At 69.8% G+C, this 112619-nt stretch carries 108 protein-coding genes and 1 pseudogene (2 of these 109 cut by a window edge); 52 read left to right on the top strand and 57 right to left on the bottom strand.

Annotation, left to right across the window (positions count from 1 at the left end; translation table 11 throughout):
- Positions 1-67, bottom strand: partial view of an N-acetylglucosamine kinase gene (locus tag I8D64_RS09355; protein WP_200502233.1) — the beginning only. Its footprint begins 920 nt before the window's first position; the window shows 67 of its 987 coding nt (coding positions 1-67); it begins with the start codon at positions 65-67; the stop codon falls past the left edge of the window.
- A gap of 147 nt (positions 68-214) precedes the next feature.
- Between I8D64_RS09355 and I8D64_RS09350 the strand changes: the two genes are divergently transcribed.
- Positions 215-835, top strand: a complete 621-nt coding sequence (locus tag I8D64_RS09350; protein WP_200502232.1) for a phosphotransferase — start codon at positions 215-217, stop codon at positions 833-835.
- A gap of 48 nt (positions 836-883) precedes the next feature.
- On the opposite strand, the gene nagZ is transcribed toward I8D64_RS09350, so the two are convergent.
- From nagZ to I8D64_RS09335, 3 genes are read right to left on the bottom strand one after another with little or no spacing between them, the layout of a single operon-like run.
- Positions 884-2377, bottom strand: a complete 1494-nt coding sequence (gene nagZ, locus I8D64_RS09345) for a beta-N-acetylhexosaminidase (protein WP_200502231.1) — start codon at positions 2375-2377, stop codon at positions 884-886.
- The gene (locus tag I8D64_RS09340; RefSeq protein ID WP_200502230.1) at positions 2374-3492 is read right to left on the bottom strand and encodes a mandelate racemase/muconate lactonizing enzyme family protein; all 1119 of its coding nucleotides are present in this window, start codon (positions 3490-3492) and stop codon (positions 2374-2376) included. The genes nagZ and I8D64_RS09340 overlap by 4 nt, the downstream gene beginning before the upstream one ends.
- Positions 3489-4247 (bottom strand): creatininase family protein, encoded by a 759-nt coding sequence (locus I8D64_RS09335; RefSeq protein ID WP_200502229.1) that lies wholly within the window; start codon positions 4245-4247, stop codon positions 3489-3491. Before I8D64_RS09335 ends, I8D64_RS09340 begins: the two co-directional genes overlap by 4 nt.
- 98 nt (positions 4248-4345) lie before the next feature.
- Between I8D64_RS09335 and I8D64_RS09330 the strand changes: the two genes are divergently transcribed.
- On the top strand, positions 4346-5296 hold the full coding sequence (locus tag I8D64_RS09330) for an ROK family protein (protein ID WP_200502228.1): 951 nt from the start codon (positions 4346-4348) through the stop codon (positions 5294-5296).
- 17 nt (positions 5297-5313) lie between these two features.
- Here I8D64_RS09330 and I8D64_RS17340 read toward each other — a convergent pair whose 3' ends face one another.
- From I8D64_RS17340 to I8D64_RS09310, 5 genes are read right to left on the bottom strand one after another with little or no spacing between them, the layout of a single operon-like run.
- On the bottom strand, positions 5314-6171 hold the full coding sequence (locus I8D64_RS17340) for an ABC transporter ATP-binding protein (protein ID WP_246482910.1): 858 nt from the start codon (positions 6169-6171) through the stop codon (positions 5314-5316).
- Positions 6168-6974, bottom strand: coding sequence for an ATP-binding cassette domain-containing protein (locus tag I8D64_RS17335; protein WP_239204309.1), 807 nt, complete (start codon positions 6972-6974; stop codon positions 6168-6170). The genes I8D64_RS17340 and I8D64_RS17335 overlap by 4 nt, the downstream gene beginning before the upstream one ends.
- The gene (locus tag I8D64_RS09320; RefSeq protein WP_200502227.1) at positions 6971-7852 is read right to left on the bottom strand and encodes an ABC transporter permease; all 882 of its coding nucleotides are present in this window, start codon (positions 7850-7852) and stop codon (positions 6971-6973) included. The genes I8D64_RS17335 and I8D64_RS09320 overlap by 4 nt, the downstream gene beginning before the upstream one ends.
- Positions 7849-8790, bottom strand: a complete 942-nt coding sequence (locus tag I8D64_RS09315) for an ABC transporter permease (RefSeq protein ID WP_200502226.1) — start codon at positions 8788-8790, stop codon at positions 7849-7851. Before I8D64_RS09315 ends, I8D64_RS09320 begins: the two co-directional genes overlap by 4 nt.
- On the bottom strand, positions 8787-10328 hold the full coding sequence (locus I8D64_RS09310) for an ABC transporter substrate-binding protein (protein WP_200502225.1): 1542 nt from the start codon (positions 10326-10328) through the stop codon (positions 8787-8789). The genes I8D64_RS09315 and I8D64_RS09310 overlap by 4 nt, the downstream gene beginning before the upstream one ends.
- 88 nt (positions 10329-10416) lie before the next feature.
- Between I8D64_RS09310 and I8D64_RS09305 the strand changes: the two genes are divergently transcribed.
- Genes I8D64_RS09305 through I8D64_RS09295 form a run of 3 tightly spaced genes read left to right on the top strand, consistent with a single transcriptional unit; the run spans position 10417 to position 12719 of the window.
- A complete protein-coding gene (locus tag I8D64_RS09305; protein WP_200502224.1) occupies positions 10417-11064 on the top strand; it encodes a helix-turn-helix domain-containing protein in 648 nt (215 codons plus the stop codon).
- Entirely contained in the window at positions 11054-12067 is a 1014-nt protein-coding gene (locus I8D64_RS09300) for a serine hydrolase domain-containing protein (RefSeq protein WP_200502223.1), read from the top strand. Before I8D64_RS09305 ends, I8D64_RS09300 begins: the two co-directional genes overlap by 11 nt.
- A gap of 55 nt (positions 12068-12122) precedes the next feature.
- On the top strand, positions 12123-12719 hold the full coding sequence (locus tag I8D64_RS09295; protein WP_214651164.1) for a TetR/AcrR family transcriptional regulator: 597 nt from the start codon (positions 12123-12125) through the stop codon (positions 12717-12719).
- A gap of 25 nt (positions 12720-12744) precedes the next feature.
- Here the strand turns inward: I8D64_RS09295 and I8D64_RS09290 are convergent, their stop codons facing one another.
- The 3 genes from I8D64_RS09290 to I8D64_RS09280 all read right to left on the bottom strand — a co-directional run bounded on the left by I8D64_RS09290 (position 12745) and on the right by I8D64_RS09280 (position 15465).
- The gene (locus I8D64_RS09290) at positions 12745-13719 is read right to left on the bottom strand and encodes an alpha/beta hydrolase (RefSeq protein ID WP_200502222.1); all 975 of its coding nucleotides are present in this window, start codon (positions 13717-13719) and stop codon (positions 12745-12747) included.
- Positions 13720-13795: 76 nt separating this feature from the next.
- A complete protein-coding gene (locus tag I8D64_RS09285; RefSeq protein ID WP_200502221.1) occupies positions 13796-14494 on the bottom strand; it encodes a type 1 glutamine amidotransferase domain-containing protein in 699 nt (232 codons plus the stop codon).
- The gene (locus I8D64_RS09280) at positions 14494-15465 is read right to left on the bottom strand and encodes an NAD-dependent epimerase/dehydratase family protein (protein WP_200502220.1); all 972 of its coding nucleotides are present in this window, start codon (positions 15463-15465) and stop codon (positions 14494-14496) included. Before I8D64_RS09280 ends, I8D64_RS09285 begins: the two co-directional genes overlap by 1 nt.
- 301 nt (positions 15466-15766) lie before the next feature.
- Here I8D64_RS09280 and uriH point away from each other — a divergent pair, with 301 nt between their 5' ends.
- The 5 genes from uriH (at position 15767) to I8D64_RS09255 (ending at position 19874) form a co-directional block, all read left to right on the top strand.
- Positions 15767-16723 (top strand): uridine-preferring nucleoside hydrolase UriH, encoded by a 957-nt coding sequence (uriH, locus tag I8D64_RS09275; RefSeq protein WP_200502219.1) that lies wholly within the window; start codon positions 15767-15769, stop codon positions 16721-16723.
- A gap of 137 nt (positions 16724-16860) precedes the next feature.
- Complete coding sequence (locus I8D64_RS09270; protein ID WP_200502218.1) at positions 16861-18540, top strand: CotH kinase family protein; 1680 nt, start codon at positions 16861-16863, stop codon at positions 18538-18540.
- 43 nt (positions 18541-18583) lie between these two features.
- Positions 18584-19018, top strand: coding sequence for an RbsD/FucU family protein (locus I8D64_RS09265; protein ID WP_200502217.1), 435 nt, complete (start codon positions 18584-18586; stop codon positions 19016-19018).
- Between the two features lie 212 nt (positions 19019-19230).
- On the top strand, positions 19231-19494 hold the full coding sequence (locus tag I8D64_RS09260) for a type II toxin-antitoxin system Phd/YefM family antitoxin (protein ID WP_200502216.1): 264 nt from the start codon (positions 19231-19233) through the stop codon (positions 19492-19494).
- A complete protein-coding gene (locus I8D64_RS09255; protein WP_200502215.1) occupies positions 19491-19874 on the top strand; it encodes a PIN domain-containing protein in 384 nt (127 codons plus the stop codon). The genes I8D64_RS09260 and I8D64_RS09255 overlap by 4 nt, the downstream gene beginning before the upstream one ends.
- Before the next feature lie 37 nt (positions 19875-19911).
- Here the strand turns inward: I8D64_RS09255 and I8D64_RS09250 are convergent, their stop codons facing one another.
- The 5 genes from I8D64_RS09250 to I8D64_RS09235 all read right to left on the bottom strand — a co-directional run bounded on the left by I8D64_RS09250 (position 19912) and on the right by I8D64_RS09235 (position 23092).
- Complete coding sequence (locus I8D64_RS09250) at positions 19912-21480, bottom strand: C69 family dipeptidase (protein ID WP_200502214.1); 1569 nt, start codon at positions 21478-21480, stop codon at positions 19912-19914.
- Between the two features lie 267 nt (positions 21481-21747).
- Complete coding sequence (locus tag I8D64_RS09245; RefSeq protein WP_200502213.1) at positions 21748-22062, bottom strand: DMT family transporter; 315 nt, start codon at positions 22060-22062, stop codon at positions 21748-21750.
- Positions 22062-22346 carry a DMT family transporter gene (locus I8D64_RS09240; protein ID WP_425490292.1) on the bottom strand — a complete coding sequence of 95 codons (285 nt, stop codon included), beginning with the start codon at positions 22344-22346 and terminating at the stop codon, positions 22062-22064. The genes I8D64_RS09245 and I8D64_RS09240 overlap by 1 nt, the downstream gene beginning before the upstream one ends.
- A 12-nt stretch (positions 22347-22358) precedes the next feature.
- Positions 22359-22553 (bottom strand): hypothetical protein, encoded by a 195-nt coding sequence (locus tag I8D64_RS17800; RefSeq protein WP_343068517.1) that lies wholly within the window; start codon positions 22551-22553, stop codon positions 22359-22361.
- Entirely contained in the window at positions 22553-23092 is a 540-nt protein-coding gene (locus I8D64_RS09235; RefSeq protein WP_200502212.1) for a TetR/AcrR family transcriptional regulator, read from the bottom strand. The genes I8D64_RS17800 and I8D64_RS09235 overlap by 1 nt, the downstream gene beginning before the upstream one ends.
- 205 nt (positions 23093-23297) lie before the next feature.
- Here I8D64_RS09235 and I8D64_RS09230 point away from each other — a divergent pair, with 205 nt between their 5' ends.
- From I8D64_RS09230 to I8D64_RS17330, 3 genes are all read left to right on the top strand, one after another.
- The gene (locus I8D64_RS09230) at positions 23298-23519 is read left to right on the top strand and encodes a dimerization domain-containing protein (RefSeq protein ID WP_200502211.1); all 222 of its coding nucleotides are present in this window, start codon (positions 23298-23300) and stop codon (positions 23517-23519) included.
- Positions 23516-24325, top strand: coding sequence for a methyltransferase (locus I8D64_RS09225; protein ID WP_200502210.1), 810 nt, complete (start codon positions 23516-23518; stop codon positions 24323-24325). The genes I8D64_RS09230 and I8D64_RS09225 overlap by 4 nt, the downstream gene beginning before the upstream one ends.
- Before the next feature lie 251 nt (positions 24326-24576).
- Positions 24577-25905, top strand: coding sequence for a GmrSD restriction endonuclease domain-containing protein (locus I8D64_RS17330; RefSeq protein ID WP_246482908.1), 1329 nt, complete (start codon positions 24577-24579; stop codon positions 25903-25905).
- A 108-nt stretch (positions 25906-26013) separates the two neighbouring features.
- Here I8D64_RS17330 and I8D64_RS09210 read toward each other — a convergent pair whose 3' ends face one another.
- From I8D64_RS09210 to I8D64_RS09200, 3 genes are all read right to left on the bottom strand, one after another.
- On the bottom strand, positions 26014-26421 hold the full coding sequence (locus I8D64_RS09210; RefSeq protein ID WP_200502209.1) for a hypothetical protein: 408 nt from the start codon (positions 26419-26421) through the stop codon (positions 26014-26016).
- A gap of 170 nt (positions 26422-26591) precedes the next feature.
- Positions 26592-27854: an MFS transporter gene (locus I8D64_RS09205; RefSeq protein ID WP_343068515.1), complete on the bottom strand. Its 1263-nt coding sequence runs from the start codon at positions 27852-27854 to the stop codon at positions 26592-26594.
- Positions 27855-28123: 269 nt separating this feature from the next.
- Entirely contained in the window at positions 28124-28564 is a 441-nt protein-coding gene (locus I8D64_RS09200) for a hypothetical protein (protein ID WP_200502208.1), read from the bottom strand.
- A gap of 303 nt (positions 28565-28867) precedes the next feature.
- Here I8D64_RS09200 and I8D64_RS09195 point away from each other — a divergent pair, with 303 nt between their 5' ends.
- From I8D64_RS09195 to I8D64_RS09185, 3 genes are all read left to right on the top strand, one after another.
- Positions 28868-30436 carry an SPFH domain-containing protein gene (locus tag I8D64_RS09195; protein WP_200502207.1) on the top strand — a complete coding sequence of 523 codons (1569 nt, stop codon included), beginning with the start codon at positions 28868-28870 and terminating at the stop codon, positions 30434-30436.
- 130 nt (positions 30437-30566) lie between these two features.
- Entirely contained in the window at positions 30567-30884 is a 318-nt protein-coding gene (locus I8D64_RS09190) for a hypothetical protein (RefSeq protein WP_200502206.1), read from the top strand.
- Entirely contained in the window at positions 30881-31156 is a 276-nt protein-coding gene (locus I8D64_RS09185; RefSeq protein ID WP_200502205.1) for a hypothetical protein, read from the top strand. The genes I8D64_RS09190 and I8D64_RS09185 overlap by 4 nt, the downstream gene beginning before the upstream one ends.
- Before the next feature lie 37 nt (positions 31157-31193).
- On the opposite strand, the gene I8D64_RS09180 is transcribed toward I8D64_RS09185, so the two are convergent.
- The gene (locus I8D64_RS09180; protein ID WP_200502204.1) at positions 31194-32729 is read right to left on the bottom strand and encodes a sulfatase family protein; all 1536 of its coding nucleotides are present in this window, start codon (positions 32727-32729) and stop codon (positions 31194-31196) included.
- Positions 32730-32740: 11 nt separating this feature from the next.
- A complete protein-coding gene (locus I8D64_RS09175) occupies positions 32741-33967 on the bottom strand; it encodes an ROK family transcriptional regulator (RefSeq protein WP_200502203.1) in 1227 nt (408 codons plus the stop codon).
- 272 nt (positions 33968-34239) lie between these two features.
- Between I8D64_RS09175 and I8D64_RS09170 the strand changes: the two genes are divergently transcribed.
- A complete protein-coding gene (locus I8D64_RS09170) occupies positions 34240-35598 on the top strand; it encodes an MFS transporter (protein WP_200502202.1) in 1359 nt (452 codons plus the stop codon).
- The gene (locus tag I8D64_RS09165) at positions 35598-36920 is read left to right on the top strand and encodes an FAD-binding protein (protein ID WP_200502201.1); all 1323 of its coding nucleotides are present in this window, start codon (positions 35598-35600) and stop codon (positions 36918-36920) included. The genes I8D64_RS09170 and I8D64_RS09165 overlap by 1 nt, the downstream gene beginning before the upstream one ends.
- 22 nt (positions 36921-36942) lie before the next feature.
- Here the strand turns inward: I8D64_RS09165 and I8D64_RS09160 are convergent, their stop codons facing one another.
- Positions 36943-38673: a DEAD/DEAH box helicase gene (locus tag I8D64_RS09160; RefSeq protein ID WP_200502200.1), complete on the bottom strand. Its 1731-nt coding sequence runs from the start codon at positions 38671-38673 to the stop codon at positions 36943-36945.
- 614 nt (positions 38674-39287) lie between these two features.
- Here I8D64_RS09160 and I8D64_RS09155 point away from each other — a divergent pair.
- The 7 genes from I8D64_RS09155 to I8D64_RS09125 are packed head-to-tail and all read left to right on the top strand — an operon-like array spanning position 39288 to position 46943.
- Positions 39288-40817 carry a sodium:solute symporter family protein gene (locus tag I8D64_RS09155; RefSeq protein WP_200502199.1) on the top strand — a complete coding sequence of 510 codons (1530 nt, stop codon included), beginning with the start codon at positions 39288-39290 and terminating at the stop codon, positions 40815-40817.
- A gap of 2 nt (positions 40818-40819) precedes the next feature.
- Positions 40820-42058 carry an AGE family epimerase/isomerase gene (locus I8D64_RS09150; RefSeq protein WP_200502198.1) on the top strand — a complete coding sequence of 413 codons (1239 nt, stop codon included), beginning with the start codon at positions 40820-40822 and terminating at the stop codon, positions 42056-42058.
- The gene (locus tag I8D64_RS09145; protein WP_200502197.1) at positions 42055-42798 is read left to right on the top strand and encodes a 6-phosphogluconolactonase; all 744 of its coding nucleotides are present in this window, start codon (positions 42055-42057) and stop codon (positions 42796-42798) included. The genes I8D64_RS09150 and I8D64_RS09145 overlap by 4 nt, the downstream gene beginning before the upstream one ends.
- On the top strand, positions 42795-43565 hold the full coding sequence (locus I8D64_RS09140) for a sugar isomerase domain-containing protein (protein ID WP_200502196.1): 771 nt from the start codon (positions 42795-42797) through the stop codon (positions 43563-43565). The genes I8D64_RS09145 and I8D64_RS09140 overlap by 4 nt, the downstream gene beginning before the upstream one ends.
- Positions 43562-44692, top strand: coding sequence for an amidohydrolase family protein (locus tag I8D64_RS09135; protein WP_200502195.1), 1131 nt, complete (start codon positions 43562-43564; stop codon positions 44690-44692). Before I8D64_RS09140 ends, I8D64_RS09135 begins: the two co-directional genes overlap by 4 nt.
- Positions 44689-45930, top strand: a complete 1242-nt coding sequence (locus I8D64_RS09130; RefSeq protein WP_200502194.1) for a hypothetical protein — start codon at positions 44689-44691, stop codon at positions 45928-45930. Before I8D64_RS09135 ends, I8D64_RS09130 begins: the two co-directional genes overlap by 4 nt.
- Positions 45912-46943: a LacI family DNA-binding transcriptional regulator gene (locus I8D64_RS09125; protein WP_200502193.1), complete on the top strand. Its 1032-nt coding sequence runs from the start codon at positions 45912-45914 to the stop codon at positions 46941-46943. Before I8D64_RS09130 ends, I8D64_RS09125 begins: the two co-directional genes overlap by 19 nt.
- Positions 46944-46968: 25 nt before the next feature.
- Here the strand turns inward: I8D64_RS09125 and I8D64_RS09120 are convergent, their stop codons facing one another.
- From I8D64_RS09120 to I8D64_RS09085, 8 genes are all read right to left on the bottom strand, one after another.
- Complete coding sequence (locus tag I8D64_RS09120) at positions 46969-48084, bottom strand: M20 family metallopeptidase (RefSeq protein ID WP_246482907.1); 1116 nt, start codon at positions 48082-48084, stop codon at positions 46969-46971.
- Positions 48085-48176: 92 nt separating this feature from the next.
- Positions 48177-48851, bottom strand: coding sequence for a DUF1028 domain-containing protein (locus tag I8D64_RS09115; RefSeq protein ID WP_200502191.1), 675 nt, complete (start codon positions 48849-48851; stop codon positions 48177-48179).
- Entirely contained in the window at positions 48848-49291 is a 444-nt protein-coding gene (locus I8D64_RS09110) for a RidA family protein (protein WP_200502190.1), read from the bottom strand. Before I8D64_RS09110 ends, I8D64_RS09115 begins: the two co-directional genes overlap by 4 nt.
- Positions 49288-50718, bottom strand: coding sequence for a flavin-containing monooxygenase (locus tag I8D64_RS09105; protein ID WP_246482906.1), 1431 nt, complete (start codon positions 50716-50718; stop codon positions 49288-49290). The genes I8D64_RS09110 and I8D64_RS09105 overlap by 4 nt, the downstream gene beginning before the upstream one ends.
- Before the next feature lie 53 nt (positions 50719-50771).
- Positions 50772-52184 carry an MFS transporter gene (locus tag I8D64_RS09100; RefSeq protein WP_200502189.1) on the bottom strand — a complete coding sequence of 471 codons (1413 nt, stop codon included), beginning with the start codon at positions 52182-52184 and terminating at the stop codon, positions 50772-50774.
- Between the two features lie 213 nt (positions 52185-52397).
- Positions 52398-53339 (bottom strand): LysR family transcriptional regulator, encoded by a 942-nt coding sequence (locus I8D64_RS09095; protein ID WP_200502188.1) that lies wholly within the window; start codon positions 53337-53339, stop codon positions 52398-52400.
- 103 nt (positions 53340-53442) lie between these two features.
- Complete coding sequence (gene pepE / locus I8D64_RS09090) at positions 53443-54204, bottom strand: dipeptidase PepE (RefSeq protein WP_214651162.1); 762 nt, start codon at positions 54202-54204, stop codon at positions 53443-53445.
- A 37-nt stretch (positions 54205-54241) separates the two neighbouring features.
- The gene (locus I8D64_RS09085; RefSeq protein ID WP_200502186.1) at positions 54242-55042 is read right to left on the bottom strand and encodes an IclR family transcriptional regulator; all 801 of its coding nucleotides are present in this window, start codon (positions 55040-55042) and stop codon (positions 54242-54244) included.
- Between the two features lie 197 nt (positions 55043-55239).
- Here I8D64_RS09085 and I8D64_RS09080 point away from each other — a divergent pair, with 197 nt between their 5' ends.
- The 4 genes from I8D64_RS09080 to I8D64_RS09065 are packed head-to-tail and all read left to right on the top strand — an operon-like array spanning position 55240 to position 59271.
- On the top strand, positions 55240-56883 hold the full coding sequence (locus tag I8D64_RS09080; protein ID WP_200502185.1) for an OPT/YSL family transporter: 1644 nt from the start codon (positions 55240-55242) through the stop codon (positions 56881-56883).
- A 20-nt stretch (positions 56884-56903) separates the two neighbouring features.
- On the top strand, positions 56904-57641 hold the full coding sequence (locus I8D64_RS09075) for an AroM family protein (protein ID WP_200502184.1): 738 nt from the start codon (positions 56904-56906) through the stop codon (positions 57639-57641).
- On the top strand, positions 57638-58294 hold the full coding sequence (locus I8D64_RS09070) for an aspartate/glutamate racemase family protein (RefSeq protein WP_200502183.1): 657 nt from the start codon (positions 57638-57640) through the stop codon (positions 58292-58294). Before I8D64_RS09075 ends, I8D64_RS09070 begins: the two co-directional genes overlap by 4 nt.
- Before the next feature lie 41 nt (positions 58295-58335).
- Positions 58336-59271, top strand: a complete 936-nt coding sequence (locus I8D64_RS09065; RefSeq protein ID WP_200502182.1) for a DUF1177 domain-containing protein — start codon at positions 58336-58338, stop codon at positions 59269-59271.
- Positions 59272-59297: 26 nt separating this feature from the next.
- Here the strand turns inward: I8D64_RS09065 and I8D64_RS17795 are convergent, their stop codons facing one another.
- Positions 59298-60959 (bottom strand): alpha-L-arabinofuranosidase C-terminal domain-containing protein, encoded by a 1662-nt coding sequence (locus I8D64_RS17795; RefSeq protein ID WP_343068513.1) that lies wholly within the window; start codon positions 60957-60959, stop codon positions 59298-59300.
- 382 nt (positions 60960-61341) lie between these two features.
- On the opposite strand from I8D64_RS17795, the gene I8D64_RS09055 reads away from it, so the two are divergent.
- Complete coding sequence (locus I8D64_RS09055; RefSeq protein ID WP_200502180.1) at positions 61342-62481, top strand: zinc-binding dehydrogenase; 1140 nt, start codon at positions 61342-61344, stop codon at positions 62479-62481.
- A gap of 90 nt (positions 62482-62571) precedes the next feature.
- Here I8D64_RS09055 and I8D64_RS09050 read toward each other — a convergent pair whose 3' ends face one another.
- Entirely contained in the window at positions 62572-62925 is a 354-nt protein-coding gene (locus I8D64_RS09050; RefSeq protein WP_200502179.1) for a hypothetical protein, read from the bottom strand.
- A gap of 354 nt (positions 62926-63279) precedes the next feature.
- Between I8D64_RS09050 and I8D64_RS09045 the strand changes: the two genes are divergently transcribed.
- Positions 63280-64179 (top strand): ROK family protein, encoded by a 900-nt coding sequence (locus I8D64_RS09045; protein ID WP_246482905.1) that lies wholly within the window; start codon positions 63280-63282, stop codon positions 64177-64179.
- 35 nt (positions 64180-64214) lie between these two features.
- On the opposite strand, the gene I8D64_RS09040 is transcribed toward I8D64_RS09045, so the two are convergent.
- Both I8D64_RS09040 and I8D64_RS09035 read right to left on the bottom strand, forming a co-directional pair.
- Entirely contained in the window at positions 64215-65606 is a 1392-nt protein-coding gene (locus tag I8D64_RS09040) for an HNH endonuclease (protein ID WP_200502177.1), read from the bottom strand.
- Complete coding sequence (locus I8D64_RS09035; protein ID WP_200502176.1) at positions 65599-70515, bottom strand: DEAD/DEAH box helicase; 4917 nt, start codon at positions 70513-70515, stop codon at positions 65599-65601. The genes I8D64_RS09040 and I8D64_RS09035 overlap by 8 nt, the downstream gene beginning before the upstream one ends.
- 444 nt (positions 70516-70959) lie before the next feature.
- On the opposite strand from I8D64_RS09035, the gene I8D64_RS09030 reads away from it, so the two are divergent.
- Positions 70960-72111 (top strand): hypothetical protein, encoded by a 1152-nt coding sequence (locus I8D64_RS09030; protein WP_200502175.1) that lies wholly within the window; start codon positions 70960-70962, stop codon positions 72109-72111.
- A gap of 173 nt (positions 72112-72284) precedes the next feature.
- Here I8D64_RS09030 and I8D64_RS09025 read toward each other — a convergent pair whose 3' ends face one another.
- The 7 genes from I8D64_RS09025 to I8D64_RS08995 form a co-directional block, all read right to left on the bottom strand.
- Entirely contained in the window at positions 72285-74381 is a 2097-nt protein-coding gene (locus I8D64_RS09025) for a BglG family transcription antiterminator (protein ID WP_200502174.1), read from the bottom strand.
- Positions 74378-75199, bottom strand: a complete 822-nt coding sequence (locus tag I8D64_RS09020) for an AAA family ATPase (RefSeq protein WP_200502173.1) — start codon at positions 75197-75199, stop codon at positions 74378-74380. Before I8D64_RS09020 ends, I8D64_RS09025 begins: the two co-directional genes overlap by 4 nt.
- Positions 75200-75213: 14 nt before the next feature.
- Positions 75214-76059 carry a ketose-bisphosphate aldolase gene (locus I8D64_RS09015; RefSeq protein WP_200502172.1) on the bottom strand — a complete coding sequence of 282 codons (846 nt, stop codon included), beginning with the start codon at positions 76057-76059 and terminating at the stop codon, positions 75214-75216.
- 16 nt (positions 76060-76075) lie between these two features.
- Positions 76076-76561: a hypothetical protein gene (locus I8D64_RS09010; protein WP_200502171.1), complete on the bottom strand. Its 486-nt coding sequence runs from the start codon at positions 76559-76561 to the stop codon at positions 76076-76078.
- An 83-nt stretch (positions 76562-76644) separates the two neighbouring features.
- Complete coding sequence (locus I8D64_RS09005) at positions 76645-77934, bottom strand: PTS sugar transporter subunit IIC (protein ID WP_200502170.1); 1290 nt, start codon at positions 77932-77934, stop codon at positions 76645-76647.
- Position 77935: 1 nt separating this feature from the next.
- Positions 77936-78238, bottom strand: coding sequence for a PTS sugar transporter subunit IIB (locus I8D64_RS09000; RefSeq protein ID WP_200502169.1), 303 nt, complete (start codon positions 78236-78238; stop codon positions 77936-77938).
- A gap of 62 nt (positions 78239-78300) precedes the next feature.
- The gene (locus I8D64_RS08995) at positions 78301-78762 is read right to left on the bottom strand and encodes a PTS sugar transporter subunit IIA (RefSeq protein WP_200502168.1); all 462 of its coding nucleotides are present in this window, start codon (positions 78760-78762) and stop codon (positions 78301-78303) included.
- 736 nt (positions 78763-79498) lie between these two features.
- Here I8D64_RS08995 and I8D64_RS08990 point away from each other — a divergent pair.
- Both I8D64_RS08990 and I8D64_RS08985 read left to right on the top strand, forming a co-directional pair.
- Positions 79499-80422: a hypothetical protein gene (locus I8D64_RS08990; RefSeq protein ID WP_200502167.1), complete on the top strand. Its 924-nt coding sequence runs from the start codon at positions 79499-79501 to the stop codon at positions 80420-80422.
- Between the two features lie 36 nt (positions 80423-80458).
- Positions 80459-82072 (top strand): FGGY family carbohydrate kinase, encoded by a 1614-nt coding sequence (locus tag I8D64_RS08985; RefSeq protein WP_200502166.1) that lies wholly within the window; start codon positions 80459-80461, stop codon positions 82070-82072.
- A gap of 95 nt (positions 82073-82167) precedes the next feature.
- Here I8D64_RS08985 and I8D64_RS08980 read toward each other — a convergent pair whose 3' ends face one another.
- The 5 genes from I8D64_RS08980 to I8D64_RS08960 form a co-directional block, all read right to left on the bottom strand.
- Positions 82168-83103: a beta-galactosidase trimerization domain-containing protein gene (locus I8D64_RS08980; RefSeq protein ID WP_281392139.1), complete on the bottom strand. Its 936-nt coding sequence runs from the start codon at positions 83101-83103 to the stop codon at positions 82168-82170.
- 126 nt (positions 83104-83229) lie between these two features.
- Positions 83230-84921, bottom strand: coding sequence for an arylsulfatase (locus I8D64_RS08975; RefSeq protein WP_200502165.1), 1692 nt, complete (start codon positions 84919-84921; stop codon positions 83230-83232).
- Entirely contained in the window at positions 84918-86552 is a 1635-nt protein-coding gene (locus I8D64_RS08970) for a type 2 periplasmic-binding domain-containing protein (protein ID WP_200502164.1), read from the bottom strand. The genes I8D64_RS08975 and I8D64_RS08970 overlap by 4 nt, the downstream gene beginning before the upstream one ends.
- Positions 86553-86554: 2 nt before the next feature.
- Positions 86555-87517 carry a carbohydrate ABC transporter permease gene (locus I8D64_RS08965; protein WP_200502163.1) on the bottom strand — a complete coding sequence of 321 codons (963 nt, stop codon included), beginning with the start codon at positions 87515-87517 and terminating at the stop codon, positions 86555-86557.
- The gene (locus tag I8D64_RS08960; RefSeq protein ID WP_200502162.1) at positions 87514-88491 is read right to left on the bottom strand and encodes an ABC transporter permease; all 978 of its coding nucleotides are present in this window, start codon (positions 88489-88491) and stop codon (positions 87514-87516) included. The genes I8D64_RS08965 and I8D64_RS08960 overlap by 4 nt, the downstream gene beginning before the upstream one ends.
- A 541-nt stretch (positions 88492-89032) precedes the next feature.
- Here I8D64_RS08960 and I8D64_RS08955 point away from each other — a divergent pair.
- Positions 89033-89674 carry a DUF1684 domain-containing protein gene (locus I8D64_RS08955; RefSeq protein ID WP_246482902.1) on the top strand — a complete coding sequence of 214 codons (642 nt, stop codon included), beginning with the start codon at positions 89033-89035 and terminating at the stop codon, positions 89672-89674.
- 91 nt (positions 89675-89765) lie between these two features.
- Here I8D64_RS08955 and I8D64_RS08950 read toward each other — a convergent pair whose 3' ends face one another.
- Complete coding sequence (locus tag I8D64_RS08950; RefSeq protein ID WP_200502161.1) at positions 89766-90407, bottom strand: TetR/AcrR family transcriptional regulator; 642 nt, start codon at positions 90405-90407, stop codon at positions 89766-89768.
- Between the two features lie 37 nt (positions 90408-90444).
- Here I8D64_RS08950 and I8D64_RS08945 point away from each other — a divergent pair, with 37 nt between their 5' ends.
- Entirely contained in the window at positions 90445-91251 is an 807-nt protein-coding gene (locus I8D64_RS08945; protein ID WP_200502160.1) for an alpha/beta fold hydrolase, read from the top strand.
- Positions 91252-91320: 69 nt separating this feature from the next.
- On the opposite strand, the gene I8D64_RS08940 is transcribed toward I8D64_RS08945, so the two are convergent.
- The 4 genes from I8D64_RS08940 to I8D64_RS08925 form a co-directional block, all read right to left on the bottom strand.
- Positions 91321-92760: a sulfatase-like hydrolase/transferase gene (locus tag I8D64_RS08940; protein WP_200502159.1), complete on the bottom strand. Its 1440-nt coding sequence runs from the start codon at positions 92758-92760 to the stop codon at positions 91321-91323.
- A 104-nt stretch (positions 92761-92864) separates the two neighbouring features.
- Complete coding sequence (locus tag I8D64_RS08935) at positions 92865-93653, bottom strand: carbohydrate ABC transporter permease (protein ID WP_343068511.1); 789 nt, start codon at positions 93651-93653, stop codon at positions 92865-92867.
- Between the two features lie 140 nt (positions 93654-93793).
- On the bottom strand, positions 93794-94762 hold the full coding sequence (locus I8D64_RS08930; protein ID WP_246482901.1) for a carbohydrate ABC transporter permease: 969 nt from the start codon (positions 94760-94762) through the stop codon (positions 93794-93796).
- On the bottom strand, positions 94737-96191 hold the full coding sequence (locus tag I8D64_RS08925) for an ABC transporter substrate-binding protein (RefSeq protein WP_200502157.1): 1455 nt from the start codon (positions 96189-96191) through the stop codon (positions 94737-94739). Before I8D64_RS08925 ends, I8D64_RS08930 begins: the two co-directional genes overlap by 26 nt.
- A 43-nt stretch (positions 96192-96234) precedes the next feature.
- On the opposite strand from I8D64_RS08925, the pseudogene I8D64_RS17920 reads away from it, so the two are divergent.
- Positions 96235-96756, top strand: a pseudogene (locus tag I8D64_RS17920) (helix-turn-helix domain-containing protein); the annotation flags it as partial.
- A 24-nt stretch (positions 96757-96780) separates the two neighbouring features.
- Entirely contained in the window at positions 96781-98403 is a 1623-nt protein-coding gene (locus I8D64_RS17790; protein ID WP_343068510.1) for a LacI family DNA-binding transcriptional regulator, read from the top strand.
- 79 nt (positions 98404-98482) lie between these two features.
- Here the strand turns inward: I8D64_RS17790 and I8D64_RS08915 are convergent, their stop codons facing one another.
- Positions 98483-98959 carry a hypothetical protein gene (locus tag I8D64_RS08915; protein ID WP_246482900.1) on the bottom strand — a complete coding sequence of 159 codons (477 nt, stop codon included), beginning with the start codon at positions 98957-98959 and terminating at the stop codon, positions 98483-98485.
- Between the two features lies 1 nt (position 98960).
- Here I8D64_RS08915 and I8D64_RS17605 point away from each other — a divergent pair, with 1 nt between their 5' ends.
- Entirely contained in the window at positions 98961-99083 is a 123-nt protein-coding gene (locus I8D64_RS17605) for a hypothetical protein (protein WP_281392111.1), read from the top strand.
- A gap of 12 nt (positions 99084-99095) precedes the next feature.
- Here the strand turns inward: I8D64_RS17605 and I8D64_RS08910 are convergent, their stop codons facing one another.
- Complete coding sequence (locus I8D64_RS08910; RefSeq protein ID WP_200502155.1) at positions 99096-99428, bottom strand: winged helix-turn-helix transcriptional regulator; 333 nt, start codon at positions 99426-99428, stop codon at positions 99096-99098.
- A 102-nt stretch (positions 99429-99530) separates the two neighbouring features.
- Between I8D64_RS08910 and I8D64_RS08905 the strand changes: the two genes are divergently transcribed.
- On the top strand, positions 99531-99740 hold the full coding sequence (locus I8D64_RS08905) for a 2-hydroxymuconate tautomerase (RefSeq protein ID WP_200502154.1): 210 nt from the start codon (positions 99531-99533) through the stop codon (positions 99738-99740).
- A gap of 14 nt (positions 99741-99754) precedes the next feature.
- Here the strand turns inward: I8D64_RS08905 and I8D64_RS08900 are convergent, their stop codons facing one another.
- Complete coding sequence (locus I8D64_RS08900; RefSeq protein WP_200502153.1) at positions 99755-100462, bottom strand: YitT family protein; 708 nt, start codon at positions 100460-100462, stop codon at positions 99755-99757.
- 195 nt (positions 100463-100657) lie between these two features.
- Here I8D64_RS08900 and I8D64_RS08895 point away from each other — a divergent pair, with 195 nt between their 5' ends.
- The 12 genes from I8D64_RS08895 to I8D64_RS08840 all read left to right on the top strand — a co-directional run bounded on the left by I8D64_RS08895 (position 100658) and on the right by I8D64_RS08840 (position 111280).
- On the top strand, positions 100658-102346 hold the full coding sequence (locus I8D64_RS08895; protein WP_200502152.1) for a purine-cytosine permease family protein: 1689 nt from the start codon (positions 100658-100660) through the stop codon (positions 102344-102346).
- Between the two features lie 6 nt (positions 102347-102352).
- The gene (locus I8D64_RS08890; protein ID WP_200502151.1) at positions 102353-102655 is read left to right on the top strand and encodes an urease subunit gamma; all 303 of its coding nucleotides are present in this window, start codon (positions 102353-102355) and stop codon (positions 102653-102655) included.
- Positions 102656-102664: 9 nt separating this feature from the next.
- Entirely contained in the window at positions 102665-103048 is a 384-nt protein-coding gene (locus I8D64_RS08885) for an urease subunit beta (protein WP_200502150.1), read from the top strand.
- On the top strand, positions 103048-104751 hold the full coding sequence (locus I8D64_RS08880) for an urease subunit alpha (protein WP_200502149.1): 1704 nt from the start codon (positions 103048-103050) through the stop codon (positions 104749-104751). The genes I8D64_RS08885 and I8D64_RS08880 overlap by 1 nt, the downstream gene beginning before the upstream one ends.
- A gap of 10 nt (positions 104752-104761) precedes the next feature.
- On the top strand, positions 104762-105415 hold the full coding sequence (locus I8D64_RS08875) for an urease accessory protein UreF (protein WP_200502148.1): 654 nt from the start codon (positions 104762-104764) through the stop codon (positions 105413-105415).
- A 130-nt stretch (positions 105416-105545) separates the two neighbouring features.
- Positions 105546-106256 (top strand): urease accessory protein UreG, encoded by a 711-nt coding sequence (gene ureG / locus I8D64_RS08870; RefSeq protein ID WP_214651168.1) that lies wholly within the window; start codon positions 105546-105548, stop codon positions 106254-106256.
- A 23-nt stretch (positions 106257-106279) separates the two neighbouring features.
- Positions 106280-107026, top strand: coding sequence for an urease accessory protein UreD (locus I8D64_RS08865; RefSeq protein ID WP_200502147.1), 747 nt, complete (start codon positions 106280-106282; stop codon positions 107024-107026).
- Positions 107023-107433: an ArsR/SmtB family transcription factor gene (locus tag I8D64_RS08860; protein ID WP_200502146.1), complete on the top strand. Its 411-nt coding sequence runs from the start codon at positions 107023-107025 to the stop codon at positions 107431-107433. Before I8D64_RS08865 ends, I8D64_RS08860 begins: the two co-directional genes overlap by 4 nt.
- A 115-nt stretch (positions 107434-107548) precedes the next feature.
- Positions 107549-108730 (top strand): FecCD family ABC transporter permease, encoded by a 1182-nt coding sequence (locus I8D64_RS08855; RefSeq protein ID WP_200502145.1) that lies wholly within the window; start codon positions 107549-107551, stop codon positions 108728-108730.
- Entirely contained in the window at positions 108730-109755 is a 1026-nt protein-coding gene (locus I8D64_RS08850) for an ABC transporter substrate-binding protein (RefSeq protein ID WP_200502144.1), read from the top strand. Before I8D64_RS08855 ends, I8D64_RS08850 begins: the two co-directional genes overlap by 1 nt.
- Positions 109752-110543 carry an ABC transporter ATP-binding protein gene (locus tag I8D64_RS08845; RefSeq protein ID WP_200502143.1) on the top strand — a complete coding sequence of 264 codons (792 nt, stop codon included), beginning with the start codon at positions 109752-109754 and terminating at the stop codon, positions 110541-110543. Before I8D64_RS08850 ends, I8D64_RS08845 begins: the two co-directional genes overlap by 4 nt.
- Positions 110540-111280: a class I SAM-dependent methyltransferase gene (locus tag I8D64_RS08840; protein ID WP_214651161.1), complete on the top strand. Its 741-nt coding sequence runs from the start codon at positions 110540-110542 to the stop codon at positions 111278-111280. Before I8D64_RS08845 ends, I8D64_RS08840 begins: the two co-directional genes overlap by 4 nt.
- 50 nt (positions 111281-111330) lie before the next feature.
- On the opposite strand, the gene I8D64_RS08835 is transcribed toward I8D64_RS08840, so the two are convergent.
- Both I8D64_RS08835 and I8D64_RS08830 read right to left on the bottom strand, forming a co-directional pair.
- Complete coding sequence (locus I8D64_RS08835; RefSeq protein WP_200502142.1) at positions 111331-111870, bottom strand: P-loop NTPase family protein; 540 nt, start codon at positions 111868-111870, stop codon at positions 111331-111333.
- Between the two features lie 97 nt (positions 111871-111967).
- A protein-coding gene (locus I8D64_RS08830) for a class I SAM-dependent methyltransferase (protein WP_200502141.1) crosses the window boundary here: on the bottom strand, positions 111968-112619 show its 3' portion. Its footprint extends 122 nt past the window's final position; only the last 652 of its 774 coding nucleotides appear in the window; its start codon lies off the right edge, out of view; the stop codon is at positions 111968-111970.

Below are 112619 nucleotides of genomic sequence, written 5' to 3'. Positions count from 1 at the left end.
GGCCCACCCGTGTGTGGGTTCCGCCGGCGTCGATGCCGATCACGAACGGTGATTCCCCAGGGAGCATTCTCCGGAACGTAGCACGACGCGGTGCGCTGCACGGACAGAACGCGGCGTAGGCGTCGGAGGTGTCAGACCCCGGGCTCTGACCAGGTGACGATGAGGACGGCGGTCGTCGCCGACCTGGGTGGGCGGGGCGGGCACACGCCACCGTATGGTGCCTATCCAGAACGCGGCATTGGGGCGGGCGCTACGTCGATTGTTCGACGTGCCGGTGGGAGCGGCTCTGCGTGCAGGCCTGCCCGGGCGGCGTTGCGGGAGCAGTGAGCTCATCGCACTTCTTCGGCGGCGACTTCGAGACCCCATCGACGTCAGCGAATGCACGGACCCTGAGGTGGTACGGACCGCGCTGCACACTGCCCGCGGTCTCCTCGAGAGGCTTCCGGAAGAGCAGAGCCCTCATCCGACGATCGTCGGGATTGCGGATCTCAACCCCGCCAATGTGCTCTGGGACGGCGACAGATGCAGGCTCGTCGACTTCGAGGACGGAGGGTTGAGCACACCCGCCTGCGATCTGGCCGACCACTTCGAGCACATCGCGGTCAGACCCCGGAACATGTACGACACGCAGCTGCTGGTGCGGTCCGTCGGGCTCACGCCGGACGAGAGGTCTGCCCTCGCCGGGCACCGCGTGCTCTGGGCTGTCTTCTGGCTCCTCGCCCTTCTCCCGGGGAGCAGGGCGCACGCTCGCAACCCCGAGGGAACACTGGAGGGCCAGGCCGAACGGGTGCTCGACCTGATCGAGGCAGGCTGCGACCGGCCGAGTGTCGAGTGAGATCTGGTGCAGACCCCGACTGGGCCCAGAGCGTGGAGGGCCCCGCGTTCACCTCATGAGGTTGCTAGCGGAGGAGTCACAAGCCCTCGCGATCGCTTCGGCTGCTGCGATCAGGTTCGCCGATCCCCGTCCTTGGGTGCACAGATGCGCCCCCGGGTCGGCGAGACCGGTGGACACCGGGATGAGGTCAGGCCGTCGGCGACGGAGCTCGTCGGCGATCCTCTGCTGCCACGGGTTCACGGCGGGATCCTGAAGGGCCAGGACGAGGCTGCGGTCCTCCGCGAGGGCGAGCGCACGTTCGATGTCCAGATCGTCGTTCGTGCTGCTGAGCCCGTCAGCCCCGTCGCATCGCTCGGTCACGAGGGTCGCGAGGCCCCATCCGTCCCATTCGAGGGCGGCCTTGGGGCGCCGGTAGAGGTCGATGACGACCGGCCGCGTGAGAGTCGACAGCACATCGGTCGAGTCGACCGCACGTCGTGCAGCATCCATGCCTGCAGCGCCCCACGAGACGCGTGATGTCGAGGGACGTGCTTCGCTCGCGGTCTCCCGGATGCTGCGCGCTGCACGGTGCATCGCTCGTACGCGTTCTGACGAGGCTTCGAGAGCATCGACATGCAGTTCCCCGCTCCCCACGGCCTCCTCGAGCCGGTCGAGCACCCGGTCGTGCAGAGCTGGGTCGGGCTCGGCGATGCACAGCTGGTCGACGCCCGCGGCGAGAGCCTGTGCCGCCCCCTCGGGCACGCCGACACGGCTCGCGATCGCGGCCATCTCCAGGGCGTCGCTGATGATCACTCCGGTGAAGCCGAGCCCGGTGCGGGCGATGTCTGTGACCAGGCGCCTGCTGAGGGTGGTCGGCTTGTCATCGAGCGAGGGGAACCGGACATGACTGGTCATGATCTGGGCGACGCCTGCATCGATCGCGGCACGGAACGGTGCGAGGTCGATCTTCTCGATCTGCTTCCAGCCCCGCTGATCGACGGCATCGCCGAGGTGGGAGTCGACCGCTGTCGCCCCGTGTCCTGGGAAATGCTTCGCGCAGGCGGCGACGCCGCACTCCTGGGTCCCCTCGATCCAGGCGACGGCGTGACGGGAGACCAGCGCTGGATCCGCCCCGAACGAGCGCGTGCGGATGATGGGGTTCTCCGGGTCGCTCTGGACGTCGACCACCGGCGAGTAGCTGGCGTCGATGCCCAGTCCCGCGAGATGCGCGGCGAGCTCCCGCGCGCAGTCGCGCGTCATCCGCACGTCGTCCACGACTCCGAGCGCAGCCGCCCCCGGTGACTCCGGGCACTCGGCGCGAGTCAGGTGGCTGATGCGCCCTCCCTCCTGGTCCACGCCGACCACGAGATCGCCCTGGTGCTCTCGCATCGTGGCGAGGGTGCGGCGGAGCTGCCCCGCCGAGCGCACGTTGCGGCTGTGGAGGATGACCCCTCCCAGCCCTTGATCGAGCAGACCCTCCATCGCAGGAGTGAGCTCCGGTGCATCCCATCCGACGACGAGCAGCGAGGCCAGGAGCGAGCGCAGGGACGGGTCGCGTGTCATCCCGTGAAGTCCCCCTCGCGCGCGTTGAGGTCCGCGTAGTGCGCGAGCTTGTCCTCGTCCACGACCACTCCGAGGCCGGGACCGTCCGGCACGCGCAGGCATCCGTCCTCGAAGGGCAGCGGGTCGATGATGTCGTCGTCGTGCAGGTAGTACATCGAGTCGATCGCGCCGGAGAGCACGGGAGTGCTCGCGGCGATCGCGAGATGGGCCGCGGTGGCGATGCCCATCTCGCCGCCGCTGTGCAGGTTCATGCCGAGGCCGAAGGCCTCGCAATGGGCGGCGAGGTGCTTGGTGATCGCCATGCCGCCCCACTTGTACACGTCCCCGTGGATCACCTGCACGGCGTCCAGCCGCACGGCCGGGGCGAGGTCCTCCCATCGCACCACGCACATGTTCGTGCACAGGGGGATCCGGACGGCTCGCGCCACCTGGGCCATCTGCTCAAGTCCCTGGCAGGGGTCCTCGAGGTACTCCAGTCCCAGCGGTTCAAGCGCGCGACCTGCCCGGATCGACTCCGGGACGCTCCACGCGGCGTTCGGGTCCACACGCAGCTCGACCTCGGGCAGGCGCTCGCGCAGCGCCTCCATGATCGCCACGTCGGCCCGGGCATCGGTGCTGCCCTTGAGCTTCACCGCCGTGAAGCTGTTCTCCGCGACGATCCGCTCGGTCGCGTCGGCCAGCGAGCCCGGATAGTCGCGGGCATCGCCGTCGGACCGGGTGATCAGGGCCGTGAGCGGCACCTTCTCGCGCACCCGGCCGCCCAGCAGGTCCACCACGCCCATCCCGGCGGCCTTGCCGATGGCGTCCCAGCAGGCGACGTCGACCGCGGCCAGAGCCGCGTAGCCGAGGTATCCGTGGAAGAACGGCAGCATGCGGTGGCGCGCGTGAAAGGCCTCGAGCTCGCGCGGGTCGGTGCCGATCACGTCATCGGCCAGCTGGCGCACGAGGCGCGCCACCGGTGCGCCCCACATGGTCTCTCCCCAGCCGACGACGCCCTCGTCGGTGCGCAGTCGAACGATGGTGCGGGTCTCGCCGCGCTTGGTCTCGAACGAGGAGGTGAATCCCTGCTTCATCGGAAGGTTCACCACGTGGACCTCGAGGTCGACGATCTTCATCGGGCAGCTCCTTCAGGGGTGTCGGGTGTCGGGTCGTCGAAGGGGAGGTCCAGGTCGAGGAGGGCGTCCACGCACTCCCCGAGACGTGCCGCAGCTTCAGCGAGCGCGGCGGCCCCCGCGGCGGCGTCTCCGTCGCCGGGGTCGTCCGTGATGCCTCCCGAGCGCGGCCATTCGCCGTGCCTCTCCACATGGAGTCCGCGGACCAGTCGGCGATCGAACAGTGGCAGCTCCCCGGGCCCCTCCATCGACGGGCGCACGAGCGCTGGATGCGCGGACGCCATGAGGGAGGTCTCGAAGGCGCCCGCGTGTCCCGGAGCTCCGGGGCGGGGCTCGAGCAGCTCCCAGTAGCTGCAGCTGGCCGCGAGGATCGCGTGCTCCAGAGCGGCGAGCTTGACGGCCTGGCTCATCATCTCGATGTTCCCGCCGTGGCCGTTGACCACGAGGACCCGGCGGAACCCGGCGGCGACCAGGGAGTCCAGGAGCGCTGTGAGCACGTCCAGCAGCGTCTTCGGCGGGAGGCTGAGCGCCACCGCGAACTGGTGGTGACCGCTGAATCCGAAGGGGAGTGCGGGGCACACAGCCACGTCCGCGCGATCGTCCAGGGCCCTCTCGACGACCTCCTGGAGGAGGAGCGAGTCGGTGCCCAGCGGGAGGTGGTCCCCGTGCTGCTCGAGGGAACCTATGGGGAGCACGGCCACACCGTGCGCAGCGAGGTCGGCGACCTGCTCCCGTGTCATCTCGGCGAGTCGTGGCATGGGCTCTCCTCCTGCGTCGTGGTGGTCTCTCTCGTGCGGGTCGGCTCCGCCGTCCGTGCGTGTTCCCCTGGTGCGATCGGCCTCGCTACTGTGAAGGGATGACCGCTCGCGTGCTGCCTTTCGAACCCCCTGCTTCTCGCGAGGGTTCGTTCCTGGCTCTCGAGCTGCTGCCCGGACGCGTGCAGGGTGCGCTCATCGACGCGACCGGCAGGTTCCGCACTCGACGGGAACTCGCCTTCGACCCGTCGGCCGGGCGAGAGCAGATCCTCGCGCAGGTGGACCGGGTGGCCCTGGTGCTCGCACGCGGCAGCGTGCTGAGCGGCTGCGTCATCTCGGCCGGCGGCGTCCTGGACACCGTGGGCGGGCGGATGCTCCAGGTCGTGGACATGCCCTCCCTCGAGGGATGCGAGATCGCCTCGCGGCTTCGGGAGCTCATCGGCGCGCAGACCCTGCTCGAGCACCGTGCGCGCCTCCAGGTGCACGGGGACCACTACTTCGGTGCAGGTCAGGGCGAGGAGACCTTCGCCTCCGTCGCCACCGGGTCGACCCTGGGCGTCGGCATCCTCTACCGAGGGACGATCCTCGCGCCCGACGGCGGGCGCAGCGGCGCCCACATGACCGTCGCGCGCGGGCAGTCGACGTGCAGCTGCGGCAAGCGGGGCTGCTGGCGCACCATCGCCACCACGGCCTGGCTCGACGAGCGCGCCGAAGAACTGGGCATTCCCGCGGTGGGCCTGGCGGAGTGGGAACGATACGCGGCGGAGGACCCGCGCGCGGCGGCCGTCGTCGGCGAGTACGCGGAGAACATCGCGGTGGGCCTCGCCAACATCCAGCAGTTGTGCACGCCGGGCCTGTTCGTGCTGCACGGTGAGGCGGCGCAGGCGTCCGACGGGTTCCGCGCGCGCATCCTCGCGACGCTGCGCGACCTCTCGCGCACGGGCGGGGAGACGCAGCCGCGCCTGAGGACGAACCCGATCCCGGAGGACGACGCGACGCTGCTGGGCGGCGTCGCCTACCTGCTGCACCGCGGGATCCTGCCCGCGTCCTGACCTGGGCGGGACGACGATCATGCGCGCCGCCTGCCGGCCCGCTCGGTGAGCCGCGGATTCGCACGGCGCGGATCCGGATGGGCGACCGAGTCCAGGAGCCGTCGCGTGACCTCGGAGGACGGGGAGGTCAGCACCTCACGGCAGGGGCCGACCTCCTGCAGACGGCCATCGGCCATCACCGCGATCCGGTCGGCGATCCCGGAGACCACCGCCAGATCGTGGCTGACGAACAGCAGGGCCACTCCGGTGCGCTCCTGGAGTTCGGCCAGCAGGTCCAGGATCTTCGCCTGCACGGAGACGTCGAGTGCGCTCGTGGGCTCGTCCAGCACCAGCAGCCGCGGCTCGAGGGCGAGTGCTCGGGCGATCGCAATGCGCTGGCGCTGTCCGCCCGAGCACTCGTGCGGATACCGATGCGCGATCGACGGTTCGAGATCGACGCTCTCCAGGAGCTCGTCGACGCGACGCCGGATGCCCGCCGCACCCAGGGCGGTGCGCCGGTGCGTGCGCAGCGGCTCGGCGACCACATCGCGGATGCGCATGCGCGGGTTCATGCTCGCGTAGGGGTCCTGGAAGACCATCTGGACCAGCTGTGCCCGGGCTGCGGCCGCCTGCTTGTCACGACGGTCGAGGTCCTTGCCCAGCGTGAGGATGCGACCCGCGTCCGGATCGGTGAGCCCCACGACGATGCGGGCCAGGGTCGTCTTGCCGGAGCCGGACTCACCGACCAGGGCAAGGGTCTCGCCCGGGAGGATGTCGAGGTCCACGGCATCGAGCACGGTGTTCTGGCGGCGGCGCTGTCGGTACGTCTTGGAGACTCCCCGCAGGGTGACCACAGGGGCCTCGGGGGCGAGGGGCTCGGTGCTCTGCGCGCTCATGCGGGCTGTCCTGTCGTCAGCCGAGGGGTGGCCTCGAGCAGCGTGCGGGTGTAGTCGTCGCGAGGCTGCTCGAAGACCTGCAGCACCTCGCCCTGCTCGACCAGCCGGCCCTCGTGCATCACCGCCACCTGGTCGGCGATGGAGGCGACGACTCCCAGATCGTGCGTGATCAGCAGGATCCCCATGCCCGTCTCCTCCTGGACCGTGCGGAACAGGGCCAGGATCTCGGCCTGGGTGGTCACGTCCAGTGCCGTCGTCGGCTCGTCGGCGATCAGCAGCCGCGGCCGGCTCATCAGCGCCATCGCGAGCATCGCCCGCTGCCGCAGGCCGCCGGAGAGCTGGTGGGGGAACTGCCGGGATCGCAGCTCAGGGTCGGGAACCCGTGCCTGCTCGAGCGCCTCGAGAGCACGCCGTCTGCGATCTGCGCGGGATCCCGTGCGGTGGATCGCCATGACCTCCATGAGCTGGCTGCCGATCGTGCGCATGGGGTTGAGCGTGGTCATCGGGTCCTGGAAGACCATCGAGATGTCGCGCCCCCGCACGGCGCGCAGCTGTCGGGGTGTGAGACGCAGCAGGTCGCGGTCGTCGAGCAGGATGCGGCCGTGAGGGTAGACGGCGGGCGGCTCGGGGTTCAGTCGCAGCACGGACAGTGCGGTGCTGGACTTCCCGGATCCCGATTCGCCGACGAGCGCGAGGGTGCGCCCCTCGTGGACGGTCAGGTCGATGCCCTGCACGGCGGCGACCCGGCCGCGGCGAGAGGCGAAGGAGATGTGGAGGTCCTCGATCGTGAGCAGTGCGTTCATGAGGTGTACGTCCTCGGATCCCACCGGTCGCGCACGGCGTCCCCGGCGACGTTGATGGACAGCACGGTCAGCAGCAGGGCGGAGCCGGGCAGGACGGCGAGCCACCAGGCGGTGCCCATGTAGAGCTGTCCGTCCGAGAGCATCGAGCCCCACGTCGCGATGCTCGAAGGGACACCGAGCCCCAGGAAGCTCAGGGCGGCCTCGGCGAGGATCACCGTCCCCACCTGCAGCGTCAGGATGGTCACCAGGGGACCGGTGACGTTGGGCAGCATGTGGCGCACCATGATCCGGTGCCCCGGCACGCCCATGACCCGTGCGGCCTCGACGAACTCCCGGGTGCGCAGCGAGATCACCTCGGAGCGGAGCACGCGGGCGTAGGAGACCCAGCCGGTGATGCCGAGCACCAGGATCACGTTCCACAGACCCGGGCCCACGAAGCCGATCACTGCGAGAGCGAGCAGCAGGGTGGGAAAGGCCAGCTGGACGTCCGTCAGGCGCATGAGCACGCGATCCGTCCACCCGCCCGTGTATCCGGCGACGATCCCGATCACCGAACCGATCACGCCCGACAGCAGCGCCGCGGTGATCCCGACGAGGACCGAGACGCGGCTGCCCACGACGAGCCGGGCGAGCACGTCCCGTCCCAGCTGGTCCGTGCCCAGCAGGTGGCCCGCTGATCCAGGCGGCGCCAGTCGCTGCAGCAGGTTCTGCTCCTCGGGATCGCCGACCAGCAGCGGCCCGAAGAGGGCGAGCAGGACGACGAGGCCGAGGAACCCGGTGGACAGCACCAGAGTGATGTCCAGGCGGCCGCGTCCCGGGGCGTCGGAGGAGGCGTCCGCGGGCTCTGCGGTGGTCAGGGAGATCTGCGGGGAGCTCATGCGTGACTCCGGACTCGAGGATCGATGATCGCGTAGGACAGGTCGACGAGCAGGTTCACCACGATGAAGGTGACCGCGAACAGCACGACCGTGCCCTGGACAAGGGGGAAGTCGCGGGCGCTGATGGCGTCGATCGTGAGGCGGCCGATGCCGGGCCAGTTGAAGATCTGCTCGGTGAGGATCGCCCCGCCCAGCAGGGAGCCGAGCTCCAGCCCGAGCACGGTGATGACGGGCATGGAGGCGTTGCGCAGCGAATGGCCCATCAGCACCCGGGCCTCGCTCGCGCCTTTGGCGCGCGCCGTGCGCACATGGTCCTGCCCCATCACCTCGATCAGCGAGGACCGCAGGAGCCGGGAGACCACGGCGACCGAGAAGATCGCGAGCGTCGTCGCGGGGAGTATGAGGTGCGCGGGTGTGCCGTAGCCGGCGGCGGGAAGCACCCGCAGCGTGACGCCGAAGAGCAGGACCAGCAGGATCCCCACCCAGAACGCAGGGGTGGACTGTCCGACCAGCACCCCGCTCATGACGACCCTGTCCAGGGCGGTGCCGCGGCGCATGGCGCCGATGCTGCCGGCGAGGAAGGAGACCACGACGGTGATCAGCAGAGCGGTGGCGGCGAGCAGTGCTGTGGCCGGGATCCGCTCGATGATCAACGAGGTCACGGGCTCCTTGTAGACCAGCGAGTCGCCGAGGTCGAGATGGATGAGGCCGCCCAGGAAGTCCAGGTACTGCAGGGGCAGAGGGCGATCGAGTCCGAGTGTCTGCTTCATCTGCGTCACCTGATCGGCGCTCGCATCGTCGGGCAGGAGCAGCGCCACCGGATCACCGGAGGCGCGCGAGAGCACGAACACGACCGTGACGGCGGCCCAGAGCACCAGGAGGGAGGAGAGCAGACGGGTGACGGCGGCGCGCAGCAGCCGGGTCCGGCCGCGGCTCATCGGGCGGTCTCCATCGCGAGCGTGCCGTTCACATTGGGTGTCCACTCGATGCGCTTGTTCGAGGCGAAGTTCTGATCCGCCTGGTACAGGAACAGGAAGGGCGCTTCGTCGTGCAGCCATTCCTGCATGCGGCGGAACGTCTTCAGGCGGGCGTCCGGGTCGATGGTCTGCTCGAGCGCGTCGATCATCTCGTCGGCTTCCGTCGAGCGGATCCTGCTGCGTTTGCGATCCGAGCGGATGTACGACTGCATGGTGGCCTCTCCGTCGAGCGTCCAGCCCGTGCTTCCGGTGAGATACATGGATCCGAGCGAGGAGGGATCGTCCGAGGCGAGCCGTTCGGCGAAGGTGCCGGGCTCGAGGATCTCGAGCTCGAGCGTCACGCCGACGTCCTCGAGCATTCCGGCGAGTGCCTGACTGACGAGCTGGTCCTTGTTCGAGGCGGTGAAGCTCAGTGTGAGGCCGTCGGCATGGCCGGCGTCCGCGAGCAGCCTCCTGGCCTCGCCGGGGTCCCTCTTCGGGGGTTTCACGTCCGGGTCGTAGCCGAACGCCTCCCGCGGCACGATCGTGGCGGCCTCTCGCCCTGAGTCGTTGAGCACCGCGCTGATGAGCAGTGGAACGTCCACGGCGTGGTTCAGGGCGCGTCGAACGCGGGCGTCCTTCAGGATCTCGTGCTCGGTGTCGAGCACGACGAAGTACATGCGGATCCCCGGGTGCGTGGTGAGGGAGACGTCCTTGTAGCCCTCGAGCTGGAGGGCCGCCTCGGGATCGAGGGCGGAGACCAGGTCGACGGCGTCGCTCTGGATGCCCGCGAGCGCGGAGGCCGGGTTGGGCATCGCGGTGAAGTGGAGCTCGTCGAACGCGGGCCTGCCGTTCCAGTGGTCCGCGTAGGCGGCGAGGCGGAGCAGCTGGGCCTTGCGCCAGGAGACGAAGCGGAACGGGCCCGTGCCGATCGGGTGCGCGGCGAATCCCTTCGCGCCCACGTCGGCGAAGTGGTCCGCGGGCAGCATCACGCCCCCGAAGAGCGAGACCTTCTCGGGAATGACGGGGTCCGGCTCGGCCATCACGATGTCGACGGTGTGGTCGTCGATGATCTCGACGTGGTCCACGGAGCGCAGCTCGACGATCGTGGAGCCGGTGTCCGGGTCGATGAGCCGCTCGATCGAGAACTTCACGCTGCGGGCGTCGAAGGGCTCGCCGTTGTGGAAGGTGACGCCCTTGCGGAGGCGGAACCTCCAGTGGTGCTCGTCCGTGGCCTCCCAGTGGGTGGCCAGCCGAGGGACCAGCTCGTTCTTCGTGTCGCGCATGGTGAGCGTGTCGAAGATGTTGATGAGCACGTTCATGCCGTCCAGGCCGCTCTCCAGGTGGGGGTCGAGTCCCGTGGGCTCGCTCGGCTGGGCGATCCGCAGGGCGCCGGTTCCCTCCGAATCCGCTGCGGAGCCGCATCCTGCCGTGAGCCCGACGGCGCCCAGCAGCGAACCGGCCGCACCGAGGCGCAGCGCGGTGCGCCGGGTGGTCTTGGGTGGGGCGGTCATGCTCATGGCTCGCAGATCCTTCCTCGATGAGGAATGCCATTCAACGGTGCGGGTGTTCCACTCAGTGGCACGAATGTCGATTACCATAGTTGTCATGGGTCATGAGGTCAACGAAGCGGCGCGGTCCGTCGCGGACAAGGTGATGGCGCTCCTGCGCGCCGTGGGCGCCGCCGAAGAACCGATGAGTCTCGCTGCGCTGACGGCCGCGAGCGGCACGAGCAAGTCGACGTGCCGACGGCTGCTGCTGGACCTGAGCACCCAGGGATACGTGCGTTCTCCGCGGCGCGGCATGTACGCGGCGGGCCCGCGACTGCAAGGCCTCGCGGCTGCCGTGGTGCGCGGCGACCGGATGGGAGGCGTGATCCGGGAATCGCTCGGCGCTCTCGCCCGCGCCACAGGACACGTCGCGCTGCGCGTCAGCGTCATCGACGAACGGGCCGTGGTCCTGGATCTCGAGAATCCCCAGAACATCCCGCTCGACGTCCATGTGGGCGAGGAGCTCCCTGCACATCGGATCTGGGCCGACGGGGGCGGCGGGCGGCAGCAGGCCGATCCGGTGGACGAGTACCCGTCCCGCTCGCTGTGGATGCTCAGCGCTCCCATCGACGAGCCGGGACAGGAGCGGCTCGCGCTCGTGGGTCTCGCGTTCATGCGTCCTCAGAGCGCGAGCGCCTCCGACCTCCTGGCCGCTCACGCGGGGACGCTGCGGGACCTCGGATCGCGGGCTCGCGATGCCGGCTGACACCGCCGAGGAGCTGATTTCTCTCCTCGACAGCGCTCGCTCCGAGGGGCAGTTCAGCGCCGCCTCCTGGGCCGTCGGCTCGTCGACCGGAACGCTCGGCAGCGGCGTTCTCGGAACGCCGAGCGAGTGCGACGACGACGGGATCGGCCCGCACAGCCTGTTCGACCTCGCGTCGGTGACCAAGCCGATCGTGGGACTCACCCTGCTGCGACTGGTGGACCGCGGTCTCGTCGCCCTGGATACGACCGTGGGCGAGGTGCTCCTGGACTGGTCGGACGGGCCGATGGCGCACGCCGGTCTCCGGTCGCTTCTCACGCATGCTTCAGGAGCACCGGGACCGACCCCTCTGTTCCGCGAGCACGGCGACCGGGAGTCGCTGCTGCACGCCCTCGCGCATCTGGAGTTCACGGCTCCGGGACAGTGGTGCTATTCCTCGATGGGTTTCATCGCCCTGGGACTCGTCGCGGAGCGAGTGGGCGGAACGGGACTGGACGATCTGGTGCATCGCGAGATCACGGGGCCGCTCGGGATGCGTGACACCCGCTACGGCCCGGTGGATCGGGGCGACGCCGTCGCCACCGAAGCCTGCCCATGGCGCGGACGGCTCGTGCGCGGGACGGTGCACGACGAGAACGCAGAGGTGCTGGGCGGCGTCGCCGGCCACGCCGGCCTGTTCGGCACGGCCGAGGACCTGGGGAGGCTCGGCGCGGCCCTGCTGCGGGGGAGTCTGCTCGAGCCCGCGCTGCAGGACGCGATGACCGGGCGGAGGGATGGTCGCCCTCTGGGGTGGTGGCCGCGCGAGCGCTGCAGCTTCCTCGATGGCACGTTCGACGAGAGCGCGTACGGCCACACCGGCTTCACGGGCACCAGCCTGGTGATCGACGCGAGCCGGGACCGCTGGTTCTGTCTGCTGACCAATCGCGTGCACCCGACGCGCGAGCCCCGTGGCTTCGAGCGCGTGCGCGCCGACTTCCACGCGGCGGCCTCGCGCGGTTCATGGTGAGTCGATCGGACGCCCTCTCGGGCTCCCAACGCGCGGCCCTTGGTACCCTCCAGCCGTGAGTGAAGGTTCGGCAGCGCAGCATCAGCCCAGGTACCACCACGGTGATCTGCCGGCCACGCTCGTGCGCACGGCGATCGCGATGCTCGACGCCGACGGCGACACCCACCTCTCGCTGCGCGCCGTCGCCCGCGAGGCGGGAGTCTCGAGCGCCGCCCCGTACCGGCACTTCCCGGATCGGCGAGCGCTGCTCGACGCGGTCTCGGCCGTCGGCTTCGAGGACCTGATGGCGGCGCTGACCGCCGAGCACCCCCGCCCGGAGGACGCCTCGCAGCTGGCCGACGGCGCCGTCGCCTACGTCCGCTTCGCGCTCGGTCGACCGGGTCTCTTCCGCGTCATGTTCCTGGGGGAGGGCGGGCGCACCGAGCCCGCCCGACGTCGGATCACCGAGCAGATCCACGCGCATCTCGACGCGGCCGTGCAGAGGGTCTTCCACGTGGACGACCCGGCCCCGGTGACGACGGGGCTCTGGTCGCTCGTCCACGGCATGGCCTGCCTGTACCTGTACGGCAACCTGATCCCCGCGACGGACGAGGAGATCGCCGAGCGGGTGCGCACGACGGTCGCGGCGACCGTCGGCGTGCGCACCCGCTGATCAGGCGAGCCGGGTCGGCCCGCTCTCAGGACTCCGCGAGCGCGTCGCGCAGGAAGTCGATCGCGAGGCCCCGGGCCACGTTCGCCGCCCTGGTGTCGCGCAGGCTGTCCAGGAGCAGGAAGTCGTGGACCATGCCGGCCACGCGCACCGAGGTGACGTCGACGCCGGCCTCGCGCAGACGGTTCGCGTACTTCTCGCCCTCATCGCGCAGCACGTCGGCCTCATCGGTGATGACGAGCGTGCGGGGCAGGCGGGCGAGGTCCTCACTCGGCGCCTGCAGGGGCGCGGCGAACTTCTCGGCGCGCTGGGCGGGGTCGGTCGTGTACTGGTCCCAGAACCACTGCATGCCCTCGCGGGTGAGGTAGTAGCCCTCGGCGAACTGCAGGTACGAAGGGGTGTCGAAGTCGGCGTCCGTGACCGGGTAGAGCAGGCACTGGGCCCTCAGGTCGATGCCGCCGCGCTCGGCGTTCATCAGCGCGAACACGGTGGACATGCATCCGCCCACGGACTCACCGGTCACGGCGATCCGCGAGGTGTCCATGCCGTGCTCGCCGCCGTGCGCGAGGACCCACTGGCCCACGGCATAGTTCTGCTCGACCTGCGTGGGGTACTTCGCCTCGGGCGCCCGGTCGTAGACGGGGAAGACGCCCACGGCGTTCGCACCCACGACGAGCTCGCGGAACAGGCGGTCGTGGGTGTGCTCGTCGCCGAACACCCAGCCCGCGCCGTGGATGTAGAACAGCACGGGCAGATCGCCCGTGGCCCCGGCGGGGCGGATGATCCGGGTGCGGACCGTGCCCCACTGCCCGGCATCGACCTCGACCCACTCCTCCTCGACGTCGGGCCGCTCGACGCCCTCGCCGCTCTGCAGGTCGGCGAGGATCGCGCGCCCCTGCTCCGGCGGGACCTCGTAGATGCGCGGGTGGGGATCCGTGTCCGCGCTCAGCTGCGCCGCCTCGGGCTCGAGGACGGGAGTGATCGGATCGGGAAGGTTCGACATCGTGTCTCCTCTGTGGTGTGCGTCGTGGATCGTGCGTCGTCGGTCGTCGGTCGTCGGTCGTCGGTCGTCGGTCGGCTCAGCGGCCGAGCATCTCGATGCAGCGCTCGGCCAGGCGCTGCGAGCTCTGCGGGTTCTGGCCGGTCAGCAGGCTGCGGTCCTCCACCACGTGGGGACGAAGGGGCAGCCCCGCCGAGTAATCGGCGCCCTTCTCCTTCAGCCGGGTCTCGAGCCACCAGGTCGCCTTCCAGGCGAAGGGGTTCAGACGCTCCTCCGTGTTCGAGAGGGCAGTGAGGCGACGGCCCGCGAACGGCCACGAGCCGTCCTCGCCCTTCGCGGCGAGCATCGCGGCGGGGGCATGGCAGAGCAGCGCGAGCGGGCGGTTCTGCGCGAGGCGGCGTGTGAGGATCCGGCCGTCGGCCGCGTCGTGCGCGAGGTCCTCCATCGGGCCGTGCCCGCCCGAGTAGAACAGCAGGTCGAAGGCGTCGGGATCGACCTCGTAGAGGTTCGCGGGCGCGTCCAGGACGGGGCGGAGGGTCTCGATCTTCTGCGCGATCCTCTTCATGGTCCACGGCATCCCGCCGGAGATGCCCAGGCTGAGCCGGTCGATCGTCGGAACTCTCGCGTCGGGCGTCGCGACGGTGACGTCGAAGCCCTGTTCCCGGAAGGTCTCGTAGGGGACGGCGAACTCCTCCGCCCACACCCCCGTCGGGTGCTCGGTGCCGTCGCGCAGGGTCCAGTGGTCGGCGCCGGAGAGCACCATGAGAACGGAGGTCATCAGGAAGTCCTCTCGGAGGTCGATGAGCTGGGGCTGGGGGCGGATCTGGTGACATCGGCGAGGATCTGCACGCCCTCGGCGTAGGTGGTGGTGCGGAAGTCGGGGAAGGCGCTGCGGAACGCGTCGGACAGGAAGATGTTGTTCACCGCGTAGCGGGGGAGCAGCTCCCAGATCTCCCGCACGGGCTTCGAGACGAGGCCGGCGAGGCGGAACTGCCAGGCCGGCATCACCGCATGGTCGATGTCGCGGCCCCAGGCCTTCGCGCTGAGGTCCGCGATGAGGGTGCGGTAGGTCAGCGGCGCGGGGTCGACGGGCAGGTGCCAGGTGCGCCCGAAGGCCGAGGGCGTGTTCCCGATCAGGGCCATGCCGCGGCTCGCGTCGGGCGTCCAGATGAGGGTGCGCAGGGTGTCGTCGGTCAGCGGCGCGCGCGGCGTCGTGCCCTTCGCGATCCGGTCGAAGACCAGGGACGTCGTGAAGGACTGGGTCCTGCCGGGGCCGTAGAACTCGGGGGCGCGGCAGATGACGCCCTCGACCCTCTCCTGGTCGATGGCCTCGAGCAGCATGTCGGCGATCCTCGCGCGGACCACCGCCTTGCGGCCGACGGGCCGGAACGGCGTCTCCTCGGTCTGCGGGGTCGAGGTCTTGGGGTACATGTACGTGTTGTCGAAGAAGACGAGCTTCGTGCCGTGGGCGGCGCACGCATCGATGACGTGGCGCATCATCAGCGGCAGCTGCTCCGCCCACACCTTCCCGTCCGGTGGCAGACCGGCCGTGAAATAGGCGATCTCGCTGCCGGCGACGGCGCGGTCGGTCTGCTCGGCGTCCAGAAGATCGGCGGCGAGGGTCGAGTCGGTCTCGTGGAGCGGCTTCGGATGCCTGCTGACCAGGCGCAGGTCCGTCGTGAAGTCGTCGTGGAGCGCGCGGGCGAGCTCCGTGCCGATCTGTCCGCTCGCTCCGAGGATCGTCTGCACCAGGTGGCCCCTTCCGGTCGTGGTCCGGCCTCATAGGCCCGTTCCCCGCGGTGCGCGGGCGCGGCCCGAGGTCGACGGCCCCCAGTGTAAGCAGTGTTGACATTCAGCGTCGAGGGTCGAACGACGATTCGCCGTCGGCCGGCGCCGCCCGAGATCACCCACGGTCATCACCGCCTGAGACCACCTCTGCGTTCGAGAGGCCGGAGAATGGCACGGGCTCTGACGCATCCGGGCGGGCCGACACGATCCGATTCGCCCGGAGCATCGACGACGGGCCATCGACGACGGAGCGGAGCGCACCATGACCGAGCACACCGACCACCCCCGCAGGATCATCCTGGACTGCGACCCCGGGCACGACGACGCCGTCGCGATCATGCTCGCGCTCGGCTCCTCGGCGGTCGAGCTGCTGGGCGTCACCACCGTCGGCGGGAACCAGACGGTCGACAAGATCACGCGCAACGCCCAGAGCGTGCTCGAGGTGTGCCGGCGCCAGGACGTGCCGGTGCACCGGGGGAGCGCTCGGCCTCTGCTGCGCGAGGTCCATGTCGCCGGTGACATCCACGGCGAGAGCGGTCTGGACGGGGTCGAGCTGCCCGCGCCCACGGTGCCCGTCGCCGCGCAGCGCGCCGTCGAGTTCATCGTCGAGACCGTGATGGCGGCCGAGCCCGGGGAGATCACCCTCGTCGGCACCGGACCGCTCACCAATCTCGCGCTCGCCGCTCGGCTCGAGCCCGCGATCGTCGAGCGCGTGCGCGAGGTCGTGATCATGGGCGGCGGGTACCACGAGGGGAACATGACCCCGGTGGCCGAGTTCAACATCTGGGCCGATCCCGAGGCCGCCGCGATCGTCGTCGACGCGGGCTGGGAGCTCACCATGGTCGGCCTCGACCTGACCCACCAGGCCCTCGCCACCGCCGAGGTCGAGCAGGAGATCTCGGCCCTGGGCACGGACCTCGCCGAGTTCTTCCTGGGGCTGATGGGGTTCTTCCGCCGCGCCTACCAGGAGAACCAGGGCTTTGACGACCCGCCTGTGCACGATCCGTGCACGATCGCCTACCTCATCGACCCCGACGTGGTGCGCACGCGCCGCGCGCCGCTGCGCGTCGAGACCCGCGGCGATCTCACCCGTGGCATGACCGTCGCCGACCTGCGGCCCGGGACGGACGCCGAGGACTGCCGCACGCAGATCGCGACCGAGCTCGATGCGCCGGGGTTCTGGCGGCTCGTGGTCGACGCCGTGCGCGTCCTGGGGTGAGCGGGTGAGCGCCCGTCGACCGCCCCTCGGGGCGGGTGATCGCGCGCGGGCGGGTCGCGGGAGACGGACTCGGAGGCACAGGCGATGCACAGCGCGGCCATGCGGGAGGGCTAAGGGGCGTCCGTAGCGTCCTGGGCATGTCTTCACAGCGCACCAGCACCTCGACCACGACCTCCGCCTCGTCCCTCACCGCGTCGCTGGGCTCGCCCACCCGGCGAGGTCTGCTCGCCGCCGGCGGGATCGGCGGCATCGCGCTCCTCGCCGCCGGCTGCAAGGGGTCGTCCTCCTCGTCGGGTGATTCCGCCACGCTCGACGGCGAGACCGTCAGCGGCGTGGTCGACGGCGACTTCTGGGACGAGAAGAGCATCCACACGCTGTCCGTCGTCTTCGACGAGGACGACTACGACGAGATGATCGAGGCCTACGTCTCCAGCCAGGACAAGAACTGGATCGAGGCCGACGTCGAGATCGACGGCAAGGTCTTCAAGAAGGCCGGCATGAAGCTCAAGGGCAACTCCAGCCTGCGCAGCCTCGCCGGCGGGCAGGGCGGAGGGCCCGGCGGGGCCGTCGCGTCCGACGGGGGCGGCGACGCCTCGGCGTCCGACGGCGGCGGGGACGACCCGACCTCCGACACCGACACCTCGGCCGCAGCCTCGGACGGCGGCGGTGCCTCCGATGCGAGCGGGGCCTCCGACGCCGGCGGCGCGGCGGGCGGCGGGTTCCCCGGCGGCGGCAACGACGAGGGCGACGGCTCCATCTCCAAGGACGACCCCACGGGCCTGCCCTGGATGATCCGCCTGGACAAGTACACCGACGGCCAGAGCTACAGCGGCCGCAGCCGCTTCGTGGTGCGTGGGAACAACACGGAGACCTCGATGAACGAGGCGGTCGCGCTCGACGTGCTCGCGCTCGCCGGTGTTCCCGCCGAGAAGTACGCCTACACCAGGTTCAGCGCGAACGGGGCCGATGCGCAGCTGCGCCTGGTGCTCGACGTCCCGGACGACGACCAGTGGAACGACGACGCCTTCGACGGCACCGGCGCGACCCTCAAGGCCGATTCGAACGGCGACTACTCATACCGCGGGGACACGGCCGACGACTACGCCGATGCCTTCGACGCGAAGTTCGTGGCCGACGACCTCGAGGAGGACGACGTCTTCGCGGCTCTCGGCAGTTTCCTGAAGTTCGTCAACGACTCCGAGGACGACGACTTCGCCTCCGGCCTGGACGACAGGTTCGACGTGGACGGCTTCGCGACCTACCTCGCCGTGCAGGAGCTCGTCCAGAACACCGACGACATCGACGGCCCGGGCAACAACTCCTACCTCCACTACGACCCCTCCTCGAAGAAGTGGTCGGTGGTCGCCTGGGACCAGAACCTCTCCTTCGGCGGCATGGGGATGGGCGGCGGGGGCGGCGCTCCCGGCGGCGGCGCGCAGGCGAGTGACGGCGGCGGGAACGATGCGGCGAGCGACAGTGCGGTGAGCGACGGGGGCGGCGACCCCCCGACCGGCGGCCAGATGCCCGGCGGTGGCCAGATGCCCGAGGGTGGCGAGATGCCCGACGGCGGCGGCAAGGGCGGCGGCGGAGGCATGGGCGGGAACACCCTCGCCGAGCGCTTCATGGACGACGACACCTTCTCCGATCTCTACGACTCGACGCTCGCATCGGTGAAGAAGGCCGTCTTTACCTCCGGTGACGCGACCAAGCGGGTGAAGACGCTGTCGGCCCTGCTGAAGAGCGATGCGAGCGACCTGGTCAGCAGCGACGACATCACGTCGGACGCGAAGACGATCACCGACGTGATCGACGGCTGAGGGGCCGCTACGCTCGAGGCTCCACCCACGGAAGGACGCGACGATGCTCACCGGAATCGACCCCCTGCTCAGCGGCGACCTGCTGCGCCTGCTCGACCACATGGGACATGACGACACCCTGCTGGTCGCCGACGCGCACTACCCCTCGTACCGCTCGGGCGCCCCGGTGATCGACCTGCCCGTGACCTCGCCCGAGGCCGTGCGCGCGATCCGCACCGTGCTGCCGCTGGACCTGTACGCGGGACCCTCGGCCACGCTGATGAACCCCGAGCCCGGGACCGGCGAGGAGGTCCAGAAGCAGCTCAAGGAGGCGATCGCCGCCCCCAGCGAGGACCGCTTCGAGTGGATCGACCGCTTCGCGTTCTACGAGCGCGCGGCCTCGATGTTCGCCGTGATCCGCACCGCCGAGGTCCGCAAGTACGGCTGCATCATGATCCGCAAGGGCGTCGTCGGCGACGAGGAGTCGCGCGGGGCGTGAGGGGCGGGAAGCGGTCACGCCGCGGCCCTGTCGGCCACGGATTCCGGGCTTCGATGTCGCTGGGTGAGGTCTCAACGCGTATACGGGCGTGAGACCGCACCCGGCGACATCGGCCGTCGGGCGTTCGGGTGCGCATCGGGGCGCTCGACCGTGGCAGGGCTTGTCCACAGCCAAGCAGTACTAGAACTAGTAGACGCGCGTACCATGCTGGCATGAGCGATGTGACCCGCACCGAACTGAATCAGCAGACCGCCCGGGTGCTCGCACGTGTCCAGGCCGGTGAGTCCGTGACCGTGACGGACCGGGGGCGGCCGATCGCCCACATCACGCCTGCGCCGGCGGACCGCCGCGCACGCCGGATCGCCAGCGGTGCTCTGCGCCCTGCGAAGACTGGTGGGGTGCCGACCATCAGCACCCCGATCACGCAGTGGAGCACGGAGCAGATGGTCGGGGACATGAGGGGCGACCGGTCGTGATCTACCTCGACACATCCGCCGCCTTCACGCTGCTGAGCCGTGAACCAGGAGTCGCGGACGTCGAGCAGCTCTTCGCCTCGGGAGAGCTGCTCGTGGCGTCGCGCCTGCTGGAGCTCGAACTGCATGCGACCGTCGACCGCCGCGGCGGGGCTCACGCGGATGTCGATGCGATCGTCGATCGAGTGGAGATCGACGCCGTCGACGACGAGGTGATGGAGCATGCGCTGTCGCTGCGGTCAGGTCTGCGGGCCATGGATGCTCTGCATCTGTCGACCGCGCTCCTCTACGGGGACCAGCTGGAGGGGTTCGCGACCTTCGATCGCGAGCTGGCCAGCGCCGCGCAGGGATTCGGGCTGGAGATCCTGCCAGCGAGGGCGTGAGTGGTCGCTCCTGGCACCGTCCCGCCCGGCCCCGATCTCACCCGTCCGAGCGTGAGAAGCGGTTCGTCATCAGGTTCGACGCCGTGAACAGTACCGAGCTCAGCAGCTCATCGGTCTCGGTGCGGATCTGCTCGGCGACCGCGGTGTTGGCCTCCGCGAGCAGTGCGGGGATCGAATCCTCCGGGGCGCTCGGCGTGCCCGCGGCGACCTGCTCGTCGGCCGCATGCACGGCAGCGTGGCCGAGCGCGAGGGCCTTCAGCTGGTAGCGCTCGATCGTGGGGATGATCTGCGCGTAGTGGGCGTCCGCCAGAGCGGCGATGAGGCGCGAGGACCAGTAGAAGCTGTCCGTGCTCACCTCGGCAGTGGTCGTGCCGAGGTACGCGGGCGCCTCGTCGACGTTCGTGAACATCGGGATCAGGGTGTTGAACGGGTTCGAGGCGAAGGAGATCCATTGCAGCGCGCGGGACGCCTCGGGCAGGTCGGGACGGATCTGCAGGATCGCGAGCGCGTTGTGCCGGTTGATGCCGATGGGGCGGAAGGCGCGGCGCTCGGCGTCGGTGCCGCGCGGGGAGTAGGGGTCGAAGACGGTGCCCTGGTAGTGGGAGCTGAGCACGTCCTTGACGTCCTCGATCGTCAGCTTCCGCTCGGGCCTGCGGCTCCACGGGAGATCGTCCGAGTCCGGTCGGTGCGGGGCGTCCGGGGCGTCCCAGTCCTCGCTCGTGGGGTTCAGCGTGCGCTGCATGAACCAGGCGCGGGGCGTGTTGTACACGTGGTCGTGCTCGGAGTGCGAGCCGAATGCCTCGCGCGGGTTGAAGGTGCTGCCGGTCGCGTCGGCCCCCGTCGGACCCGTGCCGGAAAAGCCCGCTGAGCCGGAGCGGCGCAGGGTCAGATCCAGATGATGCGTCTCGAGGAAGGCACGCAGGTCCGGGCTCGCGAGATGGTCGCGGCCCGCGCCCTCGGCATCCTCGAGGTCGAAGGAGTCGATGCCCAGCTGATTGGGCATGGTCACGTAGTGGTCCTCGGGCACGCGTCGCGCGATCCAGTGATGGCCGCCCACCGTCTCGAGCCACCAGATGTCCTGGGCGTCGGAGAACGCGATGCCGTTCATCTCGTAGGTGCCGTGCTCGGTGAGCAGGGCGCCCAGGCGCTCGACGCCCTCGCGGGCCGATCGGACGTACGGCAGGACCAGCGTCACGAAGTCCTCCTCGCCGAACCCGCCCGGCTGCTCCGGCCGATGCCCGGGCTCTCCCTCGGCGCCGACGGCGGGGACGAGCTCCACGAGCGGGTCCGCGCCCAGCACCCGGGGGTTGGAGGTGAGGGTCTCGGTCGCGCTCATCGCGACGTTCGCCGCGTTGATCCCCGCGCACCCCCAGATGCCCTCGTCGGGCAGGGCGTTGGGGACGGACGTGTACCGCAGCGGATCGTCGGGCAGGTCGATGGTCCGACGGCCCAGGACGCTCGTGTACGTGCGCGGCTGATCCTCCGGGCGCACCACGACCACACGCTTCGGATCGAACGACCCGTTCGAGGAGTCCTCGGTGCGGGCGACGATGGGCGAGCCCTCGGCGCTGGCCTTCCGGCCGACGAGGAGCGTGGTGCAGGGCATGGGGCCTCCTAGGTGATCGTGCGGCGTGCGACGTGCGAGGTGCGGCGACCGTGCGGAATGGTGGGGCCGCCTCTGCGTTCCACGGTAGTCCGGCCCGACGCCCGGGCGGGTGATCGCGCGGCCCCGTCGGTCACCGACGGGACGTGGGCGGACCTCTCTGCCGTGGGTGGCAGAGGGGTCGCGTATACGCCGGTCGGCGACACGGCACTGCGGCGCCGCCGCACTACGAGCCGCCGCGCTGCGAGCCGCCGCACTGCCGTGCGAGGCCTACGCGGCCCCGGTCTCGATCAGCAGCACCCCGCCGATGATGAGCGCGACGCCCAGCCCCATCAGCCAGGTGAACGGCTCCTTGAAGACGACGCGTCCCAGCAGCGCGGTGAGGGCGACGCCGGCGGCCGCCCAGATGCCGTAGGCGGCGCCGAGCGGGATGCCGTGGGAGAGGGTGAGCGAGAGCAGGGTGAAGGCGGAGACGTAGCCGAGCGCGACGCCCGCGTACCAGGGGCGTCGATCGGCGGCCAGACGCAGTGACATCGTCCCGAAGCCCTCGGAGACGATCGCGCCGACGAGCAGCATCCAGGCCATCAGCGCTCCCCATCCTGCGTGGTCGTGCCGATCGCCCCGTCGAGCTGATCGCCGGGGACAGCGGACTCGGGCCCGACGACGGGCGCGGGAGGCGCCGGCGAGCCCAGCTCCACACACAGCACCCCCGCGATGACCAGGACGATGCCGATGATCATCGGCGCCGTGAGCGGTTCACCGAAGAGGACCAAGGACATGATCGCGGTCAGCGCGACGCCGGACGCTCCCCAGACCCCGTAGGCGACGCCGAGCGGCATGCCCTCGCGCAGCACGAGGGCGAGGGCGATGAACGCCCCCAGTTATCCGACCAGGACGACGGCGTAGAGGGCGGGATGCTCGAGGGCGCCCTTGAGGGACAGCGACGCCGTGACCTCCGTGCCGATCGCGAGGAGCAGGAACATCCAGCCGCGCGAGGTCGCGCCCGAGGTGACGTCCGAGGCCGCATCCGAGGTCGCATCCGAGGTCGCGCCCGAGGTCGCGCTCTCCTCGGCCATCACTCGCGGGCCCCCTCGTCCACGAGCTCCATGGCCAGGGCGAACAGCTCCTCGCGCTCGTCGTCCCGCACCGTGGGGATGTCGAGCGAGGCGTTGAACCAGGCGCCGTCGGCCAGGAGTCGGGCGGCCCGCAGCGCCGCGCGGCTGCGCGGGCTCCCCTCGAGCTCGAAGCCGAACCACGGGTCGAGCCTGCGCGACCACTGCTCGCACAGCATGTCCCGCAGCTGCGCATCGGCGATGAGCGCGAGGTCGCTGTGCGCGAACTCCCCGCGCAGGGCGTGGGACACGTAGGCGCGGAGGCGGTCGGCGGGATCGTCGACGTCGGCGCCCTCCTGCTCCAGGCGCTCCTGGAGGTCCGCCTCCCAGAGATCCACGATGCGATCGACGACGGCGACGAGCAGCTTCTGCTTGGTGCCCACGTGATGGACCACCCCGGGTTTCGTCAGCCCGGTCTCGCGGGCCACGGCGTCGAGGGTGAGCGGCTCGTGCTGGGCGAGCACGGCGATCGCAGCGTCCAGGACCTCGGATCTCGTCGGCATCCGAGCAGACTGCCTACCATCCGTATGGTCGGTCCACGTCGCGGCCCGTCGAACGTCGCCGTGATCCTGGCGACTCCGCCGCCGGAGGGAACGTCTCGCGACCATGGCGGCATCAGGCGGACGCGCAGGAGACAGGCATCGCGCGAGGTCTTGACTCTGTTCCGACCACACGGTCTCGGATGGCGTCACTCGACAAGGAGGACGCATGACTGCCACCGAGACCTACGCCGCCGAGGACCAGCGGGCGATGATGTCGACGATCACCGGGTTCTGGGTCAGCCAGCTCACCGCCACGCTGGCCCATCTGGAGATCGCCGAGCACCTCCACGACGGTCCGAAGACCGCCGCCCGGATCGCCGAGCTCGCGGGGAGCGACCCCGCGCCACCTTCCGGTTGCTCCGCGCCGCCGTGGATCCCGGGCTCGTGAGCCACGATCCCGAGACCGACTGCTTCGCCAGCACCTCGCTGCTGGACCGTCTGCGCGCCTCCGCGCCGGACTCCCTGAGGAACGTCGCGCTGGTCTGGAACGCGCCGCTGCACTGGCAGGCCTGGGGCCGCTTCACCGAGTGCGTGCGCACCGGGGAGAACCAGGTGAGCTCCGCCGTCGGCAGCTCGACCTTCGACTACCTCGCCGAGCATCCCGTGGAGGCGGACCAGTTCAGCCGCGCGATGGCCGAGCTGTCCACGCCGACCATCCGCGAGGCCGTGGTCGCCATCGAGGCGGGGCCGGGGACCACGATCGTCGACGTCGGCGGCGCGACCGGGGCGTTCGTCCTGGGCATGCTGGCCGAGCACCCGGGGACCGACGGCATCGTCCTGGACCTCCCGCACGTGACCGCCGCCGCGGAGCGGGAGATCGCGGCGCGAGGGATGCAGGATCGATGCCGGGCGGTACCCGGCGACTTCTTCGCGGAGATCCCCGAGGGCGATCTGTTCCTGGCCAAGTTCGTCCTCCACGATTGGGACGACGACGCCTGCATCCGCGTCCTCCAGCAGTGCCGCAGGGCCATGAGGCCCGGTGCGCGCGTGGTCGTGGTCGACATGGTCACGGGCACGCCCGACGATCCCGGCACGGCCGCGCTGATGGACCTCAACATGCTGGCGCTCGCGCCGGGCGCGCGCGAGCACGATCTCGCCGACTTCGACCGCTTCTTCGCCGCCGCCGGCCTGTCCCGCACGTCCACGACCGAGCTGTCGCCCCCGTACTGCGTGCTGGAGGCCGAGGCGGTGTGATGGCACCCGCGGGTCGGGCCCCACCCTCATTCGGGGCCTGCCCGGTGCCCTCTTCCGGGGCGCGCTGAGCGCGCGCCGGATCGTGATCCATTCGAGACCGTCCAGGTGACGCACGCACTACCCGCTGAGCAGGAGTCTCGCCGACACTGAGCCTGAGGGGACCACCCCGCATCGACGACGCTGCGGGAGCACCGATGCCGGTGCCGCGGCGACCTCTTCCTCTCCTCGGCTCTTCTCCTCGAAGGACACTGATGGCTCCTCGTCTCGGCGCGCTCACCGACAAGCTCACCGGCAGGAAGAAGGTGGGCGTCATCTCCGCGCTCACCTGCTGCGGCTGCGGCGGTCTCGCATTCCTCCTGCTCATGACGCTCGGCGTCATCGGCGTGTTCGTCGCGCCGACGACGCCCACCCCGAGCGATGACCCCACGGTGGTCGCCCAGTCCGCCGACCGCGACGCCCAGGCATCGCAGGAGCCCGCGCCGTCGGCCTCCGAGCCGGCGACCCCGACCGAGACGCCGAGCGCGAGCGCGACGCCCGATGCGTCGACGGCGGCGAGCACCACGACCACGCCGTCGGCGTCCCCCAGCGCGTCGCCGACCTCCGATGCCTCCACCGCCCTCGGCATGCTCGAGACGCTCGAGGTGAAGGGGCGCGCGCCGAAGACCGGCTACGACCGCGACCTGTTCGGCTGGCGCGAGGACGTCGACCACAACGGCTGCGACACCCGCAACGACGTGCTGCGCCGGGACCTGTCCGACGTGGTCCTCAAGCACGGCACCGACGGCTGCGTCGTGCTCTCCGGGACACTCAGCCCCTCGCCCTACAGCGGCGACGACGTCGCCTTCGACCAGCAGGTCGACAACTCCCTGGACATCGACCACCTGGTCGCGCTGTCCGACGCCTGGCAGACGGGCGCCTCGGGCTGGGACGAGGAGACCCGCCACGCCTTCGCCAACGACCCGCTGAACCTGGTGGCCGTCGAGAGCGGACTGAACAGGAAGAAGGGCGACGGCGACGCCGCGACCTGGCTGCCGCCCCGGAAGGCGTACCGCTGCGAGTACGTCGCCCGCCAGATCGCCGTGAAGGCCGAGTACGACCTGTGGGTCAAGCCCGCCGAGAAGGACGCGATGCGCGCGGTGCTCGAGGGCTGCGAGGACACGCCGGCGTTCGCCGGAGCCGTCGCCACCCCCGACCGGTGGGAGGGTGACAACGTCCGGGAGGCGCCGGCGCCGACGAAGAAGCCCGCGACGTCCTCGAAGAGCTCCGGGTCCTCGTCGAAGGGGTCGTCGTCCTCGAGGAAGTCCTCGTCCTCGACGTCGTCGAAGTCCTCGGCCTCGTCCTCGAAGAAGTCGTCGAAGTCCTCATCGGGCTCCTCGAAGTCGTCGTCCTCCAGATCGTCGGGCTCCGGCTCGTCCTCGGGCTCCAGCTCAACGGGTTCCGGCTCCAGCGGGGGCTCGGGGAGCACGTTTTACAAGAACTGCGACGCGGTGCGGGCCGCGGGCAAGGATCCGATCTATGCGGGCGAGCCCGGTTACTCGCGGAAGCTGGATCGCGACGGCGACGGCGTCGGCTGCGAATGAGGAAGGGCGCGGGACCACTCGGTGGTCCCGCGCCCTCGCCCTGCGGTGCAGGGCCCTGCGCCGGCGGGATCCTGCACGGCAGGATCCCGCGCGACGACGATGTCCGCGTCAGCGCACCTGGTCCACCAGGTGGTCGCCGTGCATGTTCGTCGAGGTCTTCACGCCGATGGTCATCTGCGCGTCGGTCTCGGTGTTCACGTAGGTGACGTAGACGTGGCCCGCGGCGCCCTCGGCATCCAGGCGCTTCCAGTGCTTGGCGGCCGTGGCGTGGTCGACGAGGTCGGCGCGCGCACTGCTGGTGGTGTCGCGCTGCAGGTCGATGTCGTCGCCGACGCCGAACTCCCGGACCGTGCGGTCCGCGTAGTCGACGGGGCTGGTGGTGCTCTGCGAGCTCTGGGTGGTCTCCGAGCCCTGCGCGGAGTCGGCGGTGGTCGGCGCGGCGAGGGCGGCGGGGGCGCTGAGCGCTCCGGCGAGGCCGACGGTGGCGACGATGGCGAGCTTCCGAGTGCGGGTCATACTGGATCAGACCTTCCTTCGAGGTGACGAGATGCCCCGGGGAGGGAAGAGTCCGGATGTCCGACCCCGAGCATCATGCACTGTCGTTGACCCACTCTTTGCTCACATTTGACCCGTTGTCAAACGCCAGGCACGACACGTGGTCGCTCACGCGGGTGCTCACGCGGACGTCAGAGGGCGTCGGCCGCCGTACTCGACGAGCGACGATGCACCCCGTACGAGATCCCCACGATCCCGAGTCCCATCACGGCGAGCAGCATGCCCGTCCACGCGGGCGCGAGCAGGCCCCAGCCGGCGGCGAGCACCGCGGCGCCGAGCGCCGCGCCGAGCGAGTTGCCGATGTTCAGCGCCGAATGGTGCAGGGACGCCGCGAGCGAGGGCGCGTCGGGCGAGGCATCGAGCAGGAACAGCTGCAGGGACGGGCCCATGAGCTGGGACGTCACGGCGATCACGAAGAGCATGATCATGCCGGCGACGGCCCAGTGCGCCACGAGCGCGAACACCGCGAAGCTCGCCGCCATGCCCACGAGGCCCAGGAGGATCGTGCCGTAGATCGAGCGGTCGGTGAGGCGCCCGGCGACGATGTTGCCGACGGTCATGCCGACGCCGAAGACGAACAGCGCCACGGGCACCGCGCGCTCGGGGAGCCCCAGCACGCCGGGCACGATCTCGCCGATGTAGCTGTAGACGGCGAACATGCCGCCGAAGCCGATCGCCCCGATGCCCAGGCCCAGCCACACCTGTGCGCGCTTCAGCGCCCGCAGCTCGCCGAGCATCGAACCCGTGGTGCCCGAACCCTCGGGCTCGGGCACCAGGCGCCAGATCGCGAGGGTGCTCGCGAGCGCCAGGACCACGACGATCCAGTAGGCGGCGCGCCAGCCGATGCTCTGCCCGAGCGCCGTGGAGGCGGGCACGCCGAGCATGGTCGCGATCGTCAGGCCGAGCATGACCTTGGAGACCGAGCGGGCACGTCGGCCGGGAGGGGAGAGACGGGAGGCGACGAGGGCGGCGACGCCGAAGAAGGCGCCGTGGGGGAGTCCGGCCACGAAGCGCGCGATCGCGAGGATCGAGAACGTGGGCGCGATCGCGGAGATCAGGTTGCCTGCGCCGATCAGGGCGATGAGCAGCACGAGCAGCCGGGCGCGCGGCATCCTCGCGGCGGCGATCGTCACCGCGGGTGCTCCGATCACGACGCCCAGGGCGTAGAGGGTGATGAGCATGCCGGCCTGCGGGACGCTCACGTCGACCGAGCGGGCGATCTGCGGCAGCAGGCCCATGGAGGCGAACTCGGTGGTGCCGATCGCGAAGGCGCCGAGGGCCATCGCGAGGATGACCAGGCGCAGGCGCGCGGGCTCGAGCGGGGCGGGTGACAGGGTTTCAGCCGGCGGGTTCTGGGGCGACGGGGTCTGGCTCGACGGGGAGGGCGGGGTCACGGCATCTCCAGCGGAACGGGGCGGATCATCGCTGCCGACGCTGGGAGCGGTGGGGACCGATCGATCGTATAGGCCTGCGGCGCGATCGGTCACGGGGTGCCCGTGCCGGGCGGCGGGATCCGCCACGTCCTCCTCAGGGGCACGGCGAAGGATGAGGACCTCCATGACAGTTAATAACTGTCATGGAGCGTCTATCTCTCAGGACGTGGGGTCGAGGGCGGATGCGGAGCGGGCGAGGCCCGCTGTGCGGAAGAGGTCCGTCGACACGGTCAGCGCCCCGTCTGCCGCACCGCCACATGCACGACGGGCTCGTCCTCCTGCCCGACCACGACGACGAACGCCGCCGACCCCTCGACGCCCTCGGCGATGCGGTCGCCCTTCTTCTGCGTGTCATCCCCCAGGCGCTCGGTCGCCGCAGCCATGTCGTCCTTGAAGGCGCGGGACTCGATGCCGTCGGGGAAGTTGTCCGCCACCCATGCGTCGATCACGTCGGCGGGGCCGGAGAAGGTGACGACCCTGCTCCACGCCTCGTCGCCCTTCAGTGGAGCGTCGGCCACGGAGGCCTCCAGATCCGGGGCGCTGAGGCCCGCAGCGTCGAGCACGGTCTCGGCATCCATCTCGGTCTCCTCGGGGTCGGAGTTCCCGCAGGCGGCCAGCAGCATCGTGCCGACCGCGAGGGGGAGCAGGGGGAGAAGAGCTCGTCGTCTCACGTCACGGACCCTTCCGAGTGCTGGGCGGAGGATGACCCGACCACGTCGTGCTCCCGGGCGAGGCGGCTGCGCATCCGACGCCGAGCTGAACGCGCGGAGCGGTTGGGTGTCCGCTCCCGAGAATCCCGACATCGTCCCCTCGCAGCGCCGCTTCCTGATCTGCCTGTGCCGACGTCAACCTACGGCTCCCGACACCGCCGGTCCATGGGGACTTCTGCCCATCCACAGGTGCTCTCGGCCCCGTCCGTCGGCACGGATCCATGGGATCCTTGCCCCACTGTCCCCTCCCCAGAAGGAACTCCCATGGGAAGCACATTCCTCGGCATCGGGATCGCAGGCTTCATCGCCGTGGTCGTCGTCGCCCTCCTCGTCATCGCGGTGATCGCGTTCTTCCTGGTCCGCGGTTGGATCAAGGTCGCGCGGGCCGACGAGGCGCTGGTCATCTCCGGCAAGAGCCAGAAGAACGAGGACGGCTCCACGTCCGCGACCACCGTGGTCGTCAACGGCAAGGCGATCGTCAACCCGATCACCCAGCGCCACGAGGTCATCTCGCTGCGCCAGCGCCAGGTGAACATGCGCGCGGAGGCGCAGTCCTCGGACAACGTCACCCTCGCCGTCGAGGCCGTGACGCTCGTGAAGATCGGCTCGGACCGCGAGCTGGTGCGCCGGGCGGCCGAGCGCTTCGCCTCCCAGGACGAGGCCATCGAGTCCTTCACCCAGGACCAGCTCGAGGGCGTGCTGCGAGGCGTGATCGCCCAGCAGTCCGTCATCTCGCTCATGCGCGACCGCAAGGTCTTCTCCGAGCAGATTGCCGAGACCGTGATCCCCGAGCTGCGCGAGCAGGGCCTGATCCTCGACTCCTTCCAGATCCGCGGCATCACCGACGGCGTCGGCTATATCCAGTCGCTCGGCGCCCCGGAGATCGAGGACAAGCGCCAGGCGGCCGAGATCAGCCAGACCAACGCCGAGCGCGCGGTCGCCAAGGAGCGCATCCGCAACGAGGAGCAGAACCTCGTCGAGCAGCAGGCGCTGGACACGAACAAGGCGAACGCGCAGGCCGAGGTGGGCCGCGCGCAGGCGCAGGCCGAGCAGGCGCAGGCCCTGGCGGGGGAGAAGTCCCGCCAGGAGGTCCTCCAGCAGCAGGCCGAGAACAAGCAGGCGCAGCTGGACGCCGACGTCAAGCGCGTCGCCGACGCCGAGCTCTACCGCCGGCAGAAGGACGCGGAGGCCGCCGCCTTCGAGCAGCGTCGCCAGGCCGAGGCCCGCGCCGAGGTCGCCGAGGCCGACGCCCGCGCCGTGAAGCTGCGCGCCGAGGCCGACGCGGAGTCCCAGCGACTGGCCGGCGAGGCCCGCGCGGACGCGATGCGCGCCGAGGCCGAGGCGCTGCGCGAGAACCAGGAGGCGCTGCTCGCGCAGCGCGTCGTCGACCAGCTGCCCACCCTCATGGAGACCTTCGCCCGGGGCTACGCGCAGATCGGCGAGATCACCGTGGTCAGCTCCGGCGGCGCCGAGGGCGACGTCGCCGGCAAGCAGTTCTCCGGCGAGTCCGCCGGGGCCCTGCGCGGTGTCTTCGACACCGTCGAGGCGACGCTCGGGCTGAGCATCCCCGACCTCATCCAGGGCCGCGTGGCCGGCGAGGCGCAGGGCCGCGCCCAGGGCGAGGCGATCGGCGAGGCGCTGCGCGGGCAGGGCGCGAGCGGGTCGGGCGGATCGCACCGTGCCGGCGGGGCCGGTGGGGCCGCTGGGAACGGTGGGGCCGCGGGATACGGCGGGAGCAGCGAGTCGCGGCCGACGGGCGACATGGGAGCGCAGACCGTGGACGAGGCTCCGGCCTCGGGGCGCCCGGAGCAGAATGGGGCGGGCACCGACTGATCGGTCCGCCGGGCCCCGCGCTGCTGCGGGCCCGGCGACACCGTCGGTCCATCCGCCACCGCCCGGCGACACCGCCGGGGCAGAAACCGCCGAGGCAGACACCGCCGCCCGAGCCCGAGAGGACGCACCCGTGGAACTCATCTCCGTCGCCGGCCATCCGGAGCCGGTTCCCGCATCGGCCGCCGCCGAGCGGATGCTGCGCGACCGCCTCCAGACGGCCCGCGAGTCCCGCGGGCAGCAGGCGGCCGACGGGCTCGAGGTGCTGGTCGGCGAGAGGATCGGCGTGCTGCTCGGGGGAGGGATGCCCAGCATCGACGTCGCCACCATGCGCGCGATCGTCGACCACGTGGAGCTGCCGTCGGAGGACGAGGACGAGCCCACCGGGATCAAGGGCGCCTTCCAGGGGTTCAAGGACAAGCTCGCGCAGCGGGGCGGGCCCGCGCGATGAGCGGGCTCGGGAACGGGGCGGCGGACGCCTCGGGGAACGGACAGTCCCAGTACGGCTCGCAGCCCACGGCGCCGGACGGTTCGCGGTACGCGCCGGGCGTGCCCGGACCGGAGGACCCGGAGATGCAGGAGCGCGCGCGGCGCGCCTCGAGCACCAGCCCCTACGGCATCTGGGATCTGTTCCTGGTGCCCTGGTCCGCGATCGCCTGGGTGGGCTGCGGGATCTGGTGGCTGGTCAAGCTGCCGTTCCGGGTGCTGAGCATCTTCGACTGAGGTGTTCGAAGGTGCGGTCAACTGACCACGCTGCCGATCACGACCCTGCCGGCTGCGGGGAGTCCGAGCGCCGGGCGTACGTCGAGTCGTCGAGCCCGGACTGGGTCGGGTCGTAATCCACCCCGCCCACCTCGAACATCGTGGTCATCCAGTGGTAGAAGTTGTCGCCGCGTTCCCGGAGCCGCTGGTAGAGGCGAGTGGTGAGTGCCTGACGGACCTCGGCCATCTCCGGATGGTCGTGGATGTTGAGCAGCTCGTCGGGGTCGCACTGCAGGTCGTACAGCTCGTTGACCGACTCCGGGTTGACGATGAGCTTGTAGCGGGTGGTGCGAAGCATGCGCTGGGGGTAGGGGAAGTGATGCCCGTGGAACTCGCAGATGATGTCCTCGTCCCAGTCGGGATGCGCACCGTGCGCGAGCGGGACGAGGCTTCGGGAGTCCATCGCAGGGGAGGGGTCCAGTCCCGCGAGGTCGAGGATCGTCGCCGTGCAGTCCAGCAGGCTGACGAACTCGTCGCGCACCTGGCCCTGCACTCCACCCGGCATCCGCATGATGCCGGCGGTGCGGTAGATGTCCTCGTACATGGCTGGCCCCTTGTCGTGGAGTCGGTGGGCGCCCGTGAACTCACCGTGGTCGCTGGTGAAGAACACCGCGGTGCTGTCGATGAGTCCCAGTCCGCGCATCGCCTCCATGACGCGTCCGATCTCGTGGTCGATCAGGGCGACGTAGCCCCAATACACGGCGACCAACTTGCGTGTGACCTCGAGCGGCATGGTGTCGAAGGCCCAGTGCGCGCTGTAGTTCGCCTGCACGGTCGGCTTGCCCTGGAAGGTCTCGGCGATGGACTTCGGGAGCGTGATCTGCTCGGGGTCGATGAGGTCGAAGTACTCGTCCGGGAGCACGTACGGCAGGTGCGGCCCGAAGAAGTTGAGCTGGAGGAAGAATGGCTTCTCGTCGCGGTGCGCGTCCTCGGCGTACTTCTCCAGCTGCTCGATGGTGCGCGTGGCGAGGTAGTGCTCGAAGGTCGCCTCGAGCGGCTGGTGGAGACGGGCGGCCAGCAGGTTGCCCTCGCCGCCGTTGGGGAGGCTGCCGCGGATGCGGTCGCTGATCTCATAGCCGGGCAGATCGTGCTCGGCGAGGTACGCCCGGTAGTCGGCGGCGTCGACCGGGTTGTGCCAGGCATCGCCGGGCAGATCGGGCCCGTCGAATCCGGCCGCGTGCGAGTCGACGTCCGACCCCGCGTGCCATTTGCCGACGAGACCCGTGTTGTACCCCGCCCGGCGCAGCGCGTCGACGAAGGTGAAACTGCCCGGCGCGAGGTCCTCGAGATAGCCGACGTTCCGCTCGCGATTGGCCAGGACTCGATGCCGGAACGGTGCTTGGCCCGTCAGCAGGCTGACACGGGCCGGAGTGCAGATCGCCGTCGGCGTGTACCACCGGTCGAAGCGGGTGCCGTACGCGGCCAGCGCATCGAGGTTCGGTGAGATGCCGCAGGGGTTCCCGTAGCAGCCCAGGGTGTCGGTCCGGTGCTGATCGGTCATCAGGAACAGGATGTTGCTGCGCGAGGCGCTCATGCGCTGGCCTTTCATGCGTTCATGGGGGTGATGGAGGGGCTGCTGCCGTCGCCGACCGGGTAGCCGGCGAGAAGTGCGGAGCGGTGCACGAGGGAGAGGATCGCCCCCAGCGCTCCGCCGTCGTCCCCGAGGTCCGAGGCCTGCACGCGTGGTTGCGCACCGCCTATCGAACGGACCTCGAAGGCGATCGTGGAGGCGACGCGCTCGACGAAGACGGGTGCGAACCGGGCCAATGGGCCGCCGACGACCACTGCGGTGGGGTTGAGAGCGAGCACGCTCCCGGCGAGGGCGCGCCCGGTCGCGGCGCCCGCCTCGCTCAGCACCGACGCCGCGATCGGTTCATCCCGGTCGACGGCGGCGCTCAGATCGGCCGGGCTCTGCACGGGCAGTCCGAGCTCACGGCAGCTCTGCAGGATGGACGGCAGCGAGGCCACGGTCTCGAGGCAGCCGTGCTTCCCGCACCTGCTGCACGTCCGGCCGCTGTCCGCCACGCCGATGTGCCCGAATTCTCCGGCGAGGCCGCGGCTGCCATGGACCAGCCTTCCGCCCACGACGACACCGCCCCCGATCCCTCCGGCCACCCGCACGTAGATCAGATCCTCGCCCAGCTCGTGTCGGTGATCCGCTTCGGCCAGAGCGGCCAGGCGGGTGTTGGTGTCCATCACCGGAGCCATGCCGAAGCGTTCGATGATCGCGGTCTCCACGATGCGACGAGCCTCGAGGGACTCCGTGTGGGCCAGGGTGCGGTCGTTGCTCCACGCGGGGGAGTAGGGGCCCGGGAGACCGACGCCCACCCCCTGGAGAGCGCTGAACCGGGTGCCGTCCTCCTCGATCTCCCTGAGCACGTCCAGGGCGGTGCGGACGCGCCGGGCCCAGGGCAGATCGGGATCGGCGTCCCTCTTCTCGGAGGCGATGATGCGTCGGGTCGCATCCACGACGGTGACATGGACGGCGTTGTGGGCGAGGTCGATGCCGAGGTGCTGCCCGGACCGCGGGTCCAGAGCCAGGAGCTCGGCCGGGCGCCCTGAGCCGCGTCGACTCTCCGCGTCCGTCGCGACCACCTGGAGGGCTCCGCGACGCACGAGGCCCCCGACGATCTCCGAGAGCGTCGTCCGCGAGAGTCCTGCATACGAGGCGAGCTCGGCGCGGCTCAGCGCCCCGTGGCGCCGGAAGGTCTCGAGGATGCGCTCCTCGTGACTCCAGCGCATCAGGGCGGGACCCGACGCCGGTGTGGACATGCGGTCAGGCTAGGGAGGCGTCAATTTTTCCGTCAAGAATCCGGCAGAAAGATTCTGCGCCGGGCCGGGCCGGGTCCGCCGGGCGGGGGCGGACCGAGCCAGACCGGGTCGGCCGCGCGGGACCGGAGCACGGCCCGATCCGACAGGTCATTCTGTCGCCCCGTTGACGGAAAAAAGTGCCCCTCCTAGCGTCGCTCTGAGCGCATTCGGCGCACAGCCGTCACCATCGCCCCTCCAGCTCCGCTGATGGGCGTCAAGACGAAAGGTTGACGATGACGTCCACCCCTCAGACCCCACCTCCCCATACGCCGGCGACCGCTACCTCCCGCCGCGCCACCTTCGCGGCCTTCATGGGCGCGTTCCTGGAGTGGTACGACTTCTGGATCTACGGCACGGCGGCGAGCCTAGTCCTGCCGCGGGTCTTCTTCCCCGACTCCTCGCCGACGGTGGCACTGCTGGAGTCCTTCGCGACCTTCGCCGTGGCGTTCCTGACCCGTCCCATCGGAGCGATCCTGTTCGGGCACTTCGGAGATCGCATCGGGCGCAAGCCGGTGCTGCTGATCACGGTGTTCCTGATCGGAGGAGGCACCTTCCTGATGGGCCTGCTGCCCTCGCATGCGACTGCCGGGGGCCTCGGCGCGATCCTGCTGATCGCACTCAGGCTCATCCAGGGGGTCGGCATCGGTGGCGAGTACGGCGGGGGTTCGCTGCTCGCCCTCGAGAACGCACCCCAGGGCAAGCGCGGACTCGCAGGCAGCTTCCATCAGCTCGGCACGCCCGCGGCACTTCTCGCCTCCACAGGGATCTTCGCCATCGTCACCCAGCTGCCCGAGGCCGACCTGCTCAGCTGGGGGTGGCGCATCCCGTTCCTCGTCAGCGGGCCGTTCCTGCTGCTCGGGTTCTACATCCGCAAGAACCTGCCCGAGACGGCCGCCTTCGCCGAGGACCGTCAGGAGAGCAAGTCCGCACCCTTCCTCGCCCTGCTCGTCGAGCAGCCGAAGATGGTGCTCATCGGCATCGGCGCGCGCATGGCGGACGCCGTCACGTTCAACATCATCAACGTCTTCGCCGTCTCGTGGGTGACCTCGACACTGGGCATGGACAGCCAGCTCATCCTCACCGGCTTCGTGATCTCCTCCGCCGTGCAACTGGTCGTGCTGCCGGTCGCGGGCCGACTCTCCGACCGCTACGGTCGCCGGCCCGTCTACCTCACCGGGATCGCGATCTGCGCACTGGGCGGCGGCATTCTGTACTTCCCGATCATCTCGCTCGGCAATGCGCTGGCCACATGGGCGATCATCGTGATGGTCCACGCCGTCGGGACCGGCCTGATGTTCAGCATCCAGGGTGCGCTGTTCGCGGAGCTGTTCGGCACGAAGGTGCGCTACACCGGGCTGGGGGTCGTCTACCAGGGATCTGCTCTGATCGGCGGGGGACCGACCCCGTTGATCGCCGTCGCGCTCACGGCCGCCGCAGGGTCGTGGTGGCCCGCAGGTGCGTATCTGGTGCTCGCCTGTCTCATCAGCGCACTGTGCATCTGGTTCGCCGGCGAGACGTACCGCAACGACCTGGCCGACGTCGAGCCTGACGCCGAGGGCACCGACAGGGCGTCCGGGCAGGTGGCGGCGTGATGAGCGCACAGGATCATGCGCGCACGCGGCCAGAGGACATCGCTGCCGGAGAGATCGGGGGGACTTGGTCCCACTGCCACACGTTCGGCGCGCACGAGCTGCTTCTGCCCTCGACGGTCGAACAGCTGCAGGAGGTCGTGGCCGCGAGCCGACAGGTTCGCGCACTCGGCACGCGCCACTCGTTCAACGACGTGGCCGACACCCCAGGCACCCTGGTGAACCTCGGCGGATTCCCCGAGTGCTTCGAGCTCGACGACGAGGGGGGCACCGTCACGGTCTCGGGCGGCAGCACCTACGCGATGGTCGCGCGGAAGCTGAGCAGCACCCGATGGGCCCTGCGGAACATGGGGTCGCTGCCGCATATCTCGGTCGCGGGCGCCGCATCCACGGGGACGCACGGTTCGGGCATCACCCATCCGAATCTCTCGAACGCGGTCCGCGCGATCGAGGTCGTCGAGGCCGACGGCACTCTCCGGCGCTTCACACGGGAGGACCCGCGGTTCCCCGGTCGAGTGCTCTCCCTCGGAGCGCTGGGAGTCGTCACCGCGGTGACGCTGGACCTCGTCCCGGACTTCGAGGTGCGCCAGGACGTCTGGTTCGGCCTGCCGTGGTCGACACTCCTGGAGGACCTCGAGGAGATCACGGCGGCCTCCTACAGCGTCTCCGTCATGCCCGACTGGAGCAGCCGGGACGTGGCGGGGAAGGTCTGGTTCAAGTCCCGGACCGAGGACGGAGGCCCACCGCTGGACCCCGCGGACCACGGTGCCCGATGGGCCGCAGTCGTGGAGGGGAAGGATCCCGAAGGGCAGAACCCGAACCACACCGTGCAGGGCGGAGTGCCGGGCCCCTGGTGGGATCGACTTCCGCACTTCAGACCGGACGCGGAGCCGAGCCGGGGGAACGAGATCCAGACCGAGTACTTCGTCGATCGGGCCCGAGGAGCGGAGGCTCTGGACAGGCTGCGCGCCATCGCCCAGGGGTTCGCCGACCTCGTCCTGGTCTCGGAGCTGCGAACCGTTGCCGCCGATGCGCTGTGGCTGAGCCCCAGCCATGATCGTGACTCCCTCGCCATCCACATGACCTGGAGGAACGACCCTGCGGCAGTTCTGAAGGTTCTTCCGCTGGTGGAAGAGGCATTGGCGCCCTTCGATCCGCGGACGCACTGGGGGAAGTGGTTCACCCTCGACGGGGAGCTCATCCGGTCGCAGTATCCGCGGCTGGATGACTTCCGTTCCCTCGCCGACGGAGCGGACCCGACGGGAAAGTTCCACAACGAGTTCCTCAGGCGCACCCTCGGATTCGGAGGTCCAGCAGTGCTGTGAGTGCAGTGCCCAGAGATGCTGGTCAGTCGTTCTCCGCCACCAGTGATGTCGTCGGCAGCCAGTCGGCCCCGAGCAGCTGGGCGACGTCAGCCAGCTGTTCGGTATCGCCGCCCACGGTGTCCGACGCGGCGGCGATGCGCTCCACCATCACCTTGCTGACCTGCTCCTCCACGGTGTCCTGCGCGTAGGCGATGTGCCACGGGGAGACCTGGTGGTCGCGGTGGGTGCGGCCGGTGACCTGCCGGCCGGCGATGCCGGAGAAGCGGGCCTGGTGGAAGACGCCGACGCGCGGCTCGGTGCTCGCCTGCTGGCCGCCGGGCAGCAGCTCCCCGGCATGCAGGCTGATCGAGGCGACCGAGGTGAACACGCAGACCTTCGCCTCGCCTCGCTGGAACCGCAGACGCTCGGCCTCGACGTCGAAGCGGTCGCGTCCGAAGATCGTCGCGACCTCCAACCCCGCATCCTGCAGACGCTCGGTGATCGGGTCGGCCGCGGTGCCCACGAACTCGACCGAGCACGCCACCTGGCGCTCCGCCTCGACCTGCTGGGCGATCCAGGCGACCGTGGAGTCGACGCGGATCAGTCCTGCCTTCTGGCGGAAGCGCAACAGGGCCGCGCGGCCTTTCGCGGTGTTGCGTCCGCGCCGGGCCAGGTCCATCTCGCGGCAGAACTCGCCCCATTCGGCCTCGTACGCGGAGCGCTCGGCCTGGGTGAGCGCCACCGGCATCCCCGAGATCGGCACAGGTCCCCAGGGCGCGGCGCGGTGCAGCATGGCGCGCGGCTGCGCTTTCTCGAGCCAGGTGCGCACCCGCGCGAGATCCTCGGCCCGGCGTGCAGGGTCCGTCGTCCACGTCGCGCCGTAGCGCCCCCGCTCCAGGGCGATCCCGTGGCGTTCGAGCGCATCGGCGAAGTCAGCGTCGGTCTGCTTGGCCGACGTCCACGCTTTCATCGGCTCGTCGTGCACCTGCGCATAGGCCGGAGCGAGGTAGGGCAGCTCGAGCGGCGTGTGGCCGGGCGTCGCGGTCGTCGCGATGACGAACGGCGCCGCATCGTGCGACTTCGTGTGCCCGGAGATCTTCGCCCAGAACTTCCAGCGCTTGGTGGTGGTGCGGCGCAGGGCGTGCGCCTCGTCGGCGATGATCACGTCCCAGTCGTAGTCGGCGACCTTCTCGAGGCGGTCCCAGGTGATGACGACCCACTCGAGGCCGCTGTCGCCGAGGGCGGTGATGGTGCGGCACCAGTGTCCGATCGTGATCGCCGCCGGACGGTCCGCCACCACGAGCACGCGCTGAGCGTCGCGCAGAGACCCCACCGCACTCGCGCCGAGCACCGCGGAGATCGTCTTGCCGACGCCCGGCTCGTCGGCCAGCAGGAACTGCCGGCCGCCTGCCGCGGCGCGCTCGGCGATCGCGTCGGCCGCTTCGTACTGGTTCTGCCGGGGTTCGAAGTCCTCGGAGGGTTCGGGGATCGGCGCGGGGGAGTCGGGGTTGAGGGTGTTCTCGAGGAATCGGCCCAGGGTGTGCGGGCCGGGTGCGTAGGGCGCGAGGTGCGCAGGGAGGGTGCGGCCGACGTGCAGGTGCATCCGGACTGCGGGATGCCAGGACGCGCCCTCGACCTGGGTGCCGTAGGGGACGTCGAGGACCCAGAGGCGCTCGCCGGGGCCGACGAAGGGGAGCTCGCGCGGGGAGCCGTTCGAGTCACGACGGCGGAAACTCTTGGCACGTCGGGTGCTGGAGCGGCGAGATGCGGGCACTCGGAGAGGGTACCGGTGGGTGCCGACGCGATTGTCCCGAGAATTAGCCCGAGTGCAGAGCGTCCACAGCCGTTCCGCGGTGCCTGCACGGCATGACGAACAGCTGATGAACTGCGTCTCCAGCTCGAGATCGAATCCTTGAGCGCTGGAGGGCTCGGGCTGACTCGCGCCGACTGCCCGCGTGAGGAGGGCAGGCGATGCCCAGGTGTCAGCAGGCCGGTCCAGGCATAGAAGCCGCCCGCACACGCGGGAGGCGTGACCGATCCGTTCGTACCTTTGCAGCCGCCGGTCCCGATTGGCGCTACACCCCCTGGCGCGCTCTGGAGGCGCCCGGTGGCACGTCGGACTGCCGGGTCGTGGCCCGTCGGAGCCCGCGTCCTGGACGGCTCCGCTCGAGGTCATGCGAACAATCCGCAGTTCGCGTGCTTCGACGGGACGTTCGCCCACGCAACGCCGACATGAAGAAGCTCGGACAGACGCTCGATCCGCCGGACAGTGCGTGGTGGCACCCGGATGATCACGAACAGGTCACGGATCCCGGGCGGAACCGGCGTGCACACGTTTGCATGCCACTGTCGCCCGCATCACAGAGAACCAAGAGATGAGGGATCACCATGGCTGTCCTCGACTGGGTCGTCATCGCCGCATATTTCGTGGTGATGGTGCTGATCGGTCTCTACGCGAAAACGAAGATCAGCGACGCTTCCGACTTCTACGTCGCTGGAGGGAAGCTCCCGGCATGGCTGGTGGGCATCTCCCACCACATGTCGGGCTACTCGGCTGCAGTCTTCGTGGGTTACGCGGCGCTCGCCTACACCACCGGCTTCGCGGTCTACGTGTGGTGGGCGCTCAGCATCACCGTGGCATGCAGCATCGGTGCCTGGCTGTTCGCGCCGCGTTGGCCGCGGCTGAGGCAGCAGCTGGGGATCATCTCCCCTCTCGAGTACCTCGCGAAGCGGTTCAACGTCCCCACTGAGCAGTTGCTGGCTTGGTCGGGCGCAGCGTTGAAGGTGTTCGACGTGGCCGCCAAGTGGGTCGCCAGCGCGATCCTGCTGCAGGTCTTCGCGGGACTCCCGATCGCCTGGGGCATCCTCGTGGTCGGCGGGGTCACGATGGTCTACTCGACCATCGGTGGCATCTGGGCGGACGTCCTCACCGATCTCGGGCAATTCCTCATCCAGCTGGTCGCCGCGATCGCCATGATCGCGATCGTCATGGCCAAGCTTGGCGGCTTTTCGTCGCTGTGGACGATGTGGGACCAGCTTCCAAAGGGGCATGCGCTCCCGTTCAACGGGGATCTCACCGTCTGGTTCTTCCTCGCCTACTGCGTCATCTCCACTCTCTCCTACAACGGCGGCACCTGGAACCTCGCCATGCGCATGATCTCCACGGAGAACGGCGCGGCCGCTCGTCGCTCGATGGTCTTCTCCGGCGTTCTCTACCTGATCTGGCCGCTCGTGCTGTTCGTGCCCATGTGGGCTGCCCCCCTCTTCCTGCCGGACCTCGCCGATCCCGAGCAGTCCTACGCCCTGCTCGCCCAGCAGCTGCTGCCTGCCGGAATCATCGGTCTGGTTCTCGCCGGCATGTTCTCCCACACCATGGCGATGACCGCCTCCGACGCGAATGCCATCTCCTCCGTGGTGGTGCGCGACATCATCCCGGCCCTCCGCCGTGACAGGGGATTCCTGCCCGAGCGAAGAGAGCTCTTCATGGCTCGCCTGACCACCTTCCTGTTCATCACGCTCTCGATGGGCATCGCCCTCACGGCGGACAGCTTCGGCGGCGTGCTCGGCCTGCTCATCGCGTGGTTCGGTGCCCTCGTGGGCCCGATCGCCGTGCCGATGCTGCTGGGACTGCTGCCGGCCTTCCGCAGGTCCGGATCCGCCGCGGCGATCACCTCCTGGGCAGTGGGACTGGTCGTCTTCGCGCTGAACAAGTACGTGCTCGCCGGACCGATCGATGCGATGGGCACCGCCTCCGCGCAGGCACTCACCGTCGCCGCGCCTGTGCTCTGCTCGATCGTCGTATTCATCGCATACGGGTTCGTGCGCCCCGCTCACAGTGCCGAGGTCGACGAGCTCGTCGATTCCCTGAGCAGCGACGCGACGGCCGCGTCCACCACGGCAGCCGTGGCCCCGCGATGAGCATGCTCCGCAGTCATCTCGAAAACAACGTCCTGGACTGGTGGGGCAGGAATGGGGCCGACGACGAGCTCGGCGGTGTGCTGACCTGCTTCACCAACCGAGGTGACCTCGTCAATCACGAGAAGTACACCTGGTCGCAAGGACGCTGGGCTTGGACCTGCGCACTCGTGGCCGACGAGATCGACCTCGGCCGAGTCGGTGGTGACAGCTCCCTGTGGCGTGACCGCTGCGCTCGCACCGCGAGCTTTCTCGCCGCGCATGCCTTCCTCCCAGATGGTCGCACCAGCTTCCGTCTCGACGAGTATGGCCGGCACCTCGCTGACGGGAACGGAGAATGCGCCACGAGCGTCTTCGCGGATCTCTTCGCCGTCCTCGGCCTCGCGGGCGCCGCGCGCACGTCGGCCGAGGACCCCGGGCCGTGGATCGACCAGGCGGTACGGACCCTGGAGCAGGCGGCCACCTCGATCCGTCAGCGCACCGCGAAGAGCGCGCCGTACTCGGTCCCCGCCGGGTTCCGGGATCTCGCCGGCCCAATGACGCTCCTCCACGTGGCCGACGAGCTGGACCGGGCGGCGCCGGGCGAGAGCACCCGCCGTATCGTCGAACGCGCACACGATGATCTGCTCGGGGATGGGGACTCCTTCCTCGGGCCAGAACACTGGTGGGAGTTCCAGCCCGATGTGCCCGCCGCCGACGACACGCTCCTGGCACGGCACGTCACGCCCGGGCACCTGCTTGAGCTGCTCTGGATGCTCGTGCACATCGTCGATCGCAGCGACAGGATCACCGTTCCTGACACTCTGCTCACCTCGCTCGCCCTCCGCGCCCTCGAGACCGGTTGGGACAGACAGGAGGGAGGTCTGCTGCGATACGTCGACCGGGGGGAAGGAGGCAGGCCCGTCGGTCGTCTTCTCACGACCAGCTACGAAGCACTCGTGCAGCGCACCTGGGACACCAAGCTCTGGTGGGTCCATGCGGAGGCGACGTACGCGACCGCCCTGCTCGCCCGCCGCACCAAGTCGCCCGAGCTCGCCCGCTGGGCGCGCCGGGTGCGCGAGTACACCTTCGCCACCTTCCCTGACCCCGACGGCCGCGAATGGATCCAGATCAGGACCAGGGACGGACGGCCCCTCGACGACGTCGTGGCGCTACCCGTCAAGGACCCGATGCACATCACGCGCTCACTGCTGCTGCTGAACGCTCTCGAGAACCCCCGGACGACAGAGGAGACCCCGAATTGACGACCCCCGACCACCCGCTCACGGTCCACGCCTACCCGACGCTCGACGAGATGGGCGCGGCGGCGGCACGCGCAGCCGCACCCGTGCTCCGCGAGGCGATCACGAGAAGGGGCAGCGCCCGACTCATGCTGGCCGCCGCGCCGAGCCAGTCCGCGACACTGCGCGCCCTCGCTGCCGATGGCCTCGACTTCTCCGCGATCGACTGCTTCCACATGGACGACTACATCGGTCTCACTCGCGACGCCCCGCAGGGCTTCGGGAACTGGCTCGAGCACGAGCTCTTCCGCCTCGTCACGCCCCGCAGCTTCCATCGCATCGACGTCGCCGCGGACCCGGAGCAGGCAGCCTCCAACTATCGAGAGGCCATGGGCGATGAGCCCTTCGACGTCACGCTGTGCGGTTTGGGAGTCAATGGCCATCTCGCCTTCAACGACCCCCCGGCGGACCTCGAGGATCCGCTGACGGCCCGTGTGGTCGAGCTCGATCAGGTTTCCCGATGGCAGCAAGTCGATGAGGGCCACTTCGCCTCGGTCGACGAGGTGCCGGCGCACGCCATCACCGTCACGATTCCGCGCCTGCTCCACGCCCGTCGTATCGTCGTCTCCGTCCCCACGGCCGTGAAGCGCCAGGCGGTTCACGACGCCGTGCACCAGCCCATCTCCGGGAGCCATCCGGGGACAGCACTGCGCACGCACCCTGACGTCCACCTGTTCGTCGACACCGAGGCGGATCCCCGATGACCGATCAGCCCGCGGCCGCCCTCGCCGGCGCATATCTGGGCGCCGTCACAGATCTGATGACCCGCATCCGCAGCGAGGAGGAGGACGCGGTCACCGCCGCGGCGGGCCTCCTCGCCTCGCACATCGCCCAGGACCGTCTGGTGCACGTCTATGGCCCCGGGGGCCATTCGAATCTCGCCGCGCAGGAGGTGTTCTTCCGTGCGGGCGGGCTCATGCATCTCGCCGCGATCCTCGATGAGGGCACTCTTCTGTCCGGGGGCGCCCTGCGTTCCATGGCGATCGAGCGCAACCCCGGGTACGGCAGGATCGTCATCGATTCGGCCGGCCTCGGGGACGGTGATCTGCTGATCCTCGTCAACGCTTACGGGATCAATGCCGCGCTCATCGACGCCGCGCTCACGGCGTCGGAGCGCGGATGCACCGTCATCGGTGTCTCCAGCCGGCCCCACGCTGATTCGACCGCCCCGGACCATCCCGCTCGACACCCCTCGAAGAAGAACCTGCATGAAGTGGTCGACATGCACATCGACACGAAGGTCCCGGTGGGTGACGCCGTCCTCGAGATCGACGGTGTCGCGGAGCGCACCGGCGCCGTCTCGACCTTCGCGAACGCGTTCACCATGAACTGGCTGATGGCGACCACTGTCGCGCTGCTCGCCGAGCGCGGCATCGATCCGCCTATCTGGCGATCCGGCAACGCCCCGGGAGGCGACGAAGCCAACAACAGGTTCATTGCCGACTTCGCGGGACGGGTGAGGTGGCTGTGACCACTGTGATCCCTGGACTCGACCCCGTGAGAGGGGACGTGCTCGAGCTGCACGTCGATACCATGATCACGCACGTGTCGCGTCGCCCGAGGGAGGCGGGGGAGAGCCTCCCCTTCCTCGCGCCAGGGTTCATCGACCTCCAGGTCAACGGCTTCGCCGGGATCGACGTCAACGGCCCGGACGTCTCGGCGGAGCGAATCGCGGAGATGAGCGTGGCGCTCGCCGGCATAGGTGTCACCACCTGGGTGCCCACGATCGTGACCGCGCCCGAGGAGTCCATCTGCCATGCGCTGAGGTGCATCGCCGAGGCGCGAGCGGCGTCTCCGGTACTCGCCCATGCGATTCCCTTCGCTCACGTCGAGGGGCCATTCCTCTCCGCCGAGGACGGTCCGCGCGGTGTCCACGACCTCGAGCAGATCCGGCCCCTCGATGCCGATGAGGTCACTAGGTGGCAGGCTGCAGGTCCCGTCGGCATTCTCACGGTCTCTCCGCACACCGTCGACGCCCCCGGACAGATCGCCCGGATCGTCTCGGGAGGTGTGCAGGTGGCCATCGGCCATACCCACGCCAGCACTCCGCGAATCACGGCCGCCGTGGATGCCGGGGCTTCGCTCTCCACCCACCTGGGGAACGGAATTTTCCCCCATCTCGCCCGGCACCCGAACCCGATCTGGACTCAGCTCGCCGAGGATCGGCTCACCTGCGGGCTCATCGCTGACGGTCATCACTTGCCCGCCGAGACACTGGAGGTGATGGTGCGTGCCAAGGGGCCTGACCGTGCCTTCCTGGTCTCTGATGCCACGGAGCTCGCAGGCAGGGAGCCGGGGCTCTATCGGACCGCCGTTGGAGGAGAGGTCGAGCTGACCGTCGACGGTCGCCTTTCCTTCGTGGGTACCGAGATGCTGGCGGGGGCCGCGTCCGAGGTCGCCGCTGGGCTGCGATTCGTCCTCCGCTCCACGAGCCTGTCCTTGCCCGATGCGCTCGCTCTCGTCACTACGACTCCGGGCCGCGTCCTGGGTCGGGACACGACATTGCGGGCGGGCGCCGTCGCCGACCTCGTGACCCTCACGGCTGACGGGACCATCCAGCAGGTCTGGCAGCACGGTGTTCCGATCGAGCGCCCATGATCGACGTCGGCGCGGCGGTCCAGCCGCTGGGAATCCCGTCACCGGTGCCGATGTCCGGTTTCGCGGCGCGCGTCGCCCCGAGCGTGGGGGAGCACGATGTGCTGGGCGCCCGTGCCCTCGCCCTCGGCGACGCGGTGATCATCGCCGTCGACGTGTGCGCGCTCGAGGAGAGCACCTGCCGTGCGATCGCCGAAGCCGTCCGTCCCGGGCAGCCGGACCTGGTGGTCGTCACCGCGACGCATACCCATGCCGGTCCGTGCTCGGCCCTGCACCGGCTCACCCCCTGCACCCCGACGATCGAACGCATGATCGTCCGGGCAGCGGCAACGGCTGGTCTGAACGCCCGCGCCGCGCGGCAGCCGTGCATGCTCGCTCTGCACTCGGCGTGGGGCGTGGGCGTCGCGAAGAACCGGCGGCACCCTGGACGGGAGATCGACCCACCTGTCAGGATGCTCCGCTTCAGCGCCGGCGGGAGCGTCGTGGCCGCGCTCGTCACCTACCCCTGCCATCCCGTGGTGCTCGACGGCACCAATCTGCTGCTCTCCTCCGACTACATCAACGCGGTGCGACGCCGCATCGAGCTCGAGCACCCCGAAGCGGTCGCCGTGTTCACCACCGGCTGCGCAGGGGACGTCAACACGGGCCATCGCGCCGAAGCGTCCTACAGCCTCGAGGGAGCGGGCACCCGTACGTTCGCGGAGGCGGAGCGGGTGGGCACGCACATCGCCGAGACCATCCTCGCCACCGCGCCGACCCCCATGGATTCCGACGTGCTCGTGCTCCGTACACGGTCGGTCATGCTGGAGATCGATCGTCCTGGCGACGTGCAGATCGAGGCCGACCTCGCCGCCTGGAGCGTTGAGCGAACCACCGCCGAGCCCGGCCGCGCAGCGCTCCTTGACGTGTGGATTCGTTGGGCCCGCGACCGGCCCGAGGGCACCGTCTGGCAGGGCCGGGTCACTGCGCTCCGACTCGGCGAGCTGACTATCGTGGCTCTGCCGGGCGAGCCCTTCCTCGACGTCGCAGAAGCGATTGAGGAGCAGGTGGAAGGCCCGTGCCTGGTGCTCGGCTACGCCGATGGGTGCCCCGGCTACTTGCCGACGGCTGAGGAGTACCAGCACGGTGGCTACGAGGTCGAGGACGCTCACCGCTATTACGGGATGCCCGGACCGTTCGCCTCGGGATCCGCGGAGAGTCTGGTGTGGGAGGCGGTGGCGGCATGCCGGGCGGCCGTGTGAGGAAGGCCCCAACGATCGTCGAGATCGCTCGTGATCTGGGAGTGTCGTCCTCCACCGTCTCGCGGGCGTTCACTGCCCCGCGCCTGCTGAAACCGGAGACGGTCGAGAGGATCCGCGCCGCAGCCGCGGAGCGTGGCTATATCCCCAACGTCCACGCCCGCGCGCTCAGCACCGGCGTGCCTCGCACGATCGGGCTGATCGTCCCCGACATCGCGAATCCCTTCTTCCCGCCGATGATCCGAGCTGCCCAGCGTGTTGCCGAACAGAGCGGTCATACCGTGCTCATCGCCGATACCGACGGGGACGTGGAGCGCGAAAAGCGCATCATCGAGCGTCTCGCCGCACAGTCCGAGAGCCTGATCATTGCCAGCTCGCGACTGCCTTCCACCGAGCTCGTCGAGCTCACGGACCGGCGTCGAGTCCTCTTCATCAATCGCGACGAGCCGGACACCGCCCGCATCCTGGTAAGCGCGAGGGACGCCCTGTGCCGGGGTGTGGACCGACTGCTTGCGCTGGGGCACCGACGCTTCGCCTACGTTGGCGGTCCCGCGGGGTCCTGGTCCGAAGGTGAGCGCCACGGTGCCGTGGTGGAAGCGCTGCAGGGGACCAGGGCTCTCCTCCGGTCACTGCGGATCCCGAGCGGCACGTACGAGGACACGATGGCGGCAGGTGAACAGATCCTCCTCAGCGGCCCCACGGCCGTCATCGCCTTCGACGACGTCATCGCTCACGGAGTGATCGATCTTTTGCACCGGCGAGGGATCTCCGTTCCGGAGCAGATCAGCGTGGTGGGCTGTGACGACACCCTCGCCCTCACCACCCAGCCTCCGCTCGCGAGCATCGCGCTGAGAGCTGTCGACGCCGCTCGCCTGGCCGTGCAGATTGTCTCCGAAGGGCAGGTCAGCGAGATGCTCGCGCCTCGGCGTATCGCGCTGCAAGGCGAGCTTGTGGAGCGGGCGACGGTGGGCGCCGCCCCGGAGACGCACTGTCCAGGACGGGAAGCCCCGATGTGACTGCCGCTTCCGTAGCCGGCCGATTCTAGGGCGACGACGGGGATCCGGTCCTGCCGCGAGTGGCCGTCTCCACCACGGTCTGCGCGAGGAGCACGGCACCGTCCCGCACGGCCCGGTCGGCCGCGGGCGTAACGGCAGCATCCGCGAACTCGGGCTGATGGTTCACGGCGGGCAGGGAGTCGATGCCGAGGTACGGATGGATCGCCCGCACGTGCTGGGACACGTTGCCCATGTCCGTCGACGCCGTCGCCATGCCGCGCGGCCCGTTCTCCGCGAGATCCATGTCCCGGCCCTGCGCGGCGGCGAGACGAGTGAAGATCTCGGCGAGTTCGAGGTCGTTGCGGAACTCGGCATAGCGGGGGCTGGTCTCCCGCAGCTCCCAGGAGCATCCGGTCGCGAGCGCCCCGGCCTCGAAGCAGCGGCGCACGCGCTCGAAGGCGAGATCCAGCTCCTCGAGCGTGTCCGCGCGCACGTACCAGGATCCGCGGGCGCTCGCCGGGATCGCGTTCGGCGCGGTGCCCGCCTCCTGGACGATGCCGTGGACGCGGAGGGAATCGGGCAGCTGCTGGCGCAGCAGGCCGATGGCCACCTGGGCGATCGTGAACGCATCGGCGGCATTGACCCCGAGGTGAGGGTAGGCGCCCGCGTGCGAGGCCGTCCCCTGATACTCGACGTCGAAATGGGCGACGGCGCGCGGCCGGGCGAGCACGGCATCCGCCGGCCCCGGATGGATCATCAGGGCCGCCTCGAGGCCGTCGAAGCACCCGGCCTCGAGCATCGGGATCTTGCCGCCCCCGCCCTCTTCCGCAGGGGTGCCGATGACCCGGATCCGCAGGTCGAGCTCGTTTGCCACGGACTGCAGGGCGTGGGCGGCGCCGAGCGCGGCGGCGGCGATGATGTTGTGGCCGCAGGCATGGCCGAGCCCCGGCAGGGCGTCGTACTCGGCGACCAGGCCGACGGTCCTCGAGCCGGTGCCGTGCTCGGCGATGAAGGCCGTGGGCAGGCCCCCCGCACCCCGGGTGACCTCGAACCCCCAGGACTCCAGGTGGCCGGTGAGCAGAGTGGCCGAGGCATGCTCCTCCCAGGCGGTCTCCGGGTGGGCATGGAGCGCGTGGCTGATCTCCAGCAGGGACTCGCGCATGCGGTCCACATCCGCCTCGACCGAGCGCAGAAGCGCAGGTGGAGCATCGGGCATAGCTCTGTCGCCCGCTTCCGGAGTGCGCGTCCCCGTCATCACTCGTCTCCCGGGACGCCGTAGGACGGGGCCGCCGTGGGATCGAGGGCGCGCACGCGGTAGTCGGCCTTCTGGGGCATCCACAGGTCGAGCAGCCGGGCGATCTCTCCCAGCGGGTCGTCCGCGTCGTCGACGCGCAGGTCCGTGGTCCGCCAGGGGACGTCCTCGACGACGGCGAGGCCCGCGGAGCGGATCGGGCCTGCCTCGCCTCCGGTGTCCACTGCGGCGCGGAAGGCCGCCAGCAGGCGCTGCTCGAGGTCCGCGCCCGCGCTGGCCTCGAACGCATCGACCATCGCGGGGATCACGGCCTCATCAGCGAGCAGGTTCCCCGCGGCGACGCACTGGTCCCCGATCCGGGCCGCGCGCGTGCCCAGCGCGTTCGGGCCCGAGTGCTCTGCCGTGCGGCCTCCGGCGTCGATGACGGTGAGCTGCCGGTAGTCGGCATGCGGCTCCGTCGCGAGGACGGCGTCGAGGGCGGCGCCTGCGGGAGCGCCCGCCTCGAGCTGGTCGAGGACGGCGGTGCCGAGCGCCGGATTGGTGACGTTCTGGGAGGCCACGGCGCCGATTCCTGAGCGGAGGTGCAGGCAGCGCGAGGCGACGGCGGGGCTCGAGGAGCTCACCACCATGCCCAGGGCACCGGTGCGGGCGTCGCGGGCGACGATCGAGAAGGTCACCGGGCCCCCTCCGCGTGATCGTCGGCCTGGTCGCTGATCACCGCGGTGGCGTCGATCTCCACGAGCCATTCGGGGCGGGCGAGCGCATCGACCACGAGACCAGTGGAGACGGGGTGCACGCCCTTCAGCCAGCGGCCCATCACGCGGTACACGGTCTCTCGGAACCGGATGTCGGTGAGGTACACGGTCACCTTCACGACGTCGGCGAGGCGGCTGCCGGATTCCTTCAGCAGCATGTCGATGTTGGCCATGGCCTTCTCCGCCTGGGCCTCCACGTCGCCGATCCCCACGGACTCGCGGGTATCGAGGTCCTGCCCGATCTGGCCTCGCAGGTAGACGACGCCCCCGGCGACCACGGCCTGGCACAGGTCATTGTCGAGGTTCTGCTCGGGGTAGGTGTCCTTCGTGTTGAAGGGGCGGATGCGCGTGTGCGTGGTCATCGGGTGATCTCCTCCAGGATGTCCTGATCGGGTGCGGTGGGGCTCGATTCGGCCGACGTGCCGGCCGGGGTCGACGGGCGGGAAGCGGCCGACGGAGCAGACCCAGCCGTCGGGGTCGACGCGCCCTGCTCGGCCGGTGCGTACTGCGCGTACCGGCGGCGGGTGGCGATGTGGTCGGCGACGTGCATCGCATCGTGCCAGGTGCCCCAGATGAAGCTGGACCCGCGGCGCGACAGCCACGGCAGCCCCAGGAAGTAGATGCCGGACTCGGTGGAGACGCCGCGCAGATGGGCGGGGCGGCCGGTGGCGTCGAACGCGTCGACGTGGAGCCACGTGAAGTCCTGCGCGTATCCGGTCGCCCAGATGATCGAGGTGATGCCGGCCGCGCGCGGATCGATCGAGCGCACGGGGTCGGTGACGCAGGCGGGGAGGTCCCCCAGCTCGTGGGCCTCGGGCTCCTCGGGGAGGTTGAGCCCGTTCGCCTCGACGTAGGCGTCGGCCTCCTCCAGGAGCTCCAGGAGGTTGGCATCGCCCGCGGTGATGTTGCGACGGAGGTCGTCGGCGAAGCGGATCGTGCCGTCCTGCGAGGCCTCGGTGCGTCCCACCAGGGTGATGCCTGCGGCGGCGAGCTCCCGGAAGTCGACGGTGTGGCCGCCGCGGGCGCCGCTCACCGCGATCGTCACGTGGTCGGAGTCCGGTGCGGTGGCGTCCCACTTGCCCAGCGCGCCGAGCCACCAGACGAAGTCGCGGTCCCGGTAGCTGCGCGGAGGCCTGTCGTGCGGGCCGACGGACAGATGCACCTGGCGGCCGCTCGCGCGGAGCTCCTCGGCGATCTGGGCACCGGAGGACCCGGCGCCCACCACGAGCACGCCGCCCTCGGGGAGCTGATGCGGGTTCCGGTAGGCCGCGGAGTGGATCTGGTGCGGCACCAGGTCCTCGCTGATGATGCGGGGGGCGACGGGGACCTGGAACGGGCCGGTCGCCGCGATCACGCTGCCCGCGACGATCGTGCCCGCGCTGGTCTCGACGAGGAAGCCCGGGGCGCTCTCCCGCCGCGTCACGGCGAGCACTTCGACGCCGGTGCGCACGGGGGCGTCGAAGCTGCGGGCGAACGCCCCGAAGTAGTCGGCCATCTGATCCTTGGTGGCGAACTCGTCCGGGCCGACGCCGGGGATCTCCATGGTGGGGAAGCGGTCGTGCCAGGCGGGCCCGTTGGCGACCAGGGAGTCCCAGCGGCCGTGGCGCCAGCGGTCGGCGACGTCCGCCTTCTCCAGGACGAGGTGGGGGATCCTAAGACGGGTGAGATGGGCGCTTGCCGCGATGCCGGACTGTCCGGCGCCGACGATGACCACCTCGGTGGACTCGGCGGCCTCCATGGACTCGTCGGACGTGGCGGACCCGGTGTCCGGGCCGGAGGGGGTGGGCATGGAGCTGACCTTCCTCGTGGGAGTGCGGTGGGTGCGGGGGCTCGTCGACGGACTCAGACGAGCGGCGCGGCGGGCGGCGGTGAGGGGAGCGTCGCGGGGCCCTGGCCGCCGGCCTGTGCGTCGGCGGGCTCTGTGCGATCGGTGCCCAGGTCCTCGTCCTTCATCAGGTCGATGCCGCGGGACTCGCGGATGGTGGCGACGGTGACGATGCCGACCACGCCGACGGCGGCGAGGAAGAAGCCGGGCATCATCGTGCTGCCGGTGGCATCGATCAGCCAGGTGAGCAGGTACGGGGCGGTGCCGGCGAACAGCGCAGCGGTCAGGGCATAGGCGATCGACAGGCCCGTCTGCCGGGTGCGGGTCGGGAACAGCTCGACGACGGTCACCGCGTGAGTGCCCAGGATGATCGCGAGGATCAGTGCGAGCCCCATGGTGGAGACGAGCGCGGCCCAGGTGGTGCCGACCTGCATCAGGGCGAACAGCGGCACGGACAGGACGGTGAGCGCGATCGCGGCGGTGAAGAGCACCGGGCGTCGGCCCACCCTGTCCGAGGCGGCACCCGCGAGAGGCACCACCACGAGGGCGAGGGCGGAGCCGAGGGTGGACAGCAGCGCGGCGCGGCCGGCGTCGAATCCGAGGTTCACCTCCTGATACGTCAGCAGGTAGACCAGCACCACGTAGAACGTCACGTTCATGAAGATCTCCATGCCGCAGGTCTTCAGGAACTCGCGCCAGTTGGAGCGGAACACCTCCCTCACGGGGGAGGAGGAGACGGTCTCGAGCTCCTGCAGGGCGCGGAACTCGGGAGTGTCCTCGATCCGGCGGCGGATGTAGAACCCGATGAGGCCCAGGGGGACGGTGATGAGGAACGGAATGCGCCAGGCCCAGCCGGTGATCTGCGCGCTGCTGAACACCGTCTCGAGGATCAGCACGCAGAAGGAGGCGAGCAGGAAGCCCAGCAGGCTGCCGAACTCCAGCCAGCTGCAGCCGAACCCGCGGCGCTTCGCGGGGGAGAACTCGCCCAGGAAGGCGGCGGCGCTGCCGAACTCGCCACCGGCGGCGAGGCCCTGGACCACGCGGGTGGCGATCAGCAGGATCGGTGCCAGGATGCCGATGGTCGCGTAGCCCGGGAGGATCCCGAGCACGAGCGTGGACAGGGCCATCGAGAGGATGACGACGGTGAGGGTCGTGGTGCGTCCCAGCCGGTCGCCGAGGCGGCCGAAGATGACCGCCCCGATGGGACGGACCAGGAACGAGATCGCGAAGACCCCGAAGGTGGCGAGCAGCCCGGCGGTGCGGTCGGCCTCGGGGAAGAAGACGGCGGAGATCGTGGTCGCCATGTAGGCGTAGACCGCCCAGTCGAACCAGTGGACGAGCACGCCGATCGATCCGGCGATGGTGCTGGTGCGGATGGAACGGCGGTCGACCTGAACGCTGCGCGGGTCCGGGACGGCGGAGGCGGTCATGGTGATTCCCCTTCCTCGGGGTGATGGGTCCGACCAGAATCGGGGCCGCCGAGGAATCTCGCAAATAGCGGAATGCGGGGAACTTCTTCTGTTCTTCAGATGCCGACGGGAGATCTGCGCCGTGACCGAAGTGTGACTTCTTGTCTCATGAATGGGTGGAGTGCGGAGCGTGCCACCGTCGATGGAGGCAGTGCGAGACCCTGTCCTCGCTGTTCAGAGTCCCGCATCGACCGTAGTCGCGGCGTCCGCCCCGCCGATCACGCCGCGACAGGTGTCCGCGAAAGCGCGCGCCCGACGTGTGGGGAGAGCCCCGTCGTCATTCCATGCGAGCACGATGTCGAGAGGATGCGTCGGCTCGAGGATCGGAATGTGGTAGAGGCTTCCGCCGGCATATGTGGATTCGATCTTGGGCTGCTGATTCAAGAGAGTGAAGCCGTGCCCCATGGCGACCATCGCGCGCACGGCCTCGTAGCTCTCGAAGCGGTAGCGCACCGTCGGCTGGAGCCCGTGATCGGTGAACGTGCGCAGGAAGTAGTCCCGGCTGAGCGGCAGATCCAGCAGCACCAGCGGCTCCTTCGCGAGCTCGGCGAGACTCACCGACTCGCGCTGCGCGAGCGGATGATGCTGGGCGACCGCGGCATAGAGCGGGACCTGCGCCAGACGCTCCAGGCGGAGGGTCGCATCCAGCCCGAGGTCGTACGTCAGCGCGACCTCGATCCGATGGGCGGCGAGGGCGGGCCCCACCTCGTCGGCGGTCAGCTCGGTGACGTCCACGTGCAGCTGCGGTGCCCGCTCTCCCAGATCGCGCACGAGCGTGGGGAGGAAGAACGGGGCGAGAGTGCGGAAGCAGCCCACACCGACCCGCCCCCTCAGCGACTCGGAGTGCACGGAGGCCATGGCGTCGTCGAGCTGCGCGAGGATCTGCCGCGTGCGCTGCAGGAAATCCTCTCCCGCCGCGGTCAGCTGGAGTCCCCGGGCCCGCTGCCGGATCATGAGCTGGACGCCCAGCTGGCTCTCCAGGTGCGTGATCGCCGTGGAGATCGCCGACTGCGCGATGAACAGCTCGTCCGCGGCGGCGGTCATGCTCCCGTGCTCGGCGGCCGCCACGAAGTAGGTCAGCTGGGTGAGGGAGACGTCGCGTCGGCTGCTGGGCATGCGATCTCCTGGCGCGAACGAGGTGATGGCAGCGAATCGCGCATCCGCGTACAGCGTCATTCTGCGCGCTGCCGACGGCTGATCCGCGAAGGCGGGCGGCAGTTCACCGCGATGTGACGCCGCCGGGCCTCACATCGAGCCGCGACCGGCGGGTGAGCAGAGCGGAGATGTCTCCGGAGACCTCGCGCGGGGAGGCTCCGCGCTCGAAGACGACCGCGGGCCCGGGAGCCGCCGCCCCGACGGCCGTTCCGCCGATCGTCGCGCGCTCGTCGTCGACGCGCAGCCAGGTGCCTTCGCGCAGGCCCAGCACCGCGGCATCGTTCTCCTCGAGGAACTCGGCGAGGCGCTGCTCCCGCGTCTCGCCACGGTGGGTGCTGGCGGGGTCGGCGTCGATGAAGTGCGGGTTGAGCTGGAAGGGCACCAGTCCCAGTGCGTCGAACGATGACGGCTGCACGATGGGCATGTCGTTGGTCGTGCGGATCGTGCCGCCGGCGATGTTGGTGCCGGCGCTCGCCCCCATGTAGGGCATGTCCGAGCGGACGCGCTCGCGCAGCGGCTCGAGGAGCGCGAGCCGCTGCAGGGTCGCGAGCAGGCGGAAGGTGTTCCCGCCGCCGACGAAGACGGCCCGGGCACGCTGCACCGCCTCGACCGGATCGGCGGCGGCGTGCAGCCCGGTGACCTCCACGCCATGAGGTGCCAGCGCGTCGATGACACGCTGCGTGTACGCCTCGTGGTCCGCGAGCGCGAAGGGCACGAAGGTCAGCGGGGCCCCGTCGAGGAATTCCAGGACCTGGTCGACGGCGTGGGCGAGATAGCCGGAGTCGTGGTTGGTCGAGTTCGACAGCAGAAGCAGGTGCACGGTCATCTCCTGGAGGGGGCGAGCGGAAGGGTGGATGCGGAGGTCAGGATCGGCTGCGGGCCGCGGCGCCGCGGTTGGCGAGCAGATTGCCGAGACGCTGCGCGGCGTCGAGGAGCAAGGGGACCTGGGCGGTCAGATCGTCGTCGTAGGTGAAGACCTTCGGCTCGATCACCGAGATCGAGCCGACGGGCGTGGTGCCCACGCGCACCGGCGCGGCGACGGCGCGGGTGGTCTGGTCGAACTCGCCTTCCGAGTACGCCCAGCCCTGCCGATACGTTTCGTCGAGCAGCCGGTCCAGCGCGGCGTCGTCGACCTCGGTGAGCTCGGTGTACCGGGCGAAGGGACGCCCGGCGAGCATGTTGCGCCGCACCAGCGGATCGAGGAAGGCGAAGTAGGCCCGGGAGGTCGCGCCCGCGTGGGCAGGGTAGAGGTCGCCGACCAAGGGGTGTGAGCGCACGGGGCCGGAGTCGCCGTCGACCGCTGCCACGCACCGCACGTGATACCCGTCGGGGACGGTGAAGGAGGCGGTGCGTCCGGTCGACTCGGCGAGGCGCGCGAGCACGGTCTCCGCGAGCCGGGCCAGCCCGCCCCCTCGCTCCCAGAGCGCAGCCATGTGCCACATCGCCGGGCCCAGGCTGTAGCGCCGGGAGTACGGATCGGAGATGAGGAAGCCGCGGGCGGCAAGGGCTGCCAGCAGGCGCTGGCTGGTCGAGCGGTTGAACCCGAACTCCTCCGCGAGCTCGAGAACGCCCCAGTCCCGACGGGTCTCGTTGAACGAGAGCAGGATCTGGAGCGCGCGGTCCACGGTCTGCAGCGGGCCGCGTGCATCGGGCGTCTCGTCCATGCTCCGGCGCCTCCCTCGTCTCGGAACTGCGGGTGTGTCGAACCCAGTGTGCACAGCGTCCCCCGTGCGCCCCGCCGTGTCCATATTGCAAACCAGGAACTCAGATAACGGGAATCTGTTGCTCACGGATCGTGCAGCCGCCACGGTGGTGCGATCGCCTCGTGAGGCGGTGATCACAGCCGACTTTGGGAGGCCCCGTGTCCTCATCCCCCGCCGCATCCGTGTCCGAGCGTGCAGCAGCGCAGCACCCGCGGGCCTTCGAGCCCGTCACGGCGCTGATCACTCTCGCGGTCTCCCTCCTGGGAGCCGCGATCGGCATCCACATGATCACGACCCTCGGCGTCTCTCCGAACACGAGCGTGATCGGCGCCGTCATCGCGATGCTCATCGGGAGGGTCGGCTTCGCCGGACTCCACCGGATGCGCGACGTGAACCGGCAGAACCTCGTGCAGTCCTCGATCTCGGGCGCCACGTTCGCCGCAGCGAACTCGCTCCTCACGCCCATCGCGATCCCGTACCTCTTCGGACGCCCGGAGCTCGTGTGGCCCATGCTGCTCGGCGCGAGCCTCGGCCTGGCGATCGACGTGTACGTGCTCTACCGCGCCTACGGCTCCCGATTCTTCCCGGCCTCCGCCGCCTGGCCCCCCGGTGTGGCCGCCGCGGAGACCATCAAAGCCGGTGATCAGGGCGGGAAGCAGGCCGTAGTGCTGATCAGCGGCGGTGTGGTGGGGTTCGTGGCCTCCCTGCTGGGGCTGCCGATGTCCGCCGCCGGCATCGCGATGATCGGCAACATGTGGGCGCTGCTGATGTTCGCGGCAGGGCTGCTGATCGCGCAGTACATCCCGGGCCTGCTCGACGTGGACCTGGCCGCCCTGTACGTCCCGCACGGCGTGATGGTGGGCGCCGGTGTCGTCGCCCTCGTCCAGATCGTCCTCATCATGGCGGGCAAGCAGACTGCACGTCAGGCCGCACGCGCGCGAGAGCTCGAGGAAGCGGCCCAGGAGGATCCGGCGCTCGCGCCCACCGTCACCGATGCGATGCTCCGCAAAGCGCTCACTTCCGGGTTCGGACTCTTCTTCCTCGGTGCCGTGCTGCTCGCCCTGGTGGGTGGGATGTGGACGCAGCTGCCCTGGTGGGGGCTCATCGGCTTCGCCCTGTTCGCCGCCTTCGCCGCGATCGTCCACGAGCTCATCGTCGGCCTCGCCGCGATGCACGCCGGATGGTTCCCCGCTTTCGCCGTCACCCTGATCTTCCTGATCCTGGGACTTCTGCTCCATTTCCCCGCAGTTCCTCTCGCCCTGCTGATCGGGTACTGCGCCTCGACCGGCCCCGCCTTCGCGGACATGGGGTACGACTTCAAGGCCGGATGGATCCTGCGGCGGGATCGTCGTCCCTACACCGCGTTCGAGCTCGAGGGGCGCCGCGAGCAGCTCAAGGCCTCCGTGCTCGGCTTCGTCATGGCGATCGGCCTGGTGGCGCTGGTGTGGCCCAGCCTCTTCGCCGACGGGAACGTGCCCCCGACATCCCAGGTGTACGCCGACACCATCTCGGCTGGCCTGTCCGATCCGTCGGTCCTGGTCAACCTGCTCATCTGGGCGATCCCTGGCGCGATCGTGCAGATCATCGGCGGACCCGGGCGCCAGATGGGCATCCTGCTGGCGACCGGCCTGCTGGTCGCCACCCCGAATGCGGGCTGGCTCGTGCTCATCGCCCTGCTCGCCCGTGTGCTCTGGCAGCGCTGGCGCGGTGCCACAGGAGAGCAGGAGGTCGCTCTGGTGGGGGCGGGCCTCATCGCCGGGGACTCCGTGCACTCCGTCGGCACCATGATCTGGAAGCACTGAGAGCAGGAACAGGGCACCACATGACCAGAACATCCTTCACTCCGTCCGCCGCGAAGCCCGATGTCCGGATCGGCGTCGTCACCATCGGGCAGACGCCCCGCACGGATCTCACGCCCGAGCTCGCGCGGCACCTGCCCGGGGCGGAGATCGTCGAACGCGGAGCCCTCGACGGGCTCTCCGCCGCGCAGATCCACGAGCTGGCCCCACAGGCGGGAGAGCACGTGCTCACCACGCGACTGCGCGACGGCGGATCCGCCGTCATCGGCGAGGGCGCGGTCATGGACAGGCTCCCCGCGGTGATCCGGGAGCTGGAGGCCGACGTCGACGCCGTCCTGCTCGCCTGCACGGGGCCGTTCCCGAACATCGACCATCGACGGCCCCTGTTCGTCCCGGACCGGATCATCGCCCACGCGATCGGCGCGGCGGCGACCGCGGGAGAGCCGGTAGGGATCATCGCGCCGCTTCCGGAGCAGGTCGAGGACACGACCCGCAAGTTCGACGCCGTCCTGCGCGGGAGCTCCGCTGTGCACGTGGCCGCCTGCTCCCCGTACACGGGGACGACGAGCGAGCTGCGGCGGGCAGGCCGCGCGCTCGCCGAGGACGGGGCCCGGCTGCTGGCGATGGACTGCTTCGGGTACACCGCGGACATGCGACGGATCGTGGCCGAGGAGACCGGACTGCCGGTGATCGTCGCCCGTTCCATCGCCGCCCGGCTCGCCGCCGAGGCGCTCGGTCTCGAGGGGACGGCCGTCTCATGAGGCTCGGCATCATCCGCGTGCTCACCACGCAGGACAGCACCCTGCTGAACAGCCACGGCCGCGTCATCGCCGAGGAGTTCGGCGTCGATGCGGTCTCCCGCTGCATCCCCGACCAGCCCCGCGGCGTCCACTCGCCGGCGACCTTCGAGCAGGCGGCTCCGAAGGTCGCCGAGCTCGCCAGCGCCATGTCCGCGCACGACGACGTCGACGCGATCCTGCTCAGCTGCGCTGCGGACCCGGGCCTCGAGTCGGCGCGCGCCGCATCGCGCGTGCCGGTGGTGGGAGCGGGGTCGAGCGCGGCATGCGAGGCGATGGGGCTCGGGGAGCGCGTCGGCGTCCTGGACCTCACGGCGCGCACGCCACTCGCCGTCACCGCGCGGCTCAGGGACCGCCTTCTCACGGCGACCGTCCCCGACGGCGTCACGGAGTCGCGCGACCTCCTCACCGACGTCGGCCGGCGGGCGGCGCGCAGCGGCGCCGCGGACCTGGTCGCGCAGGGTGCGGATGTCGTGCTCCTCGCCTGCACCGGCATGACCACCATCGGCCTGCGTCATCACCTGGAGGGTGACCTCGAGGTCCCGGTGGTCGACGCCGTTCTCGCCGGTGCCCGCGCTGCCATCGCCGCTGCCGCGGAGACGGCATCCACTCCTTGATCCCCACCACCGCGTTCCACCATCGACAGGAGAGTTCCACCATGTCCTTCAGCCACCTGATCGCCGCCTACGATCTGCTCGACGATCCCGCGGTGCGCGGGGAGAGCGTCGCCGCGCACCTGCGAGGCATCTCGCCGCACGCGCAGGTCGAGGTCGAGGCCGTCACGGAGGAGGCGGGGACCACCGACTTCCTGCGCGTCGTGATCCCGGGGACCGAGGGGAAGCGATCCGGCGGATCCGCGCCGACGCTCGGCATCCTGGGCCGGCTCGGCGGCCTCGGGGCGCGTCCCGAGCAGATCGGCTTCGTCAGCGACGGCGATGGCGCGCTCTCCGCGGTGACCATCGCCGCCAAGCTCCTCGCCATGGCGGAGCGCGGGGAGCGCCTGCCCGGCGACGTCATCGTCGCCACCCACATCGACCCGGACGCCCCCACCCAGCCGCACGATCCCGTCCCCTTCATGGGATCCGTCGTCGAGCAGGAGGTCAGCAATACCCATGAGGTGAGCGCCGAGATGGACGCCATCCTCTCGATCGACACGACCAAGGGGAACCGGGTCCTGAACCACAAGGGCATCGCGATCACGCCGACGATCGCCGACGGCTGGATCCTCCGGGTCTCCGAGTCCCTGCTGGACATCGTCAGCCGCACCACCGGCCGCCTGCCCGCCGTCATGCCGATCACGATGCAGGACATCACTCCGTACGGGAACGACGTCTTCCACGTGAACTCGATCGTGCAGCCGTGCACGGCGACGGAAGCGCCGGTGGTGGGCGTCGCGATCGTCACCGAGTCCGCGGTGCCCGGATCCGCCACGGGCGCCACGGACCTGCACGATGTCGATCAGGCGGTGCGCTTCGCCATCGAGACCGCGAAGGACTTCGGTCGCGGGATCGCGGCGTTCCATGCGCCGGAGGAGCTCGAGAGGCTGCAGGCGCTGTACGGCAGCATGAGCGCCCTGCGCACGCAGGGCCGCTGACCTCGGGCGATCTTCGCGCACCCCCCTCACACCTCCCACGCGACCACACTCACCGAGTGCGCCGGCGCCGTGAACCTTCCATCCTTCAGCTCCACCGACCGCTCCCGCAGAGCGACGGTGTCCGGCACCCCGATCGTGTTCACCGCGAACAGGTCCCCGACCCCGTCGCCGAGGCTGTGCACGGTGACGGGGCCCGTCACGAGCTCGCCCTCGACGCTCAGCACCGCCTCGATGTCCTGGTCGGCCGAGCGGTTGATGACCGCGAGATAGCGCCGTGATCCGTCGGCCGACTCCGTCGCGCTGACGTCCAGCAGCGCGACGGGAGTGAGCACCTCAGTGCACTGCGCCTCCCCGCCCCAGCCCTGCTCGTGGCGCACGGGCAGGGTCACGGCAGGGCCGGCCACAGCGGCCCGCAGCGGCTGGGTGCCGAAGTGGTTCAGGTACAGGTCCCACACGTGGAAGGTCGCCGACCTGACCAGGCCGCCCTCGCGCACGGCGAGCAGGGCGTTGGCGTTGACGAGGTTGACGGTGTTCGCCATGGTCACCGGCACGCGGTTGCCGGCGGTGCGGTGGATCGCGTGGAAGACCCCGGCGTAGAACAGTGCGTCGGCGAGCGTCCTGGGGGAGTACCGGTTCACCTTCCAGCCGACGTCGGCCGCGACGCCGGGAGCGTCGGCCGGACCGGAGGTGTCCCGGGGCGCGATGCCGCCGTCGGGCCCGGGCTGCGGCTCGGGCCAGCTGCGCGGCTCGTAGTGGCGCATGTTCCACTCGTCGAAGGCGATCTGCAGGGGGCTGGTGATGCCGTGCCTGTCCGCCGCGGCGGCGACCTTCTGCGAGAAGCCCTGCAGCACCTGCTCCATGTGGATCGCCTGGGCGACGATCGCGTCGAACTCCTCGCGGCTGGGGTCGACGAGGTGGAAGCCGGCGCCGTAGGCGTGCACCGAGAACCAGTCGGTGAGCTCGCCGAGCTCGCGCACCACCACGTCCGTCCAGCGGTCGTCGTCGAGCCCCACGCACACGAAGCGGATCGAGCCGTCCACGGCGCGCATGAAGCGGGCGTGCTCGCGGGCGTCGTGCGCATACTGCTCGGGGCTGCGGTGGCCCATCTGCCAGGGACCATAGACCTCGTTGCCGATGCCCCAGATCGGCACGGGGAGCGGGGACTCGAGGCCGTCGGCCGCCCGTCGGCGGGTCATCGCGGTGTCGCCGGCGTGGTTGCAGTACTCGACCCAGCGGGCGGCGTCCTCGACGCTGCGGCAGCTGTGGGCGAGGTACGGGGTCGCGCCGGTCGCCTCGCACCAGGCGAGGAACTCCGGGGTACCGAACCTGTTGGTCTCCTCCGAGCCCCACGCGAGCTCGAGCCGGCGCGGGCGCTCGTCCCGCGGCCCGGTGCCGTCCTGCCACCAGTAGGCCGACGTGAAGTTCCCGCCCGGCCATCGCACCACCGGCATGCCCAGCTCGCGGCAGGCGTCGATCACGTCCTGCCGGCAACCGTCGAGCGGGCCATCGCTGGTCACCGAGAGCGGCGAGCCCTCGTCGAAGACGCCGCCCTCGATGTTCCCGAAGAAGGCGGACTCGAGGAAGTGGCCGTAGATCTTGGGGTCGAGGGCGGGGGAGTCGGTCGTGGGGGTGAGGGTGATGTGGGCGGTGGGATCGCCAGCGGTGGTGGGGGTGTCGGGGGAATGCACGGGGTCCTCTCCGGTGCGTGGGTGGGTGCGACGTCGCGCGAGCGGACTCCGCGTCGCGCGGTGCCCCGCCGTCGGGGCCCATGGATGGCGGCGTCCCTGCCGTGATCGCCGATGACGCACGTGGCCTGCATGCCGCAGGGAAGGCACGGCTCCATCCTGCCCCAGAGCGCGGCGCCCCGCAGAGGGAATCATGGAGCGGCCGCGGGCTGCGTGGGAGAGTCCCGTCGGCCTGTCGATTCGACCCGCCGATCCGGCCGACGGCAGGAGCGACAGTGCGTCCGAAGCCTGCTCGTGGCACGGCTTTGACCGGCGCGAACCCCACGGACCATCATCGGTGAGGAACCTTCTCAACGCCGAGCAGAGAGACCCCGAGGTGCCCGCTATGCCGCAGCACGTTCCCGCCTTCGTCCTGGAGCCCGCCGAGGGGTCGACCGCCGTCGGGGCCGAGCGTCTCCACGCCGACGAGATCGACGTCGCCGCCCCGCACCCGGGCGAGGTGCTGGTCGACGTCGCCGCCTGCGGCGTCTGCCACACCGACCTGCACGTCATGAAGGACGAGGTCGCCTTCCCCACCCCGGCCGTGCTCGGCCACGAGGTCTCAGGGGTGGTGCGCGAGGTGGGCGAGGGCGTCACCCATGTCGCCCCGGGTGACCGTGTGGCCTGCAGTTTCATCATGCCGTGCGGCACCTGCCGTCACTGCGAGAAGGGACTCGAGGACCTCTGCGAGACCTTCTTCCAGCAGAACCGTCTGGCCGGCCACCTCTTCGACGGCACCACCCGGTACAGCCGCGAGGGTGAGGACGTGGCGATGTACTCCATGGGCGGCCACGCCCGCAGCTGCGTCGTGCCCTGCCGGGCCGTGTTCCCGCTGCCCGACGAGGTGCCCCTGCACGACGCGGCGATCCTGGGCTGCAGCCTGTTCACCGGGTACGGGGCCGTGCGCGGCGTCGCGGACGTGCAGCCCGGGGAGAACGTCGCCGTGGTCGCCACCGGCGGCGTGGGGCTTAGCATCATCCACCTCGCGCGGGCCGCGGGCGCGCAGCGCGTCATCGCCGTCGACATCGACGACGAGAAGCTCGTGCTCGCCGCCGAGCTCGGCGCCACCGACGTCGTCAACTCCGCGACCCAGAATGCGGCCGACGAGGTGCGACGCCTCCTCGGCCACGGAGTCGACGTCGCCTTCGAGGCCCTCGGCTCCGTTCCCACCGTGTCCCTCGCCGTGGACCTGCTGGACGACGGCGGCCGCGCCGTCCTCGCCGGCATCGCCCCGGCCGGCCAGACCCTCGACGTGGAGATCGCCAAGCTCGTGCGGCGCAAGCTCCGCATCCTCGGCTCCTTCGGCGCTCCCGCCTCGACCACGATGCCCGAGGTGATCCGCCTGGCCGCCGAGGGCAGCATCGACCTCGAGCGGCTGATCACGGATCGGTTCACGTTCGAGGAGACCGCGGAGGCGTACCGGAAGCTGAGCGAGCGTGAGATCCGTGGGCGGGGAGTTGTTGTGGTGCGGCCGGACTTGGGGTGACTTCCGCGTCGGGAGATGGATCAGCAGGCGAACTCGCTCTCACTGAGCGCTTTTTTGCCGAATTCTCGGCAGTCGGGAGCCTCACCGCCCTCAGAAACTGTTCGGGACCGAGGTGTGCGCTTCGTCGAGTAGCGGGCGGCGATGGACCGTCACGGACACGAGGGCAAATCGCGGCCCAGCGGGTGCTGGGGTAGCGTCATCCGGTCGTCGCGTCAGGGACGTGCCTCGGAACGCGATCACTTCTGCAGCTGCAGCTGCAGCTCGGCGGCCGGGGAAGACCAGGAGACTGGTTACAAGGAAGTACCCCAGAATGATGAGACCGGCAATGAGGCCAGCGGCGACCCCCAAGCCCGACAGGGAGCTGAGGAACAAGGCGAACATTGCGATGGAAATGCCGATAAGTGAGCCAGCCAGGGCGAGATCTTCGCTCACATAGGTGCTCATCGCGACCTGGTACTCGTTGACTCGAAGGGTGAGGTTGCGTCGACTCTCCTCAGTAGGCTCGACTACGGGAGCTGCGCCGAGAGCCTTCAGTTTCCGGTTGATCGCTCTGATGGGGCGGGATGGTCGCAGCTTGGTCTGCTTCGAAGAGAGCTCGTGGCCCCTTGGTCCGTCCCGGTCAGACTCTCCGACGGTGCAGGCGCGCACACGTGCGGTGTACTTCCTTGGGCGACTACTCATCGACGACCCCCTTCTAGACCTCTGTATGCACAGTAAAGAGTGAGTCCGACACTCGAGACCGCGGTGGCGCACGGGAACAAGGAGCACGCACCGGGGTTGTGGACCTCTTGGAGGCCAATGCCGCTTCGATTCGTTGCTACCAAGCACCGATCGACGCACTGCACGGCAAGGGCCAGGGTCAGGTTGCAGGAGCCTGGATCGCGAGCAGGCGCCGCGCTCCGTGATCGAGCACGTGCTCGTGCGTGCCCGCGATCTGCTGGACGGACTGGGAGCCCTGCCGAGGACGTCGTCGCGGTGTGCGTCGGCCTGCCGAGCCCGGTGGACCAGGCGACGGGGCGGGCGCTGAACCCGGTCGGCATGCACGGCTGGACCGGCGAGGACGTGCGCGCCCAGATCGCTGAGGTGTTCGACGGGCCCGTCCTCGTGGACAACGACGTGAACCTCATGGCCTACGGCGAGCGGACGTTCGTCTACCCGGAGGCGCAGGACCTCATCTTCGTGAAGCTCGCGACCGGCGTGGGTGCGGGCGTCATCGCCGGGGGAGCGCTGCAGCGGGGCGCCCAGGGCTTCGCCGGCGACATCGGGCACGTCCCGCTCCTGAACTCCGACCGACCGTGCCCGTGCGGCAATACCGGCTGCGTCTCGCTCACGGCCTCCGTTCCGGGGCTCGCCGCCTCCCTGCGCGAGGCGGGCCGGGAGCTGGAGACTGACGCCGAGGTGGTTGACCTCGTCGCCCAGGGCGATCCCGAGGCCCAGCGCCTCCTGCGCCAGGCCGGCAGGGACGTGGGCGACGTGATGGTCGCGGCCGTCGGACTCCTGAACCCGTCACGCCTCGTGATCGGCGGGCCGTGGGGACCCGGGTTCGAGGTGCTCATCGCCGGCGTGCGGGAGACCGTGTACGGCCGGGGGTTCGCGCCCGCGACCCGGCAGCTGCGGATCGAGGCGTCGAGGACGCCGGACATGGCCGCGATCCATGGGGCGGCGGCGCTGGCGGTGGAGGCGGCGATCGGAATCTGACGCTGATGGCTGTGACTGCGTTAGCGCCACCCCGGCTACTCCCGTGCGATCGGGTCTCTCCGATTGGTCGGGAGAGGAGCAACGTCGGGACTGTCAGGCTGCCTCGTGAAGACCCCCTTCACAGGGTCCCACACCAGCAGTTCGGCGTCGAAAGCACGATGGTGGTTTGCGCACAGGAGCCGGACATTCTTGACGCTGGCTGCGCCGCCTTCGCGGTCGGGCACGATATGGGCGGTGTCGAGCACCTGGGCCACGTCGAGACCGCAGTAGTGGCAGGCAGGGGGCGCGTAGTGGATGAGCGCCGCTCGGCGCAAGGGTGCTTGATGCCGACGGGTGCGGGTCACGCGCTCGATGTAGCGGCGCTCGAACTCGACATCCTCCACGGTAGTCGAATCGACATGGTCAGTCTCGGACAATGGGCTCTCGGAGGCGAGAACTGCCGCCAGGAAGGGGTTGTGCCAGTCTGATCGACGTCTCCGTGCGCGCTCCAACGCTGTATCGCGGACAGCGCCCAGGGCGTGCTCGTCGTCGAGGAAGTGCAGGAGCTGCTCGAGAGTCGTGCCGTTCACCGATATGTCGCCGTTGTCGGCGTCGTTGATCCATGTGTCATCGGGAATCGTCACGGAGTCTTCGAAGTGGCTCGGGAGTCGTAGGCCCCAACTCTCGATCTCCCCTGATTCTTCATTGACCCAGACGTAGAAGAGTTCAATGTTGGACCCATTCACCGTGGCGAACCGATGGGAACCTGCCGTATTGGCCCATTGGGGCCACGCTGATACCGCCCAGGTGTTGTTCGATGCAAGCTCCGAGGCGTCGAGGTAGGCCCGCAGGAGGGCAAGCGAGGTAGCAGCGCTAGGTGTGCGAAGCGCAGTCTCGTATGCTGCGAGACTCGTCGTCCGCCAGCTCTGGCGAGGGGGACGTGTCCACGTGCGTCCGGAGAAGCCGAGGTCGGCCAGCACTCTGCTCTCCTCTACGACACGCTGATCAGCGTCTTCCCCACGCATTTTGAGCACGCGGTCTACGAGAGCGCTGACATCCTCCGGCGCGCGCCTGCGGTTCTGCGGGGGCCGGGCCATCCCAGCGGCTCTGAGGTCCTCACGAGTCAAGAGTGCACGTTCGCGCTGGCTGAACGCCCGGATCCCATGCAGCAGGATCCAGGTGCGAGAGCGACGCTCGGACAGCTTGTTGGGCTTGAGCCAGAACTCTCGGTCGGTGAACTGATCGTCGTATGGGAGGCCCGTCTGGACCACCTCGCAGCAATGGCTGAGGGCGGCGAGCGATGCTTTGGCCCCCTGGTACATGAAGGCACGATCCCCGACTTGAATATGCGCGTTCGGCGCCTCGCTCCAGTGCACGTCCTCGAGATGCAGGAATGCCTGATCGATGTCGAATGTGGTGGGGTCCGAGGGGATGATCCAGTCAGTCATCTCGCGCCTCCTCGTCATCGGACAGAGACGGAAGTGCGTCTGTGATCTGCACGGTGCGCACGGACACGGTCACGACCTTCTGCAGCAGGTCGAGGATGTACCGAGGGTTGTCGTGCTCGATGCCCCACTGGTTGGGGTCGTTGACGATTCCGGACGCCTTGTCGGTAGTGACCTTGTACTGGCGGATGATCCATTCGATCGCGCTGCGGGATCCCAGCTGGTACCGGTATGCCTCCTCGGGGATGCCCCGCACCGTGATCTGCGGGTTCAGGATCAGAGTGTCGGGGGCGTCGGCAGCCTTCTGTCCGGTGGGGAAGCGCATCTTCTGCACGCGGTAGTACTCCGCCGCCTCCTCAGGGCCGCCGAGCGGCGGCTGCTCGCCGCCGACGACCTCCAGCGGATACAGCTCCGCGTCCTCGTAGTCGGCGTGGAGGTGGAACAGCTCGCGGCCAGCCTGGGTCAACCGATCGAAGGTGGATGCTGGCACGTTCGGGACGCGGGGGAGCATCTGCTTCAGCTCGCCGTCGTAGCGTTCGCGGTATTCGGGGGAGTGGAACAGGCCGTAGAGGAAGAAGAAGACGTCGTCTTTCGTGACCCCGGTGCCGTAGCGCTTCTGCATGAGGCGGCGGAACTCGTCGGTGATGTTGTCGACGCGGCGGTAACCATTGATCACCTCGCCGTCGACGCCCAGTTCGAGCTCGCCTTCGGGAAGTGGCTCCCAAACGAATCTTGAGTAGAAGTTCCCGCCAGATCCGGCTCCGGCGAGGTGAAGGTTCGGGACCATTCGAGTGGCAACTGCCGCGAACGGGACCGACGACCCCGATCCAACTATCCAGAATCCAAAGTTGGCATGCCTCGCCGACGGGAAGCATCGCGCAACGATCGCGGGGCGCTCGATCAGTCCGTCACTCAGGTCAACATGCTGAACGTTGAACGGCCTATACATCCCGTTCGTGACGCGGCTGACGTCGCGAGAGAGTGGCCGGTTGTTGACTAGCCGGGCACGTAGGCCGTGAGACCACTTAATTTGACGCTCGTCGGTTGTGAGTATGCCGGCGGTGTCAGATGGCTTTGGTTTCCGATTCCTTGTGAGTGCGGCATGCGCGACGAACAGTTCTCGCTCCGCTTCATAGTTTTCGATAAATCGCGCGAGATTGTTGTCAAGCGCAGTTCGAGACATGTTGTATACCCATGAATCGCGGGAAGTGGACAATCCGGTGGAAGTGCCTCGGAAGGCGGAGACTGTGACTGGGTTAGGATCTGCCAATGGTGGGTATGAAAGGTAGTTCGTGTCGCGCTGTTTGATCCAGTCGCCGTGCTGGTTCGGGGTGATCTGGCGCCAGGGGACGGTGTCGAGGGTGGCGTCGTCGACGATGGCGAGCTTGTCCTTCGTGGTGAGGTAGTCGCCGATGTCGCGGTAGTGGATGGTCGCGGGTCCCTTGTGGTGCTTCGTGCGGACGAGGAGGAAGACAGCGACGGTGTTGCGGCTGCCGGAGCCGAAGACCTTGCCGCCTTCCCTTCGGCTTGTCTCTCCTGCAGTGCGCTGGTTGCCGCGGAGGTTGAAGACGTAGATGGAGCTGAACTCGTCAGCGAGAGTCTTGCGGACGCCGGCGGTGGAGTTACCTTCGATCCAGCCTCCGTTCGTGACGAAGCCAACGACGCCTTCGTCGCCGATGCGGTCGCTGGCCCAGCGGATTGCGCGTACGTAGGAGTCGTAGAGATTGCGCTTCAGCGTCGCATCGGTGCGCGCGGCGAAGGTGTCCCGTACGCGCGCGTCGAGAGTTGGGTAACTGACGTTGGCGTTGTCGTCGTTGCCAGACGTCTGGCCGACGGAGTAGGGCGGGTTACCCACGATGACGCGGATGTCGAGGGCCTTCTGCGCTTCGGCGCGTGTGTTGTTCGTGGGGAAGACGGTCTCATCGGTGACGTCACCGTCTTCGGTCTGCTGGAAGGTGTCGGTGAGGACGATCCCCTCGAAGGGTTCGTATGCCTCCGCTTCGAGTGCCACACCTTCTGCCTCTGCCTGGAGGTCGTGGAAGGTGGTCTCGATGTTGATCGCGGCGATGTAGTAGGCGAGCAGCAGGATCTCGTTCGCGTGCAGCTCGGAGGCGTACTTCCGCGCCAGATCGGCGGGGGCGATGAGTCCGGACTGGAGCAGGCGCACGATGAACGTGCCTGTCCCGGTGAAGGGGTCGAGGACGTGCACGCCTTCGTCGCTGATCGAGCGGCCGAACTCCTGCTTCAGGACGTCGCCCACGGAGCGGAGGATGAAGTCGACGATCTCGATGGGTGTGTAGACGACGCCCATGGCGTCGGCTGCGCGGGGGAAGGCGTTCTTGAAGAAGCTCTCGTAGAGCTCGGTGATGATCTTCTGCTTGCCCTCGGCGTTGTCGATCCCTGCTGCCCGCAGCCGCACGGAGTCGTAGAACTTCTCCAGGGATTCGGCTTCGGCGTCTACGTGCATCGCGGTGAGGGAGGCGACCATGCGGTCCATGACTTGGGAGACGGGGTTGTGGTCGGTGAAGGCGTAGCCCTCGAAGAGGGCGTCGAAGACGGGCTTGGTGATCATGTGTTGGGCGAGCATCTCGATCGCCCCGTCCCGGGTGATCGACTCGTTCAGGTTCCGTCGCAGCGCGTCGAGGAACACCCCGAACTGCTGGGAAGCCGCGGTGTCAGGATCGTCCACGAGCGCGGTGATGCGGGCGATGTGGGCCTGGGCGATCTGGGCGATGTCCTTGGCCCACTGGTCCCAGTAGGTGCGCGAGCCGACCTTCTTCACCATCCGCGCGTAGATCGCGTTGCGCAGCTCGTCCATCTGCGAAAGCCCCAGCTCCAGCGCACCCTGGGCGCTGCCCGTCGAGGGGGCGTCGGAGCCGGCGTTGTCACCGGTGCCATCGCTCGGGCTGTGTGCGCCGTCGCCGTCGGTCCCGTAGCCGACGCCCATAACGTTGATCTTCTCGTCGCGCTTCGTGTTCAGCTCGACCTTGTTGACCATCGCGTCGAACCGCTCGTCGTGGGCGCGCAGGGCCTGCAGGACGTCCCAAACGACTTGGAAGTTGCGATTGTCGTCCAGGGCCTTCTCCGGCGCCACGCCTGCGGGGACCACCACGGGGAGGATGATGTATCCGTACTTCTTTCCTTTGGCCAGGCGCATCACGCGGCCCACGGACTGCACCACGTCCACGACCGAGCGGCGCGGGTTCAGGAACATCACCGCATCCAGCGAGGGCACGTCCACGCCCTCGGAGAGGCAGCGGGCGTTGGACAGCACGCGGCAGGTGCCTTCCCCGGCGTCGTCCTTCAGCCAGTCCAGCAGCTCGGCGCGCTCCATTGCGTTCATCGTGCCGTCCACGTGGCGCGCCTGGACCGCGAGGAGGTCCTCGGGATCCTCGTCTTCGTGACTGTCGATGTAGGTGGAGACGACGTCGGTGAACTGGTCGGCGATCTGCTTGGAGGACTTGATGTCCTTGGCGAACGCGACCGCACGGCGCATCGGCTGGGGGTCCAGTCCGAAGGCGTGTTCGGCGTCTCCACGCTTGGCCAGACCGTTCCAGCAGCCGATCAGTCGCGTGGCGTCGTCGAGGGTCAGCTCGCCGTTTGTCGCGAAGGCCTCCTGCATCGACTCGTTCACGGCCTCCTGGTTCACCGTGAGGATCAGGACCTTGTAGTCGGTGAGCATTCCCAGGCCCACCGCCTCACCGAAGCCCATGCGGTAGAACTCCGGGCCGAACTTCTCCTCGTCATCCATTGACGCGAGAACGGCCTGCGCGTTTCCGGCCTTGGCCTTCGAGGCGTCGTCGTAGATGCGAGGGGTCGCCGTCATGTACAAGCGCTTAGAGGCCCTGAGGTACTCAGGATCGTGGACCCGCACGAACGCGGACTCCTCCGCGCCCGCGAGCGTGGCACCTGTGGTCCTGTGCGCCTCATCGCAGATCACCAGGTCGAACGGTTCGAGCCCGGCCATCTTCTGCGCCTGCGCAACGACGTCGATCGACTGGTAGGTCGCGAAGACCACCCGCATGCCCTCACCGTTCGTGCGAGCATCCTTCATCCGCTGGGCCAGTCGCTCCGGGTCAGTGGTCGCGGGCAGTGCCAGGTCCACGACCGAGATCTCCGAGGTGTCCTGTGAGGACTTCCGCCCCTGGGAGGCCTTCGCGTCCGAGCACACGGCCATCGACGTGATCCCCAGCTCCGTGTTGTTCGACCACTCGCGCAGGGCCTGGGAAAGGAGCGCGATCGACGGGACAAGGAACAGCACACTGCCTGCCGCGCCCACGTACTCCTCTGCCAAACGCAGCGACGTGAACGTCTTGCCGGTCCCGCACGCCATGATCAGGCGGCCGCGGTCATGCTCCGAGAACCCATCGACGACCTTGTTGATCGCCGTGCGCTGGTACGGACGCAGATCCGACGCACCCGAGAGGGAGAGGACCGTGGGTGTGGCTGGATCGAAGAACGCCCAGTCCACCCGCGAGTCCTCGAAGTCCTCCAATCCCAGGCGCCGCACCGGGATCGCCTGCTCGCGGATCGTCTCCTCCGCGTTCGCGCCCCACTGTGTGGTCGTCGAGACCACCAGACGTTCTGAGAACCCGCCACGGCCCGAGGCCGCCAGGAACTTGTCCAAATCGCCCTTCGAGATCCGATGCGTGGGTGCATAGAACTTGCACTGGATCGCGGTCAGCCCTCCATCGCGCCGCTCCGCCACCAGGTCGATGCCCGTGTCATGGCCCCACTTGCCAGGCCACTGATCCCACATCCACACCGTCGAGAACTGACTCGACCACAACGGGTCCGTCTGCAGGAACGACTTGGTGAACTGCTCGAACCGCGTCCCCTGGTCGGCCGTCGACGTGGCCTCGTTGTACATGCGGTCGAAGAGCTTCATCGCGCTGAGCGTGGGGGAGGACATGGGGTCAGTATCGCGCAGCAGAGGGGAAGGATGGGCCTTTGCGGGCGCCAACCCAGCAACCGGATCTTGCGAGCCGTGCTCGAGAGCGGAGGCGGAGCGAGGCGCAGGCTGAGCAGGTCCGTACCCGTCGGCGGAGCCGCATGTGGCGGTCGGTTGGATCTTGCCGAGCAAGATTCGGGCTGGGCTTGAAGCCGTTCCCGTGACCTGCATGTATCCCCTGGTCAGAGATCCGGTAGTGAGACGAGTTGTGGCCAAGCAGGTGAGAGGAATGGTACGGGACTACAGGTATCCCTCCTCGAGCGCTGGCGCCCTCGATAGCCGGCGTTGGCGAGCATTGAAACTTAACGTCGGGTACGCAAGACGGAGCGACGTCGCATAGGGTGAGACGAGTTGGCGAGATTCGGCGTCGGTCATACTGCAGCGGGTGCCCTCTTGGAGGTAAGCATGGAAAAAACCAAGCAACGGGTGGACGAACTCCCTTCCCGGAGATCGCTCGGGTCATCAGCTGCTCTTATGGGTCTTTCGGTAGTTGTATTCGCCATTGTGTCGCTTATTGCGGCGTCCGGGTATGCGTCAGATCGGCATGAAACTCTCGGGCGCTTCTTGAGGCATGTGGCGGGGCCCCTTGGGGTTCATGTGGCCAACCAGATTGGCTGGGGCTTCGGTGCGGCAATCACGCTACAGTTTGGTGTTCTGATCGCAATTATTGGCGGTCAAATTGCCCTAGGTGGCGGCGAACAGGAGGCGGACAGCAGGACCGCGCTTCTCATGCTTGCGGTTGTGCCGCCTGCGGCACTTACCCCGGCTCTTCTTCTGGTTGTGGTGAGCGCCTTTCATGATGGAAACTCTGTAGCGACATTGTTCGTCGCCGTTCCGGTCTATTTCACGATGATGGCGCTCGGAGCGTTTATTGGCACTTTTGAAGTAGGGACTGACGAGGTTCTCCTAGAGTTTGCCGAACGTAGAGCCCGGCGCGCAAGGTTGGCAGAAGCAATCTTGCGCCGGGTGGACGATCAGTTCTCTCCTCTCGTTGCGGTGCTTATTTTTGTCGCCCTGCAGGTGCTCGTGGTGGTAGCAATGCCGCTGGCCGTGTTGTTGGTGCACGATGTGCACGCGGGTCCAAGTCTGAAGAGTTTGGCCGCGATGACTGGCGCTCAGTTGTTGATCGGGGCCGCTTCGGCTGCGTTATTTATAATGACGAGCTCTGGCATGAAGCCCTTCTTGATGCCGGTCGATTATGTGACCGCAATATTGGGTCTTGCGCTCGCGGCTGCGACGGACTTGTTCGGGGCGGCGATAATGCTTCTCCTGTTCCCTCCCGTAGCGATCGGGTCTGCTGTTGCGCTTGTGTGTAAGTTGGTCTTGGCGGTGATGGTTTATCGCGAGGCGAAATCTGTGCGCAAGAGGGATCCTGGATCCAGGTCTCGAATCAGGTGTGTCCCGATTGTTGCGAGAGCGGGTACGACTGTGTCTCGATTCTTCGCTAAGCGTGAATTGCAGTCAAGCGCACGCCAGGTCGAGCGTCGGCGGCGTGAACTAGAGCGTAAGGCTAAGCGCGCTGAGAGCGGTTCGGCACAAGCGGCCCTGGATGACTGAGTAGACACTGGTTCTCTTTAGAGTTGATCACCCTGATTGCTTCTTGCCTTCAGGGCGCTTCTCGGGAGTATTGCGGTCGCGCTAGGTGATTGGCTTGATTGGGATTGTTGATACTTTAGATGGCCTTAGAGAATTGGTGCGGTAAGATAAAAAATGCTTACTGCGCGGTGCGATCAAATCACCTCCAACAACCCCCGGATGAACTCCTCGTACGTCCCCGCACGCCCAGCCAGCCTCTCCACGTTCTCCCGCTTGGACAGCACCCGGATCAGTGCCTCGAAGAGCTCGCCGAACTCCTCACGGCTGTCCTTGCTGAAGGCCATCATCGCGACGATCGAGACCTCGTCCTCACCCCACACGATGGGCTTCTTTGGCACGTAGACGGCGATCGAGGAGGTGTGGGCGTCGATCACCATCGAGTGAGGGATCGCGACGCCCGTGCCCAGCGACGTCGAGGACATCTCCTCGCGCTCCAGCACGCCTCGGTGGAAGCCAGGCTCGACCATCCCCGCCTCGCCGAGGGCCGCGCACATCTGCGCGATCGTGTCCTCGCGGGTCGTGGCCTCGAGGCCCAGGAACAGCTGCGGTTCGATGAGGTTCACGAGTGAGGCGCCGACGCGGCTGCGCCGCTTCTCCGCCGCGATCTCGAGGACGCTCCGGCGCACCTGCTCGAGGTCCTGCGCTCCTGGCAGGGCGCTCAGGTGCAGCACGGGGGAGGCGAGCTCCCGCTGCAGGCCCTGCAGGGGCACGGTCGAGACGATGAGGTCGGGCGCCGAGGGGCCGGTCGCGATCTCGGCCTCGTCGAAGGCGATGGTCTCGATCTCACCGACCCCGGCGATCGCCGACTGCAGAAGGCTGCGCGCGGAGTCCTGCAGGTCGAGGTACGTCGGCGAGATCATCGCGATCCGCACCAGGCGCTCGCGCGCATAGACGCTCTGGAAGTGTGCGCCGACGTGGAAGGAGATCAGGCCGATCTCGTCGGCCCGGATCTCCACGCCGAGCGCCAGCTCGAGCCGACGTGCGATGAAGATCCCCACCTCGTAGATCAGCGGATGCGTGTCCTTGATCGACTGTCCGCCGGGGATGTGCGCGCTCTGACGCCTACGGGCCCGACGCACCAGGTTCCGGGCGTGGAGGCTGAGGAACGCGATGAAGCGCTCGTTGTCCAGATCGATCAGGTAGTTCTCGCCCACCTGCGCGACGATCCGCCGCACCACGGCCACGAAGTCGACCTCGTCGCCGGCCCCATCAGACCAGCCGGCCGCGTCGGGCCCGTCGGCAGCGTCGGGCGCGCCGACCGCACCGGACCCGCCGGCCCGAACGCCCGAGATCCGCTCGCGCGGGGCGAGGCGCCCGGCGACCACGAGCGAGAGATCCTCCGGGGTCGTGTTCTCATCCAGCAGCCCCACCAGGTAGTCCTCCTCGCCGGCGGGCAGGCGCAGCTCGAAGGTGGTCTCGATGAGTTCGGCGATGCGACGGGCGGCATCGCGGCGCAGGTCATCGCCGGTGCTCGCGGCGTCGGGCGGGTCGAACTGGTGGCCCTGGCGGATGCGCCCCACCATCACGGCGACGTGCGCAAGGATCGCGTGCTGATTGTTCTCGGTCGCGAGCAGCCCCAGGTCGCGGAGGATCCGGGTGAGGCCCTCGCGGAACCCCATGAGCGACGGCTCTGCGGACTCGATCGCGAGCTCGCGCACGGAGACGAACTGGGTGCGCGAGCGGGCCGCGTCGGTCATGATCTGGCGGACCAGGCGCCGCTTTGCGAGCTCGGGTCCGACGATCCGCACGCGCGGGCCGCTGCGCTCCAGGCGCAGATGGTGGATGGCGAGCAGCGCGCGGCCCTTGGTGAGGTCGGCCTCGAGGGTGGAGTCGCTGACGCGGAGGTCTTCGGCGAGCTCGAAGACGTCGGCGCCGTCGTCCGCCGTGACGATCGAGCGCAGCAGCGCGGAGAGCCGCTCGCCGGGGCTCAGCACGCGCCGGCCCGGATCGGGCCGCTCAGTGCCGGCGCCGGCTGAGGCGAGACGGGCGTGGTCCAGGGTGTAGCCGGCGCGGGAGGAGGAGACGACCTCCGTCTCGTGCTCGCCGTTCAACCGGGAGACGTACGTGCGGATGCTGCGGGTGGAGACGCCGAGACGCCGGGACAGGTCCTCGGAGGAGACCGCGCCCGGTCCCGCCTCGACCAGCGCGCCCAGCAGACGCTGGCGCGTGGCCTCCCAGGGCTCGCGACGGGTGGGCGCGGGTGCAGAGTCGACGGTGCGGGACGGGGTCATGGCGTGTGGTCCGTCCTCTCCGACGTGGTGCGGGTCCCGTTCTGCGATGGTGCGTTCTGGCTGTCGGCTCCGTCGGTCGGGCCGGTCGCGTCGGTTGCGGTGGTCGCACCGGTCGCGGGCTCCCCGCCATCCCCGCCGACTCGCCGGACCACTGCACCGATCCGGGCGAGCACGTCGGCGTCGTCGACCTGCGCGAAGTCGGTGGTGTCGATCTCGACGAGGTCGCCGAGCGCGAACTCCCCGTAGCCGCGGTGCAGATAGCGACCCAGGAACACCTCGACGCTGAGCAGCTGCGGAGCCGCACGGCGATCAGCCAGCGTATCGCCGGGCTCGTAGGCATCGACGAGGTGTCCCAGGTGGCGGGTCGGATCCTGGTCGCGGCGGCGCTGGCGCTCGAAGAGCACCTCGAAGTCCGCGACCAGCCGCACCGTCACCGCCCGGTATCCATAGCGCCGGCAGGTCGCGGCGAGCACCTCCTTCTGCTTGTCACTGAAGGGGTACTCGGCGAGCACGCGCACGCCATTCGCCATGGCCGCGTGCACGCGGGCGAAGAACAGCTCGAGCGCGGCGCGATCCAGGTGGCCCTTCGCATCCGCGTCGGCGAAGCCCTCCTGGTCGTACAGCTGCTCCTTGAGATCATCGATCGAGACGCTACGGAACGGCCCCAGGTGCTCCTGCACGAGTTCGGCGATGCGGCTCTTGCCCGTGCCCGGGTAGCCGGCGATCAGCAGCAGGAGGCGATCGTCGGCCGACGAGTCGGCGTCGGCCGAGCCCGCACCGGCGGCACGCGCCCCGTCGGCCGCACCTTCGCCTGCCACCCGACCCGCCCCGCTCACGAGATCCGGGCGGGCAGCAGGCATCCGATCTTGTGACGGACGATGCCGGCGACCGCGTCGTTCGCGGGGACGATGTTGTTGCGCAGGGACGCGTTGACCTCGGTCGCCCCGAAGGTCTCCTTCGCGGCGCGGGTCCAGCCGACGATGAGCTCGGTGCCGATGTTGAACTTGCGCACGCCCGCGCGGCGCAGCGCGTCGTAGTCGGCCTCATCGACCCCGGTCCCGCCGTGCACCACGAGCGGGACGTCGACCGCGGCGTGGATCCGCTCGACGAGCCCCACGTCGATCTGGGTCTTCCCCTTGTACGAGCCGTGGTGGGTGCCGATGGAGACGGCGAGGGCGCCCACACCGGTCGCCTCGTGGAAGGCGCGCGCCTCCTCGGGGGAGGTGAGCGCGCCCTCGGCGACGGAGATGCCGTCCTCGGTGCCGCCGATGGTGCCGATCTCGCCCTCGACGCTGACACCGCGCTCGCGGGCGAACTCGACGACGCGGCGGGTCTTCAGCACGTTCTCCGCGAACGGCAGGGACGAGCCGTCGAACATGACCGAGCTGTACCCGGCGTCGATCGCGTCGCGGATGTCCTCGAGCTTCGTCGAATGGTCCAGGTGAAGCACCACGTCGACCGGCTCGCGCTCGGCCATGCCGCGGCACAGGGCCACCAGGTTCTCCATGCCGATGTAGCGGGCGGTGCCGACGGAGGTCTGGATGATGATCGGGCTACCGGCATCGCGCGCGGCCAGGATCATCGGCGGGATCATCTCGAGGTTGTGGGCGTTGAAGGCGCCGACGGTCGAGCCGATGCGCTCGGCCTCGTTCAGGACTTCGCTGAGGGTGACGTACACGGGTGCTCCCTGGGTCTCAGTAGTTCTCGCGCATGATGCGCTTGGAGGTGGCCAGCAGCGCGTCGATCTTCGACATCCACTGGTTGATCGCGGCGCCGTCGCCTGCCGAGGCGGCCTGCGCGCGGCGCGTGTTGTACAGGTCCATGAGGCGGTTGTACGAGGCGCCGTAGCGGGGCCTGGCCTCGAGCGACGCCTCGAACGAGGCGATCGCGGCGCCCGTGTCCCCGAGGCGCTCGTGCAGGGTGCCGAGCTCCTCGTGAAGGTCGGCCGGGTCCGATGCGGACGGGCTCGACGGGCTCGATGAGGTCGACGGGGCCGGCGCAGAGGCGAGCTCGGCGTCGATCTCGGCGATGCGCGCGGTGGTCTGCTCACGCTCGGCGTCGGTGAGCTCGGATGCGGGGGCGCCGGCATCGTCGGCAGTGGTGCGCGCCGAGCCCCCGTCGGCGGCTTGATCGGTGCTCGAGCCGGGGCGCGTGCCCAGCAGGCGGTCGAAGAATCCCATGGCGTCTCCTGTCTCTCAGAGGGGTGCGGGTGTCGTGCGGTGGATGTGTCGGGTCGCGGGGGTCGAAGGCCCGGACGTCGGCCTCAGAAGGCCTTGATGATCGGGCCGATGACCCAGGCGAACAGCAGGGCGGCGACGATGGTGTCGGCGTCGGTCGCCGAGAGGCTCGGGAAGCCGAGGGTCTGGAACGTGCCCACCAGCAGCGCTGGCAGCAGCGTGATGAAGAATCCGTGCACCAGGCCGCCGATGATCGCGCCGCGACGGCCGCCCACGGCGTTGCCGAAGATGCCCGCGGTGCCGCCCGCGAAGAAGTTCGTGAGCATGCCGGGGACGATCACGGCGAAGCCCGCGAGCGGGAGCACGAACATCGCGATGACGGTGCCGATCGTGGTGGTGAGGAAGCCGATGATCACGGCGTTCGGTGCGTAGGGGAACAGCACCGGCGCGTCGAGCGCCGGCTTCGAGTTCGGCACGAGCTTCATCGAGATGCCGCGGAAGGCGGGGACGATCTCGCCGAGCAGCAGGCGCACGCCGGCCATCAGCACGTACACGCCCACCACGAACTGCATGGCCTGCAGGAACGCGTACACCAGGAAGTTCGTGTCCCCGGCGGCGTCGGCCGAGGCGGCCGGGCCCGCGAACAGCGCCGTGATCAGGAACAGCGGGATCATCACGACCGCGAGGGACATGTAGGTGTCCTGCAGGAACTCGAAGGCCCGGGGGAGCTTGAGGTCCTCCGTGGTCTTCCGGTCGGGCCTGCGATCGCGCACCAGGTAGGCGACGCCCGCCTCGACCATGTAGCCGATGGTGCAGAAGTGCCCGAGGGCGATCGCGTCGTTCCCGGTGACCTTGCGGATGATGGGCTGGGCGATCGCGGGCATCGCCACGCAGAAGATGCCGCCGACCACGCTGCAGGCGATGATCAGCCACACTCCGGAAAGGCCCATGGCCGAGCCGAACACGACGGTCATCGTCGCCATCCACAGCAGCGCCTGACCCGTGAGGAAGATGTACTTCCAGGGCGTGAAGCGGGCGAGCAGCACGTTCACGATGAAGATGCCCAAGAAGGCGATCGCGATCGGCCCGCCCAGCTTGAGGTCGTTCGTTGCGAAGCCGTTGACCGCCTCGATCGACGGGACGATGCCGGTGAGGTTGAATGCCGCCTCGAACTGTGTGCCGAAGTAGGTGAGGGTTGCGACCAGCACCGCGGAGCCGGCCGCGAGGACCATGAAGCCCAGCAGCGTCTTGAAGGTGCCCGAGACGATCGAGCCGACGTCCTTGCGCTGGAGGATCAGGCCGATCATCGCGATCAGGGCGATGACGATCCCGGCCTGCGTGAAGATGTTGGAGATGATCCAGTCGAGGACGCCCATCTCAGGCCTCACGACCCTCGAGCGCGGGGATCAGCTTCTGGGTGATCTCGTCCTTGTCCACGATGTTGTGCAGGTAGACGAGGGTGATCGACGGGTCGATGTCGTACTTCTCGATCTGCGGGCGGAAGCTCTCCGCCGAGACGATCACGTCGGTCTTGATGCCTCCGACCGAGGAGACGGACTCGTGCTCGGTCTTCGCGCGGATCTTGTGCGAGGCCAGGACCTCCTCGGCCTCCATCTGGCAGGCGAGGCTGCTGCCCAGCCCTGCGCCGCAGATGAAATAGATCGTGGGGGTGTTCGCCATGGTGGGTCTGCTCCTTTGCAAGGGCCCGAGGGTCGGGCGGGTTCTGGTGTCGGTGGCGCCGGTCAGTCGACGGGCGCGGGAGTGAGAGCGCCGCGGAAGTCCGCGGGGGAGTGCGCCGCGACGAGCCGGTCGACGGCCGACGGGTCGCGGATGATCTGCACGAAGCCCTTGAGCGCCTCGAGGTGCGAGGTCGCATCGGCCGCGGCCAGGCACAGCACGAGGCGGACGGGGTCGTTCTCCTCGTGGGAGAAGGCGATCCCGCCGGGAACGGTGAGGGCGCTCATCGCCGTGCGGGCGACCGAACCGTCGGGCTGGGCGTGCGCGAGCGCGACGCCCGGGGCCAGGACGATGTACGGGCCGAAGCGGTCGACGACCTCGATCATCCGTTCCACGTACCCCTCGCCGATCGCCCCGGAGGCCAGCAGCGGCGCCGCCGCCTCACGGATCGCGTCCTGCCAGGACGCCGGCGATGCGCCGAGGACCACGTGGTCCTCGGTGATCAGCTGGGGAAGCGATGTCGGCACGATGCGACCTCTCTGTCGGGTGGAACGTCCCGATAAGGATGCGAGGCGCGGGGGAGCGGGGGCCAACAGATGTTCTTCCGCGTGGGGTGGGGGTGGCGGAAGCCCGACGCGGGCGGGGCGCGCACTTACCCACAGCTGCAGACGTCCGTCCGGACCACTATCGGGAGAAGTTCACCAGGGAGGAGACCTACGCTCTCGATCCTCAGCGCGGAGAACGGATACCCGGGCGAAGCGCCGCCACAGGGATCGGGACATCACGCCAGCAGCACGTCTCCCGCCGACGCCAAGTGGGTTTCCGTAGAAAACGGACGGCTTCGCCGTGGCGGTTGACCAGATTGCACGACCCCAGCATGCTGGGGACTGAATCTGCTCAGGCAGGAATCCACACGGCGGATCTCAGCTGGGCCGGCGAGGAAGCTCAGAGCATTGACGACCCAGCGCCCCGTGATCCACCGAGAATATTGCGAGGACCGTCATGAGCCGTGAGCCCTCTCCATCCGTCGCCCCCGATTCGACCGGAGACGGTCCCGACGGCGCTCGCGCTGCCGGTCGCGCGGCGTCACAGGGCACCCGTGGTCACAGGCGGAGGTCCCTGCTGCGCGCGGCCGTGTGGACGGCCCCGGTCAGCGTCGTCGCCCTCTCGTCGCCCGCCCTCGCTCTGTCTCCTGGCGAGCAGCCGGTTGTCTCGGCCCTGGGCTGGTCCAACACTCTCGCCGAGACCCCCTCGGAGTTCCGGATGGACTACTCCGTCGACGTCCCGATCGGCATTCGACCGACGACCACCAGCTGGCGATACCAGCCGAACACGACCGGAAATTCCACCAGATACAGCGCGAGTGCGGCGACAGCGAACATTCGCGCGAACATCGGTGAAGCCTGGGGTGAGATCGCGACCCTTCCCCTGGACTCCTACTCCGAGCGGGTTTTTTGCCATGTACGGGGCGACGCGTACATGCCGTACGGGGCAACGGGCACGCAATACGGGGACTGGGACCTTCAACTGGCGTGGGCCGGTTCTACGGGTTTTTCGACGACATCGCTCTCGGCGCAGTCCATGGATCCGACCCTCGCCGACGGCGACGGCAGACCATTGGGTATCAATGCGTGGGACACGCGCACGGACCCGGCATATGCGTCGACGAACCAACAGAGCGGGTGGGCGAACTTCACGACGACGGGGAGCGTGCTGTACAGCCAATTCGTCGTCGCTGCGGGAACGCGACGATTGGCCACGCTCGGTGGAAATCGCAGTCCGGAGGTGTACTACCAGTTCCGGAACACCGACACCGGCAGCACCTGGACCCATGAAGGCGTCGGAACAGCACCGCAGCTGATATCGGTGGACGGCGGCAACTATGCGACCGGGACCGGCACCACACGCACCATTCCGACCAACGCGACCACGGGGAACAGTCGAGTCGGCCCCCGCTTGAGCACAGCTCTCGGGTTCGGCGTGGACGACCGCTTCACGCTTCCCGACGAAGGGTACTGGCAATTCCTCATCTGGCCTCAGGCCGTGAGCGTCGGACACGAGCTCGAGGTGCCCGACGGCGTCTCCTGGGACCCAGCCGCCGAAGAAGGCCACCAGATCGGATCCGTCTTCTACTTCTCGGAGTCCTCCGGAGCCGTGTTCAATGCGTCCCTGCAGGAGATCGCCTGAGCGGAGGGGTAGACGCGTGCCACCTACCCTGTCCCCATGCCCCCGCTGCTCTGCCTCGACCTCGGCACGTCCTCCGCGAAGGCGGCGCTGATCGACATCGAGGGCAGCCCCCTCGCCACTGCGAACGCGCCGTACCCCGCCACCTCGTTGCCGGACGGCGGGTCAGAGCAGGATCCCGAGCACTGGATCCGCGCCGCCCGCACAGCGATCACCCACGTGCTTCCTCGATCGGCCGACGTCGCGGCGCTCTGCCTCACCGGCCAGATGCAGGACCTCATCCTCGAGAGCTCGACGAGCGGCGATCACGGCGCTGTGCGCCCCGCCATCCTCTACACAGACCTCCGCGCGAGCACCGACGCGCGCGAGATCCGCGAGGGGCTCGCTCGGGCCGGCGAGGACTGGGACGCACTCGCCGGCAACCAGCAGGACGCGAGCAGCTGCGCGGCCATGTTCCGTCGCCTCGCGCGCGTCGAGCCGGAGACCGTCGGCCGAGCCCGCGGCATCACCTTCGGGCCCGCCGGCCACCTCGCGCAGCGCCTCGGCGCAGGCCCCTGGTGCGACCCGACCACCGCCTCGACCACGGGCCTGCTCGATGCCCGCACCCGCGACTGGTCGCCCGCCGTCGCCCGCGCGGCCGGCATCGACCCGGCCCTGCTGCCGCGCCTCGCGCGCGGTGTCGGCGAGGTCGTCGGACGCACGGGCGAGAGCGCTCGAGATCTGTTCGGCCTCTCCGTTGACATTCCGATCGTGCTCGCTCCCGGTGACGCGGGCGCCGCGGCGATCGGCGTCACCGGCACCGCGCCCGGACACGATCACGCCTCGCTGGGCACGAGTGGCTGGATCGCGAGCATCCGTGCCGTGCACGAGGAGTACGCCTCGTCGGCCGACGCCTCCCACCGCCTCGCCCTCGGCGAGCTCGAGCTGCGCATCTCCGCCGTCCTCGCCGCCGGAGCCGCCGCTGCGTGGGCCCGAGACACGTTCCTGCACGGCGCCTCACCCGCCGAGGCCGACGCTCTTCTGGAGCAGAGGGAGCTCGAGCACGGACGCGGTCCGACGGGCCTGCTGGTCCTGCCCTCGCTCGGCGGAGAGCGCTACCCGGTGCGGGACGACGCACTGCGCGGCGCCGTGCTCGGCCTCGACCACATGACTCACCCCGTCGACCTCTACGCCGCGACCCTCGAGGGCGTCGCGTTCGCTCTCTCGCACGCGCTCGAGCCCTCGGAACAAGGCGTCGCCCCAGCCGGGGGTGACGCCGCGAGTTCGTCAGCCGATGCCCTGCTCACCGTGGTCGGCGGAGGAGCGGCTTCCGCACCCTGGCGGCGGATCCTGGCCGACGTCACCGGCCGACCCGTCCACAGCATCGAGCGCGACGGCCGGCGAGCAGATGCCCGGACGCCGGAGACCGCTCAGGTGGACGCGACCCTGCTGGGCGCGTCGATCGCGGGAGCCGAGGCACTCGGGCTCGAGCATCGCATCGCCCCGCTGGCCGAGCGCACGGGAGAGACCACGGCCCCGGATCCGTCGGCCGCCGAGGCCTATGCGCGGCTGCGGCCCGCGCATCGTGCGCTGTACGAGGCGGCGGCGGACATCGAACGTCCGCAGACCGTCGAACCCCCATCGGGGGACCGCTCGCAGGACCGGATCATCTAGACGGGGTGCGATCGGGGGCTCGGGTCGCCACGCACCTGACGCCCATCTGACCATCGTTCGCAGCCCGCAGCCCGCAGCCCGCCTCTGGTCCCCGCTCACCCCGCCTCGACGACCACCCGCACATCCCACGCACCGAGCTCCAGCTCGCTGCCCGCGGCGAGCTCCTCGCCGCTCAGCGCGTCCCGCACGGCCGTCGGCAGACGGAACATGCTCGGCTCCCACGACCAGTTGTGCAGGAAGTGCACGCGCTCGCCGGCGCCGTTGCGCGCGGAGAACACGGTCTGGGACTCGGTCGCCGGACGCCACGCGGCACGGCTCTCGCGGCCTTCGCCGGCCCCACGGCCCTCACCAACCTCGCCATCGCCGACCCTTACGGCCCACTCCATGAGCGCGGCCGCGAGATCCTGATCGGGCACGGTGCCCACATACGTGATCCGCCCGTCCCCGGCCGCGCGCGTGGTCACGGCGGGCCAGCGGCCGAAGTGCGGGTGCACGTACTGGGCGAGCACCTGCGTCGCCTCATCCGTCACCTGCACGCCATCGGCCCAGCGCGTGCCCGAGGCCCCTGCCGTCAGGGAGAACGAGAGGCCGTCGGCCCCCTCTCCCGCCTCGAGCGGGAGCGGTGCGCGCAGGTTCGAGAACTCGTCGTACCAGACGCCCGCGGCCTCGTCGAGCAGGGCCGGCTTGCGCTCGAGGCGCGCCCGGGCCTCCTCATCCTCGTAGCCGGTGCGCACCCCGAGCACGAGGTGTCCGCCGGCCTCCGCGTACTCGCGCAGCCACGCGAGGTCCACATCGGAGGCGATCGTGAACGCTGCGGCCACGAGCACGGGCCGGCGCCGGGCGAACCGCGCCGGGGTCTGCTCGCGCAGCTGCGCGATGTGCACGGCGTTCGCCTGCAGCCCGGCGTCGACCACGCCCCGCGAGAACGCCTCATAGACGGTCTGGAACGAGCGGCGATCCGGGGTGTCGTCGGCGCGCGCGAACGCCGGGTACTCGGAGAGCGACCACTTCGAGGGGGTGTCGAACAGCAGCGCGACGTCGGCGTCCGGCTCGAGCCCGGTGACGCTCGCGCCTGCGTGGCGCAGCTCCTCGCCGAACTGCGCGAGCTCACGGTAGACCCGGCCCCCGTGATGGACAGCGCCTCGACCGGCGACCCCTCAGCCCTGCATCTCCCGCACGGTCCACGCGGACCGCACGTCCTGGATCAGCCCACCGCCGCTTCGCCGGCCACGACCACGGCCGCCCCCTCGCCCACCCTGCTGCTGCTCGAGGATCCCGGACCTGTCGCGCACACCGCATCGCTCCGCCCATCCGCGCCACGCGCTGACCAGCGACTCGACATGCTCCGGGAACTCCGCGGAGAGGTCATGGCGCTCGGTGCGGTCGACGTGGACATCGTACAGCTCCCAGTCGCTGCCGAATGCGCGCACCGCCTTCCATCGGCCGCAGCGGACGGCGGCGTTCCCCTCGTGCTCGAAGAACAGGGGATGGGGTTCCGGCATGCTCTCCTCGCCCCTCCACCCCGCGAGCAGGGACGAACCCTCCAGCGGCGGGCTGTCGGGATGGGAGGTCCGATCCACCGCTCCGATGCCCGCCGCCTCGAGCAGCGTCGGGACGATGTCGGTCAGCTGGGCGGGGGTGCGGTCCCAGCCGGCGGCGACGCCGCCGTGCGGCCATCGGGCGAGCAGCGGCGTGGCGATGCCTCCCTCGTGGACCCAGTGCTTGTACTCGCGGAACGGGGTGTTCGAGACGTTCGCCCACGCGCGCCCGTAGGTCGCGAACGTCGAGGCGGGCCCGGGGACGACGGAGGGATCGTTGCCCTTGCGCACCCTCTCCCCGGCCGCGGTGCGCACGGGCACGTTGTACGGCACGGGGTCCATCTCGTCGGCCCATCCGGGAGGGATCTCCTCGGCGCATCCTCCGTTGTCCGAGAGGAACAGGACGATCGTGTCCTCGGACTGCTGCGTGGCCTCCAGAGCGTCGAGGACCCTGCCGATGGCGGCGTCCATCGCAGTGACCTGTGCGGCGTACACCTCCATCCGTCGCGCCTGCCAGGCGTGGTGGGCGGTCTCCTCCCAGGCGGGGACGTCCTCGTCCCGCTCGGTCAGCTCCGTGGCGGACTCGAGGACGCCGAGCTCGCTCATGCGCTCGAGGCGTCGGGCGCGTGCGACGTCCCAGCCGTCGTCGTACATCTCGCGGTACTCGGCGATCTGCTCCGGACGAGCGTGGAGAGGCCAGTGCGGCGCCGTGAACGCCAGATACAGGAAGAAGGGCCGGGGATCCTGGGCCGCCGCGCGGATCTCGTCATCGGCGCGCTCGCCGAGATGCTCGGTGAGCGAGAACTCCGGGTCGAAGCTATCGATCGGCTCCTCGTCCTCCACCATCGTCACCGGGTCGAAGTAGCTCGTGGCGCCGCCCAGCGGCCCGTGATGCCTCTCGAAACCGCGACGCGTGGGCCATGCGGGGTCCGGCTCCCGCACATTCCCGGCGAGATGCCATTTGCCGATGCAGGACGTCCTGTATCCGGCGTCGCCGAGCATGTCCGCGATGGTCGCGCAGCGCGGGTCCAGGTCTCCCGGATAGCCGGCGGGGAGCGTGCTCCCGGTGAGGATCCCGACCCCGGTCTGATGGGGGTGCAGGCCGGTGAGGAGCGAGGCGCGCGACGGCGAGCACCGCGCGGTGTTGTAGAAGCTGCTCATCCTGGCGCCCTCGGCGCCGAGGCGGTCCAGATGCGGTGTGCTGATCTCTCCGCCGAAGCATCCGATGTCGGAGAACCCCATGTCGTCAGCGAGGATCAGGATGATGTTGGGGCCTCGTGCGGAACCCCCGAGCTGCCTCGTCGCGGTCATGACGACTCCTTGTCCGCCCGCGCCTGTTCGAGCTCGTCACGGATCCGGTTCCCGCCCGCCTTCTTCCATGCGGCCACCCCGTCGTCCCATGCTGACACCGGCTTGCGGCCCTGGAGGATGTCGTTGGTGAGGTCGTCGATGCGTCCCGTGATGCTGCCGCCGATCCGGGTGTCGGCCTCCGAGTAGAGACCCAGGGTGGGATCAGCGAGGCCGTACGCGACGACCATCTTCTGCCCGTCGTACCAGCTCTGCGTGGAGCGCCTCTTGCCCGGGACGTAGACGGGCCAGGGAGCATCCGTGAGGTAGCGGAATCCCAGCGGGGTCTCGCTGACCCCTCGGTTGGTCGCCACAGGGTCCGAACCCTGCAGATCGTAATCCACGCCTTCCACCCCGTACACCCGAAAAAGGTACTCCTCCGTGCCGAAGGGAGCCGCCAGGAAGTTCAGCACCCTGAGCAGGGTCGGGATCCGCTCTCCGGCGTCCTTGCGGATGCTCGAGATGCCGTAGGTGGGATTGCCGAGCCACGCGCAGGCCATCTCGGGGTCGCCGTGGAAGCCCGGCGTGCGCATGGTGTCCATCCTGAAGCTGTCACCGACGGACTGGATCTGTTCGAAGTTCGGCCAGGCGGAGAAGGTGTCCATCATGAAGTAGTTGCGGCCCGCAACGAACCAGTTCTTGCGGTCGGTCGCCTGGGAGGAGAAGGCGTCGGGGCTGACGACGCCTGCCTCGACCATCTTCCGGGTGGCCTCCAACGCCTCCTTCTGCTGCTCGGACTCGAGGCTGCGCGTCAGGTGGCCGCCCTTCTCGGACCAGGTGTTGGGGATCCCGAGCATCTGGCGCACCAGATCGAGAGGAGCGGCCCCCAGGGCCCACACATTGGACCGCGGGGATGTCAGCTCCTTGCACAGCGCGAGGAACTCCTCGAAGGAGTCCGGGTCCTCCGTGATGCCCTTCTCCTCCAGCAGATCGGTCCTCTTGTAGAGGACCGAGGAGCTCATGATCCCCCGAGGGACCGGGACCCCCATGATCTTCCCGTTGAACGCGCTCTGCTCCCACGTGTCCGTCGGGATGTTCGCGAGGAAGGGGTAGTCCTTCACCGCGGACCCCGAGAGGTGGGGCGTGAGATCGGCGGCGGTGGCCTCGAGGAACTTCGGGAGCTCCTGCATCCCGCCCGCGACGACGAACAGCTCGGGGAGGGAATCGCCGGCGACGACGGTGGCGAACTTCTGGTCCCAGTCCGGCGCCGGCACGATGTTCATCTTCAGGTCGGAGCCGAGGCGCTCGTTCAGCGCCTGCCAGAACGCGTTCCGCGAGACGCCGGGAGGGACGGGGGAGTCCGTGCGCACGAGGGAGCTGATGGCATCGCCGTCTCCCGGGGCGCCGGATGTGGCGGCGGTGGGCGACGACGGGTACTCGAAGTACCCATCCATGAGTCCGGTCTTCGGGTCACCGGGCAGGTCCGGCGTGACCCCCTGGTAGGGGATGTGCTCCGGCAGCGTCACAGGGGCGTTGGCGTACTTCACCGGGATGCCGCCCCGGCCCTGGTTGCTGCAGGCGCCGAGCAGTGCGGCGGCGCCCGCACCGCCGGCGGCGAGGAGCGCGCGCCGGGTGGGGACGAGTCGTGAGGTCATGATCAGCCTTTCACCGCGCCCGTCAGGACACCCTTGGAGAAGTGCCGCTGCAGGAACGGGTAGACGATGAGGATCGGCACGATGGAGATGACGAGGATGGCCATCTGGATGGTCTCCTGCGGCGGGGCCGCCTCCACGGCAGTGCCGAGCTCGGAGGTGCCCATCTGCGCGCCGTTGACGACATAGGTGCGCAGCACCATCTGCAGCGGCCACTTCGCGGCGTCGTTGATGTACAGCAGCGCGCTGAAGAACGCGTTCCAGTAGTTCACGCCGTAGAACAGCCCGATCACGGCCAGCGCGGCACGGGAGAGCGGGATGCCGATACGGCGGAAGACCTGCCATTCGCTGGCGCCGTCGACCTTCGCGGCGTCGAGGATCTCGTCGGGCAGGCTGACGAAGAAGCTGCGCACCACGATCACGTTGAACCCGCTGACCGCGGTCGGGATGATCAGTGACCAGTAGGAGTCGATCAGACCGAACTGGCGCACCGCCAGATAGGTCGGGATCAGGCCGGGGGAGAACAGCAGGCTGAACAGCACCAGCAGCAGCATCGGGCGGTTCGCGACGGTGCCACGGCGGGAGAGGGCCCAGGCGAGCATCGCCGTGATCATCAGACTGAGGATCGTGCCGACCGCGGTGATGCCGATCGAGACCAGCAGGGCTCGGGAAACGACTCCGCCGGAGAGGATCGAGCGGTAGGCGGTCAGGTCGACCTCGCGGGGGAACAGCACGAACCCGCCGGAGTTCGTGACCTGATCCGCGGGGGCGATCGAGGTCGCGACGATGCCGATGAACGGGACGATCACCAGTGCACAGGCGATGACCAGGACGATCGTCTTCGTTGTCTTCTCGACGGGCCCGGCGGCATTGAGCTTCGCCCGCCGCCGGTGGGCGTCGGCCGGGGTGGTCCGGGCAGATGCGGACCCGCCCGGGGTGGTCTGGGGGTTCTCGGTCGTGGTGCTCATGCCCTGTAGACCCCTTCCTCGCCCATGGAGTGGGCGATCTTGTTCGCAGTGAGGACGAGGACCAGTCCGATCACGCTCTTGACCAGGCCGACAGCGGCGGCGGTTCCCCATTGGCCGCCGGCGATGCCCTCGTTGAACACATAGGTGTCGAGCACTTCGCTGGCGTCGATCCCGACGGCCTGCTGCTGCAGGATGATCTGCTCGAAACCGACGCTGAGGGAGTTGCCCAGCTGGAGGATGAACAGCAGGATCACGATGGGGCGCAGGCCGGGCAAGGTGACGTTGAGGGTCTGCTGGAAGCGCGAGGCGCCGTCGACGGCGGCCGCCTCGTACAGCGACCTGTCGATCCCTGCCAGCACGGCGATGAACAGGATCGCCGCCCAACCGGTGTCCTTCCAGATGACCTGAGAGGTCAGCAGCACCTTGAACAGGTCGGCGTTGCCGATCACGTCGAAGGTGGGCAGGCCGTTGGAGCGGAGCAGGTTGTTGACCATGCCGGAGCCGCCCAGCATCTGCTGGAACACCGCGACCACGATCACCCAGGACAGGAAGTGCGGCAGGTACAGCACCGACATGACGCCCTGGCGGAGCTTCTCGGACATCAGGCTGTTCACCATCAGCGCCAGCACGATCGGCACCGGGAAGATCATCACCGACTGGATCAGGGTGAGGATCAGCGTGTTGCGCAGCGCGTTGAGGAACGCCGGGTCGCCGGTGACGAGAATGCGGAAGTTGTCCAGTCCGTTCCACAGGCTCTCATCGGTCCCCAAGAAGGGTTGGAAGTCCTGGAAGGCGATGACGTTCCCCAGCAGCGGGAAGTACTGGAAGCCGATCAGGAGGAGCATGCCCGGGAGCGCCAGCAACAGCACGGTGCGGTCACGCAGGATGCGTCGCAGCAACGAGGGCCGTGGACGCCGTGCGAGCGGCGGCGATGCGGCTGTCGAGGGTGACTTCATGTCGGTGACGGCCATCATGGGCGTCCTCCTTCAATGACTTCGTCGTCGGAGTCCCGAACCCCTGCTCCAGTGAGAGGACAGGGCACTTCGCCGTCCGTGGAGGGGACCGCTTCCCATCGCGGTGTGCAGTGCCCGACGCGCCGACCTCCGTCGGATGGGTGGCGCGAATCGGACGATGGGGCAGGGTTGCGCCCGATCGGGCGACTGCCACAATTCCTACGTGGGAATCATGTGGGTGCAGCAGAAGTTGCCGACGGTTGTCGCGTCCGCCGAACGTGACCGCGGGTTCGACACCCTCCAGCCCCGCGGCGCTCTCGACCGGCAGGTGGCGCCCGCGCTCGCCGCCCCTCGGCCCCCTGGTCACGGCGCCGACCTTCGGAAGGGCACCTCGAACCGTCGTCCACCGTCGGTCTGCGATAGGTTCGAGGACCGCAGTGAGCCGGGCAGATTCCCGGACCCACCTCGGGGACCGCTCGAGGACACGCCGACGCGGCGGCGCCCGACGGGCAGGTGTGCCGGCACGCACCCGCGGCGCGGAAACACACGAGGGAGCATCGCGTTGACACCATCACCGGATCACACCGACCTCCACCGGAGCGATCCCGCGGACGTCCTCGCGACGGTCCACTGGCGGCGCACAGTCTTCAACCTCTACCACCGCGTGCGCGAGGCAGCCGACCCCGAGACGGGGCACCGGCTCTGGCGCGCCGAGCGCGACCGTCTGTTCGCGCACCACCCCGCCTCCCCGCTCCTGCCCGGGGCCGCCGCGACCTTCCGCGGGCTCCCCGTCGCCGACTACGACCCCCGCTGGCGATTCCGCGCCCGGATCGAGCCCGCGCCGCCGCAGTCCTTCTCGGTCACCACCGGCACCGATGGCCTGGTGGGCTTCGAGCGCCTCGGGATCGTCCGGCTCGCGGACACGGGCACCCTCGACGTCTGGTCCCACACCGGCTACGGGGGAGGCGTGTTCGTCCCGGTCAAGGACGCCGGTGCCGGCAGCACGACCTACGGCGGCGGCCGCTACCTCATCGACACGATCAAGGGCGCGGACCTCGGCGACGGTGACGACCTCGTGCTCGACCTCAACTTCGCGTTCAACCCGTCGTGCGCGTACGACCCGATGTGGGCCTGCCCGCTGGCACCACCCGGCAACACCCTCGCCGACGTCGTCCCCGTGGGCGAGCTCCACCTCGCGCACTGAGCACGCCTCCGCCTGATGCCGCCGGAGCCGACCCTGCCCGCCCTCAGGGCGGGCAGGGGATCCGAGGCCGCCGGCCGCGTCTGCGAAGCCGTCAGAGGCGTCCTCCATCGTCGCGGTGGGCATCACAGGGCAGGGCGCCGGTGATCAGATCGAGGGCGGCGTCCACGGCGCACAGGAGCTGCTCTCTCGAAGCCCCGAGATCAGCCCTCACGGACAGGCCGTGCCACACCGTCAGCACCAACTCGGAGAGATCCGGCGAACTCGCGGCGTCCGCGGGCGCGAGCTCGTGCCAGGCACCCTCGAGTCTGCGTCGCAGCAGTGCTTCGTCGGTGTTCTGCAGGTCCGCGACGAAGGTGCGCACATCGAGCGTCGGCGAGGCATCGGACATGACGGCGCTCGTGGTCAGGCAGCCGGGCTGTCCGTCTTCGGTGCGCGTGAACTCCCGGGCCGATTCGCGCAGGAGGTGGCTGATGGCACCCTCCGTCGTGGGCTGCCGCAGGGCGCGCGCGTAGATCGCGCTGTAGCGGCGGGCGTAGGTCCGCACGGCCGTGTCGAAGAGGTCCGCCTTGGTGCCGAAGGCCGCGTAGAGGCTCGACCCGGAGATCCCGAGCTCCTGGGCGAGCATCCGCGTCGTGGTGCCCGAGTAGCCGTGCTTCCAGAACAGATGCGCAGCGTGGCGCAGCGCCTCCTCCTGGTCGAACGAGCGGGGACGCCCGGCTGATCGTGGTGTCATGTTGACGATTCTAGAGCGTTCGACCCACAATGGAATTATGGATCAAGTGAACCAGAAATGTGTCCGCTTCGCTGACAGCTGGGTGACGGTGGACGTGTACGGCGAGGACGACGGTTCGGCGCTCGTGCTGATCCCCGGCGTCATGGCCGACTCCGCGGCGTGGGCCGAGGTGGCAAGGGGCCTCCAGGGATGGGAGACCGTCGCCGTCGTCAACCGGCGCGGCCGCGAGCCCTCGGGCCCTCTGACCGGTGACTACGATCTCCGGCGCGAAGTGCAGGACGCGGAGGCCATACTCCGCCGGTTCTGCGACGTGCAGACCCTCTTCGGGTGGAGCTACGGCGGTACCATCGCCCTCCACCTCGCGAACACCGTCCCCGTTCCGCATGTGGTCGCCTACGAACCGATCATGGCGCCCTTCGGTGCTGCGGCGCTGCCGGACCTCCGCAGCGCGCGCAGGGAGGACGACCTCGACCGCACCGTGGACGTGGCGCTCCGCCAGGTGACCGGCATGCCCGACGACGCCGTCGCGGCACTGCGCGCCGACGAGCACGTCTGGAGCGAGCTCAGAGAGGTCAGCGGGTCGCTCTACGCCGAGACTCTCGCGTTGAACGAGGCGGCCGTGCCCGAACGGTTCGCAGAGCGCGCGTCACGCATCGACTTGATCCTCGGCGAGCGCAATCGCGGGAAGCCCCCGTACGGCACGACCTTCGAGGACGTGGCCGCTCGCGTCCCGCGCGGCACGGTGCGAGAGCTCGCAGGGCAGGGGCACCTCGCGCATCTCGAGGCGCCCCGTGCTCTGGCGCGGCTGGTGAGCGAACTGCGCGTGCCCGCCAGCATGAGGTGAAGGTCGGATCACCGGGCGCAGGCTGCCGACGGGACGCTTCGGCCCCGGTCCGTCGTCGGGCCCCGGCCCTCAGAACGGCGCCAGCCTCTCCCGTGACCGGTCCTCGGTCGCCACCAGCACGTCGAGCAGGAACGACTGCATCTCCGCTCGCATCTGGCTCGCCTCGGGCACGTCCCACAGGTTGTGCAGCTCGTCCGGATCCGCGGCCAGGTCGTAGAGCTCCCCGGTGCGTTCCCGGTCGGTCGAGGGACGCCCGTGGTGCACGACGATCTTCCATGTGCCCCGTCGGACCATCGTGGTCTGCACGGGCGGGTCGTAGGCCCAGCAGCCGTCGCGGTACTCCGAGAGCACCCAGTCGCGGTCATCGAACGGGTCGGCGTCGCCCGACCACAGCCCCGCGAGGTCGCGCCCCTGCGCCCGTGGCAGCCCGGTCGATCCCGCGGCCGAGAGCACCGTGCGGGTGAGGTCGATCCACTCCACGAGCTCGTCGGCGACCATGCCTTCGGGGATCTGCCCGGGCCAGCGCATGAGCAGCGGGACCTTCACCGAGCAGTCGAACATCATCGGCCCCTTGAGCAGCATGCGGTGATCGCCGAGCATCTCCCCGTGGTCGCTCGTGAAGATCACCAGGGTGTCCTCCGCGAGCCCCTCGCGCTCGAGGGCGTCGAGGATGCGGCCCACCTCCTCGTCGACGAGGGTGACCATCGCGAAGTACTGGGCCTTGATCTCCTGGAGATCCTCGGGGGAGTAGTCGTCGAACCCGGGCATGTGCCCGGCATAGGACTTCGCGGACTCCTGGGTGAAGATGGGCGGCTTGGTCGCGAGCTCGTCCTCGATCGTGACGGGCGCGGGAAGGGCCGACGCGTCGTAGAGGTCGCGGAAGCGCTGGGGCGCCTCGAACCCGTGGTGGGGGTCGAAGAAGTTGCTGATGAAGCAGAAGGGACGATCCTTCTGCCGCGAGTGGCCGAGGAACTCGATCGTCTCCTCGGCGACCCAGTGCGAGTAGTGCGCCTCCTGAGGCAGGGAGTCGATGGACCTCTCACGCTTCACGACGGCGCTCTCGTGCAGCTCCGGGTGCGTGCGCCGCAGCCAGTGGTGGTACTCGTTGCCGGCCGAGCGCAGGTACGGGTCGTGCGCCCAGCGGAACACGCGCAGCCCGTCGTCCAGGCGCGGCTCGATCCGGCCGTCGAAGGCCGATCCGAGGTGCAGCTTGCCGGCGAGCCCGCAGTCGTAGCCCTCGTCGGCGAGGGTCCTGGTGAACAGCTGCTCGCCGGGGTCCATGTCCACGCCGTTCGCCCACAGCCCGTGGTTGCGCGGATAGCGGCCCGTCATCAGGCTCCCGCGGGAGGGCGCGCAGATCGGCGACTGCGTGTAGCAGTTGCTGAAGCGCGCCCCCTGCGCTGCCAGACGGTCGAGGTGCGGGGTGCGGATGTGCTCGTTGCCCGCGGCACCGAGCGCATCGAAGCGCTGCTGGTCGGTGCACAGGAACAGGATGTTGGGACGGGACATGGTTCCTCCGGGGCTGTCGTTCCGGGCCGCTCCGGACATCGGATCCGGCAGCGGGAGAGGGGAGTGGAGCGCGATCGACTCGCGCGGGAGCGGGGTGATGCGGCTCAGTTCTTCACGGCACCGGCGATCCCTTCGACGAAATAGCGCTGCAGGAGCAGGAACAGCAGCACGATCGGCACGAGGGAGATCGACGCGGCGGCCGCGAGCCCTGCCCAGTCCGTGGAGTTGGTCCCCTGGAAAGCCATCATGCCGACGGCGAGCGTGCGGTTCTGCGGGGTGCTGAAGGTGAACACCAGCGGCAGGAAGAAGTTGTTCCAGCTCGAGAGGAACGTCAGCACCACCACCGTGGCCGTCACCGGTCCCGACAGCGGCAGCATGACCCGGAAGAACACGCGCAGGAAGCCTGCCCCGTCCATCACCGCGGCTTCCTCGAGCTCCTTCGGGACCCGGGAGAAGAAGCCGACGTACAGCAGCACGGCGGCGACGTTCCCGCCTCCCGCGATCGCGAGCACCAGGCCGGTCCGCGTGTTCAGCAGTCCGAGCAGGTCGCTGAGCTCCACGACCGGCACCACGAACAGTCCGGTGGGGATGAACATGGTCGCCACCAGCACTGCGAGGACGACCCTGCGCCCCAGGAACCGGAAGCGTGCGATCACGTAGCCGGCCATCGCGCACCGCACCACGACCAGCACGATGCTGCCGGCCGTGATCAGCACCGTGTTCATCATGTACCCCGAGAAGTTCGCGTCCCGCCATGCGCGCAGGTAGTTCTCCGGATGCCAGGAGTCCGGAAGCAGCCCCAGCCCGCCCGAGAAGATGTCGAGAGAATCCTTGAACGAGGCCGCCAGCACCCAGAGCAGCGGGTAGATCCACAGCAGTCCCAGAGCTCCCACGACGAGCGTCTGCGCCCATCTCCCGATGCGTCGCCGCCCGCGGCCGCGGGCTCTCGGATCCGACACCGGTCGCCTGCGAGTCCGTCCCGGCTCCCGACGGGCATGCAGATCCCGCGAGGGCTCCTGCGCCTGCGTGGTGGTCATCGCTCCTCCTGCCGTCGCCGTGCCAGTCGCATCACGAGCGTGAGCACCACCATCAGCAGCACCGTCAGGACGCCGAAGGCGACCCCGATGGCCGATGCATAGCCCAGATCGGGCCTGGCCGCGCCGAACGCCGTGTCGTAGATGTAAACCTCGGTGGCCAGGGTGGAGAAGAACGGGCCGCCGCCCGTCATCGTGACCACGAGGTCGAAGATCTGCATCGTCTCGATGACGGTGAGGACCACGATGATCACCGCGAAGGGACGCAGCAGCGGCAGGGTCACATGGCGCAGCCGCGCGGCGGGCCCCGCTCCGTCGGTCTCGGCGGCTTCGAGGAGCTCGCGCGGAACCGTCTGCAGGGCGGCGAGCCAATAGATCAGGGTGACGCCCAGCCACTTCCAGACGTGCACGCCCATGACCGCCCACAGCGAGGTCCGCGAACTGCCCAGGAAGTCGACGGGGCCGACGCCGAGGATCGAGAGCGCCTCGTTGATCGGGCCCGCCGACGGGTCCAGTACGAACCCCATGACGAAGCCGACGATCGCCGTGGTCGCGACGACGGGCACGAAGAACGCGGTGCGCAGCAGGCCCGCGAGCGGCAGCCGAGGGTTGTTGAGCACGAGTGCGAGCAGGAGGCCCGCTGTCACCCTCAGGGGCACCGTGACCACGATGATCAGCAGGGTGATCCACAGGGACTTCCAGAACAGCGGATCCGCCAGCAGGCGCCGGTAGTTCTCGAGACCGGTGAAGGAGCGCTCGAGGCCCAGGCCCCGCCACTCGAGCGTCGAATACACCAGGCTCGAGATGCTCGGCCACACCGTGTACATCCCGAACAGCACCACCGTGGGCGCCAGGAACACGTAGATCCAGAGGGAGGGCCGCCGACGCTTCGCGACCGCGACCTCGCCCGCACTGCGGGGAGCCCCTCTCGCGGCCCGCGGCTCAGTAGTCCGTGACATCGAAGTCATCGCCGCTCCTGTACTCCTCGAAGATCCAGTCCTGCACGGAGACGCCCCCGCCGGCGTCGTTCACCACGTCGATCGCCCGGTCTCGCTCCGTCGAGAGGCGATCGTTGAAGCGCGTGAGCTCCTTCCCCAGGTCATCGATGTCCCCGCCCAGGTACCCCTGGATGATGTCGCCGAGGTCGGGTCGGATGTCGTTCATCTCCGCGATCACGGAGCCCACGGCGGGATTCCGCACCACGGGACTGGGCGCCGTGCGCACGTTCTTCTCGAGCAGCCGCACGGCGAGCGAGTACAGAGCGGGGACCTCGGCCCTGTCCAGGGCATGCGGATCCGCCGGCGGCTGATCCATGTTCTCGGCGAGGGCCACGGCGAACTCCGACCGGGTCAGCAGGGAGAACAGCTCCCCGACCTCCTCGCGGCGCTGCGACCTCCCCGCGCACCAGAACTGGCCGTCGGCGGGCGGCCGCGCTGTGAGCCCGCGCCCGTCGGGCGACGGCGGCCCCGACACGCGCACGTCCTCCATGAACTCGCCGAACTGGCCGTTCAGGACGCCCGCGTTCCAGGGGCCGTCGAAGAAGAACGCGGCCTCGCCCGACGCCCACCGCACACGCGCCTCCCGTGCATCCAGAGAGGTGGACGCCGGCAGCATGAAGCCGTCCGTGATCAGGGAATGCAGGAAGGCGAACGCCTCGAGGAACGCCTCGCTCGCGAAGGGGAAGTCCCCGGTCCGTGCGTCGGTGATCCCGTTCCCGCTGGACCCGACCATCGCCAGGCTCTGGCCGGCGGACTGCGCGAGGTCCACCAGATGCTCCTGCATCCGGTCGGAGTGGGCTAGCGGCGCCACCCATGGATGGTCCGTTCCGGAGGCCACGAGGTCCCTGCAGAGGGTCCGGAAGTCGTCCCACGTGCTCGGCAGATTCTCCGCATCGTGGCCGGCCTTCTCCAACAGGCGGGAGTTCGCCCACGTCAGGGTCGAATTCTGGCGGTGGCTGAAGATCGGGACGGTGAAGATCTTCCCGTCGAACGTGTGCACTCCCTCGAACAGCGACCCCTCCAGCCCACGGCGCGCCTCGTCGCTGAGCTCCACGGGAGCGACGGTGCCGCGATCGACCAGGGCCGCAGAGGGTGCCCCGAAGAAATTCGTGAACACGTCGGGGAGCTGGTCGCTGCCTTCGGCCAGCTGCAGCGCCTGCCCCATGCTGTCGGGGTTGTAGACGGTGCGCTCGACCGCGACGCCGACGTTCCCCTCGAACTCGTCGAAGAGCCCGGTCAGCGCGGACTTCAGCGGGTCGAAGTGATCCCACCACTGCAGCGAGCCCGCATCGCCGTGCGCGACGCCGCCGCGGGTCGAGGAGCGTGCGCAGCCGCTCACCGGGAGGGCGGCGCCGGCGGCGAACAGCGCGAGCGCGCCCCGTCGGGGGATCCTCTCCATCGCAGCTCCTCGGGTCGGTACATCGGTGTACTGCGAGGACCGTATGCGCCGGGCACCCGACCGTCAATACGTAAACTGGCGAAGAAGTGCTGGCAGAAGGGCTATGTTTCATGGGTTGCTGCGACAGATGTGTCAGTATTCGTGCGACGATCGTGTCTCGGAACCGGTGACGGAAAGGAGCGTGATGGGACGGGGACCTGCGGCACCGCTCGGCCTGCGGGCGGGCGACGAGGAGGTGCTCTCCGCCGCCGCGCGGAGAGGCGCGCCGGCCGTCGCGCGGCGGGCCGGGATCCTGCTGCTCGCGGCGCGAGGATTCTCGAATACTGAGATCGCGGCGATGGAGTCGACCAGTCGCGGAACGGTCATCCGGTGGAGAGCGAGGTACGTGTCCGAAGGGGTGGACTGCCTCGGAGATCGTCCACGGGGAGGTCGCCCGCCGGCTGCTGACCCGCAGAGCATCATCCTGCGCACGCTGGATCCGCCCCCGCTCGTGCCCGGAGCGAGGAGCTCGAGGTGGAGCACGCGGACGCTCGGGGCAGCGCTGGGCGTCAGCGCCTCGTCGGTCTCGAGGGCCTGGAGCCTCTACGACGTGACACCGGCGCGCGGCGGCGGAGTGCGGCTGTCGAGCCGTCCGGGCCTCACGGTCACCGCCGGAACCATTGTCGGGCTGATCCTCGATCCGCCACGTGCCGTGCTCGCCTTCGCGGCGAGCGACTCGGAGCACGCAGCGCCGCGACCACCCGCCCCTGCGCCCACGCGGTCGACGGCCCTCTCCCGCGCGGTGCGCGAGCACGCGGAACGCCTCGTGGACCCCTCCGGGAGCGCGCCGGTCGCAGGCCGCGAGGGCGAGCGGGCCCAGTCAGCCGATCTCGAGGTGCAGGCCGCCCTGCAGACGTTCGTGCGATCCGGGGCGCACCTCGTCTGCACGGGCATCACGCCGCCGACAGGTGGCGAGGGCGGTGGCGCGATCACCGCGGTCGACACCTTCTCGCAGTGGCTCCGGGTGCTGGACGTGCTCACCCTGATCGCGCATCGATCCCGGTCCGGGGCGGCGCTGGCGCGGGCCGTGAGCGCCGTGCGGGCCGCGGGGCCCAGGGATGGCGCCCTGACCTGGTCGGATCTCGGTGCCGAAGGTGGGGTCGGAGGCGGGGCGGAGCATCGTTCCCCGCGGCGCCCGATCATGAGCGACGTCGCCGCTCGAGCAGGCGTGTCGGTGAAGACCGTCTCCAACGTCCTGACCGGGGCGAAGCATGTCTCCCCCTCGACGAGGGCGCGCGTGGAAGCGGCGGTCGGCGAGCTCGACTACCAGGTGCATCCCGCCGCGCGCCAGCTGCGCACCGGTCGACCTCGCGCGCTCGTCCTGGCGCTCCCCGAGCTCAGGCTCAGCTACTTCGCACAGCTGGCGGAGCAGATCATCGCCGCGGCGGCCGCCCGAGGCCTCGGGATCCTCGTCCAGACCACGGGCGGACGGCGCGAGCGCGAGCTCGAGGCGATCGACATGGCGCGTCGTCAGGCCGACGGACTGATCATCGCGGCGCACGGCCTCCGGGAGGACGACATCCGACGGGCCTCCTCGACCATTCCGTTCGTGCTCCTGGGGGAGGGGGTGCCCCAGCAACGGGTCGCCCAGATCACGATCAGCAACTCGGACGCGGCGAGCACTGCCATGCAGCACCTGCTCCGCACGGGACGACGCCGGGTCGTCCTGCTCGGCCTCGCCCATCGCGCCGTCGCCGAGGCGCGGGTCCGCGGCTGTCGCCGTGCCGCCACCCTGCACGGTGTGCCGATCGACCCGGCGCTGCTCGCACCGGCCCCGCGCTGGGATCGCGAGAGCGGAGAGCGTGCGGTCCACGAGCTCCTCGACCGGGGTGCCTCCTTCGATGCGGTCATCGGGTTCAACGATGAGCTGGCGCTCGGCGCGCAGCGCGCGCTCCTCTCCCGGGGTCGGGAGGTCCCCGGCGAGGTGGCGATCGTGGGCTTCGACAGCTCGGATGACGCGCGCTACAGCACGCCCAGCCTCACCTCGGTCGCCCCGGCGTTCGACACCATCGCTGACGCCGCACTGGAATTGGCGACGGGACGCGGCGGGAGCACTCCGGACAAGCCGGCAGGTGGGCCGGTGGGCGAGCACATCACCGCCCCTCACCGACTCGTCGTGCGTGAGTCGACTGCGGGGATCGTGCTGCGCTCGGACGGCGGCGATCGGCGCTGAATCGGGACCTCCGGGAGCTCTCGCCGACTCCTGACCGCTGTGAGAGATCCGGAGCTGATCACGAACGCATCCCGGGTGATCAGTTCCCCGCCGCGTCCAGAAGCCAGTGGAACCTCAGGCGCAGCGCCCGCTCCGTGCTCGCAGCCGCCGTGGTCAGTCCCAGGGTGATGTTCAGCCACAGCGGGAGGACGACGAGGGGCTCGACGTGCCCGATCCGCTCCGCGATCGGCGGGATGCGCAGCACCGGCACCGCGATCTGCTGCAGCAGCAGGGCGACGCCCACCAGCAGCGCCACGGTCGAGATCGCGCCGACCAGGCGGCTCAGCCCCGGACGTCGTCGCTCGAAGCGGGCGCGACGGCCCTCCGCCGAGCGCGGATCCGGGAAGAGCTGATGCTCGGCGCCGTCGGCCGTGACCAGGTGGCAGCGCTTGAGCCCGAACTGGCTGACCGCGACCTCGATCGCTCCGCCCTCGACCGGGAACACAGCGGGCGCGCTCGCCGAGGAATGCGCGATCCCCGCAGAGGACATCCCGCGCTGCGCGCGCTTCCTCGGCACGGTGCTCGACGGACTCTCCCTGCAGCGTGCGATGCCCGCCGTCGATTCCCTCACGCAGGTCGAGTCCGAGGTGCTCCTCGCGGCCGCCGACGTCGCCCTCGCTCCCGCGCATCGCGGCGCGTGAGGGGCGCCTCGGTCATGTGTCGTGGTGCCCGTGCCCCCACTCGTGGAGCGCCGCGAACACCGAGTCCAGGCTCCGACCGTGCTCAGTGATGCTGTAGGTGACCTGCGGCGGAGTCGTGGGGACGACGTCGCGCGCCACGAGCCCTTCGGCCACGAGGCGCTTGAGCTCCTCGGACAGCACCTTCTGCGAGATCCCGTCGACCCGGCGCTGCAGGTCCGCATAGCGCCACTCGCTCTGCAGCAGCTCGAACAGGATGAGCATCGTCCACTTCCCGCCGATCATGCCGATCGTCGTGCGGACCGTCTGCCCGCAGTAGTCCGCGCCGGGTGCTCCTGAATCGTCCATGTCCTACCTCGAGGTCGGTACCTGAGAACAAAGTGCCGTCTTCCGCGTTCCGCGTTCTCCGCGCAGTCTGGTGCACACAGCACCCGACCGCCAGGAGGCATCATGCCGATCGTCCATCTCGACATCGTCCCCGAGCTCATGTTCGGCGACCGCCAGGAGCAGTACCAGAAGATCGCCGCGGGGATCACCGACACCATCGTCACCAGCACCGGCGCCCCCGCGGAGTCCGTGCACGTGCTGATCCGCGAGGTCTCCGACGCGAAGTACTCCGTGGGCGGCGAGCTCCTGCGGGACAGGATGCAGCACGGCTGATCGCGCCGCCCGCCTCACGCCCGGTACCGCTCCGGGCGGTGGTTCAGCGCGAGCACCACGTTGAGGATCATGCCGCCGACGGCCGAGAGCAGCACCCGTGGCACGTCGAGCACCAGCAGGGACAGCAGGATCACGGTGACGTCCATGGCCATCTGCACGTAGCCGGCGCGCAGCCCCGCGCGCTCCTGCAGGATCAGCGCGAGGATGTTGAAGCCGCCCAGGCTCGCCCCGTGGCGGAAGATGATGAGCAGGCCGACTCCGACCAGCAGGTTCCCGCCGATCACGGCGTACGGCAGCGGCACGTCATGCACGGGCAGGTAGCGCGGGTGGATGAGGCTGAACAGGGAGATCAGGCCCACGCACACGAGCGTCTTGAGCGTGAAAGCCCACCGCTTCTTCCACAGGGCGAGGACGAAGAAGGGCAGGTTCACGAGCAGGAACAGCACGGCGAAGGGCGTGGAGAGCGCGTGCGTCAGCAGCAGCGCGAGCCCCGCCGTGCCGCCGGTGACCGCGCCCGCGCTCTGGAGGAGGTAGAGCCCGAGCGAGGCGAGGAACGTGCCCGTGACGACGCCGAGCACGTCCTCCGTGGGTCGATGGGGGATGACGGCGTCGATCGGCGGCGGGCTCGAGCTCGAGGGGTCCTCCCCGCGAGCACTCTTCGCGCGCGATTCCGCGCCGGTGTGCGCGGCGGTGATCGGTGGAGCGTCGGTGGGGCGGGGCATGAGGTCACCTTAGGCCCTGCTCGCAGCGCGCCTGTGGTCCGGTGTGCAGCGCGGCTGCGTCGTGTTCGTCGGCGCTCAGTTCCTGGGACCGCGGGTCACGAACCGGTAACGACGGTCGCCGCGTGAGGCCCTGCGGGCGTCGGATCCATACGTTCCCGATGTTCCCTGCCCCACAGCTTCCGACCGGGAGACCTCATGAGCCTCGAAGCGCCAGCCCCGCCGCCCGTCGCCCCTCCGACGCCTCCTCGGACCGCACGGAACGCCACCGACGCGAAGGCGGCGACGGCCGAGAGCCTCGAGGACTACACGCTGCGCTTCGCGCCCCGGTCCTATCGACGCTGGAAGCCCGCCGTGGTCGCCACCAGCGCGCTCGGCGGTATCGCCTACCTCGCCGACTTCTCGATCGGCGCGAACATCGGTCTCACCCACGGCACGGTGAACGGCATCATCGGCATCCTCGTCGCCGCGGCCATCATCTTTCTCAGCGGCTTCCCGCTGGCCTACTACGCGGCGCGCTACAACCTGGACCTGGACCTCATCACCCGCGGCAGCGGTTTCGGCTACTACGGCTCGGTGATCACGAACGTCATCTTCGCGTCGTTCACCTTCATCTTCTTCGCCACCGAGGGGTCGATCATGGCCCAGGGCCTGTACCTCGGGCTGGGCATCCCCCGGTGGATGGGTTACCTGATCTCGACGCTCATCATCTTCCCTCTGGTGATCTACGGGATGAAGGGCCTGGCGAAGCTCCAGGTCGCCACCACCCCCGTCTGGCTCGTCCTGATGGTCATCCCGGTCGCCTACCTCGTGATCTCCCACCCGGACTCGGTCGAGACCTTCCTGTCGTGGACGGGAGAGTCGGGCGAGGGCGTCAACTTCGCCTCGGCCATGCTCGCCGCCGGCGTGTGCCTGTCGCTGATCGCGCAGATCGCGGAGCAGATCGACTACCTGCGCTTCATGCCCCCGCGCACACCGGAGAACCGCCGCTCCTGGTGGGCGGCGACCATCCTGGGCGGGCCCGGGTGGGTCCTGTTCGGTGCGACCAAGCAGATCCTCGGCATGTTCCTCGCCGTGTACCTGGTGGCGACCATCCCCGGCGCTCGCGACTTCGCCAACGAGCCCGTCCAGCAGTTCCTCGTCACCTACGAGCAGCTCATGCCGGCCTGGCTCGCGCTGCTGCTCGCGGTGGTCCTGGTGGTGATCTCGCAGATCAAGATCAACGTCACCAACGCCTACTCCGGCTCCCTGGCCTGGACGAACTCCTTCACGCGCCTGACCAAGCGGTACCCGGGCCGTCTGGTCTTCCTCGCCGTGAACCTCGGCATCGCCCTGGTCCTGATGGAGGCGAACATGTTCGACTTCCTCAACGCGATCCTCAGCTTCTACGCGAACGTCGCGATGAGCTGGATCTGCGTGGTCGCCGCGGACATCGTCATCAACAAGCACCTGCTCCGCCTGTCGCCGAAGAAGCCCGAGTTCCGCCGAGGCATGCTCCATGACTGGAATCCCGTGGGGATCGTGTCGCTCCTGCTGGCGGCCGGCATCTCGATCGCGATCTATTTCGGCGCCCTGGGTGACGCCGTGCAGCCGTTCTCGCCGCTGTTCGCCGTGGGCATCGCCGTGATCGCGACGCCGCTCATGGCCATCGTGACCCAGGGCCGCTACTACCTGCGACGCACCGACGACGGCATCGACCTCCCCATGTACGACGAGCACGGGAACCCGTCGGGCGCGACCCTTACCTGCCACGTGACCGGTGTCGACTTCGAGCGTCCCGACATGATCGCCTCGGCCGTCCCGGGGCCCGACGGCGAGACGCAGTACCTCAGCTCCCTCGCGCTCACCACTGACCGCAGCGGCAGGCACGTCCTGCCCCGGGACTGAGGCGCCGTGCGATTCACCCCGGCAGACACCGAGAAACTGCTGCTGGCCACCGCCGGGATGGTCGCGCGCGACCGCCTCGAGCGCGGCGTGCGGCTGAACCATCCCGAGACGATCGCGCTGCTGTCCTGCTGGGTGATCGAGCGGGCGCGAGACGGCGCCGGCGTCGAGGAGCTCATGGTCGCCGGGCGCGAGGTGCTCACCCGCGACCAGGTGATGGACGGCGTCGCCGAGATGGTCTCCGACGTGCAGGTCGAGGCCACGTTCCCCGACGGCCGCAAGCTCGTCACCCTCCACCATCCGATCGCCTGAAGGAGCACGATGGCCCCGCAGCACCCCGGCACCGATCCCGCGCCGGACCGCACGTCCGCGCCCGGTGCGATCCGTGTCCGCCCCGGTCACCGTGACCTCAACGCCCGCTCGGACCCGGCGGACCAGCGTGAGCTGGTCATGGAGAACACCGGCGACAGGCCCGTGCAGATCGGCTCCCACATCCATCTGCCGGATGTGAACGCGGCGCTCGCCTTCGACCGCGAGCACGCCCGCGGGTTCCGACTGGACGTGCCGCCGGGTACGTCCCTGCGTTTCGAGCCCGGGGCGTCCCGACGGGTGGCGATCGTGCGGTTCGGGGGCCTGGGCCGGGTGCCCGGACTGCAGATCCGCCGCGACGGCACGGACGGCGCGCTGCTGCCGGGGGCGCGCTGATGGTCCGGATCGGCGCGGAGCGCTACGCGGCCCTCTACGGCCCCACCACCGGCGACCAGGTGCGCCTGGGCGACACGGACCTGTGGATCGAGATCGAGCAGGACCGCACCTTCGGGGGCGAGGAGGCGGTGTTCGGCGGCGGCAAGTCGATCCGCGAGTCCATGGCGCAGGGCACCGCCACCCGTGCCCAGGGGGCCCTGGACACCGTCATCACCAACGCGATCGTCCTGGACTGGTGGGGCGTGGTCCGGGCCGACGTCGGTCTGCGCGACGGCCGTATCGTCGCTCTCGGCAAGGCCGGCAACCCCGATGTCCAGGACGGCATCCATCCCCGGCTGCAGATCGGTCCCTCCACCGACGTCATCGCGGGGGAGGGGCGGATCCTCACCGCCGGCGCCTTCGACACACACGTCCACCTGCTCTCGCCCTCCCAGATCCACGAGGCGCTCGCCACCGGCATCACCACCGTCGGCGGCGGCGGGACGGGGCCCTCTGAGGGGTCCCGCGCCACCACGGTCGCCCCCGGCGCGTGGCATCTGGGCCGCATGCACCAGGCGCTCGACGCGCTGCCGGTGAACGTCCTGCTGCTGGGAAAGGGCAACACCGTCAGCGACCAGGCGCTCGCCGAGCAGGCGCTCGGCGGCGCCGCGGGCTTCAAGGTCCACGAGGACTGGGGCGCCACACCCGCCGCCATCGACGCCTCCCTGCGCGCCGCCGAGGCCCACGGCCTGCAGGTCGCGCTGCACTCGGACTCGCTCAACGAAGCAGGATTCGTGCAGTCCACCATCGGCGCGATCGGCGGCCGCACCATCCACGCCTTCCACATCGAGGGCGCCGGCGGCGGTCACGCCCCCGACATCCTCGAGATCGCCTCCCTGCCCCACGTGCTCCCGGGATCCACCAACCCCACCCTGCCGCATACCGTGAACACGGTCGCCGAGCACCTCGACATGCTCATGGTGTGCCACCACCTCAAGCCCTCCGTTCCCGAGGACCTGGCCTTCGCCGAATCCCGCATCCGCGCCACCACGATCGCGGCGGAGGACATCCTGCACGACATGGGCGCCCTCTCGATCACGTCCTCCGACGCCCAGGCCATGGGGCGCATCGGCGAGGTGATCACGCGCACCTGGCAGGTCGCGCACGTGATGAAGCAGCGCCGGGGATCGCTCGGCGAGACCCTGCCGGCGGACAACGAGCGCGCCCGCCGCTACGTCGCGAAGTACACGATCAACCCGGCGATCGCGCACGGCGTGCAGGAGCACATCGGGTCCGTGGAGCCGGGCAAGATCGCCGACCTGGTGCTCTGGGACCCGAGGTTCTTCGGGGTGCGTCCGGAGCTCGTGCTCAAGGGCGGCATGATCGCCTGGGCGGCACTCGGTGATCCCAACGCTTCCATCCCCACGCCGCAGCCCGTGCTTCAGCGCCGCGCCTTCGGTGACGCGATCGGGGCGCATTTGTCCGTGTCCTTCGCCGCACCCGCCGCCGTCGAGAGCGGACTGCGCGAGGAGCTGGGGCTGGCGCGCGAACTGCTTCCCGTTGCATCCACGCGGGAGGTGACGAAGGCGGATCTGCGCAACAACACTGCGCTGCCGGCGATCGACGTCCGTGCCGACACCTTCGAGATCAGCATCGACGGCGAGACGGTCCAGCCGCACCCCGCTGAGGAGCTGCCACTGGCGCAGCTCTTCCAGATGTTCTGAGCGCCCGACGATGAACGTGCCGTCCACGACGCTCGCGATGATGCTCGCCGACTCCCGGCTGCCCATCGGCGCGCACGTCTCCTCCAACGCCCTCGAGGCCGCCCTGCTGGGCGGCCTGTCGCCCGGACGCATCGGCGAGTACCTCGCCACCCGCATGGACACCGTGGCACGGGTGGAGGCGGGTGCCGCCGTCCTCGCCCGGCACCTCGCCCAGCGCGATCAACCGCTCGCCGCGCTGCACGCGGAATGGGCGGCGCGCACGCCGAGCCGGGCACAGCGGCGGATCGCCGCGGTGCTGGGCGACGGGCTGCGCCGTCTCGCCGATAGGCTCTGGCCCGGGTCGCTGTCGACGGACGCCGGTTCGCCCCGGCCGCTGGTCCTGGGCGCGATCGCCGCCATCGCGGGACTCGGGCCGCGCGACCTCGCGCGGCTCGTGGCCTACGACGACGCGCAGACCGTCGTGGCCGCTGCTCTGAAACTCGAACCCGGCGATCCCCGGCAGGGCACGGCCCTCGTGCTCGAGGCCTGCGCGCGCTTCGAGCCCCACATCGACGCCCTCGCGGCGCTGCAGGATCCGACACTCCTCCCGAGTGCCGGCGCACCCCAGATCGAGGGCTGGTCGGAGGACCAGTCCGTGCTCCCCAGGAGGCTCTTCCGTGCCTGAACCAACCACCATCGTCCCCGCGGTGACGACCGAGTCCGCCGATGGGCGGAGGTCCGCCGACGCGCCCGCCTCGGCCGTCGATCCCACGAGCGTCTCGACCGTCTCTCGGCCGGGCGCGGCCCGTCGGGCACTGCGCCTGGGAGTCGCCGGGCCCGTGGGCACGGGCAAGAGCTCCCTCATCGCCACGGTCTGCCGCGCGCTCGCCCGGGAGATCCGGCTCGGCGTGATCACCAACGACATCTTCACCGATGAGGACGCGCGCTTCCTGCGCTCCGCGGGGGTGCTGGACCCCGAGCGGATCCGCGCTGTGGAGACAGGTGCGTGCCCCCACACCGCCATCCGCGACGACGTCACCGCGAACCTCGCGGCGGTCGAGCAGCTCGAGGTCGATTTCGACCCGCTGGACGTCGTCCTCGTCGAATCCGGCGGCGACAACCTCACGGCGACCTTCTCGCCGGCGCTCGTGGACGCGCAGCTCTTCGTGCTCGACGTCGCCGGCGGCGGGGACGTGGCGCGCAAGGGCGGCCCGGGCATAGGCCGGGCGGATCTGCTCGTGGTCAACAAGATCGATCTCGCCCCGCACGTGGGCGTGGACGTCGAGCAGATGGTTGCCGACGGACTCGAGGCCCGAGAGGGTCGCCCCGTCCTCGCCCTCTCGCGGCACCGCGAGGAGACGGTCGCGCAGCTGCGCAGCTGGGTCCTCAACATGCTCGCCGCCCACCAGGCCGGACTCCACGAACCCCAGGACCCGGGCCCCATGGCGCCTCACTTCCATGCCGGGGAGGTCGAGCCGCACACCCATGACGAGGCGCACGACCACGACCATGCGCACCAGGGCTGAGCGCTCGATCCCGTCGCACCACCATGACCCGCATCCACCTGTCCGCGACCCCCTCCGGGCCGGCGACGCTGCGTCTCGTGCCGGGACTCCTGCAGCCGCGCACGATCAGCCGCGGCGTGCATCGGGCGCACGTCGCTCTCGTCGCGGGCGGAGCCATGCTCCTGGGCGGGGACCACGTGCACGTGGAGATCGAGGTCGGGGACGACTGCGCGCTGGAGATCCAGGATGTGGGCGGGACCGTGGCCTACGAGAGCCGTGGGGCGGCGAGCCGCATGGACGTCACCATCCGGCTGGGCGAGCGCGCGCACCTGCTGTGGCGGGCCCATCCGTTCGTCGTCACGGACGGGGCCGACGTCGACCGCGCCACACGCCTCGAGATGGGCGCGCACTCCGCCGTGCTGCTGCGCGAGACCCTCGTGCTGGGCCGCAGCGGGGAGCGCGGAGGGAGGCTGCGCAGTGCGGTGCGAGCGCGGGACCGCGACGGCACGGCCATCTTCATCGAGGACCTCGCTCTCGACGGCACCCGGCCGCGCGCCGGCGTCCTGGGCCCGCATCGCATCCTGGACTCCGCGATGCTGCTCGGTCGTCGCGCCGAAGCGGAGACGCCGTCTCCGCGCGGCGACCGACGGGGCCCCGCAGGACCCGCTCCGCGGCTCCTGCATCTTGAGAGGCCGGGCACGATCGCCCGCTCTTTGGCCATGGATGCGCATTCGACCGGCATCGAGCAGATCATGGACGTATGGGCGAGCGAGACATGGGACAAGGGATGAGCGCGGCCGCACGTGCAGAACCCATCGACCGTCACGAGCACGCTCCCCGCCGCTCGTCGGCGCTGGACGGGGAGCACGCCGTGCGCGCGACCGCGCAGCTGCTCGAGGACGGTCAGGACCTCGATCTGCTCGCCCGCAGGCTCTCCGTGCTCGCCGATCCGCGCCGACTGCGGATCCTCTTCGCCGTGCACGCCCACCCGGGCATCCGCAGCTCCGACCTCGCACGCGTGACCGGAGCGCTGGAGTCCACCACCTCCCACGCGCTCGCCCTGCTGCGCGGGAGCGGATGGCTGCGCACGGAGCAGGACGGCCGCGAAGTGCACTATCAGCTCGCGGACCCTCTGGGCCATCGCATCCTCCACGAGATCGGCTCCTCACACCTGCCCGGGGTCGAGCACCGCACCTGACCGCTACCGGTCCGGCGTCGTCCTCCGCGGGCGTCTCCTCCCGCCCCGGACACGGCCGTGCCACCTGACGGCAACGGCTCGCTCCTCGCCCCTTCACTTGCAAGGATCTGCAATCATGACCCGAATCGAGGCCCCGCTCGCTGGGCCACCAGGTGACTCCGATGCGCGGAACCCGCATGATCCCGGCACACTCCTCCCGCAGAGTGATCGGTCTCGGAAGCAGCGCGCCGACGCATGCGACGGGGACCCGCTCGGCCTCGGCCGTCGTCGTCGGCGCGCGGCGCTGTGGACCGTCGCGCTCGCCGCAGCTCTGCTGCTCAGCGTCGTGGCCTGCCTGGGGATCGGCCCCGTCCCGGTCCCGCCCGCACGCGCGGGCGCCATCATGCTCGCGCACCTCGGTCTGCCCGTCGATGCGCACGCCACCGCCGCGCAGGACTCGATCATCTGGGCGGTGCGGGCCCCGCGCGTCGTGCTGGGCGTGGGCGTCGGCGCCTGCCTCGCCGTGTCCGGGGCGGCGCTGCAGGCCATGGTGCGCAACATGCTGGCCGACCCCTACGTGCTCGGCATCTCCGGCGGGGCCTCGGCGGGCGCCGCGGCCGCGATCCTCTTCGGGGCGGGAGGGATGCTCGGAGCAGCCGCCCAGCCCGTGCTCGCCTTCGCCGGGGCCATGATCGCCGCTCTCGCGGTCCTCGTCCTGGCACGCGCCCACGGGGCGGTGACCTCGCTGCGGATGCTGCTGGCCGGCATCGCCGTCGGCTACGTGCTCTCGGCGGTGACGAACCTGCTGATCTTCACCTCCGACTCGGCGGAGGGGTCGCGGTCGGTGATGTTCTGGATGCTCGGCTCCCTCGCCCTTGGCCACTGGGACGTCTTCCTCGCGCTGGTCCTGGCCGCGGGCCTGCTGGGCACGCTCGCGCTCACCGTGCTCGGGCCGGTCCTCGACGCGCTCGCCGCGGGCGACGAGACCGCCTGGTCGCTGGGCATCCACCCCGATCGCGCTCGCGTGGGTCTCCTCGTCGTGGTGTCCCTGTGCACCGGTGCGGCGGTGAGCGCCGCGGGGGCGATCGGCTTCGTGGGCCTGGTCATCCCGCACCTCGCACGACGCCTGGTGGGCAGCGTCCACCGCCGCATGCTGCCCGTCGCCGCCCTGCTCGGCGCGCTCTTCCTGATCTGGGCCGACGCGATCGCCCGGATCGCGCTCGCCCCGCGCGAGCTGCCCATCGGCGTCCTCACCGCCCTGGTGGGCGCCCCCTTCCTGGTGGTGCTCGTGCGCCGCCTGCACACGAGAGGCCTCTGATGGATCGCCGCACCGCCCTGCTCGCCCCTCTCGTGCTCGGCGCGCTCGGTGCCGCCGCACTCTCGGGCTGCGACGACAGCTCGACGTCGTCCGCCGCCGGACCGTCCGACGGGGAGGGCGCGACCCGGTACCCGCTCGAGATCACCGACTGCGAGGCGACCCTCACCTTCGACGCCGCCCCCGAGCGCGTGGTGCTGCTCGAGACCGCACCGGTCACGATCCTCGACGGCATCGGCGTGCTGGACACCGTGGTGGCCAAGGCCGGCGTCTTCTCCCCGGCCTACTACCGGGCCCAGCACTTCGGGGACCTCGCCGACAGGGTCGCCGCCATCGACGTCCTCTCCGATGACATCAACGGCGCGGGCCACCTCCAGATCAACCAGGAGGTGGTGATCGCCCAGTCGCCGGACCTCGTGCTCGGCCTTCCCGACGGCGTGACCCGCGAGGGCCTCTCGTCGGCCGGCGCGCAGGTGCTCGTCCAGAACGTGTACTGCGACGGCGCCGGCCCCGCCGACTGGGACGACCTGTTCGACGAGGTGCGGCAGTACGGCAGGATCTTCGACCGGCAGCAGGCCGCCGACCAGCTCGTCTCCGCACTCGACGAGCGCCTGAACACGGTGCGCGACGGCGCCTCCTCGCGGAAGCGGATGACGGCCGTGGTCCTCTACCCGACGGTGGGCGGCGGCCCGCTGTACACCTACGGGGCGGCCTCGATGGCCACGCCCCAGCTGGACGCGGTGGGCCTGGACAACGTCTTCGCCTCCTCGTCCGAGCGCGTGTTCGAGGTCAGCAGCGAGGCCCTGATCGACGCCGACCCCGACCACCTGATCGTCCTCCACCAGGACGAGGGCGACGGTTCCGACGTGCTCACGGAGCTGGAGCGCACCGCCGGGATCGCCGACCTCGCCGCCGTGCAGGACGGGCGCGTGCGCGCCCAGCTCTTCAACTTCACCGAGCCCGCCTCGCCGCTCGTGGTCGACGGCGCCGAACAGCTCGCGCACTGGCTCTCGGAGCTCCACGCATGAGCCCTGATCGCGATACTCCGGCCGTGCTGAGGGCGCGCGGCATCCACCACTCCTATGCCTCCGCGCGCGTGCTGGACGGCGTCGACCTCGCCGTGGGCAGCAGCGAGATGGTGGGTCTCGTCGGCCCCAACGGCAGCGGGAAGACGACGCTGCTGCGCGTGCTCACGGCCGCCCTGCGCCCGGTCAGCGGCGAGGTGCTGCTGCACGGCCGGCCGGTGCGGTCCTTCAGCGGACGGGAGCGGGCGCGCCGCCTCGCGGTGGTCGTGCAGGAGAGCGGAGGCGAGCTGCCGATGACCGTCGCCGACGTCGTGCTCCTGGGGCGCGCGCCCCACCGGGGGCTGCGCCATCGGCCCGGCCACGATCGGGAGATCGCCCGGCGCGCCCTCGAGCAGGTGGGCGCGCTCGCGCTCGCGAGCCGGGACATGGCAACCCTCTCGGGAGGAGAGCGCCAGCGCGTGCTCATCGCCCGGGCGCTCACCCAGCAGCCGGAGGTGCTCCTGCTCGACGAGCCCACCAATCACCTGGACGTCGGCTACCAGCACGAGGTGCTGCACATCGTGCGGCAGCTGGGGCTGGCGACGATCGTCGTCCTGCACGATCTGAACCTCGCGGCCCGCTACTGCGACCGGGTCGCCGTGCTCCACGGCGGCCGTCTGCTCGCCGAGGGGACGCCGGCCGAGGCGCTGCGCGCCCCGCAGCTGCAGGAGGTCTACGGCGTCGGCGCGGAGGAGCGTCGGGCCGACGACGGCACCGCCCAGTTCCTCTTCCACCACCGGAGCACCGCATGAGCGTCCAGGACCGGATGACGGCGTACTGGTCGCGATGGGCCGACGAGTACGACGACCAGCAGACCGCGCGTCTGCGCTCCGCGGATGCCCGACGGACCTGGCGTGGAGTGTGGGAGCGCGCGCTCGCGCCCGATCCGGCCGTCGATTCTGCGACTGCGCACCGACCGGACGCGCTCGACGTCCTCGATGTGGGCACGGGCAGCGGGAACGCCGCGATCCAGGTGGCCGGGCTCGGGCACCGGGTGACGGGCATCGACCTCGCTCCGGGCATGCTCGCGCGCGCACGCGTCAAGGCGTCCGGCGTGCGCTTCCTGGCCGGGGACGCGATCGACCCGCCGTTCTCCGAGGGCAGCTTCGATGCGGTCATCTGCCGCTACGTGCTGTGGACCCTGCGGGACGCGGAGCGCGCCGTCGCCGCATGGCACCGTCTGCTGCGACCCGGCGGGATCCTCGCCGCCGTGGACTCCGCCTGGTTCCCCGAGGGCGGCGAGCTGGGCGAGGGCCTCGAGAGTGCGCGCGGCGAGGACTTCCGGCACGCCTACGGCGCAGGCGTGATCAGCGAGCTCCCCCTGGCCGCGGGCAGGGACGACGAGGTGCGGGCGGCACTGGAGGCCGGCGGCTTCGCACAGGTGACGGCGACGCCGCTGCACGAAGTGCTGGAGCTGGACCGGCGTCAGGGCGTCGCTCCCGGGCACCACCCTCAGCTGCAGGTCCTGTACCGGGCCGTGCGGGCGTAGACGGTTTCGTGCCGCCCCGAGCTCCTCGTCTCGAGGATCCCGCGGGGACCTCATCCGCCCAGGGTCGGCTGCCAGGCCAGGACCTCGTCCTGCAGCTCCGCGACGGGTCGCCCGCTGTCCAGACGCAGCACGGGCTGGGGGATCGAGGCCAGCCAGTCCTCGTGGGCGCGCCGACTGCGCCCCGTGAAGTCGGGGTCGTCGTATCCGCGGGCCCACTGCATGAACTCCGTCGTGGCCTGGTCATCGATGTCGCCTCCTCGACGCAGCGTCTCGCGTGCGGCCAGTCGTCGCATCCGCTCCTGAGGATCCAGGGTCAGGAACACCACCGCATTGCACTCCTCGAGGACCGCGCCCGCCCAGCTGTTGATGGCCCCGGAGAGGACCCATGCGTCGCGGGGGACGAACATCGTGCGCATGAGCCCGATCCGCTCGGGGACCGGCCGTGGGGTGGTGTACGGGGGCGATGTGGGAACCCAGAAGTAGTCGTCGCTGTCGGCATGGGGGACCGACCACGCGTTCGCGATCGCGCGCCCCAGAGTCGTCGCCCCGGACCCGGAAGCGCCCATGATGTGGAGTCGGCAGTGGTGCATCGCTCCATCATGGAGGGCGGGTGCTGCCGACGGAGGTGGATAGGCGGAGACGCGCCGCCGACGAGTACTCGCGGAGCCACGGTCGCTGGACCTCGCTTCAGCGCCTCTCGGCGACGACGCATGCGGCTCGAACAGGGAAGCTGAGGTGGCCGACATGGTCCACGGCCTTCCCGCATCGGTTCTCGAAGATGCCGGACGCGGCGCGGCGGACGCGGTCGGACTGCGCCGAGTAGGTCGCTCCGGCACCTGCGATCCCGCCCTCGATGCCGGCCCAGAGGTCGTCCGGGCGGACCGACCAGGTCCACCGGAGGTCCGAGGCCGAGACGACCTCGAGACCGGCGCCTCGGGCCAGTCCCTCGAGCCCCGCGGAGGTCCGTTCGAAGTCGAGCGTGGGATCCAGGTCCTGTCGCGGTATCGGCACGACCCCGGCGGCCTCGAAGATCTCACCGATGAACCCTTGCCACCCGTCGGGTTCCGGCGCGGGCCAGATGGTCATGGCGACCGGGCCGCTCGGCCGGGTGACACGGGCCAGCTCTGCCACGGACTCCGCGGGGCGGCCGACGTGGTTGATGACGAAGTTCGCCGCCACGGCATCGAACGAGGCGTCGGGGAAGGGCAGGTGGGGGAGCGAGGCCCGGAGGACCGGCCCGTGCAGGCGTGACCGGGCCAGGTCGACCATGCTCGCTTCGGAGTCGATCGCCGTGACGCTGCGCCCGCGCGACTCGGCCTGCACGGCGAGGGTGCCGGTC

Origin of the sequence: Brachybacterium halotolerans (genome assembly GCF_016623465.1) — a bacterium.
Lineage (GTDB): Bacteria > Actinomycetota > Actinomycetes > Actinomycetales > Dermabacteraceae > Brachybacterium > Brachybacterium halotolerans.
The sequence above is the reverse complement of the archived record's forward strand: the minus strand, read 5'-3'. Positions and strand labels throughout refer to the sequence as shown.

Bases quoted from the DNA above. Each gene is read 5' to 3' on its own strand.
- I8D64_RS09350 (WP_200502232.1), top strand. From the start codon at position 215: ATGGTGCCTATCCAGAACGCGGCATTGGGGCGGGCGCTACGTCGATTG.
- nagZ (WP_200502231.1), bottom strand. From the start codon at position 2,377: ATGACACGCGACCCGTCCCTGCGCTCGCTCCTGGCCTCGCTGCTCGTC.
- I8D64_RS09340 (WP_200502230.1), bottom strand. From the start codon at position 3,492: ATGAAGATCGTCGACCTCGAGGTCCACGTGGTGAACCTTCCGATGAAG.
- I8D64_RS09335 (WP_200502229.1), bottom strand. From the start codon at position 4,247: ATGCCACGACTCGCCGAGATGACACGGGAGCAGGTCGCCGACCTCGCT.
- I8D64_RS09330 (WP_200502228.1), top strand. From the start codon at position 4,346: ATGACCGCTCGCGTGCTGCCTTTCGAACCCCCTGCTTCTCGCGAGGGT.
- I8D64_RS17340 (WP_246482910.1), bottom strand. From the start codon at position 6,171: ATGAGCGCGCAGAGCACCGAGCCCCTCGCCCCCGAGGCCCCTGTGGTC.
- I8D64_RS17335 (WP_239204309.1), bottom strand. From the start codon at position 6,974: ATGAACGCACTGCTCACGATCGAGGACCTCCACATCTCCTTCGCCTCT.
- I8D64_RS09320 (WP_200502227.1), bottom strand. From the start codon at position 7,852: ATGAGCTCCCCGCAGATCTCCCTGACCACCGCAGAGCCCGCGGACGCC.
- I8D64_RS09315 (WP_200502226.1), bottom strand. From the start codon at position 8,790: ATGAGCCGCGGCCGGACCCGGCTGCTGCGCGCCGCCGTCACCCGTCTG.
- I8D64_RS09310 (WP_200502225.1), bottom strand. From the start codon at position 10,328: ATGAGCATGACCGCCCCACCCAAGACCACCCGGCGCACCGCGCTGCGC.
- I8D64_RS09305 (WP_200502224.1), top strand. From the start codon at position 10,417: ATGGGTCATGAGGTCAACGAAGCGGCGCGGTCCGTCGCGGACAAGGTG.
- I8D64_RS09300 (WP_200502223.1), top strand. From the start codon at position 11,054: ATGCCGGCTGACACCGCCGAGGAGCTGATTTCTCTCCTCGACAGCGCT.
- I8D64_RS09290 (WP_200502222.1), bottom strand. From the start codon at position 13,719: ATGTCGAACCTTCCCGATCCGATCACTCCCGTCCTCGAGCCCGAGGCG.
- I8D64_RS09285 (WP_200502221.1), bottom strand. From the start codon at position 14,494: ATGACCTCCGTTCTCATGGTGCTCTCCGGCGCCGACCACTGGACCCTG.
- uriH (WP_200502219.1), top strand. From the start codon at position 15,767: ATGACCGAGCACACCGACCACCCCCGCAGGATCATCCTGGACTGCGAC.
- I8D64_RS09270 (WP_200502218.1), top strand. From the start codon at position 16,861: ATGTCTTCACAGCGCACCAGCACCTCGACCACGACCTCCGCCTCGTCC.
- I8D64_RS09265 (WP_200502217.1), top strand. From the start codon at position 18,584: ATGCTCACCGGAATCGACCCCCTGCTCAGCGGCGACCTGCTGCGCCTG.
- I8D64_RS09260 (WP_200502216.1), top strand. From the start codon at position 19,231: ATGAGCGATGTGACCCGCACCGAACTGAATCAGCAGACCGCCCGGGTG.
- I8D64_RS09250 (WP_200502214.1), bottom strand. From the start codon at position 21,480: ATGCCCTGCACCACGCTCCTCGTCGGCCGGAAGGCCAGCGCCGAGGGC.
- I8D64_RS09245 (WP_200502213.1), bottom strand. From the start codon at position 22,062: ATGGCCTGGATGCTGCTCGTCGGCGCGATCGTCTCCGAGGGCTTCGGG.
- I8D64_RS17800 (WP_343068517.1), bottom strand. From the start codon at position 22,553: ATGGCCGAGGAGAGCGCGACCTCGGGCGCGACCTCGGATGCGACCTCG.
- I8D64_RS09235 (WP_200502212.1), bottom strand. From the start codon at position 23,092: ATGCCGACGAGATCCGAGGTCCTGGACGCTGCGATCGCCGTGCTCGCC.
- I8D64_RS09230 (WP_200502211.1), top strand. From the start codon at position 23,298: ATGACTGCCACCGAGACCTACGCCGCCGAGGACCAGCGGGCGATGATG.
- I8D64_RS17330 (WP_246482908.1), top strand. From the start codon at position 24,577: ATGGCTCCTCGTCTCGGCGCGCTCACCGACAAGCTCACCGGCAGGAAG.
- I8D64_RS09210 (WP_200502209.1), bottom strand. From the start codon at position 26,421: ATGACCCGCACTCGGAAGCTCGCCATCGTCGCCACCGTCGGCCTCGCC.
- I8D64_RS09195 (WP_200502207.1), top strand. From the start codon at position 28,868: ATGGGAAGCACATTCCTCGGCATCGGGATCGCAGGCTTCATCGCCGTG.
- I8D64_RS09185 (WP_200502205.1), top strand. From the start codon at position 30,881: ATGAGCGGGCTCGGGAACGGGGCGGCGGACGCCTCGGGGAACGGACAG.
- I8D64_RS09180 (WP_200502204.1), bottom strand. From the start codon at position 32,729: ATGAGCGCCTCGCGCAGCAACATCCTGTTCCTGATGACCGATCAGCAC.
- I8D64_RS09175 (WP_200502203.1), bottom strand. From the start codon at position 33,967: ATGTCCACACCGGCGTCGGGTCCCGCCCTGATGCGCTGGAGTCACGAG.
- I8D64_RS09170 (WP_200502202.1), top strand. From the start codon at position 34,240: ATGACGTCCACCCCTCAGACCCCACCTCCCCATACGCCGGCGACCGCT.
- I8D64_RS09165 (WP_200502201.1), top strand. From the start codon at position 35,598: ATGAGCGCACAGGATCATGCGCGCACGCGGCCAGAGGACATCGCTGCC.
- I8D64_RS09155 (WP_200502199.1), top strand. From the start codon at position 39,288: ATGGCTGTCCTCGACTGGGTCGTCATCGCCGCATATTTCGTGGTGATG.
- I8D64_RS09150 (WP_200502198.1), top strand. From the start codon at position 40,820: ATGCTCCGCAGTCATCTCGAAAACAACGTCCTGGACTGGTGGGGCAGG.
- I8D64_RS09140 (WP_200502196.1), top strand. From the start codon at position 42,795: ATGACCGATCAGCCCGCGGCCGCCCTCGCCGGCGCATATCTGGGCGCC.
- I8D64_RS09130 (WP_200502194.1), top strand. From the start codon at position 44,689: ATGATCGACGTCGGCGCGGCGGTCCAGCCGCTGGGAATCCCGTCACCG.
- I8D64_RS09125 (WP_200502193.1), top strand. From the start codon at position 45,912: ATGCCGGGCGGCCGTGTGAGGAAGGCCCCAACGATCGTCGAGATCGCT.
- I8D64_RS09120 (WP_246482907.1), bottom strand. From the start codon at position 48,084: ATGCGCGAGTCCCTGCTGGAGATCAGCCACGCGCTCCATGCCCACCCG.
- I8D64_RS09110 (WP_200502190.1), bottom strand. From the start codon at position 49,291: ATGACCACGCACACGCGCATCCGCCCCTTCAACACGAAGGACACCTAC.
- I8D64_RS09105 (WP_246482906.1), bottom strand. From the start codon at position 50,718: ATGCCCACCCCCTCCGGCCCGGACACCGGGTCCGCCACGTCCGACGAG.
- I8D64_RS09100 (WP_200502189.1), bottom strand. From the start codon at position 52,184: ATGACCGCCTCCGCCGTCCCGGACCCGCGCAGCGTTCAGGTCGACCGC.
- I8D64_RS09095 (WP_200502188.1), bottom strand. From the start codon at position 53,339: ATGCCCAGCAGCCGACGCGACGTCTCCCTCACCCAGCTGACCTACTTC.
- pepE (WP_214651162.1), bottom strand. From the start codon at position 54,204: ATGACCGTGCACCTGCTTCTGCTGTCGAACTCGACCAACCACGACTCC.
- I8D64_RS09085 (WP_200502186.1), bottom strand. From the start codon at position 55,042: ATGGACGAGACGCCCGATGCACGCGGCCCGCTGCAGACCGTGGACCGC.
- I8D64_RS09075 (WP_200502184.1), top strand. From the start codon at position 56,904: ATGACCAGAACATCCTTCACTCCGTCCGCCGCGAAGCCCGATGTCCGG.
- I8D64_RS09070 (WP_200502183.1), top strand. From the start codon at position 57,638: ATGAGGCTCGGCATCATCCGCGTGCTCACCACGCAGGACAGCACCCTG.
- I8D64_RS09065 (WP_200502182.1), top strand. From the start codon at position 58,336: ATGTCCTTCAGCCACCTGATCGCCGCCTACGATCTGCTCGACGATCCC.
- I8D64_RS09055 (WP_200502180.1), top strand. From the start codon at position 61,342: ATGCCGCAGCACGTTCCCGCCTTCGTCCTGGAGCCCGCCGAGGGGTCG.
- I8D64_RS09050 (WP_200502179.1), bottom strand. From the start codon at position 62,925: ATGAGCACCTATGTGAGCGAAGATCTCGCCCTGGCTGGCTCACTTATC.
- I8D64_RS09045 (WP_246482905.1), top strand. From the start codon at position 63,280: ATGCCGCTTCGATTCGTTGCTACCAAGCACCGATCGACGCACTGCACG.
- I8D64_RS09040 (WP_200502177.1), bottom strand. From the start codon at position 65,606: ATGACTGACTGGATCATCCCCTCGGACCCCACCACATTCGACATCGAT.
- I8D64_RS09035 (WP_200502176.1), bottom strand. From the start codon at position 70,515: ATGTCCTCCCCCACGCTCAGCGCGATGAAGCTCTTCGACCGCATGTAC.
- I8D64_RS09030 (WP_200502175.1), top strand. From the start codon at position 70,960: ATGGAAAAAACCAAGCAACGGGTGGACGAACTCCCTTCCCGGAGATCG.
- I8D64_RS09025 (WP_200502174.1), bottom strand. From the start codon at position 74,381: ATGACCCCGTCCCGCACCGTCGACTCTGCACCCGCGCCCACCCGTCGC.
- I8D64_RS09010 (WP_200502171.1), bottom strand. From the start codon at position 76,561: ATGGGATTCTTCGACCGCCTGCTGGGCACGCGCCCCGGCTCGAGCACC.
- I8D64_RS09005 (WP_200502170.1), bottom strand. From the start codon at position 77,934: ATGGGCGTCCTCGACTGGATCATCTCCAACATCTTCACGCAGGCCGGG.
- I8D64_RS09000 (WP_200502169.1), bottom strand. From the start codon at position 78,238: ATGGCGAACACCCCCACGATCTATTTCATCTGCGGCGCAGGGCTGGGC.
- I8D64_RS08990 (WP_200502167.1), top strand. From the start codon at position 79,499: ATGGACTACTCCGTCGACGTCCCGATCGGCATTCGACCGACGACCACC.
- I8D64_RS08985 (WP_200502166.1), top strand. From the start codon at position 80,459: ATGCCCCCGCTGCTCTGCCTCGACCTCGGCACGTCCTCCGCGAAGGCG.
- I8D64_RS08975 (WP_200502165.1), bottom strand. From the start codon at position 84,921: ATGACCGCGACGAGGCAGCTCGGGGGTTCCGCACGAGGCCCCAACATC.
- I8D64_RS08970 (WP_200502164.1), bottom strand. From the start codon at position 86,552: ATGACCTCACGACTCGTCCCCACCCGGCGCGCGCTCCTCGCCGCCGGC.
- I8D64_RS08965 (WP_200502163.1), bottom strand. From the start codon at position 87,517: ATGAGCACCACGACCGAGAACCCCCAGACCACCCCGGGCGGGTCCGCA.
- I8D64_RS08960 (WP_200502162.1), bottom strand. From the start codon at position 88,491: ATGATGGCCGTCACCGACATGAAGTCACCCTCGACAGCCGCATCGCCG.
- I8D64_RS08950 (WP_200502161.1), bottom strand. From the start codon at position 90,407: ATGACACCACGATCAGCCGGGCGTCCCCGCTCGTTCGACCAGGAGGAG.
- I8D64_RS08945 (WP_200502160.1), top strand. From the start codon at position 90,445: ATGGATCAAGTGAACCAGAAATGTGTCCGCTTCGCTGACAGCTGGGTG.
- I8D64_RS08940 (WP_200502159.1), bottom strand. From the start codon at position 92,760: ATGTCCCGTCCCAACATCCTGTTCCTGTGCACCGACCAGCAGCGCTTC.
- I8D64_RS08930 (WP_246482901.1), bottom strand. From the start codon at position 94,762: ATGACTTCGATGTCACGGACTACTGAGCCGCGGGCCGCGAGAGGGGCT.
- I8D64_RS08925 (WP_200502157.1), bottom strand. From the start codon at position 96,191: ATGGAGAGGATCCCCCGACGGGGCGCGCTCGCGCTGTTCGCCGCCGGC.
- I8D64_RS08910 (WP_200502155.1), bottom strand. From the start codon at position 99,428: ATGGACGATTCAGGAGCACCCGGCGCGGACTACTGCGGGCAGACGGTC.
- I8D64_RS08905 (WP_200502154.1), top strand. From the start codon at position 99,531: ATGCCGATCGTCCATCTCGACATCGTCCCCGAGCTCATGTTCGGCGAC.
- I8D64_RS08900 (WP_200502153.1), bottom strand. From the start codon at position 100,462: ATGCCCCGCCCCACCGACGCTCCACCGATCACCGCCGCGCACACCGGC.
- I8D64_RS08895 (WP_200502152.1), top strand. From the start codon at position 100,658: ATGAGCCTCGAAGCGCCAGCCCCGCCGCCCGTCGCCCCTCCGACGCCT.
- I8D64_RS08885 (WP_200502150.1), top strand. From the start codon at position 102,665: ATGGCCCCGCAGCACCCCGGCACCGATCCCGCGCCGGACCGCACGTCC.
- I8D64_RS08880 (WP_200502149.1), top strand. From the start codon at position 103,048: ATGGTCCGGATCGGCGCGGAGCGCTACGCGGCCCTCTACGGCCCCACC.
- I8D64_RS08875 (WP_200502148.1), top strand. From the start codon at position 104,762: ATGAACGTGCCGTCCACGACGCTCGCGATGATGCTCGCCGACTCCCGG.
- I8D64_RS08865 (WP_200502147.1), top strand. From the start codon at position 106,280: ATGACCCGCATCCACCTGTCCGCGACCCCCTCCGGGCCGGCGACGCTG.
- I8D64_RS08860 (WP_200502146.1), top strand. From the start codon at position 107,023: ATGAGCGCGGCCGCACGTGCAGAACCCATCGACCGTCACGAGCACGCT.
- I8D64_RS08855 (WP_200502145.1), top strand. From the start codon at position 107,549: ATGACCCGAATCGAGGCCCCGCTCGCTGGGCCACCAGGTGACTCCGAT.
- I8D64_RS08850 (WP_200502144.1), top strand. From the start codon at position 108,730: ATGGATCGCCGCACCGCCCTGCTCGCCCCTCTCGTGCTCGGCGCGCTC.
- I8D64_RS08845 (WP_200502143.1), top strand. From the start codon at position 109,752: ATGAGCCCTGATCGCGATACTCCGGCCGTGCTGAGGGCGCGCGGCATC.
- I8D64_RS08840 (WP_214651161.1), top strand. From the start codon at position 110,540: ATGAGCGTCCAGGACCGGATGACGGCGTACTGGTCGCGATGGGCCGAC.
- I8D64_RS08835 (WP_200502142.1), bottom strand. From the start codon at position 111,870: ATGCACCACTGCCGACTCCACATCATGGGCGCTTCCGGGTCCGGGGCG.